The organism is Nocardioides sp. 503 (assembly GCF_004522095.1).
Taxonomy (GTDB): domain Bacteria; phylum Actinomycetota; class Actinomycetes; order Propionibacteriales; family Nocardioidaceae; genus Nocardioides.
This window is the reverse complement of sequence record NZ_SPUI01000010.1, coordinates 1-114,361: the sequence shown is the minus strand read 5'-3', so window position 1 is coordinate 114,361 and position 114,361 is coordinate 1. Positions and strand designations below refer to the sequence as shown.

The following is a 114,361-nucleotide window of genomic DNA, read 5'->3' as shown; positions in this document are numbered from 1 at the left end:
TTGACCGCTCCGATGGTGGGACCGATCGACCGCTCTTCTCCTCAGGCCCCGGCAGCCGCACCATCCGACCACCGCGGCAGGTCCCCAGCAAGCTGGCTCTCCGCCGTTCAGACCCTCGTCTCCGAGCTGTCCCGCTCTCCCCGGGGGGAGTGCGTGGGTCAGTTCTATGCCCGCCCGCCCCCACCCCGCAAGGGTTTCTCCCACATTCCTCTGGTTGCACCGCGACTCCACAGCTCGACCCCCCGTTCTCCACCACACGCACCCCAATTCCACAGGTTTTCCACCGGTCCTGTGGACAACTTGCCGTCGCCGGTGGTTGAGGTGCGAGCGGAGCGAGCCTCGAGACCACCCCCGGTGGTCGAGCAGCGAGCGCCAGCGAGCGCACGTCGAGACCCCTGCACCTCTGTCCGCCCCCTCGAGGACTGGTCGTCGGCTTGCGCGCCGCTGGTGGTTGCGGTGTTTGGCAGCTACGGGGACGGGGTGGACGGTCCTTGCGCGCCGCTGCCGGCCTTCGGGTCGCCTCGGTTTCGAGACGGTTGCTGCGCAACCTCCTCAACCCACGGTGGCACTCCCGGTGGTCGAGCAGCGACGAGCGCCAGCGAGGAGCGCCCGTCGAGACAGTGAGGATGTAGGTGGGTCTCGGGGCCGGTGGTTGAGGAGGGACGAAGTCCCGTCTCGAAACCACCCGGTGGTTGAGGAGGGACGAAGTCCCGTCTCGAAACCACCCCCGGTGGTCGAGCAGCGACGAGCGCCAGCGAGGAGCGCCCGTCGAACCCCTCGCGCTTCTGGTCGCCTCCTCAGGGAACCCGGGTGTTGGCTTGCGCACCGCCGGACCCGGTGGTTGAGGAGGGACGAAGTCCCGTCTCGAAACCACCCCCAAAGAAGTTCAGAAAGTTTCGACAGCCCTTGTGGATAAGGCCTCCTGAGCCCCCTTTCGCCCCCTCCACTGTCGGTGGTCGGTGCTTGAGTAGACCCATGAGCAACCCCACCGGACCCGAGGCCAGCCACGTGCTGGCCCAGGTCCGCGCGGGCCGCACCACCCAGGCCGAGGGTGAGTTGCAGACCCTGCGGAGCGTCCTGCAGTGGTGCGTCCTGCACGCCACCGACGACGAAGGCGAAGCCTCGTTCGGCGACCACGGCATCCCGCTCGCCGGCGACGGCGCACCCTGGGTCTCGGAGTTCGCGGTCATGGAGCTCGGCGCGGCGCTGGGCATGTCCACCGACTCCGCGAAGAGGTACGTCGGCGCCGCCTTGGAGGTCCGCTACCGCCTCCCCCGGGTCTGGGCACGGGTCGAGGCCATGGAGCTGCCGTTCTACAAAGCCCGCTGGATCGCCGAGCACACCATGGCCCTACCCGCAGCCGGCGCCGCCTACGTCGACCGGATGGTCGGTTTCGTCGCCCACAAGATCTCCTTCGCCGAGATCGAAAGGCAGATCGCCGCCGCCAAAGCCTGCTTCGACCCCGAAGCCGCGGAGAAGGCCCGCCGGGAGGCCACCGACTCCCGCCGCCTCGACATCGACAAGGCCCACATCTCCATCAACGGGACCGTCGAGGTCACCGGGACCCTCGACTACGTCGACGGCCTCGCCCTCGACACCGCTCTCTCGCACCGCGCAGCCGAGCTCAAGGCCGCCGGGTCCGAGGAGTCCCTCGACGTACGACGCTCGATCGCGGCCGGGGACCTCGCCCGCGGGTATGACTCGCTGCCCTTCGACGACGCTGGGGAGGGTGGTTTCGAGACGGGACTTCGTCCCTCCTCAACCACCGAGGTGGTCGTCCACGTGCATGAGGACCTCGACGGGGTCGGACGCCTCGGCAACACCCGGACGCCGCTGCTCGCCGAGACGATCCGGGAGTGGTGCGGACGTCCCGACACCCGCGTGATCGTGAAGCCGGTGCGGGACCTGGCCGGGCACATCCATGTCGCGGCCTACGAAATCCCCGACCGGCTCCGTGAGCAGGACGAGCTCGTCGACCACACCTGCGTCTTTCCCTGGTGCACCAGACCCGCGGTCCGCTGCGACGTGGATCATGCGATCCCGTTCGCCGAGGGCGGGCCCACGTGCTCGTGCAACACCGCACCCCTGTGTCGCGGGCACCACCGGCTCAAGACCCACGGCCGCTGGGACTACGACGTCCTCGACCGCGGCACCTACCTGTGGCACTCACCATTCGGCCACACCTACCGCCGCGACCACACCGGCACCCAGGCCATCACCACCCCGACCACAGCCCACGAGCCCCCTCGACGAACCTGACCGCCCCACACCCCGCCCCGGCGGGGCCACAGGCACGTCCGGGACGCGGCGATCGCCTAGATCTCACCCTCCTCGACGCTCTGGACCACCTGGATCAGGTGGCCGTCGAAGTCCTCGGCCCAGGCGATCAGGAGCCGGCCCAGCCACGGCGACGGCGGCTTCACCGGCGTCGCGCCCACCTCCACGAGGCGGGCGTAGGCGGCAGGCGTGTCGTCGGTCCAGAGGATGACGGCGGCACGCTGGCCGTGGACCACGGGCTCGAGGCCGTGGTCGTCGCGTGTGGAGGCCTCGCTCGCCAGGCCGATGCGGTAGCCGTCGAGGACCAGGTCGACGTGGATGGGAGTGCCTTCGGACGGCGTGCGGAAGACCTCCTCGAACCCGAGCGCCTCGTAGAAGGCGGCCGCGCGCGCCAGGTCGCGGCTGAAGAGGACGATCTGCGGCTGGCTGAACATGCCCACTCGGCGATCCTGCCACGACGGGCGCGAGCTGTCGGCGGCTAGCGTGAGCACTCTCCTAGGGACGGGACCCGCCATGTACTTCGACAACAAGCCGTGCAGCGTCTGCGGATCCGAGGTCGAGCTCCGCGCTCACGACGCCTCCGAGGTGCGTGCGGGCAAGAACCCGGACGGCACCGTCGACCTGCGGGTCTGCACCAACCCCGACTGCCCGACCAACCGCACCGACGAGGCCGACGCCCCGACACCCTGAGACTTCGGGACGGGGTGCCCGGAGGAAACCGGCTGGGCCCGTGCGCCGTCATACTGGGATGACCATGGTCCTGCGCCACCTCGCTGCCGCCCTGCTCGCCCTCACCCTGCTCGCCGGCTGCTCGGACGACGACTCCGGCTCCGCGACCGACGCCGGGTCCAGCGACGAGCCCACCCCCACCGCGACGGACTCGCCCACGAGACCGGATGACCCGCAGTGTCCCGGCGGGCTGCCGATGGGCGAGGGGACCGACCTCGGTCTCGGGACGGAGGAGCCGGCCGACGCCCCGCCGCCCGCCTTCGACACACCCACGGCTGCCTGGGTCTGCCCCTACGCGCTTGACGACGAGGTGACCAGCGCAGACACCGAGGCACGATGGGTCGGTGACGGACCGGGACGTTTCGTGCCCGAAGGACGGCTGCCGGCGCTCACCGAGTCGCTGTCCGAACTGACGCCGGCCGAGGCGGCGCGTACGTGCTCCCTCGATCTGGGTGGGCGTCTCCTGCTCGTGCTGCCACGCGAGGACGGGCTGACCGGGATCGTGGTGGACGACTTCGGCTGCGGCGACGTGCGCATGACCGACGACCCCTACTCCACCACGGCGCTGGGCGAGAAGGACGGAGACGGCACGGTCGCCGGGGTGCTCACCGGCCCGCCCTCGCTCCACGCCATCCTCGAGGTGGTGGTCCCGCGCTGAGACCTCAGCCGGCGCGGGCCGCCTCGAACGCCGCCGCCACCTCGAGCAGCCGCCGCTCGGCGCCGTGCGGGGCGACGATCTGGACGCCGACGGGCAGCCCGTCGGGGGTGAGGCCGGCCGGCACCGAGATCGCGGGGCACCCGGTGACGGTGACGAAGTACGCCGAGCGCATCCAGTCGAGGTAGGACTCCATCTCGACGCCGTTGATGGAGGTGGGGTACTCCTGGTCGGCCGGGAACGGCGGCACCTGCGAGACCGGCAGCACCAGGACGTCGTAGCGGGTGAAGAAGACGCGCATCCGCTCGGCGAGCTCCGTGCGCCGCGTGTAGGCCGTCGCCACGTCGGCGCCGGTGAGCGACTCCCCCGCGCGGATGTTGTCGGCCAGCGACTGCTTGAACGACGTGGGGTTGCGGGCCAGCAGCTCGCCGAAGCGGGCCTGGAAGTGCCACGCGCGCAGCGTCCGGAACGTCTCGTCGGCCCCGCTGAGGTCGGGGTGGTCCCCGAACACCCGCGCGCCGGAGCGCACCATCAGCCGCCCCGCCTCCTCGACCACGGCGGCCACGTCGTGGTCCACCTCGAAGGCGCCACCGAGGTCGCGCGACCAAGCGACGCGCAGCCCCTGCAGGGTGCCGGACACCGGCGGTGCGAACGTCGAGCCCGGGTCGCCCAGCGCCAGGGGCGCACGGGGGTCGGGCCCGGCGAGCACGGACAGCAGCAGCGCGACGTCGCCGACGTCGCGCGCCATCGGCCCGCCGACCGAGGTCGACTCCCACTGGTTGTAGAGCGGCCACTCCGGCACCCGCCCGAGCGACGGGCGCAGGCCCACCACGCCGCAGAACGACGCCGGGTTGCGCAGCGAGCCGCCCATGTCGGAGCCGTCCGCCAGCGGCACCATGCCCGACGCCAGCGCGGCCGCCGCTCCCCCGCTGGAGCCTCCTGCCGAGCGGCTGGTGTCGACGGGGTTGAGCGTCGTGCCGAAGACCGTGTTGAAGGTGTGGGAGCCCGCCGCGAACTCCGGCACGTTCGTCCGACCCAGGAGTACGACGCCGGCCCGGCGGATCCGTTCGACGATCAGGTCGTCGGTGTCCGGGACGTGGTCGGCGTACAGCGGCGAGCCGTAGGTGGTGCGCCACCCCGCGACCGCGTGGGTGTCCTTGACGGCGAACGGCAGCCCGTGGAGCGGACCCACGGGTATGCCCGACGCCAGGTGCTGGTCGGCCGCGGCGGCGCCGGCGCGCGCCCGCTCGACGTCCAGCGAGACGATCGCGTTGAGCTCGTAGTTGCGGCTGCCGATGCGCTGCAGGTGCAGGTCGAGCAGCTCGCGGGCCGAGATCCGGCGCGCGCGGACCGCGGCCGCCATCTCCCGGGCGGTGGACTCGACCGTCAGCTCGCTCATGCGGTCATGATCGCCGACGGCCGAAGATCCCCTGGGCCACGACCCCCAGGAGGACCAGCCCCGCGCCCACCGCGATGCCCTTGACGAAGTCCTCCTGCGACGACGCCCGTGGAGCGGGCGGTGGAGCTGTGAACACCTCTCCCGCAGCCTCGGCCAGGGCCGGCGTCTCCGTAGACCCGCCCGTCACTTTCGGGCGGGTCAGCGACTCGCCGACGTTGTCGAAGAACTCACCGGCCATCCGCTTGGAGACCGAGGACAGCATCCGCTGGCCCACGCCCCCGACCATGCCGCCCACGACCGCGTCGGCGTCCCACGTGATGCGGGTGCCCTCGGGCACCTCGTCGAACCGCACGGCCACGGTGGCGTCGACCGTGCCGGGGGCACCGGCACCCTGGAGGCGCATCGTCAGCGACTCGCGCTCGACCAGGTCCGCGAGCGAGCAGGAGCCGTCGTAGGTGCCTTTGATCGCGGCGACGCCGGCCGTCACGGTCATGGCGTAGGCGTGCTCGCCGGTGGTCTCCAGCCGGGAGCACCCCGGGATCGTCGAGACCAGCACCTGCGGGTCGAGCAGGGCCTCCCAGACCCGCCCCACGGGGTGCGGCAGGACGTTGGCTCCGCTGATCTTCACGAGGTCTCCTCGGCGTGCGCGAGTCGGAGGTGGAAGAGGTCCGACGGCGAGATCGGCATCGCCGTGATGGGCAGGCCCTCCGCGTCCTCGATGGCGGACGCGAAGACCGCGGCCGACGGGATGACCCCGGCCTCGCCCGCGCCCTTGATGCCGAGCGGGTTCAGCGGCGAGGGCGTCTCGAGGTGGTCGATGTCGATGCCGTCGGGGACCTCGGTGACGTAGGGCATCAGGAAGTCCATGAACGAGGCGTTGAGCAGCTGACCGGACTCGTCGTAGACCATCCGCTCGTAGAGCGCGCCGCCCACGCCCTGCGCGACGCCGCCGTGGATCTGGCCCTCCACGATGGTCGGGTTGATGAGCTTGCCGCAGTCGTGGACGACGGCGTACTTGAGGACCGTGATCTCCGCGGTCAGGGGGTCGGTCTCGACGATCACGGCGTGCATGCCGGAGGCGAACGTCGAGCGCTCGGGCGAGTAGAAGTCGGTGCCCTCCAGCCCCGGCTCCTCGTCCTCGGCCACCGGGGGCTTCGACGCGTCGCCGACGGTGAACTGCGTCGCCGCCTTGGAGGCCTCGTCGAAGGCGTAGCGCAGCGGGTTGGACAGCACCGCGACCGTGCCCAGGTCGATCGCCGAGCCCGGCGAGCCCTTGACCGACACCACGCCGTCGACGATCTGGAGGTCGTCGGGCGAGGCCTCGAGCGCCTCGGCCGCGATCGTGAGCGCCTTCTGCTTGGCCTTCCTGGCGGCGAGGTGGATGGCCGAGCCGCTCATCACCGCCGCGCGGGAGGCGAAGGTGCCGACGGCGTACGGCATCCGGCGGGTGTCGCCCGTGACGACCTCGACGTCCTCGAAGCGGCAGCCGAGCTCGTCGGCGACGAGCTGCGCGAAGACCGTGGCGTGGCCCTGTCCCTGCGTCGTCAGCCCCGTCGCGACCTTGACCTTGCCGGAGGTCTCGACGTGCACGTGGGCGCCCTCGTAGGGGCCGACGCCGGTGCCCTCGACGTAGCAGGCCAGGCCGATGCCGACCCGCCTGCCCTGCGCGGCCATCTCGGCGCGGTAGGCCGGGAAGTCGTCCCACCCGATCAGCGCCTTGATCTTCTCCAGCGACGCCGGGTAGTCGCCGCTGTCGTAGGTCAGCTCGCGGCCGTCCTGGAAGACCAGGCCCTGCTCGAAGGGGAACTCGTCGGGCTGGATGAAGTTGGTCGCGCGGACCTCGGTGCGGTCCTTGCCGAGCTCGGCGGCGATCGCGTCCATCGTGCGCTCCATGGCGTAGCAGCCCTGGGGACGCCCGGCGCCGCGGTAGGGCGTGACCATGACCGTGTTGGTGTAGAGCGACTCGAAGACCACCCGGTAGACGTCGGGCTTGTAGGGACCGAGCAGCTGCGTGGAGGTGATGATCGGCACGATCAGCCCGTACGGCGTGTAGGCGCCGTGGTCGTGCCAGAACATCACGTCCAGCGCGAGCAGCCGTCCGTCGTCGTCGAAGCCCACCTCGATGTGCTGGACCTGTCCGCGCTCGTGGGCCGAGGAGATGAAGTGCTCGCGCCGGTCCTCGGTGAACTTCACGGTCCGGCCCAGCGTGCGGGCGGCCAGCGGGACCAGCAGCTCCTCGGGCCAGGGGTGGTTGATCTTGACCCCGAACCCGCCGCCGACGTCGGGGGTGATGACGTCGACCTGGCGCAGGTCGAGACCGAGCTTGACCGCCACGACCGCGCGCACGCCGGTGGAGGTCTGCGTCGACGTCCACACCTGGAGGCGGTCGATGTCGGGGTCCCAGCGGGCGACGGTGCCGCGGCCCTCCAGCGGCATGCACGCGCTGCGCTCGACGTCGAGGTCGAGGGTCAGCCGGTGGGGCGCGGCCGCGAGCGCGGCCTCGACGTCGCCGGTGTTCTGCTCCATGCGGGCGCCGACGTTGCCCGGGACGTCGTCGTGGACCAGCCGGTCGGCGGCGCGCGCCGCGGCGATCCCGACCACCGGCGGGAGGACGTCGTAGGTCACCTTGATCCGCCCGACGGCGTCCTCGGCGACGTAGCGGTCGTCGGCGACCACGAACGCGATCGCCTCCCCCATGTAGTTGACCTCGTCCTTGGCCAGCGCGTACTGCGTGCGGCCGTGGGTGAGCGCCGGGTGCGGGATCAGCAGCGGCAGCGGGTCGGCCATCGGGCCGGTCAGGTCGTCGTAGGTCCACACCGCGTGGACGCCGTCGACGTCGAGCACGTCGGCCACGTCGATGTCGACGATCCGCGCGTGCGCGTGGGGAGAGCGGAGCACGGCGCAGTGCAGCGTCGAGGCGTCCACGGCCACGTCGTCGGCGTAGCGGCCGAGCCCGCGCAGGAAGCGCTGGTCCTCGACGCGCTGGACGCCGGTGCCCATCAGCTTGGTGGTCACGACCCCTCCGCCCTCTCGTGGCTCCCCAGCTCCGCGGCGCGCTCGACGGCCTTGACGATGTTCTGGTAGCCGGTGCAGCGGCACAGGTTGCCGGCGATCATGTCGCGGGCCTCCTCGTGCGTCGGGTGGGGGTTCTCGCGCAGCCCGGCCGTGATCGTGGTCAGGAAGCCCGGCGTGCAGAAGCCGCACTGCAGCCCGTGGCACTCGACGAACGCCTGTTGCACGTTGCTCAGGGTGCCGTCGCCGTCGGCCAGCCCCTCCACGGTGGTGAGCTCGAGCCCGACCGCCGACACCGCGAACATCAGGCACGCCCGGACCGCGCGGCCGTCGGCCAGGACCGTGCAGGCGCCGCACACGCCGTGCTCGCAGCCGACGTGGGTGCCGGTCAGGCCGAGGTCGTGGCGCAGCGCGTCGGAGAGCAGCCGCCGCGCGGGCAGCCGCAGGTCGTGGACGACGCCGTTGACGCTGAGCCGGACGTCGAGCAGGGCCTCACTCATCGGCCGTCGCCTCCCGGACCACGCGCTCGGTCAGCACGCGCACCAGCTGCGCGCGGTAGTCCGCGGTGGCGTGGATGTCGCCCGCCGGCTCGAGCTGCGCGAGCGCGGCGTCGGCCATCTGCTCGACCGGGACCCCGGTCAGGTCCACCACGACGGGTACGTCGTTCACGGACACGTAGCCGACCCTCACGGTCCCACCCTCCACCAGCGCGGCCGCCCCGACCAGGGCGTAGTCGCCGTGGCGTCGGGCGATCTCCGCGAACGCCACCCGGGCCCCGGGCGCCAGGGCCGGGAAGAAGGCCGAGGTCGCGATCTCGTCGTGCGCCAGGCTCGACTCGAGCGGACCGACGTACAGCTCGTCGGCGGGGACCGTGCGGGTCCCGGACGGGCCGGCGACCTCGACGGAACCGCCGAGCAGCGTCAGCACCACCGGCATCTCCGCGGCGGCGTCGGCGTGCACGATCGAGCCGACGGTCGTGCCGCGGTTGCGGATGGTCGGGTGGGCGACATGGGAGAGCGCGAGCCGCAGGAGCGGCTGCACGCGCGCGGCCTCGTCGTGGGCGAGCACGTCGGCGTGGCGGGCCAGCGCGCCGACCCGCACGCCGTCGTCGGTGACCTCGACCCCGTCCAGCCCCGGCAGGCCGTTGATGTCGACCAGCGTCGACGGCGCCGCGAGCCGCATGGACAGCAGCGGCACCAGCGACTGCCCGCCCGCGAGCACCTTCGCGCCCGGGTCGTCGGACAACGCGGCGAGCGCGTCGGCCAGCGACCCGGGGCGGACGTAGTCGAAGGGGGCGGGCTTCACGCGGCGCTATCCCTCCCGGTGGCGGTGGACGGGGTCCTGGCCCTCGGTGTGGGCGCCCGGGGTGCCGACCGCGATCATCGTCCCGTCGTCGTCGCGCCCCACCAGCCGCGCCAGGTGGTAGCCGGCCACGACCACGATCGTGCCGAGCGCGATGCCGCTGAGGACGAAGTCGTCGGTGATCTCCAGCGACGCGTTGCCGATGGCCAGGATGATGCCGGCGCTGATCGGCACGAGGTTGATCGGCTTGCCGAAGTCCACCCCGTTCTCCTTCCAGATCTTGGCGCCCAGGAGACCGATCATCCCGTAGAGCACCAAGGTGATGCCGCCGAGCACCGCCGGAGGGGTGGCGTTGACGAGCGCGCCGAACTTCGGGACGAAGCCGAGCAGGATCGCCACGATCGCCGCGACGTAGTAGGCGGCGGTGGAGTAGACCCGCGTCGCCGCCATGACGCCGATGTTCTCCGCGTAGGTCGTGGTGGGCGAGCCGCCGACCGCCGAGGCGATGACGGTGCCGACACCGTCCGCCGCGACGGCCTTGCCCATCACCGGGTCGAGGTCCACCCCGGTCATCTCGCCGACGGCCTTGACGTGGCCGAGGTTCTCCGCGACGAGCGCGATGACGGCGGGCAGCACCAGGAGGATGAAGGCGATCTTGAACGACGGCGCGTGCCACCCGACGACGTTGAGGAAGTCGGGGTTGGCGTTCTGGTTGCCCACCAGCCCGTCCTCGGTGTGGACCGGGAAGCCGACCCAGTCGAAGGCCTTGACGCTCGTCCAGTCGACACGGTGGTGCGGGCCCGGCTCGGCGTTGCCCGGGAGCGGCAGGGAGGTCATGCCGAACGCGAGGTCGGCGAGCCACGAGATGACGTAGCCCGCGATGAGCCCGAGGAAGATGGCGATCCGGCCGAAGAAGCCGCGCAGCCCGACGGCCATCATGATGACGAGCGTCATCGTGATGATGGCGATCCACGGGTCGGACGGCATGTAGGTGCCGGTGGCGACCGGGGCCAGGTTGAAGCCGATCAGCATCACGACGGCGCCGGTGACGACCGGCGGCAGCACGGCGTTGACGGCGGCCGCTCCCAGGACGTGGATGAGGACGCCCACGAGCCCGAGGACGACGCCGGCCACGAGGATCGCCCCGGTCACGTCGGCCGGCCCGCCCGGGCCGCCGGAGCCGGAGTAGGTGTAGATCGCGGTCGCACCACCGACGAAGGACGCGGACGTGCCGAGGTAGCTCGGCACCTTGCCCTTGACGATGAGCAGGAAGCAGATGGTCGCGATGCCGCTCATCAGGATCGCGAGGTTGGGGTTGAGGCCCATGACGATCGGGAAGACGAACGTCGCCCCGAACATCGCCACGACGTGCTGCGCGCCGAGCCCCACCGTCTTGCCCCAGCCCAGGCGCTGGTGAGGCGCGACGGCCTCGCCTGGGCCGGGGTCGACCTTCTCCCACTTGAACTGAGACATCAGAACCCTCCTAGATCGTGGCGACGGCCCCCATGCGCCCCCTAGGAAACACCCTGCGGGCCTCGCCGCGCTGGAGGAACGCCGCATCGTTGCGGAGTAGCGTCTGGACCGTGACGCAGCGACCTGCCATCCCGGCCAGCGCCCCCGATCGGGTCGCGGTCCGTCTCCGCGCCGCCGCCGACGGGACGCGAGCCCTCCTCCACACCGGCCCGGACGCGGTCTACGTCGACCTCGACGGGCGCGCCCTCGGCGTGGTCGGCCGCCACGCCTGGCAGGTCCCGTGCGCGCTGCGCACCCGGCTCGACGCGCTTCCCGCCGTCCGGTCCGCGGCGGTGGTCGGTGGGGTGCTGCACCTCGACGACGTCCCGGTGCGCGTCGGGAGGGTCGTCAGCGCCCAGGTGGGGGTCCGGCCGCTCGTGCTGTCCGGCGCGGTGGTGGAGCCCGCGACGCTGGTGGGCAGCGGCGCCGGCCTCACGCCGTACGGCGACGACGTGCTGTGCGGCTACCTCGCGGCCCACCGCGCCGCCGGCCGCGCCACCGACGACCTCGACGCCGAGGTGACCGGGCTGCTCCCCCGCACCACCGTCCTGTCGGCCACGCTCCTGGAGTGCGCGATGCGCGGGGAGGTGCTCCCCGAGGTGGCCGACCTGATCGCCGCCTGGGGCACCCCGGCGGCCGCGGCGGCCGCGGCCGCGCTGCTGCGGGTCGGCAGCTCCTCGGGCGCCGGCCTGCTCGAGGGCGCCCGCTGGGCGCTGGCCGCATGACCGGCCCCACCACCGGACACGTCGAGCTGCGACCCGGCGCCTACGCCGACTCCGTCACGCTGCTCCAGGTCAGCCGCACGGTCGCGCAGCTGCCCGGAGTCGCCGCAGCCCAGGTGGCGATGGCGACCGCGCTCAACGTCGAGGTGCTGGCGGGCATGGGCTTCGACGTCCCGGCCGAGGCCGGCGTCAACGACCTGGTCGTGGCGGTGCGCCTCGACGACCCCGACGTGCTCGACGAGGTGCTGGCCGGGGTCGACCGCGCGCTCGCCGAGAGCACCCGCCGGCCCACCGGCTCCGCCGAGGTGGCGCCGCACCGCACGACCGCGACCGCCCTGCGCGACGTCCACGACGAGCAGGCGGTCGTCCTGGTGTCGGTGCCCGGCCCGAGTGCCGTGGTCGAGGCGATGGACGCCGTCGAGGCCGGCCGCGACGTGATGATCTTCAGCGACAACGTGCCCGTCGAGCACGAGCTCGCCCTCAAGCGGGCCGCCGAGCCCGCCGGGGTGCTGGTGATGGGGCCCGACTGCGGCACGGCCATCGTCGACGGGATCGGGCTCGGCTTCGCCAACGTCGTCTCGCCGGGCCCGGTCGGCATCGTCGCCGCCTCCGGCACCGGCTGCCAGCAGCTGCTCGCGCTGCTCGACCACGCGGGCGTCGGCGTCACCTCCGCCCTGGGGGTCGGGGGCCGCGACCTCGGCGCCGAGATCGGCGGCCTCGCCACCCGCGAGGCCCTGCGCCGCCTCGACGCCGACGCCTCCGTCGAGCTCATCGTGCTGGTGTCCAAGCCGCCCGCACCCGAGGTCGCCACCGCGATCCAGCAGTACGCCGCCGGCCTGGCCACCCCGGTGGAGCCGGCCCTCCTCGGGGCCGGCCAGCCGGACCTGACCGCCGCCGCCGAGCGGGTCCTGCAGCGCCTCGGCCACCCCGTCCCCACGTGGCCCGTCGCGGAGCCGGCCGACCCCGTCGCCTCCGTCGCGGGCACGTCGCTGCGCGGGCTCTTCGTCGGTGGGACGCTCGCCGGTGAGGCCCGGCAGATCGTCGGCGAGACGCTCGGCGCCGTCGGCGGCGGGCTGGACGACCTGCACGGCGACGGCCACGGGGTCGTCGACTTCGGCGACGACGCCTACACCTCGGGGCGCGCGCACCCGATGATCGACCCGACGCTGCGCCTGGACCACCTCGCCCGCGTCGCCACCGACCCGCGCACAGGCGTGGTCCTGCTCGACGTCGTGCTGGGCCACGGCGCCGAGCCCGACCCCGCCGCCCTGCTCGCGCCCGCGATCGCGGCCGTGGCCGCACCGGTGGTCGTCAGCCTGGTCGGCACCGGCGGCGACCCGCAGGGTCTCGAGCGCCAGCGCGCCGCCCTCGCCGCGGCCGGCGCCGAGGTCCACCTGTCCAACGCGCGCGCCACCCGGCGCGCCCTCGAGCTCCTGGGAGCCGACCGATGAGCCTCGACCGCGTCGCGACCACCGGCGTCGACCTGCTCGCCGACGCCGTGGAGGCCCAGGCCGTCGACGTCACGCGCGTCGACTGGCGCCCGCCGATGCCCGGCACCGAGGCCGACCTGGCGACCGTCGCGGTGGACCCGCGTCGCGCGGGCGCCAACAAGCAGGCGGTCGCCGCGATGCTCGGCGTGACCGCGCACCTGGTCGACGTCGGCCCGGCCTCGGAGGTGCTCGGGCTGCAGCGCGGCGAGTTCCTGCACGCCGGCCCGCCCATCGAGTGGGCGCGCGCCTCGGGGCCGCTGCGCGGCGGGCTCATGGCCGGCGCGGCGCTCGAGGGACTGGTCGACGACCCGGAGGACGCGGTCGCGCTGTTCGAGTCCGGGGCGACGGTCTCCCTCGAGCCGTGCCACCACCGCGGCACCGTCGGCCCCATGGCCGGCGTGGTCACGCCGAGCATGTGGATGTTCGTGCTCGAGGACCGCGCCACCGGGCGGCGTACCCACTGCTCGCTCAACGAGGGCCTCGGCAAGGTCCTGCGCTACGGCGCCTACTCCCCCGACGTCCTCACCCGGCTGCGCTGGATGGGCGACGTGCTCGGCCCCGCTCTCCGGGCCGCGGTGCGCGCCACGGTCGACGCCCAGGGCCCGGTCGACGTGACCGGCATCCTCACCCAGATGCTCCAGATGGGCGACGAGGCCCACAACCGCAACCGCGCCGGCACGCTGATGCTGCTGCGCGACCTCGCCCCCGCCCTGGCGACCAGCGGGATCGCCCCCACCGACGTCGCCGAGGTGCTGCGCTTCGTGGGTGGCAACGACCACTTCTTCCTCAACCTCGCCATGCCGGCCTGCAAGCTCGCCCTCGACGCCGCCCGCGACGTGCCGGGCTCGACGATGGTGGTCGCGATGGCGCGCAACGGCACCGACTTCGGCATCCAGGTCTCCGGCACCGGCGACGAGTGGTTCACCGGGCCGGCGCAGGTCGCCGACGGGCTCTACCTCGGCGACTACGGCCCCGACGACGCCAACCCCGACATCGGCGACTCCGCGATCACCGAGACCGCCGGGATCGGCGGGTTCGCGATGGCCACCGCGCCGGCGATCGTGCGCCTGGTGGGCGGCAGCGTGCCCGACGCGCTCGCCACGACCCGCCGGATGCACGAGATCACGCTGGCCGAGAACCCCCGCTGGTCGGTGCCCGTGCTGGAGTTCCAGGGCACTCCCACCGGCATCGACGTGACCCGGGTCTGCCGCACGGGCATCCTCCCGCAGATCAACACCGGCATGGCCGGCAAGGTCGCCGGCGTCGGGCAGGTCGGCGCGGGCCTCGTGACCCCGCCCGCCGAGATCTTCCCCCAGGCGCTGGCCCGCCTGGCCGAGCTGAGCACGCGTACTCACACCGGCTGAGCGCCGCGGCACGCCCGTCCGGGCGTGCCCTCGGGCCTACTGGGCCCATGACGCGCTACGCCGACCCGCTCACCTGCCCCGACTGCCGCGCCGCGCTGCCCGTGGGCGCCACCAGCTGCCCCGCGTGCCGCCTGCCGCTGACGCACCCGATCGCCTCCGAGCTGCTCGGCACGCTCACCTACGCCGACACCCTGCTCGCCCGTCTCCGTCTCGTGGCGGCGACCGAGGCGCCGCGGCCGGCGTCGTTCGTGCCGCCGGTCGCCCCCATGGCGCCCGCCCCGCGCCCGGCCGCACCTGACCGCCGTACGGGCGTGCGGGCGGCGTCGGTGCCCACCATCCTGCTGGGCCTCGGTGCCTCCTGCCTGCTCGTCGCCGCCGTCATCTTCCTGGCCGTGGCGTGGTCGTGGCTCGGCGTCGGCGGCCGTACGGCGGTCCTGGTCACCCTCACCGCGGCGGCCGGCGCCCTCGGCCAGTGGCTCGCCCACCGGGGGCTGCGCGTGGCCGGCGAGGCGCTCACCGCGGTCGCGCTGGGGCTGCTGGTCCTCGACGTCGTCGGCGCCGAGGACGCCGGCTGGCTCGGCACCCTCACCGACCAGGGCATGTGGCTCATCGTCGGCCTCGTCGTCGCCGTGCTGTGCCTGGCGCTGTCCCTGGCGCCCACCCGCCTCGTCGTCCCGCAGCTCGCCACCGTCGTCGGGTTGGGTGTCGCCGCCCTCGCCGCCTTCGACCTGACCGGGCAGTCGCTCTGGCTGGCCGGCGGCACCGTCCTGGTGTTCACGGCCCTGGTCGGGCTCGCGCGGCGCGAGGCCCTCCCGGTGCTGCTCTGGTCGGCCGCGTCGGGGGTCGTCGTGGCGTGGCTGGTCCTCGCGACCTCCGCGCTCGTCGCCACCGACACCGCGCCGGTCACCTTCGACTCCTTCTGGTCCGGACCCGGCTGGGCGCTCCTGGCGGCCTCCGCGATGCTCCTGCTGCCGCTCGCCTTCCACCGCGGGCGCGACACCGTCGTCTGCGCCGTCGCCGCCGCGGCCTGCCTGGCCTCCCTGACCCTGGCGCTGCCCGCCGTCGACGAGAGCGCGAACGTCCTGGCCACCGTGGCGCTCGGCCTCCTGGTCGCCTGGACCGCCGCGGCGGCGGCCCTGGCCCCGCGCGGGTGGAGCGTCGTGGCGCTGGTCCCGGCGTGCGCCGCGGGGCTCCCCGTCCTGGTCGTCGCCGGCGGTCTCTGCCTCGAGGCCACCGTGCGGACGCTCGACGCCGGGCAGGCGCGCGGCGCGAGGGTGACGCTCGGCGAGGCCGAGGCCTTCGTCTCTCCGGCGCTGCTGCTGCCGTCCCTCGCCGCGCTGCTCGCCCTGGCGGCAGTGGCCTTGCCTGCCACCCGCGGCACCTCCGGCCGGGTCGCCGGCGCCGCGACCCTGGCCACCGGTGCCGTCGCCACGCTCGCCCTGCACCCCGTGCCGCTGTGGACCGTGGTCGGCACGATCGCCCTGGCGGGGGTGCTCCTGGTGGCCGACTCGCTGCGCCGCGAGACCGGCATCGCGGAGACGACCGCCGGCCTGGCCGCCCTGGCGGCCGCACTGCTCGCCGGCCGCTCCAGCGAGGTCCTCGTGACCGCCGACCTGGGCCTCGTGACCTTCGCCGCGGTGGCACTGCTGGCGCTCGGCTGGGCACCCGAGTCGCGTCCGCTGGGCGACCTCCTGCTGCCCAGCGCGCTGGCCGGCCTGCTGTGGGCGAGCGCGGGTCTCGCCGACGTCGACCCGGTCCTGCGCGCGGTGCCGGTCCTGGCCGTCCTGGGGCTGCTCGCCCTCGTCCGCTCCCGCGTCGAGCTCGAGGCCTCGGCGGTCCTCGCTGGCTCCCTGGCGGCGATCTCCAGCGTGCTGGCCGCCCACGACGTAGGCACCGCCGCCAGCGTGCACCTGACCGTCGCCGGCGTGCTCGTCACCGCCTCGGGCCTGCTGCACCGGCGCCGTGGCGCCGTCGTCGCCGGTGGGGCGCTGCTGTTCCTCGCCACCTGGGTCCGCCTCGCCGACCTGGGAGTGGAGGCGCCCGAGGCCTACACGCTGCCGCTCGCGGTCGTGCTGCTGCTGGTCGGGCTGCACGCCGTGCTCGGCGACGACGCCGCCTCGACCGCCGCGCTCACGCCGGGCCTGGTGCTGGCGACGGTCCCGACGCTGCTGTGGGTGCTGGCCGGCGACCCGGTCTCGGTGCGCGCGGTGCTGCTCGGCGCCGCCTGCCTCGTGCTGGTGCTGGCCGGGAGCCGCCTGCGCTGGAGCTCTCCGCTCGTCGTCGGCGCGGGCGCCGGCGGGCTGCTCGTCCTGCGCGAGCTCGCGCCGTACGTCGCCGAGACGCCGCAGTGGGTGCTGCTCGGGCTGGCCGGCACGCTCCTGACCGTCGTCGGGGTCACCTGGGAGCGGCGGCTCGTGGAGCTGCGCCAGGCCGGCTCCTACCTCGAGCGTCTGCGCTGAGCCTTGGGCGACCAGAACGCCGCCACGATGTCGACGTTGCCCGAGGCCCGCATCGGGGTGCCCTCCTCGAGGTAGCACTGGCGGGCCTCGCCCTCGTGGCTCGGCGGCAGCGACCCGTCGGCGCGCACCACGCGCCACCACGGGACCGGTCCGCCGTCGCGCGACATGACGGCGCCGACCTGACGGGGGCCGCCGCCGACCACGTCGGCGATCGCGCCGTACGTCGTCACCCGGCCGCGCGGGATCCGCTCGACGACACCGAGCACGCGCTCGACGTAGTCCTCGCGGTCCGGCATGCGAGCAAGGTACTCCCCGGAAGGCGCCGTGGCTCCGTCCACCGAGGCGGACGGAGCCACGCGATGCACCTCCCGGTGCGGACGGGTCAGAGGACCGGCGAGAACGGCTCGGTGCCCCGAGCGAGGGCCAGCCCGGAGACGGTGCCGTACTGCTGCGCGTAGGCCAGCTCGCGGCCCAGGTCGCCGACGCCGTTGGACGCGGGCAGCGGCGCGAGGGCCAGCGTGGACAGGGTGCCCAGCGCCTTGCCCTCGGAGTCGATGAACGCCGAGCCGGAGTCGCCGGGCACGCCGGGCGTCACGGTGTAGACCGGGTGGGTCCAGCCGCCGCCGTCGGTGCCGAGGCTGACGCCGGTCTTGGGCGAGAGCTGCTCGATGCCGGCGCGGATGCCGGAGTTGCCGAAGCTGTGGACACGGTCACCGGTGGCGGTGCCGGCGGTGTTGACGCCGGTCGGGCCGCCCCAGAAGGGGATGCTGGGGTTGACCTTGGCGACGTCGGCCGCGTCGACCTTGACCAGCGCGAAGTCGTTGTAGGCGCAGGTGTCGGGGTCGGACTCGCCGCGCGCCTGCATGGTGAGCCAGGAGCTGTAGACCAGCGTGCCGGCGCCGACCTGGTCGCCGGCGCTGAGCAGCGAGCCGCCGCGGTTGAACGTGACCCGGGTGCCGAGCGGCAGGGACGCCGCCACGCAGCCGTCGGTGTCGGTGGCCTCGCCGGTGCTGGCGCAGTGGGCGGCCTGACCGACGTAGACGCCGCCCGCAGCGTCGGTGAACACGAAGTTGGCGGTGCACTGCCCGCTGCCCGCGGTGTTGGTCTGCACACCGGGCGTGATGGCAGCGCTGCCGGCCCGGGCCCAGGCGACGGTGCCGTCCGCGGCCTGTGCGGTGGGGGCGGTGACGAGCGCGGCGGCCAGCGCCGTGCTGGCGGTGGCGGCGCCCAGAGCGGCGAGGCGCTTGGTCTTCGTGGCGATCTGCATCGGGGGGACCCTCCTGGTGCGGTCGGCGGTGACGCCGAGAGCCGGTGTCCCCCTGCCCAACGCCACACCCCCCGAACGGGTTACGCCCGCGTAGTCAAATATGACTACGCGGGCGCAGGTCCCGGACGGTGCCGCAGGCTCAGTAGGCGGGCTGGCTCGGGTCGATCTGGTCGACCCAGGCCACCACGCCGCCGCCGACGTGCACGGCGTCGGCGTAGCCGGCGCCCTTCACGATCGCCAGCGTCTCCGCGGAGCGGACGCCGGACTTGCAGTGCATGACGACCTGCTTGTCGGCGGGCAGCTTCTCCAGGGCGGAGCCGTTGAGGAACTCGCCCTTGGGGATGAGCACCGAGCCCGGGATCCGGTTGATCTCGTACTCGTTGGGCTCGCGCACGTCCACCAGGACGAAGTCGCGGGTGCCCTCCTCGCGCTCCTTGAGCATGTGCTCGAGCTGGACGACCGAGATCGTCGAGCCGGCGGCCGCGTCGGCGGCCTCGGTCGAGATGGCGCCGCAGAACGCGTCGTAGTCGATGAGCTCGGTGACCGTCGCGTTCTCGCCGCACAGCGCGCAGTTGGGGTCCCTGCGGACCTTGAGCTTGCGCCACTCGAGCTCGAGGGCGTCGTAGATGACGAGCTTGCCGACGGCCGGGTCACCGATGCCGGTCAGGACCTTGATGGCCTCGTTGACCTGGATCGAGCCGATCTGGGCGCACAGGACGCCGAGCACGCCGCCCTCGGCGCAGCTAGGGACCATGCCCGGCGGCGGGGGCTCGGGGTAGAGGCAGCGGTAGCAGGGCGCGTCGACGCTCTCGCCGCTCTCGTCGGTGGCGTGCGGCCAGAAGACGGACGCCTGGCCGTCGAAGCGGTAGATCGAGCCCCACACGTAGGGGATCTTCAGGAAGTACGCCGCGTCGTTGACCATGTAGCGCGTCGCGAAGTTGTCGGTGCCGTCGACGATGAGGTCGTAGCCCTCGAAGACCTGCATGACGTTGTCGTTGTCGAGGCGCTCCTCGTGCAGCACGACCTCGACGTAGGGGTTGATCTCGGCGATCGACTCCTTGGCCGACTGGGCCTTGGGCTTGTCGATGTCGCTGACGCCGTGGATCACCTGGCGCTGCAGGTTGGACTCGTCGACGGTGTCGAACTCGGCGATGCCGAGCGTGCCGACGCCGGCCGCGGCGAGGTAGAGCAGCGCCGGGCTGCCCAGGCCGCCCGCGCCGATGACCAGCACCTTGGCGTTCTTGAGCCGCTTCTGCCCGCTCATGCCCACGTCGGGGATGATCAGGTGCCGGCTGTAGCGACGGACCTCGTCGATGGTCAGCTCGTCAGCTGGCTCGACCAGCGCGGGAAAGCTCACGGGGTTACTCCTCGATGCGGGTGGTGGGGATGCTCTCGGCCCAACGCCGGGGCCTCCTGCCATGTTCCCTCGCCGGTGGTCGGCCGGGCCGACGGCGTCCCGTCATCCGGACCAGGTGCCAACGAGTAGGCTCCCAGCGTCAGCAGGGACCGATGTCCGGAGCACCAGCAGCACGAGGGAGCACACGGTGAGCGCAGGGCAGTACGACGTGGACGCACCCCGCCCGCGCGGTGCCCGGATGCCGCGACGCGAGCGTCGTGCGCAGCTGCTGTCGTCGGCCCTCGAGGTGTTCGTGGCCCAGGGCTACCACGCGGCGGCCATGGACGACATCGCCGAGCGCGCCGGCGTCTCCAAGCCCGTGCTCTACCAGCACTTCCCCGGCAAGCTCGACCTCTACCTCGCGCTGCTCGACGTCTCCTGCGACCAGATCATCGACAACTGCCGCGTCGCGCTGGAGTCGACGCAGGACAACAAGCTGCGCGTGGGCGCAGCCGTCGACGCGTTCTTCGAGTACGTCGCCAACGACACCGGCGCCTTCCGGCTGGTCTTCGAGTCCGACCTCACCAACGAGCCGGCCGTGCGCGAGCACGTCGACCGCGTGACCACCGAGTGCGCCACCCTGATCGCCCACGTCATCCACGACGACACCGGCCTGCCCGACGCGGCCTCCAAGCTGCTGGCCGTGTCGCTGGTGGGAATGGCCCAGGTGAGCGCGCGGTTCTGGCTCAGCGAGGCCGGCGACATCGGCCGCACCGACGCGGCCGCCCTGGTGTCCGCCCTCGCCTGGCGCGGCATCCGCGGCTACCCCAAGACCGACGAGCACTGAGAAGCACGAGCAGAAGGAGACGACCTGTGGAGGTCAAGATCGGCGTTCAGTACGCATCCCGCGAGTTGGTCGTGGAGACCGACGAGACCGCGGAGGTGGTCGAGAAGCTGGTCGCCGACGCCCTGTCCGGCGACGGCGTCTTCGCCCTCGACGACACCAAGGGCCGCCGCATCATCGTCCCCGGCGCCAAGATCGCCTACGTCGAGCTCGGCCGCGCCACCGGCGGCCACGTCGGCTTCCGCAGCTAGGGCGCGCCGCGCCCCCAGGGCACGTCCGGACCCCGTGAGGACCCTCACGCGGGTGACTTCGACGACCCGGGGTACCGCCTTCCGTTAGACAAACCAACGGAAGGCACCACCATGCTCGGAACGATCATCGTCACCCTCGTCGCCGGAACGATCATCGGGCTCCTCGGGAAGTTCGTGGCCCCCGGGGACCGCGACAACATCCCGCTCTGGCTCACGATCCTGTGCGGCATCGCGGGCTGCCTCATCGGCAGCTACCTGTACGCCGGACTCTTCGACTGCAGCGACATGAACGACTGCACCAACGGCGTCGACTGGTGGCGCCACGTGTGGCAGGTCGGCGTCGCGGCGCTCCTCGTCGTGATCGCCGCCACCGTCACCGGCCGCCGCAGGACCGCTCACCGCTGAGCTGACCGGACCGCTGGTCGAGCAGCGAGCAGCCAGCGAGCGCACGTCGAGACCCGGTAGGACGAGAGACCGCCCGATCCGGTGGTCGTTCGGCTCACCGGGTCTCGACGCGCCGGACGACCTCCCTCAGCTGGCGAGGCCGAGGTCGGCCATGCGCTCGGCGTGGCGCTCGGTGAGGCGGGTGAACATCCGCCCGATGCTCGCCAGGTCGAGGCCGGGTCGGTCGACCCCGCCGGCAAGCAGGGCGGTGAGGGCGTCGCGCTCGGCGGCGACGCGCTGCGCCTGGATCAGCGCCTCCCCCATGAGCCGGCGCCCCCAGAGGGCGAGCCGGCCGCCGAGGCGGTGGTCCGCCACGATCGCCTCGCGCACCCGGTCGACCACGAACGCCGAGTTGCCGGCGGTGTCGACCGAGGACACGACCAGGTCGCGGGTGTCGGGGTCGAGGTAGGCCGCGATCTCGCGGTAGAAGTCGTTGGCCAGCCCGTCACCGACGTAGGCCTTGACCAGGCCCTCGTACCAGTCGGCCGGCGCGGTGTGGGCGTGGAAGAGGTCGATCGCCCCGCGGAACGGCGCCATCGCGGCGAACGGGTCCGCGCCCAGCTCGGTGATGCGGTCGCGCAGCAGCGCCACCTTGCGCAGCTCGGTCGACGCCATCTCGGCCAGCTCGAGCTTGTCCTGCAGGCTGGGAGCCAGCTTGGAGTCCTCGGCGAGCCTCTCGAACGCCGAGATCTCGCCGTAGGCGATGACGCCCAGCAGGTCGACCACCGCCTCGCGGTAGACCGGGTCGGCGAACGCCACCGAGAGCTCGGGGTCGGTCGGCTCGACCGGAGATGCGGGCATGGCCGCACCCTACCGATAGACTGGGGGCACTTGTGCCGCCACAGGCGGCCCGTATGTGCGCGGCTACGTGTGAATTAGCCGCAACCGACATCGACTCGGCTGACCGGCTGATCCCACACGAAAGCGAAAGACACTGACTTCCACCACCTTCCGCGAGCTCGGCGTCCTGCCCGAGATCTGCGACGCCCTCGAGCGCGCCGGCATCACCACCCCGTTCGCCATCCAGGAGATGACGCTGTCGGTGGCCCTGATGGGCACCGACCTCATCGGCCAGGCCCGCACGGGCACCGGCAAGACCCTCGCCTTCGGCATCCCGGTGCTGCAGCGCAGCGTCGTGTCGACCGACCCGGCCTACGCCGACCTGCCCCAGGGCAAGCCGCAGGCGCTGATCGTGGCCCCGACGCGTGAGCTCGCGCTCCAGGTCTCCAACGACCTGCACCTCGCCAGCAAGGACCTCGGCCTGCGGGTCCTGACCGTCTACGGCGGCGTCGGCTACGACACCCAGCTCGACACCCTCGAGTCCGGCGTCGACATCGTCGTCGGCACGCCGGGGCGCCTGATCGACCTCGCCAACCGCAAGGCCCTCGACCTGTCCCACGTGCACGCCGTCGTGCTCGACGAGGCCGACGAGATGCTCGACCTGGGCTTCCTGCCCGACGTCCAGCGCCTGCTGGGCATGACCCCCGAGACCCGGCAGACGATGCTGTTCTCGGCCACCATGCCCGCCGCGATCGTGGCGCTGGCCCGCACCCACATGCGCCACCCGATGAACATCCGCGCGGAGTCGTCCTACGACACCACGATGGTGCCCGCGACCGCGCAGTTCATCTACCAGGCCCACGACCTCGACAAGCCCGAGATCATCGGCCGCGTCCTGCAGGCCGAGGACGCCGGCAAGATCATCGTCTTCACCCGCACCAAGCGCCAGGCCCAGCGCGTCGCCGATGACCTGGCCGAGCGCGGCTTCAGCGCCAGCCCCCTGCACGGTGACATGGCGCAGGTGGCGCGTGAGAAGGCGCTGGCCAAGTTCCGCGAGGACAAGATCCGCGTGCTCGTCGCCACCGACGTCGCCGCCCGCGGCATCGACGTCGCCGGCGTCTCCCACGTCATCAACTACACCTGCCCCGAGGACGACAAGACCTACGTCCACCGGATCGGCCGCACCGGCCGCGCCGGCGCCTCCGGCATCGCGATCACCTTCGTCGACTGGGCGGACCTGCACCGCTGGAAGATGATCAACAAGACGCTGGACCTGCCCTTCGAGGAGCCGCAGGAGACCTACTCCACCTCCGAGCACCTCTACCACGACCAGGGCATCGCCCCGGGCACGAAGGGCCGCATCGTCGACCCCGCCCCCGTGGAGCGCAAGCCCCGCGAGGACCGCGGAGACCGCGGCGGCGACCGCCGTGGCAGCGGCGAGCGTCCCCCGCGCAACCGCGACCGTGACCGCAGCCGGACCCGCACCCGCAGCGGCGCGGCCGCCTCGGGTGAGGCGACCACGACCACCGAGGCCCCCGCGTCGCCTGCCGGCACGTCCGACGCCCCCGCGGGCGAGGGCGCCCCGCGCAGCCGCAACCGTCGTCGCCGTTCGCGCGGCGGCGGTGGCGGCACCGGTGGCGACACCACCCCGCAGCCCGTCTGAGCCCCTCACCCCTCGAGTTCCGGGAGTCCCCGATGGCCACCTATGACGCCAACCTCCAGGCCGCGGTCGACGCGACCTCGATCGCCAAGTCCAGCGGCGAGACCGACCTGGCGACCTACCTGCGCGAGCAGCTCGCGGAGCGGGAGATCGAGACCGAGGACGAGGCGTGGGTCGAGCACATCATCGCCAAGATCCACGAGGACCCGAACTTCATGATCGACCGCGAGCCCGACGACTACGAGCGTCCCGAGCCGCAGCTCCCCCGCTGACCGGGCGCCGCTGATGCGGGGGGCCCGCTTGACGGCGGTCTGGATGTGGCTGCCGCCGGCGGTCACGGCGGGCCTGGTGTGGTGGGTCTACCGCACGGTCCACGACGAGGAGTACAGCAGCCGCTCGGCGGCCGAGGCGGTCATCGCGGGGATCGCGATGAGCACGCCGTTCGTCTTCCTGATGTGCGTCGAGCTCGCCCTGGCGGCGCTCACCGCGTACGTCGACACCTACCGGGAGCGGACCTGGTGCCTGGCGGTGGCGACGCTCGTCGCGGTGCTGACGCTGGCCTCCGTGCTGTGGTTCCTGCGCCACGGCCTGTCCGCGAGCGGCGCCGGCCTCCTCGTGACGCTGTCGCTGCTGCCCCTCGCACCCGCCTGGCTGGCGCACGCCCGGGATCCCGCGGCGCCCTGAGGGCTCGTGGTACTGCCTCACCCGACCTGGGTCAGGGGCAGTCGGGCCCGGATCGGCAGGTCGCCCTGCACTCCGTCCCCCGTCAACGAGAGGACCTGGTCCAGGACGAGCTCGCGCGGCGCCGCGTCGGCGGCGACCCGGAAGACGACCCGGCCCACGGAGTCGCCGCTCGATGAGGCCTTCAGTCCCTCGCGACGGACCGGCTCGGCGCCGTCCAGCGTGACGGCGACGGCGCTCGACCGGTTCGGGAACCAGGTGTCGCCGGCGGCGTTCACCACGGTGCTCGCGCCGAAGAGCTGGAGGCGGACGCCGGCCCACAGCGTGCCCTCATCGGCCCAGCCGAGTGTGGTGTCGTAGGGGTAGAGCGTGAGGTTGCTGGCGGTGAAGGTCGCCCGTCCCGGACGCCTCGGCGAGTCGGGGTCCGCGGCGACGAACGCGCACGAGCTCGGTACCTCGGAGCAGCCGGAGGTGAAGTTGAGGTTGCCGTCGTACAGCGCCTGGGCGACCCCGGCGTCGATCTCGCCCGACTCGACGGCGGCGGTCTGGGTCAGGCCGTCGTACTCGACCTCGACCCTGAGGTCCTCGGCGCCCGGCCGCCCCTCGATGCCGACGGCGACCGAGGTCGGGTCGTTGGCGCGGATGGCGCTGCTGGAGTCTCCGATCACGATCGATGCCAGGTCCACCCGCTGGTCGCCCGCGACCAGCCGGACCTCGATCGGGTTCGGGTCGTCCTCCCGGGCGAACCCGCCGAGGGCCTGGACCCGCCAGCTGACGGGAACCAGGCTGCCGTCATCGGGGGCGGCCAGGTCCTGCTGGTCGTCCCACTCCGGGTCGTCGTACTCGATCTCCATGAGCTCGTGGCCGAGGGTCTCGACGGGAGCCCCGACCTGCACCGTGACCTGGCTGCCGGGCAGCTGCACCGTCACGGCGTGACCGTAGGCATCCGTGCGCAGCGGCAGCTGCTCGCCCACGTCGGCGGTGACCGTCGGCCCGCCGGCGGCGGCGCGCCAGACCATGATGCCGAGGACCAGGACGGCCACGGCGAGCCCCACCGCCAGCAGCAGGGACAGCGCCCGGAGGCGGTCGCTGCGACGGGGGTCGGTGCGGGAGGTGGTCGTCGTCATGAGAGGTCTCCGCCCGAGATGGTCCACTGGAAGTGCAACGGCCGCCGCTCCTGGACGAACGGCTCGCCGTCGATGGCCTGTCCCTCGTAGTCGAAGGTGAGGCCGGGAGTCGGCTCCCCCACCGCGACGTCGAAGACGAACTGGTCGGGGTCGTCGGGGTCCGAGATGCTCAAGAACCCCGCATTGAGGTCGTTGACGTTCGCGGCCGGACGGAGCGGTTCCGCGTCGCCGAGGAGTGCCGAGAACTGCAGGTCGTCGTCCCAGAACGTCGCGGCGTCACCGCGTCCGCTGACCAGGGACAGGCGGCGGGGGCGGACGACGTGCACCACGAGGAACTCGCGGCCCTCATCGGCCCAGCCCAGCCCGTCGACGTACGGCGTGCGCAGGGTCAGCTGCACGAGGCACTTCAGGCCGGGGCGGTAGTCCACCCTGATCCCGCTGTCGTCGAGACGCTCGGGCGTGCCGCACGGGATCGACGGCATCGCCCGGAGCTCGTCCTGGGAGGGGAGCTCGCCGAGGCGAGCCGCCGGTCCGTTCTCGACGGACCCGTCGGAGGCGTCGACGACCTGGGTCACGCCGTCGACGGTGACGCGCACCTCGAGGTCGCTCGGGTCACCGTCGACGGCCACCCAGACCGCGCCTCCCTGCTGAAGAGGACCGTTGGGGTCGAGGACGAGCCCGTCGCGCCCGGACACGGGATAGTCGCGTCCGTCGGCGCGCAGGACCACCTCGGTCTCCTGCGAGTACGGCCGGCCGATGGAGGACAAGGGGATGATGTAGTCCTCCTCCAGCTTCACCTCGACCCGCACGAAACGGCCACCCTCCGGCGCTCGCACGTTGGCCTCTGCCCCCACCAGGTCGGGCAGCTCCTCGCGCGTGGAGCCGGCCCCGGCCTTCGTCCGCGCCCACGGCAGCAGTACCTCGCCGTAGTGCGGCAGGGCGTCCTCCTCGAACGGCACGTCGAAGAGCTGGCCGACCTCGGCCCGGGGCCGGTCGTCCTCACCGGTGCGCACCACGACCAGCGCGACCGAGAGCCCGAGGACGACCACCGCCAGCACGGCCACGAGCGGCCACAGGCTCCGCGGCTCGGTCCAGGGCGGTGCGGGACGGGCCGGCTCCGTGGGCTCGGTGGGTTCCGCCGCAGCATCCGGCTCGACCGAACTCTCGTGATCCATGGGCAGCACCGTGCCCCGCGTGCGACGCCGCGAAACTCAGTGGCCCAGGGGGTGATCAGGTCGTGACGACGACCGTGGTGCCGAGGGGCGCGAAGTTCCAGAGCCGGATCGCGTCGGAGCGGCGCTGGCGGATGCAGCCGTGGGAGAGCGGGGTGCCGAGCTGCCGGAAGGTCTGGACGCGCTTGCCGTCGTCGACGGGGATGTCGTGGAAGCCGATGGCCGCACCGGCGTCGCCCTCGGTGAACCGGACGAAGTACTTCATGGTGCCGGAGTCGTCGATGCCGACGGCGTCCTCGGAGCGGGAGTAGACCTCGAACGTGCCGGGATCGAGGTTGTCGTAGGCGCTGCCCGAGACCAGGTAGGTGCGGACGACCCGGTCCTCGCCGTCGACGAGCCACACGCGCTGGCGGCTCTCGCTGAAGACGACGCGCTTGCCCTGGCCGGAGCCGGGCGGGAGCGCCTTCTCGCGCGCCTTCGCCTCCGAGCGCACCTCGGTGGCCGATGCGTCGTCGGTGTCGGCGTTGCCGGCGGGCGCGGAGACGGCGTCGGGCTCCTCCAGGGGGCTGGGCGAGGACGTCTGCGCCGGCATCGCCGAGGTGTCGTCGGTCAGGCCGGCGATGTCGCCGACCAGGTCCTGAGGGGTGTCGTCGGCGGTCGAGGGCAGCACCCCGGTGCCTCCGAGGACCGCGATGAGCGTGACCGCCAGGGAGGACCCCAGGATCGCCATCCGCCCGTAGCGGGGCCGGACCGGGGCGCGGTGCCTGCTCACGCGGTCACCGCTTCGCGCGCTTCGGGCGCCGGCTGCGCGTGACGAGGTTGGCGGCGACCTCGCGGTAGGCCTTCGCGCCCTTGCTGGAGCGGCTCGTGGACAGGATCGAGCGGCCGGCGGCGGGCGCCTCCGCGAACTTGATGGTCTTGGGGATCGGGGGCTCCACGACCTCCAGGTCGTAGGTCTCCGAGATCGTCTCCAGCACCGTGCGGGAGTGGGTGGTGCGACCGTCGTAGAGCGTGGGCAGCACGCCCCAGACCGCCAGGTCCTTGTTGGTGAAGCGGCGCACGTCGTGGACGGTGTCGAGCAGCTGGCCGACGCCGCGGTGGGACAGCGTCTCGCACTGCAGCGGGATGAGCACGCCGTCCGCGGCGGTCAGCGCGGCCACCGTGAGGACCCCCAGCGAGGGCGGGCAGTCGAGCAGGACCCAGTCGTAGCCGGCGCCCTTGTCGGCGAGGTCCTCGATCACGCCGCGCACGACATGCTCGCGTCCGGTGCGGGTCAGCAGGTCGGCCTCGGCGCGGGCCAGCTCGATGGTCGCCGGCAGCAGGTCGACGCCGTCCTCGGTCGCCAGGATCACCTCGGTGGGGTCCAGGCCCTTCGTGAGCACCTGGTGGACCGACAGCTCGAGGTCCTCGGGGTCGATGCCCAGCGAGAACGTCAGGCACGCCTGCGGGTCGAGGTCGACGAGCAGCACCTTCTGGCCGAGCTCCGCCAGGGCCGCGCCGATGGAGGCGACCGAGGTCGTCTTGGCGACGCCGCCCTTCTGGTTGGCGACCGCGAGGACGGTGGTGCGCTGCTTGGTCATCGGGGTCCATCATGCCGGACCGGGGCGCGCGGGTGGGGCACCCGGGCGCGGTGCGTCATCGGGTGCCCCCGCACGGCCCGGCACCTGCGCCGGGCGGGGCTGTTTTACTGGCGTCATGTCACGCACCGCGCTCGTCACCGGCCCCACCGCCGGCATCGGCCACGCCTTCGCCCACCAGCTCGCCGCCCGCGGCCACGACCTGGTGCTCGTGGCCCGCGACCGGGAGCGCCTGGAGTCCGTGGCCGCCGAGATCACCGAGCGGTACGGCGTGCAGGTCGAGGTGCTGCCGGCCGACCTGGGCGACCGCGACCAGCTGGCGCAGGTCGAGGCGCGGCTGGGCGACCCGGACCGGCCCGTGGACCTGCTGGTCAACAACGCCGGCTTCGGGCTCAAGGGCCGCTTCCTCGACAACGACGTCGACTCCGAGACCGCGATGCTGGAGGTGCTGGTGACCGCGGTCCTGAGGCTGACGCACGCCGCACTCGCCCCGATGGCCGAGCGCGGTCACGGCGGCGTGATCAACGTGTCCAGCGTGGCGGCGTTCCTCCCGCGCGGGACCTACGCGGCGGCCAAGGCGTGGGTCAACAGCTTCAGCGAGTGGGCCGCCAACGAGTACCGCCCGCAGGGCGTGAGCGTGATGGCGCTGTGCCCTGGTTTCACCAAGACCGAGTTCCACGAGCGGATGGACGTCGGGCGCGGCTCGGCGCCGGGCTTCATGTGGCTCGACGCCGACTTCCTGGTGACCAAGGCGCTCAAGGACTTCGACAAGGGCCGGACCTACTCCATCCCGGGCGCGCAGTACCGGACGGTCGTCGCCATGACCAAGCTGGTCCCGACCCGGGCGCTCCAGGCCTACCAGTCGATGGGCCGCCGCTGAGCCCAGGGCCCAGCCCAAGCGCCGAGCGGGCTCAGCCCTCGCCGTTGATGAACGCGCGCACCGCGTCGGCCACCAGCTGCACGGCGATCGCGGAGAGCAGCAGCCCGGCGATCCGGGTCACCAGCAGGACGCCGCTCTCGCGGATCAGCCGCAGGATCGGCAGCGAGTAGCGCATCGCCGCCCACAGGCTGGCGTGGACCAGGACCACGCCGAGAGCGACCGCGACGAACGTGGGGACGCTGTCGACCTCGCGGGTGAAGAGCATCGTGGCCACGATGGCGCCGGGGCCGGCGAGCAGCGGGGTGCCGAGCGGGACCAGCGCCACGTTGGTGCCGACCTGGGCGGTGGGCTCCTTCTCGTTGCCGGTGAGCAGCTCCAGCGCCACCAGGAGCAGCAGCAGCCCGCCGGCGCACTGGAGGGCGGGCAGCGAGATGTGGAGGTACTCCAGGATCTGCTGGCCGAAGAACGCGAAGACCGTGATCACGAAGAACGACACGGCCACCGCCTGCCACGCGGCGCGGCGGGCCGAGGCCGGCGACCGCCCCCCGGTCAGGGACAGGAAGATCGGGACCGTGCCGACGGGGTCCATGATCACGAAGAGGGTCACGAACACCTCGACGAACAGCACGGTGTCCAGGACGCTGCTCACGGGCGCAGGACCTGCGGCGTGGCGCGCCCCGAGCGCTGCGCGGCGGCCGCGGCGAGCTCGAGCAGGCGGGCGTACTCCTCCGGGGCGGTGGTGTTGACGCCGAGGTCGTGGTCGCGCTTGCCCGTGCCGTGGTAGTCGCTGGAGCCGGTGACCACCAGCCCCAGGTTGCGGGCGATCGCGCGCAGCCGGCAGCGGTCGTCGGCGCCGTGGTCCTGGTGGTCGACCTCGAGGCCGGCGAGCCCGGCCTGTGCCAGCGCGGCGATCTCGGCCTCGTCGGGCTGGTCGGGACCGTGCCGGCCCCAGGGGTGCGCGATCACGCTCACTCCCCCGGCCTGCGCGACGACCGCCATGACGTCGAGGAGCGAGGCGGCGTAGCGGTCGACGTAGGCCGGACGGCCGGGGTTGAGCCACTGGCGGAACGCCTCGGTGCGGTCGGACACGACCCCCAGCTCGACGAGCGCGTCGGCGACGTGGGGGCGGCCGGTGGCCGCGGTGCCCGGGGAGACCCGGCGCACGTCCTGGGCCTGGATGGCGATGCCGTGGGTCCGCAGCCGCTCCAGCATCGCGGGCACCCGGGAGTTGCGACCGGCGAGGATCTTGGCCAGCGCCTGCTCGAGCCCGGGGTGCGTGGGGTCGGGCAGGTAGGCCAGCATGTGGACGCCCGCGCCCTGGTGACGGGTGCTGACCTCCATGCCGCGCACCAGCTCGATCCCGACCTCCCGGGCGGTCTCCTCTGCCTCGGCCCAGCCGGTGGCGGTGTCGTGGTCGGTGATCGCCACGACGTCCAGCCCGGCACCGGAGGCGGCGCGCACCAGCTCGGCCGGGGTGTCGGTCCCGTCGCTGGCCCGGGAGTGGGTGTGGAGGTCGATGCGCACCCAAGAAGACTAGGGCGTGAGCGGGCTCACCACGCGGGCGCCGGACCCCCGAAGGGCACCTCCAGCAGCCCCGGACCGACCGAGGAGAGGTCGCGCAGCACCCAGTCGGGTCGCAGCAGCAGCACCGCGGACGCGGGGCGCAGGACCAGCCACAGCCACCGGCCGCCGGCCTCGCCGGCGACGACGGAGCGGTCCCACTCCTGCGAGCCGTCGCTCGTCGACACCGGCCACAGCGACAGCGGCTGGTGGTCGACGCGGATCTTGACCATCGGCGGGCCCTCGCCGACCTCGTCGCCGGGGTCGTCGTGGCGGGTGCCGGCGACCCGGGCGCCCAGGCCGGTCCCGGGCTCCTCGGTCACCACGATCACGTCGACGGGCCCGTCCTGGGCACTGGTGCCGGAGATGCAGCTCATCGTGGCGCGCGTCCGGCCGGGCTCCGCCCCGACGACGGCGAAGTCGGTGACGCTCCAGCCCGGCCCAAGCGGCCAGCAGGTCAGCGTCGGGAAGCCGTCGGCGGCGAGGAGGTGGTCGCCGAACGCGTCGTACGTCGCCTCGTCGGGGCGCCACAGGGGCGCGACCTCGCCGTGGTCGGGGCAGCTCCAGCGGCCGTCCGTGTGGAGCACCGGCGCGGGGCAGCGGGGGCAGCCCGAGGACAGGGACATGGGACCACGGTGGTGGCGAACCGCGGCGCGGTCAAGAGTTCCAGCGCAGGACGACCGGGTTCTCCCGCTCGTGGCCGAGGACCGACACGGTGGCGGTGTCCAACCGGAACAGCCGCCCGTCGACGACCGGCAGCCCGAGCCACCGCGCGGTCAGCACCCGCAGCGAGTGCCCGTGGGCGAAGACCAGGGTCCGGCCCTCGGCGTGCTCGGCGCGCGCCACGATCCGGTCCAGCCGGGCGCCCACCTCGTCGGCGGTCTCGCCGCCGGGACACGGGTGCGTCCACACGGTCCAGTCGGGCACCGTCTCGCGGATCTCGGGGGTGGTCACGCCCTCGTAGTCGCCGTAGGCCCACTCGACGAGGTCCTCGTCGGGCTCGGCGTGCGCGAAGCCGGCCAGCTCCGCCGTGCGCCGGGCCCGCTGGCGCGGGCTGGTCAGCACCAGCGCGAAGTCCTGCTGCGCCAGCGGCTCGGCCAGGGTGCGGGCCAGCTCCTCGCCGTGCGGCAGCAGGGGCAGGTCGGTCACCGACGTGTGGCGACCGTTCTCGCTCCACTCGGTCGGTCCGTGCCGGACCAGCCACAGCTCGTGGGGCATCGGCTCAGGTCTCGGCGAGGACGACGACGCGGTCGCCGTCCTGGACGGTGAAGGTCTGGGACTTCGCGGGGTTGACCACGACACCGAAGCCTGCCACGTCCTCCTCGCCGAGCGACAGGGACCGGTAGCCCAGCGCCGTCTCGCCCCGCGCGGAGGCGCCCGCGACGACGGTGGCGTAGGTGACCTCGAGGCCCGGCTGGACGTACCACTCGGCGGGCCGCAGGTAGATCTCGCTGCCCTCGTCGCCCAGCAGCTGGCCGAACACCGCCTCGAGCCGGCGGTCCTCGGAGAGCTGGGTCACGAGCAGGCTGACGATCTCGCCGCTGACGACCACGTCGTCGACGTGGGCGACCTGGGCCAGCACGCGGTTGCGGTCGTCGAGCATCTCGGTGACGACCGGGGTAGCCGAGCCGATCCGGCCGAGGATGTCGCGCACGTGGAGCAGCGTGACCAGCGTGCGGGCGTCGGCGGCCTGGACGCCGAGGTGGTCGGAGTAGCAGAGCACGATGACCTGGTCGAGGCCGTCGACCACGTGGGTCTCCAGGGTCGCGCGGTCCGTGGTCGAGGCGCCGACCACGGTGACCGCGAGGTGGTCCAGCTCCGGCACGACCGGGGTGCCGAACGACGTGAGGACGGTCAGCGTGGAGCCGGCGGGCGCGTAGTGGTCGAGCTCGCGGAGCACGATCGGGGCGCGCTCGTTCCACCCGATGAGCACGCCGTGGGTCGGCTGCTCCTCGCTGGGGACCGCCGTGCCGAGCGCGGACAGGTCGGGCCGCGTGAGCGTGCGGCCCTCGTGCTCCAGCCCGGCGTCGTCCTCGGCGACGACGACCAGCGTGCGGTTGCCCACGAGCGTGTCCGCGGGCGGGTTGAGGGTCGGGACGCCGTCCTCGATCAGCCCGATGACCGAGGCCTTCTCGAAGGCGAGCACCGCGTCGCCGTAGGTCTGCGCGCCGAGGTCGTGGTGCTCCAGGAAGTAGATCTCGTCGCCGTCGTAGTCGAAGAGCTCGGTGTAGACCGCCGCCGCACCGGACTGGCGCGAGGTCTGCACGACGAGCTTGGCCACGGTCTCGCGGATGTCCAGCAGGACGGTGCGGTCGGCGCCGACCAGGCGGGCGGCCTCGAGGTTGGTGGGGTTGCGGATCTCGGCCACGATGTTGGGGCCGTCGGCTCCCCCGTGGGTCAGCGCGAGCAGCGTCTTGATGACCTCGCTGTCGGGGTCCTCGGAGGTCTCGGGGGCGAGCAGGATGACCGAGCGCGCACTGGTGTGGCTGCTCAGCGCCAGGTCGTCGATGTCCATCGGCGAGCCGGAGCGGCAGATGACGCGAGTGCCGCGCAGGTCGGGGACCTTGGCGGCGACGTCGTCTTCCATGTCCACCTTGTCGCGGTCGGCCAGGATCACGATGACCGGCTTGCGACGGCTCTCGTTGGCCAGCGTCAGCTCGCTGATGATCGTGTAGATCGAGTCCGACCAGCCCAGGATCACCGTGTGGTCCTGCTCCAGGACGATCGAGCGGCCGCGACGCAGGTCGGCCAGCTTGGTGTCGATGCCGGCGGCGATCACGCCGATGAGGGCGCTCACGATGAAGAGGCCGGCGATGGTCAGCGCCAGCATCGTGAGCACGAACCGCCAGGAGCTGGGGTCGTCGCCACCGATCGTCCCCGGGTCCAGCGCGTGCAGCAGGCTGTAGAACATCTCGTGCAGGAAGCCACCCGGCGCATCAGAGTCCGGGCGCAGCCCGAGCACGGTGACGAACACCGAGAACACGACGATCAGCACGACGGTCGCGACGGTGAGCCAGGCGATCAGCGCCGGCGTGCCGCGCGACATGCTGTTGTCGAACCGGTAGCGCAGCCGGTCGCCCAGGTCCGACCGCGGGGTGGTGGTCGTGCGGGTGCCCGACCCCCCCGTCGAGATCGCCTTCGCCGTGCGCGCGCGCAGCTGCTGTCCGGTCCGTGCCATCCGCCACCCCCTGTGTCTCGGTGCCGGAGGAACCGGCGCGCCATCGTCGCGCAGATCGGGGGGCCGGGGAGGTGCTTTGACGACACTCGCGGCGCGTCGCTTGTCACATGGATACTCGGTATGCATACTCCGTATCCATGAGCATCCCCCACGGTCTCCTCGCCCTGCTGCGGCACGGCCCCATGTACGGCTACCAGCTCCGCGCGGAGTTCGAGCACGCCACCGGGTCCACCTGGCCCCTCAACATCGGCCAGGTCTACTCCACGCTCACCCGGCTGGAGCGCGACGGGCTGATCGAGCCCCAGGCCACCGACGACGAGGGTCGTCAGCGCTACGCGCTCACCGCTGCGGGGGTGAGCACCCTCGGCGAGTGGTTCGCCAAGCCGGTCACGCACGCGGACCGGCCGCGCGACGAGCTGGCGATCAAGCTCGCGCTGGCTTCCACGACCCCGGGCCTCGACGTGCAGGCCATCGTCCAGACGCAGCGCGTGGCGACGATGCGCCGCCTGCAGGACCTCACCCGGCTCAAGCAGGAGCCGGGCGACGACGCCGGGCTCGCCTGGTCACTCGTGCTGGACCACCTCCGGTTCTCCGCGGAGGCCGAGCTGCGCTGGCTCGACCACTGCGAGGGCGCCCTGCTCAAGGCGGCCGCCTCCGGGCGCACCCGTCCTCCCGTCGTCGAGGACGACGCCGCGCTCGAGTCGACCGAGGAGCGCGCCCGATGAACGCCCTCGACCTGCTCCACGTGGACCGCATCCACGGCCACGGCAACGCCGCCGTGCACGCGCTGCGCGGACTGACCATCCACGTGGCGGCCGGCGAGCTCGTCGCGGTGATGGGTCCCAGCGGCTCCGGCAAGTCGACCTTGCTCAACCTCGCCGGCGGGCTCGACCGGGCCACCGCCGGCAGCGTCAAGGTCGACGGCGTCGAGCTCGGCGACCTCAGTCCCAAGGAGCTGGCGCGGCTGCGACGGCACAAGGTCGGCTACGTCTTCCAGGACCTGAACCTGATCCCGTCGCTCACCGCGGCCGAGAACGTCTCGCTGCCCCTCGAGCTGGACGGCGTACGGCGACGTCCCGCGCGCGCCTCGGCGGAGGCGGCGCTGGCCGAGGTGGGCCTGGCCGAGCTGGCCGACCGGCTGCCGGCGGACATGTCCGGCGGGCAGCAGCAGCGGGTGGCGATCGCCCGCGCGGTGGTCGGCGAGCGCTCGTTGATCCTCGCCGACGAGCCCACCGGGGCCCTCGACTCCGAGACCGGCGAGCAGGTCATGCGGCTGCTGCGGGACCGGTGCGCCGCCGGGGTGGCGACGCTCCTGGTGACCCACGATGCGGCCCATGCCGCCTGGGCCGACCGGATCGTGTTCCTGCGCGACGGCGCCGCGGTGGACGACACCGGCGCGCGGCCGGCCGCCGAGTCCCTCCTGACGGGCGCGTGATGGCCCGGCTGGCGCGCTGGCGCCCCGCCCTGCGCATGGCCTGGCGCGACCTCGTGCAGCACCCGTTGCGCACCGTCGTCGTGACCGTGCTCGTCGCGCTCCCCGTGGCGGTGGCCGTCGTGGTCTCGACGGTGACCGCCACGACCGACTACTACTCCCCCAACACGACGGCCCGCTTCCTGGGCGCCGCCGACGCCGCGCTCGAGGTCACCCCGCACCCGCGCGTGCGGGTGCGGACGATGGACCGCGGTCGGTACGTCGAGTGGAGCGCCCCGCCCCGTGCCCAGGACGTCGAGCGCGACGCGACCGGGGTCGACGTCGCCGCGCTGCTTCCCGAGGGCTCGCGGGTGACCCGCATCGGTGACGTCACCGTGCCGCTGGCGATCGGCGGTCGGCTGGCCGCCGACGTCCTCGACCTCGACGACCCGCTGACGCGGGGCCTGGCGACGCTGGAGTCGGGGCGGGCTCCCGCCTCCGAGGACGAGGTGGCGGTCAGCCGGCTCCTCGCCGACGAGCTGGGCCTGGTCGACGACGGCACCCTCGCCGACGACGCCGCCCTGCGGACCACCCGCGGCGACCTCGCCGTCGTCGGCGTCCTCGAGCCGGACCCGGACCGTTTCAGCGACTCCTCACCCCTGGTGCTGGCACCCGTGCGGCTCGACGGTCGCACGGACGCGCTGCCCTCGGTGCGCTACCTGGTCGACCTGCCGGAGCTCACGAGCAAGGAGAGCCGGGCGCTGCAGGCGGAGCTGGCCGACCACGGGATCTCGGCGCAGCTGCGTGACGCCACGGCGCACCCTGACGCCTGGGGGCTCGAGCAGCCGCTGCCGTCGCCCGTCGACCCTGCCGCCGTGGCCACCGGGGCGCTGGTCATCGGGCTCGGCCTGGTCGAGGTGCTGGTCCTCGTCGGCTCCGCCTTCGCCGTCGGCGCTCGTCGCCAGAGCCGCACCCTCGGCCTGGTGATGGCCTCCGGCGGCACCCCGTCCGACGTACGACGCACGGTGCTGGCCCAAGGCGTGTGGATCGGGGTCGGGGCCGCGGTGCTCGGCACCGGCGCCGGTCTGCTCGCCCTGCTGGTGGGCCGCGGCCCGATCGCGTCCCTGGCCGGCCAGAGGCTGCAGGACTACTCGTTCTCGGTGGGCACGCTCGTCGCCGTCGCGCTGCTAGGCGTGGCGTCCGCGGTCGCGGCGGCAGCCATCCCCGCCTGGGGCGTCGGTCGGATGACCGCGTCGGAGTCCCTCGACGGCCACATCGCGGCCGGTTCCCGCCGGCGTCGAGGCGGCCGGCTGCGCGGTCCCTCGCTGGCACTCATGACCACGGGCGTGGTCGGGCTCGTGCTGAGCGGCTGGTGGATCTCGCGCGCGTTCGCCCCGGACGTGGCGTCGCCGTCGACGATGCCGGTGGTGGCGGGCGCCCTGAGCGCGCTGGTGCTCCTCGTCGGGGTGGTCCTGGCGACGCCGTTCGCGGTCGACCTCCTCGGGGCACGCACCGACCGGGGCTGGCTGCCGTGGCGCCTGGCCGTGCGCGACGTCGCGCGGCACCGTGGCCGCACGACCGCGGCCGTGCTCGGCATCGGCATCGTCGTGACCGGGGCCGTCTTCGCCGGCTTCGGGGTCTCCGCCAACGCGGCGCTGCAGGAGGTCGACGAGCCGCTGGTGCCCTCCGGCACCGCCGAGCTCTACCTCTCGCCCGGCCAGCTCCGCGACCCCGAGACCCTCGCCCGGGTGCGCACGGCTGCCGCCGAGATCGTGGGCGCGGACGGCATCGTCGTCGCCCAGGAGGCGCGCCTCGGACGCCGCCCGGTGGGCGACCACCGGGGCGGCACCTACCAGATCGTGGACGACGAGTTCCTCGAGGCGATGGGACTGCCGGACTCCGCCCAACGAGACCTCGCCGACGGCAAGGCCCTGGTGGTGGGGCCGAGCTCGCTGCGCGAGGGTCAGGTGCGGATCGTGGCCGGACCGCGCCGCGACCGCGTGCTCGACGAGCGGATCCCCGCCGTGCGGGTCCGGCCGGGCTTCCTCGCGATGCCGAGCTCGGTGTGGATCTCCCCGGAGACCGCGGCCGGGCTCGGGCTGCGGGGCGCGCCGACGAGCGCCTTCCTGCACGCCGACCACGAGCTCGACCGGGAGTCGCTGGACCGGCTGGCGTTCTACGGGATCTACGCCGACGGGGACGAGCCGCAGGGCCCCGTCGACCCCCGCCTGGTGCTGGGGGGCGCCGGGGGCGTCCTGCTCGCGACCTGCCTGGTCGTCGGGATGATCGTGGCTCTCTCCGCCTCCGAGGGCCGCGGCGACGCAGCCACCCTGGCGGCGGTCGGCGCGCCGCCCTGGACACGGCGCGCCACGAGCGCCGGCCAGGCGCTGGCGATCGGCTGCCTCGGCGCCGGTCTCGGGCTGCTGCTCGGCTCGGCCGGAGGCGCGAGCCTGCTGCAGCTGGTCGGCACCCCGGGGACCCCGGTGCCCTGGGCCGGCCTGGCTGTCGTCGTGGTCGGTGTGCCGCTGCTCTCGACGGCCGTGGGCTGGCTCGTCACGCCGACCCGACTCTCCCTGACGAGGCGGACCGGGTGAGGCCCACGTGACGGCCGGGTGCAGCCTCTCGCGGTCCCTCCCGTGCCACTATCACCGCGTGGACCTTCGCGCTTCCCGGCTCGCCGTCGCCGCCGCCTTCCTGAGCCAGGGGCTGGTCTTCATCAGCCTGACCACGCGGCTGCCCGACTACCAGGACACCTGGGACCTCTCCGAGCTGCAGATCTCCCTGCTGCTGCTGATGATCGTGCTGCTGGCGGGCGTCGGCTCCGTCGTCGCCGAGCAGCTCGCTCGTGGACGCGACTCCGCGTCCCTGCTGCGCCTCGGCCTCGGGATCACGGTCGTCGCGGTGCCGATCCTGATGCTGGCGCCGGTCGTGGGCGCGTTCGTGGCCGGCCTGGCGGCGTACGGGGTGGCGCTGGGGATCGTCGACGCCACCACCAACATGCAGGCGGTGGCGGTGGAGCACGAGTACGGGCGACCGATCCTGCCGTCCTTCCACGGCGCGTGGACGCTCGGCGGCATCGTGGGTGCGGCGCTGACGCTGGCCACGTCGAGGCTGCCGGTCGAGGTGGGCGCCGTGGCGGCGATCGTGCCGCTGCTGGTGCTCTTCGGGCCGCTGCTGCCCCGCGTGGGTGACCCGCTGGCCGCGGCGGCCTCGGCCGCCGGACCGGTGCCGTGGCGGCCGATCCTCCTGGTGGGGCTGGGGATGGTGCTCTTCTACATGGTCGACACCGCCGCGCAGACCTGGGGCTCGCTCTACCTCGACAACGTGATCGACACCCCCGAGGACCTGGTGGCGCTCGCGACCCTGCCCTACCTGGTGGCCAGCCTCGCGCTACGGCTCGGCGGCGACCGGCTGGTGGCGTCGTACGGCGCGGTGTCGGTGATCCGCGTGGGTGCGGTCGTCTCGGCGCTGTCGCTGGCGGCCGTGGTGTTCGCGCCCACCTGGCCGGTCGCGGTGCTGGGCTTCACGGTGCTCGGCGCAGGGGTGGCGGTCATCGCCCCGCTGTCCTACTCCGCCGCGGCCCGCATCGCCGGCGAGGGCCTCGACCCGCTCACCCGCCAGGCCCGGGTGGACGCGGTCATCGGGCGCTTCAACCAGTTCAACTACCTCGGCGCGCTCCTGGGCGCGGTCCTCGTCGGCGCCGTCGGCCAGGACAACCTGCGCATCGGCTTCGCCGTACCGATGGTCCTCGTCCTGGCCCTGCTCCCCCTCGCCCGCGCGTTCGCGCCCGCTGCCGTGAGTGCCTCAGCCGCTGCGCGCTGACGCGGTCAGGCCTCCGCGGCCCCCGGCCAGTTCTTGTCGGGCTGCGGGACGGGGCGGCCGGGCTGCTCGCCGCCGCGGGCGGTGAGGTAGCTGTCCTTGGGGACCATCACCTTGCGGCGGAAGATGCACACGACCTTGCCGTCCTGGTTGTAGCCGATGGTCTCGACGTGGACGACGCCGCGGTCATCCTTCGACTTCGACTCCCACTTGTCGAGCACGGTGGTCTCGCCGTAGAGCGTGTCGCCGTGGAAGGTCGGGGCGACGTGGCGCAGCGACTCGATCTCCAGGTTGGCGATCGCCTTGCCGGAGATGTCCGGCACGGACATGCCGAGCAGGATCGAGTAGACGTAGTTGCCGACCACGACGTTCTTGCCGAACTGCGTGGTCGACTCCGCGTAGTTGCTGTCGAGGTGCAGCGGGTGGTGGTTCATGGTGAGCAGGCAGAACATGTGGTCGTCGAACTCGGTGACCGTCTTGCCGGGCCAGTGCTTGTAGGTGGCACCGACCTCGAACTCCTCATAGCTGCGACCGAACTGCACCTGCACTCCTCGGGCTCGACGACGTCGGCCCGATTCTGTCAGGAGACCGCCTCAGCCGCGTACGGCGGTCAGGACCCGCCGCCGCCCGCCTTGCGGCGGTGCACCTTGGGGCCACCGCCCACGACCTCGGAGCCGTGCGCCTTCTCCGGCGTCGGGCCGTCCTGGTGGACGCCCTTCTCCTTGTCGTTCTTCCGCTGCAGGGCCTCGCGCATCTTGGCCTTGATGTCCTCGTTGCTGCTCGCCTCGGTCATGGCACCACCATGGCACGCGGCTCCACGCGCGTCGACCGGTTAGCTTCGCCGGATGCAACCGTCCCGCACCCCGGCGCGTCGGATCCCCATGAAGCGCACCCTGGCCGTCCTCGCAGTCCTGGCCGTCCCCCTCCCCCTCGTCGCCGCCTGCGGCTCCGACGACGGCGAGCAGACCGCCTCGGACCCCACCTCCCAGGAGCCGACGGAGCCGCCCGCGGCCCCTCCGACGGTCGGCACCTACCCGGAGTTCGCGCCCGAGGACTACACCTTCGAGCTCGTCACCACCTGCTTCTGCCCCGACGCGGGCGCGCCGATGCTGATGACGGTGGTCGACGGCGAGGTCACCGAGGCGGTCTACACGCGCGCCGGCCGCGGCCTGCCGGACGGCACCCCGGTCCCCCGGGGCCGCTGGAGGACCATCGACGAGGTCATCGCCGCCGCCAACGACACCGACGCCGAGAAGGTCGAGGTGGACTGGCCGGCGGGCCAGGACTACCCGAGCTCGGTCAGCGTCGACACCAGCACCCGCATCGCCGACGAGGAGGTCGCCTACACCGTCTCTGACGTCGTGGTCGGCTAGCTGCGCCGGGCGGGCCCGGGGTTCGCTGCTCGCGACTACTCGACGCGCGTAGGCACGCCGTGGCCGACGGACGTGCCGACGAAGCGGCGCTCCCCGCCCGGCCAGGTCTCCAGCACGACCAGGAACTCGTGGTCGCTCTCGGGAGTGCGGCGCGTCGGCTCGAGGAACAGGTGCGCGAAGGGCGCGGACGGCGTCGCCCGCTCCCCCAGCGCGTCGACGAGGCCGCGCACGCGGTCCTGCTCCTCGCGACCGAGGTACTGCCACATCACGCTGTGCCACAGCACGGTGGTCGCCCCCTCGGCCAGCGTCAGGCCGGCCACCAGGTCACCCGCACCCTCTCGCCGTACGACGGTCGGGTGGCGGTCGGCGAGGGCGAAGGCGCCCCGCAGCCGCTCGAGTCGGTGGGTCTGGTCGGGCCAGACGTAGGCCGTCAGGACCAGCCGGCCCTCGGTCGTGCTCACGTCCACCGGCATCACGTCGCTGCCCACCCGCTCGACGATCCGGGGCGGCTCGCGCAGCGGCGGCTCCCCGGTCCAGGCCGGGTCGAGCACCACCGGTGAGTCCTCGGGACCCACGGACCCCGCGGGAGTGACGTAGCGGAAGTGGTCGGCCAGCAGGTTGAGGCCACCGGACGAGCCGATCTCGACCAGCCGCACGGGGTGCGCCCAGGGCAGCGCGAGCAGGCCGGCCATCAGCGCGGTGGCGCGGCCCACCTCGTTGGTCTGCGGCGGGCGGTCCAGCCACTCACGCACGGCGTCCGGCTCGTCCTCGAGGAGCTGGCGCAGGGCGAGCCACCCGGCCTCGGGCTCCCACGTGCCCCCGACGCTCGGGTAGTACGTCGCCAGCGCGCCCGCACGGCGCTCCAGCACCAGCCGGTGCACGCTGCCCAGGAGCCGCAGGGCCAGCGCGGACGGGCCCGGATCGTCCTCGTGGCCGGCTAGCACCACGGCCGTGGGGCCGCCGGCAGCCGCATCGTCCGCGAGCCGCTCGCACAGCTCGGCGTACATCGGCGAGCCGAGGTGCGCGCAGGCGGGTGCCTGGCGACGCAGCGCGGTCTCGAGGTCCATCAGCGGCGAGACGTCACTCGTCCCGCCACTCCTCGCTGTCGATGCCGAGGTCGTCGGCGTAGACCGGCGGGACGAGCCAGCGACCCGACGTGGTGCGCAGGCCGCCCGAGCCGCCCCACGAGAAGCCGTGGGCGTGGTCGCGCCACTTCATGCCCCAGTTGTCGGCGTACTTGCGGTAGAGGCCGTTGCTGAAGACGCGGAGGATCAGCTCGTCGCCGTACTGGCCGCCGTTCTGGTAGTTGCTGGAGCCGGTGACGACCATCTTGCGGCCCGGGTTGCCGTCGTAGTTGCCGTTGACGAGCAGGATCTTCTCGTGGCTGTAGAGGTCGACCTCGCTGTCCTCGTCGGTGTCGAAGCCGGTGCTGCGCGTCGGCATCAGCCCACGCTTGGTGCGGCTCGCGAAGACGTTGCGGGTCTGCGCGCCGGCGTAGCCGACCATGACCTTGACGTCGCAGCCCTGGGCGTAGAGGTCGCGGAACTTGTTGGCGATCATCCGGCCACGGTCGCCGTCCCAGGCGTGCATGTTGACCCGGACGATCGTGCGGCCGCTGTCGGTCTTGGCGCCGGTGCACTTGATCGGGGCGAGCAGCCGGGAGATGGGGTCGCGGTTGACGGTGTACTTCGTCCGCTTGGTCGCGGCACCGTTGCGCGGGAACGGCAGCACGTAGAGGTGGTAGCGGCCGAACTCCTTGCTGATGTAGGCCGGCTTGGCGAGGCGGTCGCGCTTCATCTCGCGGAACACGCCATAGAGGGTGTCGTAGAGCCTCGGCGAGGTGTTGACCGTCAGCAGGTCGTTCCACTGGTTCTCGGAGCCGTTGAGCTTCATGTTGAGCGAGCCCAGCATCACGACGTTCTTGGCCGTGCCGGTGTGCGAGAAGAGCACGAACTTGCTGTGGTTGACGTCGCCCTGCCCGCGGCAGCTCGCCTTGCACTGGTAGAACCAGCTCTTGCGCCAGCGCTTCTTGCCGAGGTACTTGCGCAGCTTGGACTGCGCGCCCGGCGTCTCGTGGCCGTTGACGATGACCTGGACGTGGACCTTGCGCTTGCGCTTGGCATCGATGAGCGCGTCCGCGACCGGCATCCGGTCGAAGGAGAACATCGACATCTTGATCGTCGAGCGCGGCTTGGCGTGACGGATCGCCTCGATGATCTGCTGCTCGAGGCGGAACTGCCGCTCACCGCCGACGCGGGGGGTGTTGAACTTGACGCCCGGGGTGGGGGTGTAGCGCTTGGCGGCCTTGGCGGCGGCGGGCGCGCCGGCAGCCTCGACGGGCGCGGCGCCCGGGGCCAGCACGGCTCCCGAGAGCGCGACGGCGCTCACGAGGAGCAGCGCGAGGCGGGTACGGCGAGCCGTCCGGCCGCGTGGGAGGGACCGAGAGGGGCGGGGGAAGTTCACCTGAGACACAGCCAGAACTTACCTGAGGACACCTCGGATTTTACGATTAGCGGCTCAGTCGCCGCGTCGGCGCCGCAGCACCCGCGCCGCCCGGCGCACGGGTGACGGGAGAGCCGGTCCCCCAGACTCCCGCACCCGGTCGCGCTCGACGGTGAGCTCGCGCACGTCCTCGAGGAGGCCCGCGACGACCTGCGCGGCGGCGTCGAGCAGCTCCGCGTCGGTGACCGAGCCGAGGGCGCGCCCTGCGGGCACCTCGTCGGGCACCAGCAGCGTCTCCACGTCGCCCACGACCTCGTAGCCGCGGTCGGCGATCAGGTCGACGGCGCGGCGGCTGCGGCGCCGGCAGTCGGCGAGCAGGTCGTCGTCCAAGGCGAAGCGCTCCCCCGCCTGGTCGGCGAGGTGGCCCTCGGCGAGGTGGCCACGGATCCATCGCCCCCGGTCGAGCGCGGAGGAGAAGCTGCCGAGGTGGGCGTTGACCCGGCGCAGCAGCTCGACCTGGACCGCGCCCAGCGACGGGTTGGCGGCCTCCGCGGGGACCGGGTAGTCCCCGCTGAGGCCGAGCACGCCGGCGAGGTTGCGCCAGTGGCGGTCCGGCGGCTCGGTGCGGGGCGGGACCGGCAGCACGTGCAGGCGCTCGGGAGGTACGACGTCGCCCCAGCGCTCCAGCACCCCCGCGAGGTCCCAGGTGCGCCACCCGAACTCCGAGCGGGTGTCGGCGGCCGCGGCGCGAGGCAGGTCGGTCTCGCTGCCGTTCTTGACCATCTCCTGCCAGCCGGCCGCGAGCATGCCGGCGGCGTGGCGGGCGGTCACGACCACGTGCACCTCGGCGGGAGCGAGCCGCTGCACGGCCCGTGCGGCCTGCGCGGGCCCGGCGCCGCAGAAGAACTCGTGGGTGACGACCCCCGTGCCGTCCGGGGTCGCGTCGAGCTCGGCGCACAGCCGCTCCCACGACCCGGGCGCCCGCGGGTCGCGGCGTTCGAGGTGCTTGCGCTCCTGCACGTCCAGCGCGGCCCACAGGTGCTCGCGGTGGCCCCGCCCGGGGAGGACGACACCCTCGGCGCGCAGCCGCTCCTTGTTCTCCCACAGGATCCCCTGCAGGTACGTCGTGCCGGTCTTGGGCAGTCCGATGTGCAGGAAGACGCGGGCGACCATGCCGATCAGCCCTTGAGGGCGTAGTCCTTGAGGGCGTAGTCCTTGAGCAGGCTGCGTCCGATGATCATCTTCTGGATGTCGGAGGTGCCCTCGCCGATGAGCATGAACGCCGCCTCGCGGTAGAGGCGCTCGATCTCGTACTCCTTGGAGTAGCCGTAGCCGCCGTGGATCCGGAAGGAGTCCTGGACGACCTCGTTGCAGTACTCCGCGGCCAGCATCTTGGCCATGCCGGCCTCGACGTCGTTGCGCTCGCCCTTGTCCTTGAGCCGGGCGGCCTTGACCATCATCGCGTGCGAGGCCTCGACCTTGGTGGCCATCTCCGCGAGCCGGAACAGGATGGCCTGGTGGTCGGCGATCTGCTTGCCGAAGGTCTCGCGGGTCTGGGCGTAGGCGATGGCCAGCTCGAAGGCGCGGTTGGCGATGCCGCAGGCACGGGCGGCCACGTTGACGCGGCCCACCTCGACGCCGTCCATCATCTGGTAGAAGCCCTTGCCGGGCTCGCCGCCCAGGACCTGCTCGGCCGAGATCCGGTGGCCCTCGAAGATCGCCTCGGTGGTGTCGACGCCCTTGTAGCCCATCTTGTCGATCTTGCCGGGGATCGTGAGGCCGGGCGCGGTCTCGCCGAAGCCCGGCTCCTTCTCGACGAGGAACGTCGTCATGTTCTTGTAGACCGAGTCGGCGCCCTCGTCGGTCTTGACCAGGACGGCGATCAGGTTGGAGGACCCGCCGTTGGTCAGCCACATCTTCTGGCCGTCGATCGTGTAGCCGTCGTCGGTCCGCGCGGCCTTGGTCTTGATGGCCGCCACGTCGGAGCCGAGGCCCGGCTCGGACATCGAGAACGACCCGCGCACCTCGCCGGTGGCCATCCGGGGCAGGTACGTGCGCTTCTGCTCCTCGGTGCCGTGACGCATCAGCATGTAGGCGACGATGAAGTGGGTGTTGATGACGCCGGAGACGCTCATCCAGCCGCGCGCGATCTCCTCGACGCAGAGCGCGTAAGTCAGCAGCGACTCGCCGAGGCCGTCGTACTCCTCGGGGATCATCAGGCCGAAGATGCCCAGCTCCTTGAGCCCGTCGACGATCTCCTGCGGGTAGGTGTCCGCGTGCTCCAGCTCCGTCGCGACCGGCAGGATCTTCTCGTCGACGAACGTGCGGACCGCCTTCAGGATCTCGACCTGGTCCTCGGTCAGTCCCTCGGTCTGGCACAAACGACCCATGGAGCGCTCCTCGTGTCTGGCTGCTGCGACGCCGGGAACGATACCGGCCGGTAGCCCGCCCGCGATGAGAGGTCGACCACGCCGCCGGTGCGGGCCCGCGGGGCCGGCCGGGGCGGTCGGTCGGCTACCATCGCCTCTCTGCCAGCGGCACTTCGGAGGAACGGATCGCGTGATGGAGCGTCTGCGCCCCCGCGGCTCCTCCGAGCGCTCCCCCCGGGGCCGACGTGCCCTGCGCCGCGCTCGCTCGCGGGTGCTGCGCGTCCTGGCCACGCTGGCCGCGGTGAGCGCCATCTCCGCGGCACTCGTCGTGATGTTCGTGCCCTCCGCGCTCGACGTGGTGACCTCCGCGCAGGAGACCGACCCCGAGACGCCGGCCCCGGACCCCTCGCCCAGCGCGACCCCGTCCCCGTCGGTCACCGCGGCGTCCACTCTGCCGCCGGTCCCCCTCCCGAGCGCCGCGCCGCCGATCGTGCAGTACCCGACCGTGGCCCGCCTGGACCGGGCGATGTCGCGGCGCGGGATGGCGCGCGTCCCGCGAGGGTCCTGGAAGGGCGCCCGCTTCAGCGTGGCGTCGTTCAACGTGCTGGGCGCCAGCCACACCCGCGGGCCGGGGCGCCGCAAGGGCTACGCCGGCGCCGAGGCCCGCCTGCCCGCCCAGCTGGACATGCTCGCGGCCAAGAACATCAGCGTGGCCGGGCTGCAGGAGTTCCAGTACCCCCAGGTCAGCCAGCTGCGCAACCGCACGGGCGACGCGTGGGGCATCTGGCCGGGCACCCAGCTGGGCAACTGGCTCGCGGACAACTCGATCATCTGGCGCACCGACCAGTGGACCGCCGTCGAGACGACCACGGTGGACGTGCCGTACTTCGGCGGGAGGATGACGGCGATGCCCTACGTGCTCCTCCAGCACGTCGAGTCGGGGCGCCGCGTCTGGTTCGCCAACTTCCACAACCCCGCCAACGTCGCCGGCGACGCACGGGGGCACCGCGCCCGGGCCGTGCAGATCGAGGCGGCCCTGGTGAAGGAGCTGAGCGCCGACGGCACCCCGGTGATCGTGACCGGGGACATGAACGACCGCGCGGAGTTCGCCTGCCCCTTCGCGAGCGCCAGCGGGATGTACTCCCCCAACGGCGCCGAGGCGCGCGAGTCCGGGTGCGCCCTTCCCGCCAAGATGGACGTCGACTGGATCTTCGGCACCCGCGACCTGGAGTTCTCCGGCTACGAGTCCGACGCGAGCGCGCGCGACCGCAAGCTCAGCGACCACCCGCTGATCACCGCGGACGCGTACGCGCCCGGGGTCGAGGACCGGCGGGACTGCCGGGCGAAGATCTCGCGGCGCGGCGTCGCCTGGTACTGCCCCACCGCCTGAGCCCTGCGCCGAGCCCGATGCGGGCCCAGCCGGTCGGTCAGCGCGGCAGGGGGTCGCCCACGTCGGCGCGGTAGCGGTCAAGCAGCTCGCGCACGGCCGCCTCGTCGCGGTCGGCGAGCGGGACGAGCAGCTCGGTGACGACGTCGCACAGCTCGGCGAGGCGCACGTTGAGCTGGCGGCACTCCTGGACCTCGTCCTCGAGCGCGCGGATGCGCGCGAGCATCGTCGACCGCCCGCTGAGGATCTTCTTCATCGACTCCATGAGACCACCATCCTGCACAACGTCGGGTCCCCGCCGGCCACTGCCCCGGGGATGTCCAGCTCGGCCTCGGTGAGCTCGACGAGCCGCTCGACCCGCCCGCCCCGGGCGCGCACGGCCTCCGCGACCCGGGCGTGGGGCACCGGGTGGAGCCCCAGGGCGGCCGAGCGGGGCGTCCGGGCCGTGTGGAACTGCAGGTAGCAGCGTCCGGAGTCGCGCGTGACCATGCGTGCGAGCCGCAGGAGCTGCTCCAGGCCGGTGCGGTCGACGGCGTCGACGACGTGGTGGGCCAGCACGACCCGGGGCCCGGGCTCGCGGACCAGCCACGCGCCGACGCCCAGCACCGAGCGCAGCTCGTGCAGGTTGAACCACTCGAAGCGGGCCGGCAGGTCGCGTCGCTCGGCGCGCCGGCGCGCGCGGCGCAGGTCGGGGGCGAAGAAGTCCAAGCCGATCGAGCCGACCCCCGCCCGGCTGAGCCACAGGGCGTCCTGGCCCTCGCCGCAGCCGAGGTCGACGTACGTCGCCGCGTCGCTCTCCTGCCGTCGCACCCAGCGGACGAAGGGGCTGGGCCCGCGCTGCGAGCGCTCCGGCTCGGAGGCGCGACGTCGCTCCCACCGCTCGTCGAAGCCGACGCGGGTGCCGCGGAACCAGCCGGAGAGGCGGCGCTGGGTGCTGCGGGGGGTCGTGAACTGGTAGGCCGGGTCCGGCGTCTGCCAGGTGGGGCCGTACATCGCCTCGAGCAGGTGGCTCGGCTGGGCCGGGGCCGGCAGCTCGCGACCGGCCAGCACCACCGTGCTGCGGGGGTAGAGCCACTCCTCGCGGAAGGGGTGGCCCACCTCGCCCATGAGGTAGAGCATGCCGTCGCGCATGAAGCCGCCGAACACGTCCAGGCCGCGCGGCGAGCCGTCGGCCTCGCGGGCGACGACCTTGAGCCCGAGGCCGCTGTAGCGGTTGACCGGGAAGCCCATCTCGCGCAGCCGGCGCTGCAGCGCGAAGGACTCGCGGATGACGTCGACGGGGTGCTCGAACCGGCTGACGTAGCCCAGGTCGGCGTCGGAGTCGTGGCCGATGAAGTCCTGGTCGCGCACGGCGCCCAGCAGGGTGCCGTAGGCGACGAACGGCTCGACGCCGGCCTTCTCCAGCGCGCCCAGCACGACGTCGATCGTGTCCAGCAGCGGCAGCATCTGGTCGGCGTCGCGGTCACCGAACAGCCGGGTCAGGCGCAGGCTCTTGTCCAGGGCGAGCGCGTTGCCCTGGCGGTCCTCGACGGTCACCGGCCCCTCCCCGCCGCCCAGCCGGGCCGTCGTGGTGAGCCAGACCGTCCCGTCGACAGGGTCGGCGATCGAGACCTCGACGGATCCGTCCAGGAAGCGTCGCAGCGCCGGGGGCCAGGGGTAGTGACGACGGTCGCCCTCGGCCACGGTGTCGCGCTCGAGCCAGAAGGAGAAGATCCGCTGGCCGTCGAACAGCACGTTGGCCGAGACGTCGGCCTCGACCGCGAGCAGCAGGCCGCGGTCGTCGACGGCGAGGTCGGTGACGGGCGCCGTCGTCCGGGGTGGCATGAGCACATGCTAGTCATCGCCGACCCTCCGCGACGCCCCACGTCGGTCCTGCCCCGGGGCCTGCGCACGGTGCTAAGGTCCCCGCGTGATCGTCACCGTGACCACGCTCAAGGACCGGCTGGCGAACGTCGAGCGGTTCGTCCGGGGCAACCTCGCGGGCGGCGTGGACCACATGATCGTCTTCCTCGACGCGCCCGACGCCGAGGTCGAGCCGTGGCTCACGGCGCGGCCCGAGGTGACCACCGTCGTCACCGACAAGTCCTGGTGGCGTCACCAGCGTCCGCAGCTGCTCAACAAGCGCCAGCGCGTCAACGCCAACCTCGCCCGCGCCGTCCTCACCCAGGTGGAGTGGGCGGAGTGGCTCTTCCACATCGACGCCGACGAGATCGCCCAGATCGACCGCGCCGAGCTCGCCGGTGTCCCCCGGCGCCGCCACGCGGTGGGTCTCACGCCGCTCGAGGTGGTCAGCGAGATGCACCCCGCGGGCGAGCCCACGCTGTTCAAGCCGTTGCTCGAGGACGGCGACCTCGCGCTCCTGCAGTCGCTGGGCGTGCTCGCCGAGCCGACCAACTCCCTCTACTTCCGCAGCCACATCGCCGGCAAGGTCGGCGTGCGCCCGCGCGACGACGTCTGGCTGGGCATCCACAAGGCCACCGACCGGCAGGACAAGCGCCTGCCCCTGGTGCGCGGCCCGGGCCTGCGGATGCTGCACCTGGAGTCCTACTCCGGCGAGGAGTTCGTCCGGAAGTGGACCGCGATGGTCGGCTCCGGCCCGAGCATGCACTTCGGCACCCACCGGATGCAGCTGGCGACCGCGCTGAAGGCGGTGGTCGACAAGGACCTGCCGCCGGAGCAGCGCGCGCGGGTTTTCGAGATGATCTACGAGCGCCACATGGCCGACCCCGTCGACCTCCTGCGCGACCTGCGGCTCCTGGAGGAGATCGACCCGCTGCAGGGCACGCACTCCCCCGAGGTCCTGCCCGAGGACGAGCGGGAGCGCCTGGCGGGACGCTTCGAGGCGCTGCGGGACCAGGACAAGTGGCAGTTCCTGCCCGACAGCATGGTGAAGGCCAAGGCGGCCCGCAGCGCCGCGCCCGCCGACGGCCCCGCCTCCGGCGCCGAGGGCGACCAGGCGCCCCGTCGCCTGCGGGACCGGCTCCGCTCCAGGCTCTGACCGAGCGGATGGCGAGTCACACAGATCACACCAATCCCAGCAACATCACCTACGATGAGTCCCGTCGCCTTCCCCGGGAGTCCTGTCATGCGCACATCCAGCCGTCTCACCGAGCCCTCGGCACCCCGTCCCGGCAGCCGGCGTCCGCGCCGCGCCGCGCTCGTGGGGCTGATCGCCGCGGCCGCCGCCAGCGCGCTCGCCGCGACCCTCGTCCTCACCATCCCGGGCGACGACGACCCCGACCCCGAGCCGCCGACCGCCTCGCAGGCCTCGGCCGAGCGCCGGGCCGGCGTGACGACGTTCCAGGTCGCGAGCATGAACGCGCTCGGCCACAGCCACACCCGCCCCGGCGGCAACCGCCCCGGCTGGGACAGCGGCCCCAAGCGCATGGGCTACGCCACCCAGCTCCTCGAGGCCAACGGCATCGACCTGGTCGGCTTCCAGGAGTTCGAGCCCCAGCAGTACGCCACGTTCGTGAAGCTGATGAGCCCCCGCTGGTCCATCGCGCCCGGCCTCGACGCGCCGGGAGAGGCCCAGTCCAAGGCGATCGCCTGGCGCACGGCCGACTGGACCCTGGTGAAGTCGACGACGTTCATGTCGCCCTACTTCGGAGGGCAGATGCAGGCGCGTCCCCTCATCCAGCTGCGCCACAACGTCACCGGGCAGCTGGTGTGGGTGATGAACACCCACAACCCCGCCAACACTCGCGGCAACGCCCAGAAGTGGCGCGACCAGGCCGAGCGGATCCAGGCCGAGCTGGTCAACACGCTGCGCCGCCAGTCGCCCGACGTCCCGGTCATCTTCGTGGGCGACATGAACGACCGCGAGAAGTTCTACTGCCCCATGACCTACCTCAGCGAGCTCGAGTCCGCCAGCGGCGGCTACCACGAGGACGTCCCGGGCGGCGCCTGCCAGCCCACCAAGCCCCTCGAGGTCGACTGGGTCATGGGCACGTCGCCCATCGCCTGGTCGGACTACAGGACGCTGAAGAAGGGCCTGATCCAGAAGACCACCGACCACCCGCTGGTGTGGGGCACGGCCACCATCCCGGCCGACGCCGCCGCTCGCGCGGGCGTCAAGCGGGTCGTGGTCATCGACGTCGAGGGACTGCGCTCGCCCGTGGTCAACAAGTCCCAGGCCCCCACGCTGGCATGGATGCGCGAGAACGGCGCCTCGACGCTGGCGGCGCGCACCGTCGAGGAGCGCGTCACGTCGCTGCCCAACGCCGTCAGCATGGTCACCGGCCGCCCGGTCGGCCGCAAGTACGGCGGCCACGGCATCTCGCAGACCTCGGTCCCCCGCAGCACCACGGTCCAACGCGCCGCGCGCGGCTACGTCGCCAGCATGTTCGACGCCGCGCACGACATCGGCCTGACGACCGCGCTCTACTCAGGCGACCCCCGGGCCGCCCTGATCGCGCGCTCCTGGAACTCCCAGAACGGCGCCGTCGACCGCATCGGGAAGAACAACGGCCGGCGCAAGATCGGCCCGACGGTCATCACCGACAACGACGCCACGGCCTACCGCGCCGCGCGCGAGCGGCTGCGGAAGGCCGCGCCCGCGCTGACCCTCGTCCAGCTCGACGAGCCGGCGGCCGCCGCCGCGGCCCACGGACCTCGCAGCAAGCAGTACCGCTCGGCCCTCAAGCGCGCCGACGTCCGGGTCCGCCGGATCATCAAGACGATCCGGTCCACCGAGCGCACGGCCGGCTCCACCATGGTGGTCGTCACGGCCAGCTCGACCGGCGTGTCCCCGTCGCCCGCCTACAAGGTGCCGTTCCTGGTCTGGGGCCCCGGCGTGATCCGCTCCGACCTCTACCGGCTCAACCCGCAGTACTCCCCCAACGTCGCGCTGCGCACGAGGTACGCCGGGACCCAGCCGATCCGCTCGAGCGCCGTCGCCAACCTGGTGACGACGCTGCTCAGCCTGCCCGCCGTCAGCGGCAGCCGGGTCAACAGCAAGCAGGATCTCGAGGTCTTCGACCCCGCCCTCACCGGATCGTCCACCCCCCGGCCGTGAGCACCGCCCCCGCCCGCGTCTACGCGGCCCGGCTGGTCGGGCTGCCGATCTTCGACCCCCAGGGGGACCAGGTCGGCAAGGTGCGCGACCTCGTCGTGGCCGTCCGGTCGCAGGAGAGCCAGCCCCGGGTGCTGGGCATGGTGGCGGAGGTGTTCGGGCGACGGCGGATCTTCGTGCCGATGACGCGGGTCACCAACATCGACAGCGGGCAGGTCTACACGACCGGGCTGCTCAACATGCGCCGCTTCGAGCAGCGCTCCACCGAGACGCTGGTGATCGGCCAGCTGCTCGACCGCAGCGTGGTCATCACCGGCAGCAACATCGCCGGCACCGTCTACGACGTGGCCATGGAGCAGGCGCGCAACCGCGACTGGGAGCTCAGCCGCGTGGCGGTGCAGGAGCCGACCAAGGGTCTGCGCCGGCGCGGCCAGACCCACGTCGTGGAGTGGCGCGACGTCCAGGGGCTCGTGGGGCGCGAGGACTCGCAGGGCGCGACGCACCTGATCGCCGCGCTCAACGAGATGCGCCCCGCCGACGCCGCCAGCATGATCCACGACCTGCCCGTCGAGCGCCGCGCGGCCGTCGTCGCCGCCCTGGACGACGAGCGCCTGGCCGACGTGCTGGAGGAGCTGCCGGAGGAGGACCAGGTCCAGATCCTCGAGGAGCTGGACAGCGAGCGCGCCGCCGACGTGCTCGAGGAGATGTCGCCCGACGACGCCGCCGACCTGATCGCCGACCTCCCGCCCGAGACGGCCGAGATCCTGCTCGCGCTGATGGAGCCGGACGAGGCCGAGGACGTGCGGCGCCTGATGTCCTACGTCGAGAACACCGCGGGCGCCATGATGACGCCCGAGCCGGTGATCCTGCCCCCGGACGCGACCATCGCCGACGCGCTGGCCCACGTGCGCAACCCCGACCTCACGCCCGCCCTGGCCGCGCTCGTCTACGTCTGCCGGCAGCCGCTGGAGACCCCGACCGGCAAGTTCCTCGGCATCGCCCACATCCAGCGGCTGCTGCGCGAGCCGCCCTCCACGCTGGTGGCCGGCGCGCTCGACGACTCGATGGAGAGCCTGCGCCCCGAGGCCACGATCGACCAGGTCGCGGCCCACCTGGCGACGTACAACCTCGTGGCGGCACCCGTCGTCGACGAGAACGGCCACCTGCTCGGGGCCGTCACCGTGGACGACCTGCTCGACCACATGCTGCCGGCCAACTGGCGCGACCGGATGCCCCGCGACGGAGGGCCGCTGGGGGTGAGCCGTGGCTGAGCCGCGCACCCCCCGCCTGGACACCCCGCGCAGCACCCGTCGCCAGCTGGTGCGGCGACCGTCGTTCAACAACGACGCGTTCGGCGTCTTCGCCGAGCAGTTCGCCCGCTTCATGGGCACCGCGACGTTCCTGCTCTACATGACCGGCTTCGTCATCCTCTGGGTCGGCTGGAACGCCCTGGCGCCGGCGGACGCACGGTGGGACGCCTACCCCTTCATCTTCCTGACCCTGATGCTGAGCCTCCAGGCCTCCTACGCCGCCCCGCTGATCCTGCTGGCCCAGAACCGCCAGGAGACCCGCGACAAGGTGATCGCCGAGCAGGACCGCCAGGCCAACGCGCGCGGCCACGCCGACATGGAGTTCCTCTCCCGGGAGGTCGCCTCGCTGCGGATGGCGGTGGGCGAGGTGGCGACCCGTGACTTCCTGCGCTCGGAGCTGCGCTCGCTGCTGGCCGAGCTCGACGAGCGTGGGCAGTCTCACGAGGCCGCCGACGACGGGCGCGAACCACCGCCCAACTAGAGTGGCGAGCATCATGACGTCTCCCACCCTCGAGCAGGTCAACGCCGCGCTGGCGACCGTCAACGACCCCGAGATCAAGCGCCCCATCACCGAGATCGGCATGGTCGACACCGTCGTCGTGGACGACGACGGACTGGTGCACGTCAAGGTGCTCCTCACCGTGGCCGGCTGCCCGCTCAAGGACACGATCACCCGCGACGTCACCGGCGCCGTGGGCCGCGTCCCCGGCGTCACGGGCGTCGACCTCGAGCTCGGGGTCATGAGCGCCGAGCAGCGCTCGGGCCTCAAGGAGGTCCTCAGCGGCGGCAAGGCCGCCCGCGAGATCCCCTTCGCCCAGCCCGGCTCGCTGACCAAGGTCTACGCCATCGCCAGCGGCAAGGGCGGCGTCGGCAAGTCCTCGGTGACCGTCAACCTCGCGCTCTCCCTGGCCAAGCAGGGCCTCAAGGTCGGCGTCGTCGACGCCGACATCTACGGCCACTCGGTCCCGGCGATGCTGGGCGTGGCCGACCACCGGCCCACCCAGGTCGACGACCTGATCATGCCCGTCCCGACGCCGAGCGGCGTCTCGGTGATCTCGATCGGCATGCTGAAGCCGCGCCGCGACCAGGTCGTCGCCTGGCGCGGCCCCATGCTCGACCGCGCGCTCGTGCAGATGCTCGCCGACGTCTTCTGGGGCGACCTGGACGTGCTCCTGCTGGACCTGCCGCCCGGCACCGGCGACGTGGCCATCTCCCTGGGCCAGCACCTGCCCGGCGCCGAGGTCGTGGTCGTCACCACCCCGCAGGAGGCCGCCGCCGAGGTGGCCGAGCGCGCCGGCACGATGGCCTCGATGATGCACCAGCGCGTCGTCGGCGTCGTCGAGAACATGAGCTACCTGCCCTGCCCCCACTGCACCGCGGAGGGCAAGGAGCACCGCCTGGAGATCTTCGGGTCCGGCGGCGGCGACCGGGTCGCGGAGACCCTCTCGGCCCGCTTCGGCTACGACGTGCCCGTGCTCGGCCGGATTCCGCTCGACGTCTCGCTGCGCGAGGGTGGCGACGCCGGCAAGCCGATCGTCGACTCCGACCCCACCGCGCCCGGCGCCCTGGAGCTCGCCGCCATCGCCGACCGGCTCTCGGGCCGCGGGCGCGGGCTGGCCGGCATGCAGCTCGGACTCACGCCGACCAGCAAGTTCTGAGCGATGTTCGACGTCGGGCCGCTCGAGCTGGCCGTGATCGCGATCGTGGCGATCTTCGTGTTCGGACCCGACAAGCTGCCCGACCTCGCCCGGCAGGCCGGCGTGATGCTCCGCAAGGCCAAGGAGTTCGCCAACTCCGCCCGTGACGAGCTGCGCGACGAGCTCGGGCCGGAGTACGCCGACCTGGAGCTGCGCGACCTCGACCCGCGCGCGGTGGTGCGCAAGCACATCATCGAGGCCATGGAGGAGGCCGAGTCCGAGCAGGCGGCGAGCCAGACCCGAGGCCAGCGCCCGCTCACGGCCGGCGAGCTGCCGCCGTACGACTCCGACGCGACCTAGCTCCGCTAGTCGCGGCTCTGCACGGCGGCGAGGGCGGCGAACCCGACCAGGACCGTGCGTCCCGACGGCTGGACGACCTCGACGAAGTCGCGACCGACCCGCGCCAGGGTGCCCTCGTGGCGCCGCGCGTCGAGCGTGTGGATCACGCAGCGCTCCCCCGCGTCCGCGAGGCGGCGCAGCGGGGAGGCGATCGGGAGCCGGGAGACCGGTGACCACGCGACCTCGGGGACGGCGCGCTCCGAGGCCCCGGTCACGGCGGTGACGGCGGCCAGGGACACCAGCCAGTCCTGGCCGGGTCCGCCCAGCAGGCACCAGCCCGCGGCGACCCGGCGCAGAGACCCGGTGAGCAGTCCCGGACCGCGCACGTCGACCGTCAAGGCGCGGTCCAGCGAGGCCATGAGCCGCGCGGCCAGGGTGACCTGCTGGTACTCCGCGCGGCTGCGGTCGGCGAGCTCGGGCGCGCGCTCGGCGTCGTAGAGCGCGGCCGCCTGCTGCTCGAGGTCGTCGAGCACCTCGAACAGCTCGTCCTCCCACGCCATGGGGGAAGCGTACGGCGGTGGAGAGGCACTTGACGATGATCACGAGTAGACGTCTACTGAAGCAAACGTAGGCAAACGCAAGGATACGCACATGTTCGGTCTCGGGACCGGACGTCGCCTCCGCGGTACGGCGGTCTGGGCGACGACCACGCTGGGTCTGGGTCTCCTCCTGCGCTGGTGCGCCCCGGACCTGTCCGGCGGTGCGGCGCGGGGGTTCGACGATCTCCTGGTCGCGGGTTGTGCGGCGGCCCTGGCGCTCTGCGGCTGCTGGTGGTGGCTGGTCACGAGCGTGGTGGTCGTCCAGGTCTGGCGCTCCCCCGCCCCCGGGCCGACCCCCGGGGTCCCCCGGGCCGCTCGACGGGTCCTCCTCGTGGCGTGCGGCGTCGCCCTGCTGGGGGCCGCCGCCGCCCCTGCGCCGGCCACCCCGGGCGTCGTCCACCACGACCCCGACCGACCCACCCGCTCGGCGCTGCAGGGGCTGCCGCTCCCGGACCGGCCGGTGGGCGGGCTGCGCGCGCCTCAGCCGGCCCCGGCCTCCCCGGTCTCTCCGGTGGCCGTGGTCGTCGCACCGGGCGACTCGCTGTGGGCCATCGCCGCCGCCCGGCTCGGCCCGGGTGCCGGTGACGCCGAGACGGCGACGTACTGCCGGCGCCTGTACCTGCTCAACCGCACCACCGTCGGCGACGACCCGGACCTGCTCCGGCCCGGTCAGCGCCTCGTCCTGCCCGACCACCCCACCCCGTGAGGAGATCATCATGCTCAGCCACATCACCGAGGTCGTGCCCCTCCGGGTGCCGGTGCCGCTCGCCGCGACGCAGGGCACCCTCGCCCTGGACCTGCTGCCCCGCCGGGAGCCACCCGTGGCGCCCGTAGTGCCGATCGCCCTGGGCCGGCGCCGCGGGGCCGAGGAGTGGGCGCGCCGGTTCGCCCAGGCGATCGTGGAGATCGTCGGCGGCGACCGGCCCTCCACCCAGGTGCTGCGCTGGACCACCCGCGACGTCTTCGCCGACCTGGACCGCCGTGCGGTCCTCGTGGCCCGCGCCGGCGGCCACGTGCCCGGTCAGGGGCGGGTCCAGCCGGTGCGCCCGCGCGTCATCAGCGTCCACACCTGCTTCCTGCACGACGCGGTCTTCGAGTCCAGCATCCACGTCCGCTACGGCGAGCGCTCGCGCGCCGTAGCCGCGCGCTTCGAGGCCCGCGGACCCCGGTGGGTCTGCACGGCGCTCGACTGGAGCTAGGCGGGTCCCGGTGGGGGTCGGACGGTCCCGGGGGCCGCGGCCCCCGGGGACCGCCTCAGCCGGAGGCGCGGGCGGTGAGGCCGGTGGGGCCGCCCGGGGCGCCGTGGCACTGCTTGAACTTCTTGCCCGAGCCGCAGGGGCACTTGGCGTTGCGGCCCACGCCGGCGTACTCGTCGTCGGCATCGGCGGCGGTGACCCCGGTGACCTCGGCCTCGCCGTCCTCGCTGGGGGCGGAGTAGGCGAGGTTGGCCGGGGCGGACGGACGGTCCAGCCCCTTGGCCCGGATGGCCGGCGCGTGCTGCTGCACCGTGCCCTCGGGCTGGAGGAGCGGCTCGTAGACCTCGTCGTCGCCGTGGTCGTGGTCGTGGTCGTGGTCGTGACCCTCGTGGTCGTCCTCCTCGACCTGGACCTCCAGGTTGAAGAGGAAGCCGACGGCCTCCTCCTTGATCCCGTCCATCATGGCGGCGAACATGTCGAAGCCCTCGCGCTGGTACTCCACGAGCGGGTCGCGCTGGGAGTAGGCACGCAGGTAGATGCCCTCGCGCAGGTAGTCCATCTCGTAGAGGTGCTCGCGCCACTTGCGGTCCAGGACGGACAGGAGCACGCGCCGCTCGAGCTCGCGCATGACCTCCTCGCCCATCTCCTCCTCGCGCGCGTCGTAGGCCGCGTGGGCGTCCTTCTTGAGCAGCTCGATCATCTCGGCGCGGTCGAGGTTGGCACGGCCCCCCGCCTCCTCCTCGAGCTGGTCGAAGTCCAGCCCGACGGGCCAGATCTGACCGAGGTCGGTGCGCAGCTGCTCGAGGTCCCACTCCTCGCCGAACTCGGCGAGCGAGCCGGTGACGTAGCCGGTGACGACGTCGTCGATGAAGGTGCGGATCTGCTCCTCCAGGTCGGCGCCCTCGAGGACCTCGCGGCGCTCGGCGTAGATGACCTGGCGCTGGCGGTCCATGACGTCGTCGTACTTCAGGACGTTCTTGCGGGACTCGAAGTTCTGCGACTCGACCTGGCCCTGCGCGTTGGCGATGGCGCCGGTGACGCGCTTGTTCTCGATGGGGACGTCGTCGGGGATCTTGAGCATCTGCAGGACGCGGTCGACCCACTCGGACTTGAAGAGCCGCATGAGCTCGTCCTCGAGGGAGAGGTAGAAGCGGGACTCCCCCGGGTCGCCCTGACGGCCGGAGCGACCACGCAGCTGGTTGTCGATGCGTCGCGACTCGTGGCGCTCGGTGCCGACGACGTAGAGGCCGCCGAGGTCGCGGACCTCGTCGTGCTCGCGGCCGACCTGCTCCTTGACGCGTGCGAGGGTGGCCGGCCAGGCGGCTTCGTACTCGTCGGCGGTCTCGCCGGCCGGCGTCAGGCCCTGCTCGCGCAGCGCCTGGTCGGCCAGGAACTCCACCGAGCCGCCGAGCATGATGTCGGTGCCTCGACCGGCCATGTTGGTGGCTACCGTGACCGCGCCCTTGTGGCCGGCCATGGCGACGATCTTGGCCTCGTCGGCGTGGACCTTGGCGTTGAGGACGGTGTGCGGGATGCCGCGCTTCTTCAGCAGGTCGGAGAGGTACTCCGACTTCTCGACCGAGACCGTGCCGACCAGGATCGGCTGGCCCTTCTCGTGGCGCTCCGCGATGTCGTCGGCGACCGCGTCGTACTTGGCCTCCTCCGTGCGGTAGACGAGGTCGGCCTGGTCGATGCGGCTCATCGGCTTGTTGGTCGGGATCGGGACGACGCCGAGCTTGTAGATCTTGTCGAACTCCGAGGCCTCGGTCATGGCCGTACCGGTCATGCCGGAGAGCTTCTCGTAGAGGCGGAAGTAGTTCTGCAGGGTGACGGTGGCGAGGGTCTGGTACTCCTCGCGGACGGTCACGCCCTCCTTGGCCTCGATCGCCTGGTGCAGCCCGTCGTTGTAGCGGCGCCCCGACAGCATGCGGCCGGTGTGCTCGTCGACGATGAGCACCTCGCCCTGCATGACGACGTACTCCTTGTCGTTGCGGAAGAGCTCCTTCGCCTTGATCGAGTTGTGCAGGAAGGAGATGAGCGGGGTGTTGGCCGACTCGTAGAGGTTCTCGATGCCGAGGTGGTCCTCGACCTTGGTGATGCCGGGCTCGAGGACCGAGATCGTGCGCTTCTTCTCGTCGACCTCGTAGTCGGTGTCGCGCACCAGGGTCTTGGCGATCTTGGAGAACTCGCCGTACCACTTGACCTCGTCCTGGGTCGGGCCGCTGATGATGAGCGGGGTCCGGGCCTCGTCGATGAGGATGGAGTCGACCTCGTCCACCACGGCGAAGTTGTGGCCGCGCTGCACGCACTCCTCGATCGAGCCCGCCATGTTGTCGCGGAGGTAGTCGAAGCCCAGCTCGTTGTTGGTGCCGTAGGTGATGTCGCAGTTGTAGGCCTCGCGGCGCTCGGCGGGACGCATCTCCGGCAGGATCACGCCGGTGGTCAGGCCGAGGAAGTGGTGGATGCGCCCCATCCACTCCGCGTGGTACTTGGCGAGGTAGTCGTTGACCGTGACGACGTGGACGCCCTTGCCCGAGATCGCGTTGAGGTAGGACGGCAGCGTCGCGACGAGGGTCTTGCCCTCACCGGTCTTCATCTCGGCGATGTTGCCGAGGTGGAGCGCCGCGCCGCCCATGATCTGGACGTCGTAGTGGCGCTGGCCGATGACCCGGTTGGCGGCCTCACGGACGGTCGCGAACGCCTCCGGCATGAGGTCGTCGAGGGTCTCGCCCTTCTCGTAGCGCGCCTTGAACTCCTCGGTCATGCCGCGCAGCTCGTCGTCGCTCATGGCGACGAAGTCGTCCTCGATCGCGTTGACGGCCTTGGAGATGTTCTGGAGCTGCCGGAGGATCTTGCCTTCGCCGATGCGGAGAAGCTTGTCGATGATGACGGGCACGACGGGATGACTCCTTGGGTTGGCAGCATGCGGGCCGTGAGAGCGGCTCTCCCACTCTACCCAGCGGCTGGAAGGTGCCTAAACGAGGCGCGCGGCGAGGTCACCGCGGGGCTCGACCACGACGGTGTCGAGGCCCAGCCACCCTGCCAGGACGCTCAGCTCGGCGGTGAGCTCCTCTGCGGTCTCGGGCGGTGCCGCCGGCTCGGCGTAGGCGCCCTTGACCACCAGCGTGCGCGTCCGGCGGTCGGCCTTGAGGTCGACCCGGGCGACGATGTGCTCGCCGAGCAGGAACGGCAGCACGTAGTAGCCGTGCACGCGCTTGTGCGCGGGGGTGTAGATCTCGATGCGGTAGTGGAAGTCGAAGAGCCGCTCGGCGCGCTCGCGCTCCCACACCACCGGGTCGAACGGGCTGAGCAGCGCGCGGGCGCCGACGCGCCGCGGCACCCGGGCGTCGCAGTGCAGGTAGGCCGGACGCTTCCAGCCCTCGATCGTCACCGGGAGCAGCTCGCCGGACTCCACCAGCGTCGCGACCGCCGGGCGCACCTGGTCGACGTGCATGCGGTAGTAGTCCTGCAGGCAGCGGACCGTCGCCACGCCGTGGGCGCGGGCCGCGCGCCGCACCAGCTCCAGGTGGGCCTCCGCGGGCGTCGGTGTCGGCAGGGCCAGCACCGCGGCGGGGATCACCCGCTCGGGCAGGTCGTAGAGCACCTCGAACTGGCTGGTGCGGCCGGCGATGGCGAGGTCGCCCACCGAGAAGAGGTAGTCGAGCACCTGCCGGGTCCGCGACCAGTTCCAGCCCCACTGGTCCTTGGCGCGGGGCAGCCCGTCGTCGAGGTCACGAGCGGTGGCCGCGCCCACCTCCCGGATCTCCGCCAGCAGGGAGGCCTCCAGCGCGGGGTCGTCGTCGAGGACCGCCCACTTGCCGCGCCGAGCGCGGTAGTGGTCCATGCGGAACTGCAGATGCGGCCACAGCTCGACCGGCATGAACGCCTGGACGTGCGCCCAGTACTCCACGACGCGCCGAGGCCGCTCCTCCGCCGCCCGGCGCAGCAGGTCGACGTCGTAGGGGCCCATGCGGGAGTAGAGCGGCATGTAGTGCGCGCGCTGCAGCACGTTGACCGAGTCGACCTGCAGGACGCCCGTGCGGTCCAGGGTGCGCTGGAAGGTGCGCATCGTCGGCGGGGTGTGGGGCGGGTCGAGGAACCCCTGCGCCGCCAGCGCGATGCGGCGCGCCTGGGACTGCGAGATCGACGTCGGGCGGGCCTTCACGGCTCGCACTCAACCACGCGGGGCCGACGGTCGCGTCCCCGGAGGTTGAGGAAGGCGCGCGTCCGGAGGTTGAGGAAGGCGCGCTAGCGCCTGTCTCGAAACCTCCTGGCAGGACGTTCCCACCGTCGGTGTTCGTCTCACCGGGTTTCGACGCGCTCGCGCGACCTCGCAGGCTCGGTCGCGTCGCTTGCTCAACCTTCGCTGCTGCCGTAGTCCGAGCACGCTCGGACTACGGCAGCTCCAGCAGCTTCTCGCGGACGGCGTACATGACGGCCTCCATGCGGGAGTGCAGCTGCAGCTTCTCGAGGATGTTGCGGATGTGGTTCTTGACGGTGTTCTCGGAGATGTAGAGGAACTTGGCGATGTCGCGGTTGTTGAGGCCCTTGGCGACCTGGCTGAGGACCTCGAGCTCGCGCTCGGTCAGGCGCAGGCCGGGCACGTTGTCGCGTGCGGGGCGCGTCATCTGCTTGAACTCGTCGATGAGCTTCACGGCCATCGAGGGGCTGATCAGCGACTGGCCGTCCGCGACCACGCGCACGGCCTGGGCGACCTCGTCGATGGAGGAGTCCTTGAGGAGGTAGCCCGACGCGCCGCTCTTGACCGCCTCGTAGAGGTCGGCCTCCTCGTCGGAGACCGTCAGCATGATGATCTTGGCCGACGGGACGGTCTCCTTGATGGCCACGCAGGCCTCGATCCCGGACCGCTTCGGCATCCGGATGTCCAGCAGGACCACGTCGGGAGCGGCCGTCTCGGCGAGCGCCGTGCCCTCGACGCCGTCCCCGGCCTCGCCCACGACCTCGATGCCGGACTCGACGCCCAGCAGCATCGTCAGGCCGCGCCGGAAGAGCTCCTGGTCGTCGACCACGAGCACACGGATGGGTTCGTCCCTCTCAGCCACCCGCGCATCATGACACGTTCGGGGGGTGCAGGTGGCCCGTCGCTGGCCACGACGGACCACCTGGCATGACCCGAACGGGTCACTCGGCGGCGGCGAGGTCCAGCGAGATGACGCCGTAGTCGTAGCCGCGGCGGCGGTAGACGACCGCGGGCCGCTCGCTCTCCTTGTCGACGTAGAGGTAGAAGTCGTGACCGACCAGCTCCATCTCGTAGAGCGCCTGGTCGAGCGTCATGGGGGCGGCGGGGTGCGTCTTCTCGCGGACCACGAGCGGTCCGTCACCGGTCACGGTGATGGGTCCCACCTGGCGCTGCGTCACGCCGTCGTCGACGGGCTGCTCGTCCTCGAGGACCTCCAGGCCGGCGAGCGCCTGGCCCACGGAGACGGGGGCGTGGCGACCGCGGTGCACCCGGCGCCGGTCGGCGGCGCGGCGCATCTGCGCGGCCATCTTGTCGAGCGCGAGGTCCAGGGCTCCCATCTTGTCGTCGGCGGCGGCCTCGGCGCGGATCACCGGCCCCTTGGAGAACGCCGTGAGCTCGACGTGGACGGCGCGGTCGTGCTGACGAGGGTTGGGCTCGCAGTCGACCTCGACGTGCACCCGGATGATCCGGTGGTCGTGCTTCTCCAGCTTGCTCAGCTTCTCCTCGGCGTGCGCGCGGAATCCATCCGACAGCTCACAGTTGCGACCGGTGAAGACAGCTTCCATGGTGAACCTCCCGTTGAAACAGTTGGTTGTCGACTCACGAGCATGAAGTCCGTCCGGCCGACCTGGTCTTCGACCCCACAACCGCCTGCTGAGGCTCTCGCAGCTTGGATGCCACTACTGACCTTCTCCCACCGGCACGCGTATCTGACGCGTGGGGCGAGGCAGGACTTACCTCTAAGCCGCACCGTGATCGGCGTGGACCGAGCGAGCTCGGGACGCGCCTTACGTGGACCGTTTCGCCTGCGACTGGCATCGGCTAGCCGTCCCGGCACTGCCAGAACGGCGCAACCACGGACCCGGACGGACTCCATGACAAGACGTTAGTCCGTGGCGGGGTGGGGCGAAAGGCAGGGGTCTGAAGTTTCGCTGTGCATCCCCGCGGCCGGCCCGCTGCGGCGGCGCGTGGCGGCGACCGTGGCGACGGCGGCCACGACGAGTCCCACGGACTCCAGCGCGCGCTGGGCCTCGCGGGCGGTCGAGCCGGTCGTCAGCACGTCGTCGCAGACCACGAAGCGGGCGCGCGGGAGCCGTCGTCCCATCCCGCGCAGGACCCCGGCGCGGCAGGCCATCGACCCGGCCAGGTTGGCCGCCCGGGCCGCCGCGCCCAGGCCCGACTGGTCCAGGACGCCGGGGCGCGAGCGCAGCAGCCGGTACGCCGCCACGTCGGCCCCCTGCGCGCGCAGCGTGGCCGCGGCCAGCCGGGTGACGGTCGCGGTCGGGTCGTGCCCGCGCGCCCGCACCGAGGCGGACCGCGAGGGCACCGGCACCAGCACCACGGGGCCGGTGAGACCGGCGGTCGCCGCGGCGACGGACTGCGCCAGCAGGCGCGCGAGCGGGCGCGCCAGCGGCAGGACGCGTCGCTCCTTCAGGGCCAGGACGAGCGCCCGCGGCACTCCGTCGTAGGACGCCGCCGCCCAGGGGGTCACCAGCCCGGCGGGCACCGGCGTGGGCCAGGCGGGGGCCGCCCGGACGGGCAGCGCCTCCTCGCACCCCGGGCACAGCGGCCGCCCGGGAGCCGCGCACCCCACGCACCGACCGCCGAGGAGCAGGTCGCTGAACGCGTCGCGGTAGCGCACCCCGCGATCGCACCAGCCGCGGCCGGCGTGGGCAAGCGGGTCGGGCGCGCCTGTGGATCAGGGCCTGTGGATCAGGGCCTCGGATCCGGGCCTGCGGATCAGCCGACGTAGCCCAGCGACGTGACGCCCTCGCTGAGGCCGATCACCCGGCTGGTGGTGAGGTCGACCAGGCCGGCGCGCGTGACGGCGTACTGGTGCGCCTCGGGGACCGGCGACCCGGCGAGGCCGACGACCTGCTCGTTGACGGTGGTCGACAGCGCCTCCACGCCGGCCGGCGAGCCGTCGACCGCCACGGTGCGGACCTCGAAGAGCTCGCCGGGGACGACCTGGCTCAGCAGGGCGATCGACGTGGCCGAGGTCCACGCGATGTCGGTGACGCGCAGCGGCTCGGTGTCCTCGAAGGCGATCGCGCGCACGGCGGCGGCCCGCTGGACCCGGCCCTGGTAGTCGACCTGCACCCGCCCGAGCAGCAGGCGGTCGACGCCGTCGTCGCGCACGACGGCGGCGAACCGCGTGGCGTCGCGCGAGATCAGGAAGGAGCGGACGTTCGCGCCCGTCACCCCCGGCACCTGCACGGGCCTCAGCCGGCCGTTCTCGCGGACGATCACCCGGGCGCCCGTGCGGGTGCGGTCTACGAGCCAGAGCCGGTCGGCGAAGTCCCACGAGGGGGTCATCAGGTCGGTGGCGCGGGAGACGACCTGCTCCACGCGCTGGTCGTCCTCCTCCCCCGCCTCGCTCCGCACCGGCCCCACCAGCACCGAGGTGCCGTCGGCGGTCACCCCCGCGGCCGAGGTGGCGCGCAGGTTGACCGCCATCGACCGCAGCCCGTAGTCGGTGGCTCCGAACGGGCCCTCGGCCGGGCCCAGGGTGTCGGCCTCGCCGGAGACCAGCAGGCCGCCGCTGAGCCCGTAGAGCAGGAGGCTCGCCTGGTAGCCGGTCGGGTCGTACTCCGGCGCGTCGTCGACGGGGTAGACGCTCACACCGCCGGGCAGGCGCACCTCCTCGTCGCCGATCCGCAGCCGCACCGCGTCGATCGACGGCTCCTGCCGCAGCGTCCACACGAGCTGGGCCAGCATCTTCTCCACGACCTCGTCGTTCTGCTGCCCGGCGTCGCCGACGAGGTTGATGTCCGCCACGCCCTCCGCGACCGGCACCGACAGCCCCACCGACAGCCCCGCCGGCAGGAAGCTGCGCGCGACCCCGGTGAGCTTCTCCCCGGGCCCGGCGAGGAGCCCGTCGATCAAGGTGGTGGCCAGCTGCCGGCCACGGGGCACGAACACCGGCTCGGGCACGAGGATCTGGGAGGTGCGGTCGAAGAAGTAGAGCGACACTTGCCGGAAGCGCTGGGAGAACCACTGGGCGGGCACGATCAGGGCGTCGGGAGCCTCCGCGATGCGGTACTCGCCGTCCTCCACGACCATCCGGAAGGTCAGCGTGTGCCGGTCGGCGGGCAGCGGCCCCTGCCAGCCACCGCGCGCGTCCAGCGACTCGGGGTCGCTGAGGAGGACCGAGATGTCCCCGGTCTGCGGGTCGACGGTCGGGTCGTCGGCGGAGGCGTAGGTGATGGTGGCGTCGTCGGGGTTCCACCCGGCCTGCGCCTGCTGGGCGAGGAACTGCGTCGCCACGTCGGTCTGCACCGGGTAGGCGGTCATGGCGTCGAGGAAGCCCTTGACGATCGCGGGCGCGGTCTCGCCCTCCTGCGGGGGTACGGCGTCGATGGCGGCGGCCTGCTGCTCCTCGACCTCGGCGGAGGGCTCGGTCTCCACGACCGGGCCGCTCTCCGGCAGCTCGACGCAGCCGGTGAGGCCCGCGAGCATCAGCAGCGAGCAGGCCGTGACCAGCGCCCGCCTCGTGCGGCTCATCGCGCCACCTCCGGGACCGGGTCGTCGGCGTCGGCCGGGACGAGCGGCAGGGGGCTGTGGCGCAGCGGCTCGCCCGCGCGTCGGGGCAGGGTGAGCCGGAACTGGGCGCCCTGCCCGGGCCGGCCCCAGGCCTGGAGCCAGCCGCCGTGCAGGTGGGTGTCCTCGAGGGCGATGGCCAGCCCGAGCCCGGTGCCGCCGCTGGTCCGGGCCCGGGCGGGGTCGGCGCGCCAGAAGCGGTTGAAGACCATCGCCGACTCCCCCGGCGCCAGGCCCACGCCGTAGTCGCGCACCGCCACGGCCGCCACCTGGTCGTCGCTGGCGAGCAGCACCTTGATCTCGCGCCGGGCGTCGGCGTGGTCGATCGCGTTGGTGATCAGGTTGCGCATGATGCGCTCCACCCGGCGTACGTCGGCCTCGGCCAGGCAGGGTCGCGCGGGTGACTCGATGACCACGCGCACCCCCCGTTGCTCGGCCAGGGCTCGGGTGGAGTCGACGACGCGGTGCACGACGTCCAGCAGGTTGACGTCCTCGGCCTCGAGCAGCGCGGCCCCGGCGTCGAACCGGCTGATCTCCAGCAGGTCGGCGAGCAGCACCTCGAACCGGTCCAGCTCGATCTGCAGCAGCTCGGCCGCGCGCCGGGTGCCGGGGTCGAAGGACTCCTTGGCGTCGTGGAGGACGTCACCGGCCATGCGGACCGTGGTGAGCGGGGTGCGCAGCTCGTGGGAGACGTCGGAGACGAAGCGCCGCTGCACCCGGCTGAGCTCCTCCAGCTGCCGGATCTGGCGCTGCAGGTTGCTGGCCATCTGGTTGAACGACGTCGCGAGCCGCGCCAGGTCGTCCTCGCCCGAGACCCGCAGCCGCTCCTGCAGCCGGCCGGCCGCCAGCCGCTCGGCCACCTGGCGCGCCATCCGGATGGGGGTCACGACCTGGCGGGCGACCAGCCAGGTGATCCCGGCGACCAGCACGAGCAGCGCGGCCGCGGCCGTCAGCAGCGCGCGCGTGACCAGCGCCAGCGTCTCCTGCTCCTCGTCGAGGGGGAAGAGGAAGTAGAAGGTGTAGGTCCGACCGTCCGAGGGCAGCACGACCTGGCTCCCGACGACGATGCCCGGCTCCTCGTGCAGCTCGCCGGCGGGCGTGCGCGAGGTGATCTGCGTGTAGGTCCACGCCGTGGGCGCGAGGTCCTCGAAGTGACCCTGCAGCGAGGCCGGCACGCTGTCGAGGTCGAGGCCGGTGGTGTACTCCGGGCCGCCGTCGGAGAGCCGGGCCCCCTCGCCGGCGGGGACGCCCAGCACGACGCTGAAGCCCCGGGTCTCCCCGCGGGCGATGATCAGGTCGGCCAGCTCGCGCTGCTGCCGGCTCGCGTTGACCTCGGTGCCGGAGGCCGCCTCCAGGCGGGTGCTCGCCTCGTCGATGCTGGCGTCGGACTCGGCGAGGACCTGGTCGACCCGGTGCTCGAGGAGCCCGTCCTTGGTGGAGCTGAGGAGGAACCAGCCCACCCCGCAGATCACGATGGCCGACAGCACCAGGGTGCTGGCCACGACCCGGGCCTGGATCGAGCGGCGCCAGAACGTCAGTGCCCGTCGTACGCCGGGCGGGACGCCGAGGCGCCGACCACGCGTCATGTCGCTACGCGTTCCCGGCCTTGTAGCCGACGCCCCGCACCGTGACGACGATCTCGGGGTGCTCGGGGTCGTGCTCGACCTTGGAGCGCAGCCGCTGCACGTGGACGTTGACCAGGCGGGTGTCGGCGGCGTGGCGGTAGCCCCAGACCTGCTCCAGCAGCACCTCGCGGGTGAACACCTGCCAGGGCTTGCGCGCCAGGCAGAGCAGCAGGTCGAACTCCAGCGGGGTCAGGCTGATCGGCTCGCCCCGTCGGTGGACCGCGTGCCCCGCGACGTCGATCGTGAGGTCGCCGATCGTCAGCGACTCCACCGACGTGGCCTCGAAGCGGCGCACCCGCGCGCGGATCCGCGCGACCAGCTCCTTGGGCTTGAACGGCTTGACGACGTAGTCGTCGGCCCCGGACTCCAGGCCCACCACGACGTCCACGGTGTCGCCCTTGGCGGTGAGCATGACGATGGGGACGCCGGACTCGGCGCGGATCTCCTTGCAGACGTCGATGCCGTCGCGTCCGGGCAGCATCAGGTCGAGCAGGACGACGTCGGGCTTGTAGTCGCGGAACTCGTCGATGGCGAGGTCGCCGCGGGTGCACATGCGGCTGTCGAAGCCCTCCTGACGGAGCACGATCGTCAGCATCTCCGCCAACGAGGCGTCGTCGTCGACCACCAGCACCCGCCCCTTGGGCGTGAGGCTGCTCGCGGTCCCCACCGTTGTCATAGCCTCCATAGTGCCACCCGGGCGTGTCGCACCAGGATTCGCTGGCGTCGAACGACTCCGCCCCCCGACCCGGTGGGGGTCGAGGGGCGGACGCTGCTCAGGCCGGTCGGAGGCTCAGTAGCGGTACTGGTCGGACTTGTACGGGCCCGCGACGTCGACGCCGAGGTAGGCCGCCTGGTCACCGCTCAGGGTGGTGAGCTTGACGCCGAGCGCGTCGAGGTGGAGGCGGGCGACCTCCTCGTCGAGGTGCTTGGGCAGCACGTAGACGCCGACCGGGTAGTCCTGGGGCTTGGTGAAGATCTCGATCTGCGCCAGGACCTGGTTGGTGAAGGAGTTCGACATCACGAACGACGGGTGGCCGGTCGCGTTGCCGAGGTTCATCAGCCGGCCCTCGGATAGGACGATGATCGCGTTGCCGGCGGGGAAGGTCCACACGTCGACCTGCGGCTTGACGTTCTTGCGGACCGCGACGCCCTCGGCCTCGAGGCCGGCCATGTCGATCTCGTTGTCGAAGTGGCCGATGTTGCCGAGGATCGCGTTGTGACGCATGCGCGACATCTGCTCGACCGTCACGACGTCCTTGTTGCCGGTCGCGGTGATGATGATGTCGGCGACGTCCAGCACGTTGTCGAGGGTGTCGACCTGGTAGCCGTCCATGGCCGCCTGCAGCGCGCAGATCGGGTCGATCTCGGTGACGATGACGCGGGCGCCCTGGCCGCGCAGCGACTCCGCGCAGCCCTTGCCCACGTCGCCGTAGCCGCACACGACCGCGACCTTGCCGCCGATGAGGACGTCGGTGGCGCGGTTGATGCCGTCGATGAGCGAGTGGCGGCAGCCGTACTTGTTGTCGAACTTGGACTTGGTGACCGAGTCGTTGACGTTGATGGCCGGGAAGAGCAGCGAGCCCTCCTTCATCATGTCGTAGAGACGCAGCACCCCGGTGGTGGTCTCCTCGGTGACGCCCTTGATCTCGCCAGCGATCTGGGTCCAGCGGTCCTTGCTCTCCGCGAGCGAGGCGTTGAGGACGTCGAAGACGACCTTCTGCTCGACGCTCTTGGCGGTGGCCGGGTCGGGCGCGATGCCGGTCTTCTCGGCCTCGACACCGAGGTGGACCAGCATCGTGGCGTCGCCGCCGTCGTCGAGGATCATGTTGGCGGCCTTGCCCTCGGGCCACATGAGGATCTGCTGGGTGCACCACCAGTACTCCTCGAGCGACTCGCCCTTCCAGGCGAACACCGGGACGCCGGCGGGGTTGTCGACGGTGCCCTCGGGGCCGACGGCGATGGCCGCAGCGGCGTGGTCCTGGGTCGAGAAGATGTTGCACGAGGCCCAGCGCACCTCGGCGCCGAGCGCGGTCAGCGTCTCGATCAGGACCGCGGTCTGGATCGTCATGTGCAGCGAGCCGGCGATGCGGGCGCCCGCGAGCGGCTTGGAGTCGCCGTAGCGCTCGCGCATCGCCATCAGGCCGGGCATCTCGTGCTCGGCGAGCTGGATCTCCATCCGACCGAAGTCGGCCAGGGAGAGGTCGGCAACCTTGTAGTCCATCAATGCTCCTGAGTCCGGCGGTGGGGCGTGCAACCCAGGCTAGAACGGGTTCCTGCCGATCGCAGAATCCTCGCGACCCCTCAGGAGAGCCGCTGGGGAGGGGGGTGTAGTGGGGTCGCGGCGGGACCGGATCCGGTCAGTGCCCGGCCTTCTCTGAGCCGGCACCGGCGCCGGCGTCCGCCTTGCCGTGACCGAAGGGCAGCACGTGCATCACGGCCACGACGACGGCGCCCACGACGATGCCGGCGACCGCCGAGAGGGCGGTGTTGACCAGCCAGCCGAGGACCGCGCCGAGCGCACCCGTCGCGTGGTGGACGTCCTCCTCCAGGTGGTGCACCCACTCGTACGGCGCGTGCCAGCCGAGGTCGTCGGCCCCGACCAGCAGGATGTGGCCGCCCACCCACAGCATGGCGACGGTGCCGACGACCGAGATCGTCGCGAGCAGGCCCGGCATCGCGCGCACCAGCCCGTGGCCGACCTTCTGCGCGAGCGCGGAGGAGCGCTGGGTCAGCGCCAGCCCGGCGTCGTCCATCTTGACGATCAGCGCGACGACGCCGTAGACGGCGATGGTGATCAGGATCGCGACGACGACCAGGATCACCGCACGCGCCACGAAGGACTCGTCGGCGACCTCGTTGAGCGAGATGACCATGATCTCCGCGGACAGGATCAGGTCGGTGCGGATGGCGCCGGACACCATGGCCTTCTCCGCCTCGGCGTCGAACTCCTGGGCCTGCTGCTGCTCGGCGGGATGGTGCCCGGAGAACCGCTCCCAGACCTTCTCCGCGCCCTCGTAGCAGAGGAACGTCCCGCCCAGCATGAGGATCGGGGTCAGCAGCCCGGGCAGGAACTGGCTGAGCAGCATGGCCACGGGCAGGATGATGAGCAGCTTGTTGCGGATGGAACCGATCGCGATGCGGCGGATCATCGGCAGCTCGCGCTTGGCCGCGACGCCCTGGACGTACTGCGGCGTGACCGCCGTGTCGTCGACCACGACGCCGGCGGCCTTCATGCTCGCGCGGCCGGCGGCGGCCGAGACGTCGTCGACGGAGGCCGCGGCCAGCCTCGCCATGGCGGCCACGTCGTCCAGCAGGGCGAAGAGCCCGCCGCTCACTGGGACCCTCCGCGGGCGGCACCGGTCGTCATGGGCGTCAGCCTACTGAGACGGGGGGCGCGAGGTGGGCGGGGGCAGCGGGCTGCCCTCGGGGCGCTGCTCCGCGAGCTGCTCGACCAGCTGGTCGAGCACGGGCGCGTCGTGGTCCTCGTGCGCCACGACCGTCACCCCGAGGTCGACCGCGTGCCGGGCGTGCCGCTCGGCGTACCCGACGGGGTCGACCAGCACCGTCAGGCGAGTGGCGACGGGCGGCCAGGCCAGCAGCATCGAGACCGCGACCGCCCCGACGGTCGTGGCGAGCAGCCCTGCCACCCAGTGGCTCTCAGCCCAGTCGGGGAGGCCGGCGTAGAGCGCGCTCTTCACGAAGAAGCCGTGCAGCAGGTAGACCACGAGGCTGGCCGCGCCCATGCGCGCGAACCAGCCCGACGCGCGCGGGACGAGCGCCAGGAACGACAGGGCCGCGAGGGTGCCCACGACGAGCAGGCCCCCGCGGATGAGGATCGCCTCCAGGTCGGAGGCGCCGAGCGTGTCGTAGCGGGCGCGGTAGTAGAGCCACTCCGTGGACACCGTGGTGTCGGTGACCCAGGTCAGCGCGACGACGCCCGCGAAGACGCCGACCGCCGCCACCTGCACCGGCGTGCGCCGCAACGACGCGAGCCGCTCCGGGGTCGCCTTGAGGCCGAGCACGAAGAACGGCAGGAGCCCGCAGATGCGGGCGAGGTCGAAGGTGTCCCCCGCCCACAGCCCGGCGCCCAGGCTGAGGGCGACGGCCACCAGCACGCCGCCGGGCAGCGGCCGGAAGATCGGGGTGACCAGCCGCCAGAAGAAGAGAGCCGAGAGGTACCAGAGCGGCCAGTGCGGGTCGAGGAACAGGTCCTCCATGTTCTCCCCGCCCACGTGCACGCGGAAGAGCGCGATCGCGCACTCGAAGATGACGTAGGGCACCGCGACGGTCCGCACGAGCTGCCACAGCCGGGTCGAGGTCCACTCGAAGGAGCGGGAGAGGTAGCCGGTGACGAAGACGAACGCCGGCACGTGCCAGAGGTAGACGAAGTCGTAGAGGTGCTCGACCAGGGGCTCCCCGGGCAGCAGTGTCCAGGAGTGCCCGACGACCACGAGGGTCACCAGGGCCATCTTGGCGTTGTCGAACCAGGCGTCCCGGGTCGCCATCCCGCTGCTCCCTCAGACCTCGACGAGGCCCAGCCGGAGGTACTCGGCGGCGTAGGTCCCGCTCAGCAGCAGCGAGGCGTAGCGGGCGACCTCGCAGCCCGTCTCGGCCGTGAGGTGCTCGACGCGGACGCCGCGCTCGTCGGCCGCGGCGAGCAGCCGGCCGCGGTGCTGGCGCAGGACCGGGTCGTCGGCGCCGTCGTCGAGCACGAGCAGCATGGGCCGCAGCTCCCCGCCGTCGTCGGAGAACGGGTCGTCGAAGACGTCGCGCGGTCGCGTCGCCTCGATGACCGGCAGCATCTGCTCGGCGTCACCGGCCAGCGCCGTGCGGCCGCTGGCGCGACGCACGGACTCGGCCACGCGGCGCGCGGCGCGCGCGGCGAGCACCGAGCCACCCCACACGAGCGGGTTGGCGTCGGCGAGCGCGATCGCCAGCATCTTGGCGGGGTTGACGGCGAGGTCGCGGTGCGGCGAGCAGGCGGTCGCGACGGCGTCGAGGGACTCGGCCACCTCCTCGGGCGGGGCGCTGGGCCCGAGCCCGATCTGGTGGAGGTAGTTGAGCATCACGACGGCGGTCGCGAGCTGGTCGCCCGTGGTCGTCGGCAGGACGGTGGTCCAGCGGCCGGCGGCGTGCTCGGCGACGATCGACGCGGGCGGGCAGGCGACGACGACCTGGCAGCCGCGGCGCACGGCCTCGGCCACCGCCGAGGCGGTTCCGGCGTCTCCGCCGTCGGGGGCGAGCACCACCACGAGGTCCAGGCTGCCGGCCCACCCCGGGAGGGCCTGCCCCGGCCACGCCACGAACGGCACCGGGCACCAGGGCTCGAGCACCGCGCGCAGGAGCCGGGAGTCCGGGCCGGCGGCGATGACGGCGCGCGGTCGCGCCTGGTCCTCGCTGCGGGCCACCACCTGGGCGATCGGCTCCGCGGCGTCACCGGCCTCACGGCGTACGCGCGCGCCGGACTCCGCGAGCGTGCGCAGGCGCAGGTCGATGCCCGTCAGGGCACGCTCGTCGTCGAGCCGGGACTCGTCGAACCAGGACATGTCAGGCGGGCTTGCGGGCTTCGTCGACGAGCATCACGGGGATGCCGTCGCGGATCGGGTAGGCCAGCCCGCAGCCTTCGCACACCAGCTCCGGGGCGGCCGGGTCGTCCTCGACCAGCGCCAGGTCGCTGTGGCACGCCGGGCAGACGATGATCTCCAACAGGGTGGGGTCCAGCTCGATGCTCATCGCTCTCTCCTGATCTCGGCGAGGACCTCGTCGCGCACACGCTCCATGGTCGGCTCGTCCTTTCCTTCGGCGTTGAGCCGCAGCAGCGGCTCGGTGTTGGACGGACGCACGTTGAACGTCCAGTCGTCGTGGCTCACGGTCAGGCCGTCGAGGTGGTCGGTGACCACGCCGTCCTGACCGCCGTAGGCCGCCTCGAGCTCGGCCACCACCGCGGCCGCGTCGTCGACGACGCTGTTGATCTCGCCGCTGACGGGGTAGCGCTCGTACTCCGCCATCAGCTCCGAGAGGCTGACGTCGGTCTCGGCCAGCGCGGCCAGCGCGTGGAGGGCGGCCAGCATCCCGGAGTCGGCGCGCCAGAAGTCGCGGAAGTAGAAGTGGCCGCTGTGCTCGCCGCCGAAGACCGCGTCGGTCTCGGCCATCGTGGCCTTGATGAACGAGTGGCCCACGCGGGTGCGCACGGGGTGGCCGCCGAGCTCGCGGACGATCTCGGGCACGGCGCGGCTGGTGATCAGGTTGTGGATGATCGTGGCGCCGGGGTGCTTGGCGAGCTCGCGCGCGGCGATCAGGGCGGTCAGGGTCGACGGGGAGACGCCCCTCCCCCGCTCGTCGACCAGGAAGCAGCGGTCGGCGTCGCCGTCGAAGGCCAGCCCGATGTCGGCGCCGGTCTCGAGCACCTTCGCCTTGAGGTCGGCGAGGTTGGTCTCCTCGATGGGGTTGGCCTCGTGGTTCGGGAAGGAGCCGTCGAGCTCGAAGTACAGCGGCACCAGCTCGACCTGCTCGGCCCCGACGAGGTCGAAGACGGCGGGGGCGGTGTGGCCGGCCATCCCGTTGCCGGCGTCGGCGACGACCGTGAGCCGGCGGCCGGCGACGGGCGCCAGGGTGAGCAGGTGGGCGGCGTACGCCTCCAGCACGTCGGTCTCGTAGACCCGGCCGGTGCGCCCGGCCGGGGCGGTGTCTCCCGAGGCGACCAGGTCGCGGATCTCGGCGAGGCCCGTCTCGAGCCCGATGGGTGTAGCGCGGCTGCGGCACATCTTGATGCCGTTGTACTGGGCCGGGTTGTGGCTCGCGGTGAACATCGCGCCCGGCATGTCGAGGTGGCCTGAGGCGAAGTAGAGCTGGTCGGTCGAGGCGAGGCCGATCATGACCACGTCGGCGCCGGCGGCGCTCGCCCCCGCGGCGAAGGCGGCGGCCATCCCCGGCGAGCTCGGCCGCATGTCGTGGCCGACGACGACCTCGCGCGCACCCACGACCTGCACGTAGGCGCGACCGGTGGCGTGGGCCAGGGCCTCGTCGATCTGGTCGGGCACCGTCCCGCGCACGTCGTAGGCCTTGAAGATGGCCCGGACGTTGGCCGGGTCGAGCGTGCTCGACGGGTCGTCTGCCATGCAGAAGACCCTAGTGGTGCGCGGGTCGGGACCCTCAGTCGGTGCTGAGGACGCGGAGGTGCCCGCGGCGGGTGGTCTCGTGACCGGTCTCGTCGCCGGGGGCGGTCCGCGCGACGGGGACGGGGCGAGCGGCCTCGCGCACGGCGTCGGCCAGGGCCAGCAGGTCGTCGCCGGAGGGACCCTCGTCGCGCGGGTCACCGGCGAGCCGGATGACCTCCCAGCCGCGGGGCGCCGAGAGGCGCTCGCTGTGGTCGGCGCACAGGTCGTAGGCGTGGGGCTCCGCGAAGGTCGCGAGCGGGCCGAGGACGGCGGTGGAGTCGGCGTAGACGTAGGTCAGCGTGTTGACGGCGGGGCGTCCGCAGGGGGTGCGCGAACAACGACGCTTCAAGGTCACGACGCAGACGCTACCCGGCGCCCGCACCGCACCCGTTTAGGCTCGCGGCTGTGGAACCCAGACGCAGGACCAGGGATCGGCGCGACCGCGGCCTGAGGGGACCGGCGGTCCAGCCCCGCCCGGGGGCGCGACTGCCGCGCGGCAGCAAGCGCGAGCAGTTCGACGCGCTCGTCGTGCGCATCGTCACCGACGTCGACGAGAAGTGGTCGGCGCAGCTGGGCCTGGTCGAGTACGCCGTCGAGGACGCCCCCCTCGTGCCCGACGACTGGACCGGCACCGTGCCGCTCTCCTCGCTGGTCCGCGGCAGCGGCACCCGCCCCACCCGACTGGTGCTCTTCCGGCGCCCCATCGAGCACCGCTGCGACTCCCGCGCCGACCTCGAGGCCATGATCCTGACCCTCGTCGTGGAGCAGGTCGCCGAGCTCCTGGGCATCGACGCCTCCGAGGTCGACCCCCGCTACGGCGACGACGACGACCTCGACTGAGGTCCCCGGATCGCCTACGGCAGGCCCGGGCGCACGTCGGCGACGAGGCCGCTGGTGACGAGCTGGCGGAGCCGGACGACGGCGACCTTGGCGCCGTCGTTGGCGACGAGGGCGCCGATGATCCCGGTGCCGGTGGGGGTGACCGTGAGGACGGCGGTGGCGCGCGGCACGCGGACCGTGAAGCCGCGTCCGGCGCGGACCTTGACGGTCTTGTCGGCGAGGACCTCGCCGTCGGCCGCGCGAGCCACGACCGCGACGCGGCCGGACGCGTCGGCGCCGGCCAGCTCGAGGCGCTTGTCGCCCGGCGGCGCGAGGACGGTGGTCGCGGCGGAGACCGGGGTGCCGGCCACGGCGTGGGAGAGGTCGCGGCCGACGTAGGACCGCAGGGTGGCCGTGATCGGCGCGGGCGCGTCGACGAGCAGGCCGGTGACGCCCTTGACGTCGGCGGCCGTGAGGACCTCGCCCAGGGACACGCGGGTCACGCTCTGCGGTGCCAGCACGACCTCCTCGAGCCCGGCGGGGCTGAAGACCGCGTCGGGCGAGACCAGCCGGATCGTCGCGCGGGTCTCGTCCTCGCCGGGGTTGAGCAGGACCAGGTTGCGCGCGCCGCTGCCCGTGACGGTGCCGAGCAGCAGGTTGCTGGTGGCCGGCTCGGCCTGGGCGGGCAACCAGTCCTCGGCCTCGCCGCCGGTGCCGAGCTCCTGCTGCCGGTCGTGGATGCTGGCGGCGACGCGGCCCCGGGAGGTCGTGACGTGCAGGGCCAGCTCGTCGACGCGCGGCACGATCTCGGCCAGCGGAAGGCGGACGACGCCGCGAGCCGGCACCGCCACCCCGCGCAGCTCGGGGGCGTCGACGACGCCCGAGACGCCGTAGAGCGTCGCGTCCACGACGGCCGGCCCCGCGTCGGGGTTGACCAGCTCGAGCACGGACCGGTGGCGTGCCCCCGCGCCGACACCGGTGAACCACAGGTCGGGCGACGGCGCCCGGCACTCGGCCGCGGCCAGGGGCGTGTCGAAGCGCCCCGCGACCAGGCCGGCGGCGAGGTCGCCCTCGGTGCGCGCCACGAAGGGGCCGTCGCCGCTCACGGTGGCCACCGACCCCGGCTCGACGTCGGCCTCGCCCTCACGGCCGCCGAGGTCGTACGACGTCGTGCCGGCGGCGTCGGTGCCGCTGGTCAGCGCGACCTCGGACCCGCCACCGGGGCAGATCGCGACCGAGCGGGTCAGCGGCGTGGCCGCGGGCGTCCGCGCCGCGGGCGTCGCCTCGTCGGGTCGTACGGCGAGCAGGGTGCCGGCGGTGAGCAGCGGGAGCAGGACCGCGAGCGCGGTCGTGACGTCCAGGCGCCGTCCCCGGGAGCGGCCCGACGAGCGGCCCCGGGACTCCGAGGCGTGGCTCGACCGGTTGGTGGCGCGGCTCATCGGCGTCGGCTCCTCAGGCTGGGTGCGCACAGGACGGCGACCACCACGATCGCGACGCCCTGAAGGACGAGCAGGCCGATGCGCAGCCACGAGCGGGGCCCGTCGAGCGCCCGCTCGTCGACCGGCTCGCCGACCTGCCAGGCGCGGGTGGTGCGCTCCTCGGCGCTGGCCTGCACCAGTCCCCCGGTGGCGTCGAGGGCCGCGGACACCGCGCCGTCGGCGGGCGCGGGCAGGACGACGTACTCGATGCCCTCGGCGGCGAGCGCGGTCACGGTCGCCGGTGTGGGCCGGGACACGAGCGTCTGCACCAGCCGGGTGAAGCCGCGGTCGGCGGTGTCGAGGGCGAGGACCTCGTCCTCGCCCAGGGTGACGCCGTCACCGCGCCGGATCGTGTAGGTGAGGCCGTCCTCCACCGAGCCGCGCACCACGAGGATGCCGTGGGCGGCGCCGGCCTGGGAGCTCTGCACCATGTAGGCCGGGATGTCGGTGTCGGCGCTGTCGGCGAGGCGGTCGTGCCCGCCGGCCGCGAACCAGCCCAGCCCGGCGAGGGGCACGACAGCGACGGCCACACCGACGACCGCGACCAGCGAGCGGGCGGCACCGGAGCGGGCCCCCGAGCGCGACGCGGTCCCGAGCAGCAGCCCCTGGCCGCCGAGCGTGGCCGCGGTGACGAAGGCCCCCTGCAGCACGACGACCAGGAACCCGACGCCGACAGGGGTGGTGGTCGCGTCCAGGGTGACGGTGAGGTTGCCGAGCACGGCGGCCAGGCCGCCGGCGACCAGGGCCACCAGCCAGCACACGAGCACCGGGATCCGGGTCGCGCGCGGCACGAGCGCGAGCACCGCGGCCACGAGCAGCAGCGCGCCCAGCCACCACGGCGCGCCGAGGTCGCCGAGGCGGCCGGTGAGCAGGTCCCGGGCGTCCACGCCCGGCGACGGCACCCGGCCGATGTCGAGCGCGAGTCCCGCGGCGTGGCCGTGGACCAGCATCGGCAGCCACCAGGGCGCGAGGAGCACGGGCACGACCCCGATCGCGGCCGCGGGAGGCCCCCACGTGGAGCGGTCGCGCATCGCGCCGCGGGCGATCGCGAACGCCGCGGCGACCACCACCAGCCCCACGACGAGGCCGAAGGCCCAGGCGACGGGCGCGAACGCGGTCGTGAGGGCGAGCAGGAGGCCGGTCCGCCAGCCGGCGCGCCACCGGCGGTCGGCCGACGGGTCGGCGAAGCCCAGGGCGGCGTGCGTCACCCACGGGAGCAGGACGGCCGCGACGACGGGGCCGAGGCGGCCGTCGCCCCAGGCGCCGCTCGCGACCGGCACGAGGGCGTACGTCGTGGCGCCCCACAGCAGCACCCACCGAGGGGCCCCGCGGTGGGAGACCAGGCGGCCGGTGACCCGCAGGAAGCGCCACGCGCCCCACACGCAGGCCGGGACGGCGAGCACCAGCAGCGCCGACACCGCCAGCGTCGTGCCGAGCAGGGAGCCGACGAGGGCCAGCGGCAGCACGTAGGCAGGGGCCGGCACCGCGGTGCCCTGGCCCAGCGGGTGCCACGACTCCAGGTGCAGACCCCACCACGCGCCTGCCGAGTCCGGCACCGGTGAGAGGCCGCCGCCGACCACCGACCCGAACGCCTCGCGGGAACCGATGACGGCGGCGACGACGAAGAGCGTGAGCAGGACCGCGATCGGGTTCGTGAGGAAGCGCGCCACCGCCCCGGAGTCGGTGAAGTCCTCGTCCTCGTCGTCCGCGACGGGGCGCCGCGCCGCCAGGGAGGACGGGTCGCGCTCGATGGCGGCCGCGCGCCGCCGCTCGGCGACGTCCGCGGCCTGCTGGGTGGCGGCCGACGCGAGGTCGCCGACGAAGTCCAGGCCGTGGCGGTAGGGCAGCCATGGCGGGGCGAGCAGGGCGCGCACCTCGGCCGGGTCGCCCGACTGTCGACCCTGTCGCTCCCGGCGCGCGGCCAGGATCTGGCGCGGGCTGGAGTAGAGCGAGACCAGGGCGGCCAGCTCGTCGAGGGCCTCTCCCACCGCGCGCACCAGCAGGAAGCCGATCATCCGCACCAGCGTGCCCAGGCCCAGACGCACGACCTGGAAGGGCAGCGCGCGCGCCCGGCTGTTGACCAGCAGCGTGTAGAGGGCGGCCCGGCGCTCCTGGTAGTGGGTGTGGCGCCCGGTCAGCGGCGTGCGCCGGATGCCGCGGTGCGCCGCCTCGGCGTGGAAGACGACCGCACCCGGCACGACCAGGGTGGTGTGGCCGGCGGTCGCGGCGCGCCAGCCGAAGTCGATGTCGTTGCCGAAGATCGGCAGCTGGTCGTCGAACCCGCCGAGCTCCTCGAGCACCCGGCGGCGCACGAGCATGCCGGCGCTGTTGACCGCGAGCACGCGCCGTACGGCGTGGTGCTGACCCTGGTCGTACTCCCCGCGCTCCAGGCCGGTCTCCCGGCGACCGGTGCCGGAGATCGTGACGCCGACCTCGAGCAGGCGCCGCAGCGAGGGCCACTCGCGCAGGGTGGGGCCGAGCACGTCGGCCTCGGGGTGCTCCTCCGCCGCGCGCAGCAGCGCGGCCAGCGCACCGGGGGCGGGGTTGGCGTCGTCGTGCAGGATCCAGACCCACTCCGCGGGCTCGGGGTCCTCGCGCAGCTCCTGCAGGCCGAGCTCGACCGCGGCCGGGAAGTGGGTGGAGCCGGGGACGCGCACCACGGCGCCGAAGGCCTGCTCCAGCAGGTCGGCGCTGCCGTCCTTGCTGGCCGTGTCGACCGCGACGACGCGGTCGACCGGACGGGACTGGGCGCGCAGCCCCGCGATCACCGCGGGCAGCCAGCGCGCCCCGTCATGGCTGACGAGCAGCGCGGCTACGGAGGTCCCAGACACGATCGGCCACACTAGCCACCCGGCCGCAAGCCCCGAAAATGAAGGAACCCCGGCCGCTCGGGCCGGGGTATTCCTTCAGACGCTCAGACGGCGCGCTTCTTGAGCTTGCGACGCTCCCGCTCGGAGAGACCGCCCCAGATGCCGAAGCGCTCGTCCTTCATCAGCGCGGCCTCGAGACACTCGTCTCGCACCTCGCAGGTGAGACAGACCTTCTTGGCCTCTCTCGTCGATCCACCCTTCTCAGGGAAGAACGCCTCAGGATCCGTCTGGGCGCACAACGCTCGGTCCTGCCACCCCGCATCCTCGGCGTCCGGTTCGAGAAGAAACAGTTCTCTCACGGTTCTCACCCTTTCGACCCAGCAACACCCCGAACAACACTGTGGGAATTACATGCCTGTCGTACCCCCGAAGTCAAGCCCTGATCTGCTAAGGGGGGTCGCCACCCGGTCCCCGGGTAGCCTCCGCGCGGCCCCCGTGGGGCAAGGTAGCGGCCATGCTGCAGCACATCACGGTCCTGTCCGGGGGCATGGGCGGGGCCCGGTTCCTCCAAGGTCTCCGGCACGGGATCGCCACCGGCACCCTGCCCGGCGTCGCTCCCGACGCGGAGATCACCGTGGTCGCCAACACCGCCGACGACATCTGGGTCCACGGCCTCAAGGTCTGCCCCGACCTCGACACGGTGATGTACACGCTCGGTGACGGCATCGACCTCGAGCGCGGCTGGGGCCGGCGCGAGGAGACGTGGAGCGTCCGGACCGAGCTCGCCGAGTACGGCGTGGAGCCGACGTGGTTCGGGCTCGGCGACCGCGACGTCGCGACCCACCTGGTGCGCACGCAGATGCTGGACGCGGGCTACCCGCTCTCGGCGGTCACCGAGGCGCTGTGCCGCCGGTGGCAGCCCGGTGTCCGGCTGCTGCCCATGACCGACGACCGGGTCGAGACCCACATCGCGATCGCCGACCCCGACGCGGCCAGCGGTCGCCGCGTCGTGCACTTCCAGGAGTACTGGGTGCGCCTGCGCGCCGCCGTGCCCGCCGAGGCCGTCCTCGTCGTCGGCCTCGAGGACGCCACCCCCGGTCCCGGGGTCGTCGACGCCATCACCGACGCCGACCTGGTGGTGCTGCCGCCCTCCAACCCGGTCGTCTCGGTCGGCACCATCCTGGGCGTCCCCCGGGTGCGGGAGGCCCTGGTCGCCACCTCGGCGCCGGTCGTGGGCCTGTCCCCCATCGTCGGCGGGACGCACGTGCGCGGCATGGCCGAGCAGATGCTGACGGCCATCGGGGTGGAGGTCAGCGCCGCGGGCGTGGGACTGCACTACGGCGCCCGCTCCGACGGCGGCCTCCTCGACGGCTGGCTCGTCGACGAGCGGGACGCCGACCAGGTCGCCCGGCTGACCGACGCCGGGGTCGCCTGCCGCGCGGTGCCCCTGATGATGAGCGACCACGACGCCACCGCTGCGATGGCGGCTGCGGCCGTCGACCTGGTCCAGACGGCACGATGAGCACGGGCAGCACGGTCTCGGCCTGGGCGCCCGACGGGCTGCCGGAGGTCCGCGCCGGCGACGACCTGGCCGCGCTCGTCGCGGGCGCCCTGCCCGACCTCGCCGACGGGGACGTCGTCGTGGTCACCAGCAAGGTCGTGAGCAAGGCCGAGGACCGGGTGGTGCCCGGCACGCGCGAGCAGGCGCTCGCCGGGGAGACGGCCCGGGTGGTCGCCCGGCGCGGCCCCACGACGATCGTGAGGACCCACCACGGCCTGGTCCTGGCGGCGGCCGGGATCGACGCCTCCAACGTCGAGCGGGGCTCGGTCGTGCTGCTGCCCCACGACCCCGACGCCTCGGCCCGCGCCCTGCGCGCGGACCTGCAGCGGCTCACCGGCCGCAACGTCGGCGTCGTGGTGACCGACACGGCGGGTCGCGCCTGGCGCGAGGGGCAGACCGACCTGGCCATCGGCGCGGCCGGGATCGTCGTGGCCGAGGACTTCGCCGGCCGCGTCGACGCCCACGGCAACGAGCTGGCCGTCACGGCCCCGGCGGTCGTCGACGAGATGGCCGGGCTCGCCGAGCTCGCGCAGGGCAAGCTCGGCGGCCGGCCGGTGGCGCTCGTGCGCGGCCGGTCCGACCTGGTGCTCCCGCCCGGGCAGGACGGGCCGGGAGCGGTCTCCCTGGTGCGGGCCGAGGGCGCCGACATGTTCGGCTTCGGCGCCCGCGAGGCGGTCGTGCGCGCCGTGACCGGCGACCCCGCCGACCGGGTCGTCTTCGGCGCGCCCGCCCCCGCCGAGGAGCTCGCCGAGGCGCTGCGCGGGCTGGGCGCCCGCCCGGCGGCGTACGACGGGGGGCTGGAGGTCGCCGGCGACGTCGCGCGCGACCTGGTGGCCGTGCTGGCGTTCGCGCACGGATGGGTGCTCGAGGAGGCCGACGCACCCCGCCGTCTGCGGCTGCACCCGGCGACTCCGTAGACTCTCCGCGACCCTCACCCGAACAGAGGTACTTCCCGCCGTGGCCAAGCCTGCCAAGTCCGACCGCCAGAAGGTCATCGACGACATCCGCAAGAAGCAGAAGGGCGCCGAGAAGCGCCGCGGCTTCATGATCGTCGGTGTCAGCGTGCTGATCGCCCTGCTGATCGTGGGCGCCGCCGCCTACCGGCCACTGAAGAACAACTGGGACGAGCGCAAGTTCAACGACCTCGAGCTGGACAAGATCGGCGCCGCCGCCTCCGTGTGCGACAAGGTGACCACCAAGCCGGCCGAGGGGAGCAACGACCACGTCCCCACCGACACCCCGGTCAACTACACCGAGGCGCCGCCCGCGTTCGGGCCCCACTGGAACGAGCCGGGCGTGGCGCCCGCGCCCATGGACCGCAAGTACTACGGCACCAAGGACCGCCCCGAGCTGGAGTCGCTGGTCCACAACCTCGAGCACGGCTACACGATCGTCTGGTACGACGAGACCGTCGCCGACGACGACAGCGCGCTCACCGAGCTCAAGGCCGTCTCCAAGAAGTTCCCCGGCACCGACAACTACCGCTACAAGTTCATCGCGGCGCCGTGGACCTCCAAGGACGAGGACGGCGCGAAGTTCCCCAAGGGCAAGCACATCGCCTACACCCACTGGTCCGTGGGCGGCGAGGGCGAGGACGACGCGAGCAAGCAGGTCGGCGTGTGGCAGTACTGCACGGAGTTCTCCGGCAAGGCGCTCGAGACCTTCATGCTCGACTACCCCTACCTCGACTCCCCCGAGCCGACCGTCCCGTAGCAGTCAGGTCAGGCCGGGCTGCGAGTCCCGCAGCGCGGCCACGACCTGCTTGACCTCCTGCGCCCGCGCCCGGGTGGTCACCAGCAGCGCGTCGGGGGTGTCGACCACGACCACGTCCTCGAGTCCGATCACCGCGACGACCCGTCCGGACCCGGGCACCACGAGGCCGGTGGACGCGATCGCCTGCACCAGGGCCGCGTCGCCCAGGACCGTGGGGGCGCCGGTCCCGGGCTCGTCCTCGAGAAGGGCGGCCAGCGAGTCGAAGTCGCCGATGTCGTCCCAGCCGAACGACGCCGGCACGGTCGCCACCCGCCCGGCCGCGGCCGCGGGCTCGGCCACCGCGTGGTCCAGCGCGATCTTCGGCAGCGTCGGCCACAGCTCCGCGAGACGGGAGCTGTCGGCGGCGAGCTCGCGCAGCGTCGCGGCGAACGCCGGGTCCGACTCGGCCAGCAGGTCGAGCAGCACGGTCGGGCGGACCACGAACATCCCGGCGTTCCAGCGGAATCGGCCCGTGGCGAGGTACTCCTCGGCCACGGCCACCGACGGCTTCTCCACGAACTCCCGCACCGCGAAGGCGCCCTCGTGGCCCTCGAGCGGCGCGCCGAGGTGGACGTAGCCGAACGCCGACGAGGGGAACGTCGGCTCGATGCCCAGGGTCACCAGCCAGCCCCCGCGCGCCACCTCGACCGCCGTACGCACGCAGGCGGCGAAGCCGTCGGTGTCGGCGATGACGTGGTCGGCGGCGAAGGAGCCCATGACGCTGTCGGGGTCGGTGCGCTCGAGCAGCGCGGCGGCCAGCCCGATCGCCGCCATCGAGTCGCGGGCCGACGGCTCGGCGAGCACGGAGGCGGCGGCGACCTCGGGCAGCTGGGCGGCGACGGCGTCGCGGTGGGCCCCACCCGTGACCACCAGGAAGCGGTCCTCGACCAGCGGGGCCAGCCGGTCGTAGGTGCCCTGGAGCAGCGAACGGCCGGTGCCGGTGAGGTCGCGCAGGAACTTGGGCGACGCGGCGCGCGACAGCGGCCAGAGGCGGGTGCCCGCACCACCGGCGGGGATCACCGCCCACAGTCCCTCGATGGCAGTCATGGACGCGAGCCTAGTGACCCCCGCGCCGTGGTCCTCGGGGAGACTGGCCCGGTGACGACCTTCGCAGCAGTGCTCGCCCAGCAGCTCCGGACCGACGGCGGCCGCCCGCTGGTGACGTTCTACGACGAGGCGACCGGTGAGCGCGTCGAGCTGTCCGTGACGACGTACGCCAACTGGGTGGCGAAGGCCGCCTCCCTGCTCGTCGAGGAGCTGGACCTGGAACGCGGCGACAGCCTGCGCGTCGACCTCCCGACCCACTGGCTCGGGCCGGTCTTCCTCGGCGCGGCGTGGGCCGCGGGCCTCGTCGTGACCGACGCCCACGACCCGTCCGCGGTCGTCTGCGGGCCCGAGGAGCTCGCGGCCTGGGCGCCCCGCGCCGACGAGCTGCCCGTGCTGGCCTGCTCGCTGCTGCCGATGGGCGTGCGCTTCGCCGAGGCGGTCCCGCCCTCCGTGCACGACGTGGGCATCGAGATCTGGTCGCAGCCCGACTCCTTCATCCCCTGGGACCCGCCGACGTCCGACGACGTCGCGACCCGCGTCGAGGGACGCGAGACGACGCAGGAGGAGATGTGGAGAGCGGCCACCACCGGGACTCACGTCTCCGATGGTGGCCGCCTCCTGTCGGTGGCCAACCCGGCTTCCCCGCCAGGTGTCGCCACCTTCACCGAGCCGCTCGCGAGGAACGGCTCGCTGGTCCTGGTGACCCATGCCGGCCGGGAGCGGCTCGAGGCGACCTTCGTCGCCGAGCACGCCACCGCCCGCTTCCCTGCATGAGACCAGGACGTCTTCAGCCCGCCAGGTCGTAGCCTCCCAGTCCCTGGCCCAGCAGCTTCGGCGCACCGAAGCCGCTGGCGGTCATCTCGATGAGGTAGAGCGCCTTCGTCGAGGTCTGGCGGACGACCAGGTCGGAGTGTCCGGTGAGGCCGACGTCGCTGATGCCGACGATCCAGTCGTACGGCGTCAGGTTCACCGACATCGCCCGGGTGCTGGTGAGCCCACCCGGTCCGTTGCCGCGGCTGAGCGTCACCTTGCCGCTGCCCCGGAACAGCACGTCCGGCGCGCCGTCGACGTCCATGCGGCCCACCGCGATCTGGCGGGTGGCGGTGACCTTGCCGGCGGCGACGTACCCGGCCGAGAGCGGCTTGACGCCGGTCCCGGGATAGATCCGCATCGAGGAGCCCTGGGGCTGGCCCATCAGGTCGGGCCACCCGTCCCCGGTCGCGTCACCGACGGCGGCGAGCAGCTGCACCTTCTTGAATGCGGTGGAGAGCAGGCGTGGCCCGGAGAACGTGCCCCGGCCCGTGCCGAGCCGGAGGTAGAGGTAGCCGTTGGTGCGGCGGTAGATCATGTCGCCGTGGCCGTCGCGGTTCCAGTCGCCGGCGTTGAGCACCTTGTTGACCCCGACCAGGCTGACCCCCGTGGCGATCGGCCTGGCGATCCGGTACGGCGCCTTCCCGCCCGTGCCGCGCAGCGGCAGGACGAACGCCTGCTGGTCGCTGGTGCGCCGGATGATGAGGTCGGGGTGCGGCGTGAAGGTCAGGTTCGACTCCAGCTCGCGCCCGGCCCACCCGCGCTGCGCTGCCGCGGCGAGGGTGCGGATCTGCGGGATCTTGGCGTAGAGGTACTTGCCCGGACACGCGGTCGAGTCGGCGTCGCGGTGCCCGTTGATCGCCTGGAAGCTCTTGCGCCCCACCTGCTGCGACCTCGACGAGGCCGAGACCCCGTGCAGGGACAGCTTCCACGCGAACAGGGCGCCGTAGGCCTGCACCATCGCGTCCGAGGGCTTGGCGATGTCGTAGTTGCCGATCGCCGACATCGCGAAGGAGTAGTCGTTGTAGCCGAGCGTGTGCGCCCCGACGACCGGGCGGTCCACGCCGCCGTAGCGCCCCTCCCAGATCCGGCCGAAGCGGTCGACGAGGTAGTTGTAGCCGATGTCGGACCAGCCGCGGGACCGGGTGTGGTAGGCGTAGATGCTGCGCAGCAGCCCCGGCACCTGGGCCTTCGTGTAGTTGTTGGCGTTGACCGTGTGGTGCACGAAGCCGGCGTGGACCTCGAAGTAGTGCAGCGAGCTCTTGTCACGCATCCGCTCGTCGGCACCCCACTGGGCGCGTGAGTAGATCACCGGCTTCGGCGTGAACGTCGCCGCCTGCATCTCGATCGCACCCGGCGCGGCCGGGTCGGCCACGGGATCCTCGACGGGAGGGTCGGTGGTGGGCACCGGCGCGGTCCGTGCGCTGGTGGGCGCCTCGGACTCCCGGGTGTCGATCGCGGGCGCCTCGACCTTGGTCGCCGTCGGCTCGCCCGGCGCGATCACCGCGAGCTTGAGGTCGGCCGGCGCCGCGCCCTGGGGCGTGGTGACCTTGACCTGCACCTCGTCGACGTCGCCCACGAGCAGCGCGTCCGTGCCCGGCCGGGAGTGCTTGGCCTCCTCGCTGCGCGGGTCGGGCCCGTGCTCGGCGTCGTAGGCGACCGGCATCCACTCCGTCCACGCGTCGTCGGTCTCGGTGCGGACGTGCACCTGGATCTGCTTCTTGGACAGCTCCGGGCCCTTGCCCCACGTGACGCCGACGGCGCCGTAGCCGCTCACGGCCTGCGGCAGGCTGGTCAGCTGCGCGCCGCCGCCCTTGCCGGCCACGATCCGTGCCTGGGGGGCACCGGCCAGGGTCCGGCCGCGCACCCCGCCGACGGGCGCCGTCAGCGGCACCTCGGTCACGATCGGGTCCACGACGCCCGAGGGCACCTCGGACTTCAGCGTGGTCGTCGCGGCGTACGCCGCCAGGGCGGTGGGAGCCGTGGTCACGGGTGCCCGCTGGACCACATCGAGGGAGACGATGTTGGCAGCGGGCGTGACGACGGCGAGGACGACACCGAGCGTCAGCAGCTGCTGGCACACGGTGACGTAACGGGCTCGGGAAGAGGGCATTTCGAAGGCTCCAGTGCGAGGGGAAGATTCACACGAGCCGCAACTGTCACACGAGTAACAGACCCCGGACTAGAGGATCTGAGTAACTACAAACGTGTAATTTCCAGTCGACACGCCGACGTTTCCAAGATTTGTCAAGTCATCGTAATTCCTCAAGGGTCGGTCGAGCGCACCACCAGGCGGTGAGCCGCACACGACGGGCCCGAAGGAACATCCACCTCCCCTGAAGCCGCCGAGGAGCTGCCCCCGACACGGGGCGGCCCGGGGACCGGGGGTGGGCCCGTGGGGGCTGAAGGGGAGGCGTGGCGCCGGGAAGACCACCACGACCCGGCACTGCTGCTGCCCGGCGACACGGCGAGCTCGTCCCCCACGGGCCCACCCCAGGGCACCGGGACGCCCCGTGGCTCAGTCCGAGAAGGCCGCACCCCCACCCCCGCGCGCAGCGCGGGCAACCCGGCGCGCAGCGCCGGAGCAGCCGTGGGGAGGGTCAGATGTCGTTGCCGATCTCGTCGTCGACCTCGTCCTGGCTGTCGGGCTCGTCCTCGGGGCCCTCGTCGTACTTGAGGTAGCGGATGCCGGCGTTGACCTCGCCGTCGAAGCCGACCTTGCCCTTCTCCAGGACGATGACGCGGTCGCACATCTTGCGGACCGAGCCGGCCGAGTGGCTGACGTAGAACAGGGTGCGGCCGCTCTCGCGGACCTCCTGCATGCGCTCGATGCACTTCTTGCGGAAGGGACGGTCGCCGACCGCCAGGGCCTCGTCGGCCAGGAAGATGTCGGAGTCGACGTGGATGGCCACGGCGAAGCCGAGCCGGGCGAACATGCCCGAGGAGTAGTTGCCGACGGGGGTCTCCAGGAAGCGGCCGACCTCGGCGAACTCCACGATCTCGTCGAACTTGCGGCGGGTCTCCTGCTCGGTCATCCCGAGCACGGCCGCGTTGAGGTAGATGTTGTCGCGGCCGGTGAGCTGGGGGTGGAAGCCGGCGCCCGTGGCGATGAGGCCTGCGATCCGGCCACGGGTGAGGACCCGGCCGGAGTCGGGCCGCATGACGCCCTGCACGAGCTTGAGCAGGGTGCTCTTGCCGGAGCCGTTGAGGCCCATCAGGCCGATGGACTCGCCCTGGTCGACGGTGAAGCTGACGTCCTGCAGCGCGAGGAAGCTGTCGCTGAGGTCACGACCCTTCACCAGCGCGACGCTCATCTGCTTCAGCGTGCGGTGGTAGCGCAGCGTGAACTCCTTGGTCACGCTGTCCACCACGATCGAGGTGCTGTCGGGGTAGGTCATCAGAGCCGCTCCGGGATGCGGTTCTCGAAGCGCCGGAAGACCAGCTGCCCGAGGATCAGCACCACGAAGCCGATCCCCAGGCCGAGGAAGCCGTAGGCGAAGAGGTGGTCGGGGATGTGCTTGGCCTGCGTGGCGTCGGGGTCCTGCGTCGTCCCCACCCAGAAGGCCTGCTGCACCAGCAGCACCGCGTCGGCGATGGGGTTGAGGAGGTAGTAGTGGGCGAACGAGCCCAGCCGCTCCTCGACCATGCTGAAGGGGTAGATCATCGGGACGCCGAAGCGGACGAAGTTGCTGAGGATCGACACCACGCTGCCCACGTCGCGCATGAAGACGTTGGCCACGCTGAACATCAGCGCGAGTCCGGTGCCGAGCAGGCAGATGATCCCCAGCGCCAGCACGAAGCCGAGCAGGGAGACCGGGTCGGGGGTCCAGCCGGTGAACAGGCAGATGACCACGAGGACGATCAGCTGGGGGCCGATGTGGTAGAGCGAGACCATCATCGAGGCCACGGGGAACATCTCCCGTGGCACGGCCATCTTGCGCACCAGTGCCTTGTTGCGCACGATCGAGCGGGTGCCGGCGTTGAAGGTCTCGATGAAGAACTGCACGACGATGAGGCCGCAGAAGATGTGGATCGCGAAGGACTCGGTCCCCCGCCCCATGATCTTCTCCATCATGAACCAGAAGATGAACAGCTGCGAGAGCGGGTTGATGTAGGACCACAGGAACCCGAGCGCGGAGGCCTGGTAGCGGGCGTTGACCTCACGGCGCACGAGCAGCCGCAGGAGGTAGCGCCGCCGGAAGACCTCCAGCAGCCCGGCCGTGGGCGAGGGGTTGGCCAGCGGGGCGTCGACGAGCCGGTGCTGGGACTCGAGGTCAGTCATCGGCACGCTCGGTCCACGGCTTGAAGGTCTCGTCCCACGCCTCCGGGGCGGTGATCGAGTCGAGCTCCTCGCGGTAGAGCTGCGCCAGTCGCGGCCACTCGCGGCGGTAGCGGTCGTGGAGCTCGACGGTGCGCCTGGTGAGGCTGCGGAAGACCGCGGAGTCGCGCTGGTAGAACGCCGCCGACGTGCCGTCGTTCATGGACACGATGGCCGAGTCGTAGCTGGCCAGGCGGTACCACCGGGCGTCCATGGCCCGGATCTCGGCCTCGGGGTGCTCGCGGGAGAGCTCGCGCGGCGGCTTGAGCTGGCGCAGGGGCGCGAGGCCGGCGGTGACCAGCTGGGAGAGGCGCGAGGGGATCTCGAGCCCGTCGCGACCGCGACGCGGCGGCTTCTTGCGGCGCACGGCCGGGAAGGCGTCGGGGTCGGGCTGCAGCTGGGCGTCGGTGAACTGCTTGCGCAGCGCGTTGACCTCGCCGAGGCGGTCCGGGAGCATCCGGTGCAGCGCGTGCGGACCCTCGAGGACGTCCTCCATGGCGAGCAGTCGCAGCTCGGCCGTGGAGTACTGCATCGACACCAGGTGCGCGACCTGGTGGTTGAGGCTCTCGCGGATCATCCGCCCCCCACGGGGGTACGGCGAGTGGAGCAGCGCGGCCACCAGGCGGTTGCGCAGGTGGAAGTAGGCCTGCCAGTCGAGAGCGTCGTTCTTGTCGGTCCACGGGACGTGCCAGACGGCCGCACCGGGGAAGGTCACGGTGGGGTAGCCCGCGGCCTTGGCGCGCAGGCCGTACTCGGAGTCGTCCCACTTGATGAAGAGCGGCAGCGACAGGCCGATCTCGTCGATCACCTGCCGCGGGATCAGGCACATGAACCAGCCGTTGAAGTCGACGTCGATGCGCTTGTGCATCCAGCGGCTGGAGCGCAGGTTGCGCGCGGCGAAGTCCCAGTCGTTGAAGGTGTCGTCGGGCGACTTCCACCAGAAGCGCCACGGGTGGATGATCTCGCCGAACGAGTGCAGCCGCGAGCGGCTGAAGAGGCTGAACATGTGACCGCCCACCAGGGTGGGGCGGCGGGCCAGGTCGCCGAACGTGATCGCGCGGATGATGCCCTCGGGCTCGCAGACGACGTCGTCGTCCATCATCATCGCGTACGTCGCCGTGCCCTTGCGCAGCGACTCGAGCTGGCCCCGCGCGTAGCCGCCGGACCCGCCGAGGTTGCCCTGCTCGATGATCCGCAGGGTGTCGCCGAGGGCGCCCTCGGCCTTGGCGAACTCCGGGGAGTCGGCCACCTTGTCGGTGCCCTGCTCCATCACGAACACGGTGTCGAGGTAGGGCCGCAGCTGCTCGTCCTCGCCGACCTGGGCGAGGAGCTTGGCGCAGAAGTCGGGGCGGTTCATCGTGGTGATCGCGAGGTCGACGGTGCCGTGCTGGGCCCGGTCCTCGGGCACGTCGGCGGTCCACTCGGCGGACTCCACGACGACGTCCTCGTCACCGGCCACGACGTTGTACCAGTACCAGCCGCCGTCGACGAAGGGCTTCAGCGACAGCTCGAAGGCGAACGTCGCGCTGCCCTCGTCGCCGGACACGGCGGAGTCGACGCGCTGGGCCCGGCCGTTGGCCATGGACTTGTAGACGATCACGCTCGCGCCGGCGCCGCGCAGCCGCACGGTCAGCGTGACGTCGGAGACCACCGTCCACCGCCGCCAGTAGCTGGCCGGGAAGGCGTTGAAGTAGGTGCCGAACGAGAGCCGCTCGCCCGACTTCACCCGCAGCGAGGTGCGCGACTCGATCTGGTCGGGGTGGATGCTCCGCCCGGTCGAGGTCGGCTGCCGGATGGCGGCGTTGTTGAGCTCCTTGGCCGCCCGGTTGCCGCCGATCTCGTAGCGGTCGGCGTCGAGCTTGGCCTCCTCGGGGTCGACGTACAGCGGGAGCACGTCGAAGTCCCGGTCGAGCGGGAAGATCTGTCGTTGCAGCAGTCGCGCGGTCATCTACTCGTCCACTCCCCCGCTCGTCAACGGCGCACCGTCGGCGAAGTGCGGCTTCAGCTTGTTCTCGAACATCGACAGCGCCGACCCGATGGCCATGTGCATGTCAAGGTACTTGTAGGTGCCGAGGCGGCCTCCGAAGAGGACCATCGGCTCCTTCTTGGCCAGCTCGCGGTACTTCAGCAGCTTGGCGCGGTCCTCGGCGGTGTTGACCGGGTAGTACGGCTCGTCGTCGTCCTCGGCGAAGCGGCTGTACTCGTGGACGACGATGGTCTTGCCCGGCAGGTAGGTGCGCTCGGGGTGCAGGTGCTTGAACTCCAGGATCCGGGTCCAGGGGACCTCCTGGTCGTTGTAGTTGACGACCCCGGTGCCCTGGAAGTCGTCCACGTCGAGCGTCTCCGACTCCAGGTCGACGGTGCGCCACGAGAGGCGGCCCTCGGCGTTGTCGAAGTACTCGTCGACCGGGCCCGTGTAGACGATCGGCACCTTGCCCTTGAACTGCTCGGCGACGCCGTTGGCCGGGTCCAGGAAGTCGGTCTCGAGGCGGACCTCGATGTCGGGGTGCTCGGCCATGCGAGTCAGCCAGGCGGTGTAGCCGTCGGTCGGCAGGCCCTCGAAGTCGTCGTTGAAGTAGCGGTTGTCGAAGGTGTAGCGCACGGGCAGCCGCGTGATGATGTCGGCGGAGAGCTCGGTGGGGTCGGTCTGCCACTGCTTGGCGGTGTAGCCCTTCACGAACGCCTCGTAGAGCGGGCGCCCGATCAGCGAGACCGCCTTCTCCTCGAGGTTGGTCGCGTCGGCCGTCGCGATCTCGCTGGCCTGCTCCGCGATCAGGGCGCGGGCCTCGTCGGGGGTGTGCGACCGGCCGAAGAACTGGTTGATGAGCGCGAGGTTCATCGGGAACGAGTAGACCTGCCCCTGGTACTTCGCGAACACGCGGTGCTGGTAGCCGGTGAAGCTGGTGAACCGGTTGACGTACTCCCACACCTTCTTGTTCGACGTGTGGAACAGGTGGGTGCCGTAGACGTGCACCTCGATGCCGGTCTCGGGGTCGATCTCGGAGTAGGCGTTGCCCCCGAGGTGGTGGCGGCGCTCGAGCACGAGGACCTTGAGGCCCAGCTCGCTGGCGCAGCGCTCCGCGATGGTCAGGCCGAAGAAGCCGGAACCGACGACGACCAGATCGGGCTGCCGGTCGGGGCTGGGGTCAGGGGTGGGCACGATCGGTCAGTCTACGGATCCGGTGGGCGTGAGCCGTACTCCCCGCGCCCTCGGCCGCGCGTCGCGCATGGCACGGGTCACACGCCGAGAAGATGCGGCAACTGGGGGAACGGGGTTCTAGGCTGTCCGCGTGCAGGTGCGAACGACGTCCCGGTCCCTCGGCGAGGACTTCCGCTACGCCTGGCTGGCGGGTCTCCTCATGGCGGCGGCGACCGTGCTCATCGCCTGGCTCGAGGACCTGCCGATCCGCGACCCCGACAGCCTCATCCCCGGCTACATCCGCTTCCCCGCCATCGTGCTGGGGGCGATCTCCCTCGACATCGTCCCCCGGGCGCTCTGGCGGGCGCGTCGGGCGCCCCGCACGCTGTGGACGACCATCCGCGAGATCACCCGCGAGCGGTGGCCCGCCTCGCACTGGCGCTTCGCCCTGGGCGGCGTCATGGCCTGGTACCTCTGCTACGCGACGTTCCGCAACCTCAAGAGCTTCGTGCCGTTCGTCCATGCCGACGGCGCGCCGTTCTCGGCCACCGACAACGTCTACGACACGCAGATGGCCGACCTCGACAAGGTGCTCTGGCTGGGGCACGACCCGGCCAAGGTCCTGCACGACCTGCTCGGCACGGGCTTCGCCGCCCAGCTCTTCTCGGCCGTCTACATCATCTGGATCGTCCTGGTGCCGGTCTCGATCGCGATCGCCCTGGTCTGGACCCGCCACACGGCGGCGGGGTCCTGGTACGTCACCGCGGTGGCCTTCGACTGGGCCTTCGGTGCGGCGATCTACCTGCTGTTCCCCTCGGTCGGCCCGATCTACTCCGACCCCAAGACCTTCGCCGGGCTCCCCGAGACCTACGTCTCCAAGCTCCAGGAGAGCATGTGGGACGACCGGCTCGCGGTCGTCGGGGACGTGGTCGGCTCCGGCACGCTCCAGACGATCGCGGCGTTCGCCTCGCTGCACGTCGGCATCATGCTCACCATCTGCCTGATCGTCGAGTACGTCGGTCTGGCGCGCTGGCTCCGCGTGGCCTCGTGGGTCTTCCTGGTGCTCACCGTCTTCGCGACCGTCTACCTCGGCTGGCACTTCTTCGTCGACGCGATCGCCGGCGCCGCCCTGGGCGCCTTCACGGTCTGGCTGGCGGCCATGGCCACCGGCAACCGGGTGGGGCTGCGACCGCGCTTGCGCCGTGACCCGCTCCCCGAGGACTCCGTCGCGGCCGGGGCGGGCTCGTCGGGGCTCACCCAGGGACGCGACCCGGGCCAGGCCTCGCACTGAGCGACAGGCGTCGCAGCCCCCGGGCGTCCTTGAGCGCGCGCACCACGTTGCGCGCCTCGGCGCGCCCACCACGCACCGGGCTCAGCAGCACCACCACGAGCGCCACGAGCCACGGCTTGAGGCGGACGGCGACGTTCTCGCCGTAGCGGAAGTGGACGACGAAGAGGTTGCGGTACATGTAGTAGCCCTTCCAGCCCCCCAGGTCGTGCTGCTGGTCGAAGTCGAGCTGCCGCACGAGCACCGCGTCGCGGACCGCCCAGATGCGGCGGCCGGCGCGACGGGCGCGCACCGCGAAGTCCACGTCGTCGTAGAAGATGAAGAACCCCGGGTCGGGGAGCCCGATCTCCTCGACGACCGAGCGGCGCACCAGGAAGCCCTCGAAGGCGACGTTCTCCACCTCGACCAGCGGCGGCATCGCCGCGCGGGTGCCGTAGTCGGTCTCGACCATCGAGGTCTTCGGCTTGATGGCCAGGGGGTTGCGCAGGTCGAAGCGCGTGGCCGCCTTCTCCACGAGCCGGCCCTGACGGTCCTCGCGCACGGAGGTCAGGCAGTCCTCGTCGTGGGACATCAGCACGGTCAGGGAGTCGGGCGCCGGCACCACGTCGTCGTCCATCAGCCACACCCGGTCGAAGCCCTGCTCGACCGCCGTGCGCACCCCCAGGTGGAAGCCGCCGGCGCCACCGAGGTTCTCGCCGCTGGTCACGACCTGCAGCGGCAGGTCCGTCCGCGCCGCGAGCACCTGCGCGGTCTCGTCGGTGCTGGCGTTGTCCACCACGACCACCGCGTCGGGCCGGCGCTCGAGGCGGGCCAGCCCGTCGAGCATGCCGACGAGGAGCTCCGCGCGGTTGTAGGTCACCACCACCACCGCGACGGTCTCGGTCATCGCAGGTACCGCCGGTGGCCGGTGAAGTCGCCGCGCAGTCCCGCGACGGCGGCTCGGGTGCTCATCACGACACGGCCGGGCTGCGGGCGCGTGAGCAGGTAGAACCAGATCGTCTTGACCCAGAACATCAGCACGTGCGGCCAGCCGCGGTAGTCGCGCAGGTTGAGGGTGTTGTTGCGCGCCATGCAGTAGTGCTTGAGGTCGCTCGGCGTGTGGTTGTAGGTCGTGCGCCCGAACATCATCCGGGTCCCCAGCTCGCCCACACTCGGGTGCAGCACCCGCGCGTCCACCACGGTGGCGATCCGGCCGCCGGCGCGCTCGGCGCGCAGGCGGTACTCGTGGTCGTCGCCCCAGATGAAGAACTCCGCCCGCGGGAGCCCGATCCGCTCCACCAGCTCGCGCGTGACGAGCACCCCGTTGAACGGGATGACCACGTCGCGGATGAGTCCGTCGTCGGCCGCCGACCGCACGTCGTCCATCTCGTGCACCGCCCGGGTGCCGCCGGGCAGCCGGATCGGGAACACCAACCGCTCGGGCCGGGCCTCGTCGACCACCACCGGGCCCCAGAAGTCCAGGTCGGTGCGCTCGAGCAGCAGCCGCAGGCAGTCGTCGTCCGGGAGGCCGTCGTCGTCCATCAGCCAGGCGAGGTCCGCCCCCCGCTCCATCGCCCACGCGAGACCGTCGTGGAAGCCGCCGGCCCCGCCGCCGTTCTCCGTGAGCGTGCGCCGTACGACGTCGGGCTGGGCCGCCAGCCACTCCCCCGTGCTGTCGGTCGAGGCGTTGTCGACCACCAGGACCTCGGCCACCTCCGGGACCTCGCGAAGGCGACCCACGAGGCGCTGCAGCAGCTCCAGCCGGTTGAACGTCACCACCACCGCCACGACGCGGGGCGGGCGCACGGCGGGGGTCTCGGTCACGGCGACCACCCTAGGGGGCCTCAGATGAGGTCGAACCCCGAGGACACGACGGCGACGATCAGGAACGCCCATCCCCCGGTCAGCCTCGCCCCGCCGGGGCGCGCCGGTCGCACGCCGACGCACGGTCCGCCCAGGAGCAGGAACAACGGCACCCCCACCGGTCCCAGTCCGAGCACCCAGAACCACGCCCACCGTGTGGCCCGCCACGTCGGTCGCTGTCCCGCCAGCAGGAGCAGCAGGGTGACGAGGAAGAGGACGAAGAAGGCGCCGGCGTACTCCGCCGGCGGCTCCCAGTCGGACAGGGACATCGACACGCCGCCGAAGGACCCGGACCCGAGCAGCGGGAGGGACTCCTGCTGTCCGACCACGGTTGAGACGACCAGCGAGAGCCAGGCCAGCGCCACCAGCAGCCGCCCCCACCGCTCGAGGGGCAGCCAGCGGCCCTGCGGCTCCTCCACCCTGGCGGTGGCCGGCTGCTCGACGTGGGTCATGGGCGTCAGGCTAGGCGTCTTGCGCTCTCCACCGTGCGGGAACGACCCCAGGACATGCCGATGACCCCGCCGGGGCGGGGTGTGGGGCGGTCAGGTTCGTCGAGGCGGCAGGGGCGCCTGGGTCGGGGTCTCGATCGGGGTGGTGCCGGTGTGGTCGCGGCGGTAGGCGTGCCCGTGGGGTGAGTGCCACAGGTAGGTGCCGCGGTCGAGGACGTCGTAGTCCCACCGGCCGTGGGTCTTCAGCCGATGGTGCCCTCGACACAACGGTGCGGTGTTGCACGAGCACGTGGGCCCGCCCTCGGCGTACGGGATCGCATGATCGACGTCGCAGCGGACCGCGGGTCTGGTGCACCAGGGGAAGACGCAGGTGAGGTCGACGAGCTCGTCCTGCTCACGGAGCCGGTCGGGGATCTCGTAGGCGGCGACGTGGATGTGACCGGCGAGGTCGCGGACGGGTTTGACGATGACGCGGGTGTCGGGGCGTCCGCACCACTCGCGGATGGTCTCCGCGAGCAGCGGGGTGCGGGTGTTGCCGAGCCTCCCGACCCCGTCGAGGTCCTCATGCACATGGACGACCACCTCGGTGGTTGAGGAGGGACGAAGTCCCGTCTCGAAACCACCCTGGGCAGTGTCGTCACCGTCGTGGAAGGGCAGCGAGTCGTACCCCCTGGCCAGGTCCCCGGCCGCGATCGAGCGTCTTACGTCGAGCGACTCCTCGGACCCGGCTGCTTTGAGCTCGGCGGCGCGGTGGGACAGGGCGGTGTCGAGGGCGAGGCCGTCGACGTAGTCCAGCGTCCCGGTGACTTCGACGGTCCCGTTGATGGAGACGTGGGCCTTGTCGATGTCGAGCCGTCGGGAGTCGGCCTCTTCGCGGCGGGCCTTCTCGGCGGCTTCGGGGTCGAACCTGGCTTTGGCGGCGGCGATCTGGCGCTCGATCTCGGCGAAGGAGACCTTGTGCGCGACGAACCCGACCATCCGGTCGACGTAGGCGGCGCCGGCTGCGGGCAGGGCCATGGTGTGCTCGGCGATCCAGCGGGCTTTGTAGAACGGCAGCTCCATCGCCTCCACCCGGGCCCAGACCCGCGGGAGGCGGTAGCGGGCCTCCAAGGCGGCGCCGACGTAGCGCTTGGCGGAGTCGGTGGACATGCCGAGCGCGGCGCCGAGCTCCATGACCGCGAACTCCGAGACCCAGGGGGCGCCGTCGCCGGCGAGCGGGATGCCGTGGTCACCGAACGAGGCTTCGCCTTCGTCGTCGGTGGTGTGCAGGGTGCACCACTGCAGAACACTGCGGAGGGTGTGGAGCTCGGCCTTGGTCTGATCGGTCCGGCCCGCGCGGACCTGGGCCAGCACGTGGCTGGCCTCGGGTCCGGTGGGGTTGCTCATGGGTCTACTCAAGCACTTGCCACCGACAGTCGAAGCCCTGATGTGGGGCTAAGGAGGCCTTATCCACAAGGGTTCTCGAAACTTTCTCAAAGTTTTTTCGGGGGTGGTTTCGAGACGGGACTTCGTCCCTCCTCAACCACCGGGCGACGTCGTGGGTTGAGGAGGTTGCGCAGCAACCGTCTCGAAACCGAGGCGACCCGAAGGCCGGCAGCGGCGCCCAAGCACCGCCGACCCGTCCCCGTAGCTGCCAAACACCGCAACCAACGACGGCCCGCAAGCCGAAGAAGGGTCCCCGAGGAGGCGACCGGAGGTGCGGTGGTTTCGAGGCTCGCTCCGCTCGCACCTCAACCACCGGAGGCCGCAGGGTGGTGTCGAGACGAGACTTCGTTCCTCCTCAACCACCGGCCAGGCGGCCGGCAGCGGCGCCCAAGCACCGCCGATCCGTCCCCGTAGCTGCCAAACACCGCAACCACCAGCGGCGCGCAAGCCGAAGAAGGGTCCCCGAGAAGGCGACCAGAGGTGCGGGGGTCTCGACGTACGCTCGCTGGCGCTCGCTGCTCGACCACCGGCGGCCTCAGCAGGCGGAGCCGAGGTCCTCGGCGTCGTTGGCGGCGTAGCCCTCGTGGAGGGAGCCGACGGAGCCGCCGGTGACGGCGTCCGGCTTCTTCTTGGGCTTGGAGGCGGCCTTGACGGTCTTGCCCTCGGCCTTGTCGATGGCCTCGGCGACCTTGCGCTTGACCAGCCTGATGTCGGGGTCGCCGGTGTTGATCATCGGGGGCACCAGGGAGAGGCTGGAGATCTTCTCGTTGCGGGCCTTGAGGGCGAGCTCGACGAAGGTGTCGAACTCCGAGGAGGGCACGTTGCTCGAGAGCATGTCGGAGGACGCCTGGGCCAGGTCGGCGAAGTTGCGGACCGCCGACTGCGGGCTGACCTGCTCGAGCATCGCGTTCATGACGCACTTCTGGCGGGCCATGCGCGAGTAGTCGTCGGAGCCCTCGCGGGCCCGGGCGTACCAGAGGGTGTCGTGGCCGTCGAGCTTGCGGACGCCGGGCTCGATGTAGCCGGTGACGTCGTCGCCCAGCCCACCGACGGGGATCGGCGCGCGGACGTTGAGCGTGACGCCGCCGACCGCGTCGACGAGGCCCTTGAAGCCGGCGAGGTTGACCATCGCCCAGTAGTTGATCTTCAGCCCGGTGATGCCCTCGATGGCCGAGACGGTCGCGTCCACACCGGGGTTGTCGGAGTCGCCGAAGAGCTCGGGGTTGTCCTGGGCCCAGGTGCTGACGCCGTTGAGGTAGCAGCCGTCGCAGTCGAAGCCGTCGGGGAACTGCTCGCGCATGACCGAGCCCTTGGCGAACGGGAAGTTCGCCATGTTGCGCGGCAGGCCGATGAGCACGGTGCGGCCGGTGTCCGCGTCGATCGAGGCGATGGTCATCGAGTCGGGGCGCAGGCCCCAGCGCCCGGCGCCGGAGTCACCGCCCATCAGCAGGACGTTGTAGCGCCCGTCGTGGGCGGAGGCGGCGGGACCGTTGCCGGCCAGCGAGATGATCAGGTCGCGCTGGACGCCGGCGATGTGCGCGGCGAACAGCAGCGAGCCGGCGACGCCGAAGCAGAGGACGCCGTTGACGCCGACCATGGCGCGGCGGTGGTTCATCCCCAGGGAGAGCGGCTGGCCCAGGCGCCAGGCGTCCACGAGCAGGGCAGCCCAGCCGATCGCCGCCGCCATGAGCGCGAGGCGCACGAAGAGCAGCAGCGTGGTGTTGAAGCCCATCCAGAAGATCAGGCCGCGGTCGACGACGACCGCCAGCAGGGTCACCGCACCGATGCCGAGCAGGCACAGCCAGATGCGGAGGGCGACCTGGCCGACCTTGCGGTTGCCGGCGACGAGCTGCGCGGAGCCGGGGACGACGAGTGTCATCACCATCAACGACATGGCTCGACGGAAACGGACGCGCGATGCGCGCTCGACCGTGGAGGACATGGGACGCCTCTTTCCAGCACCGGGGGAAGGACAGTGCTGCCAGCCAGTATCACCAGTCCCACGCGTCACACGCGTTGCGACGCGCCGAGACCTCAGACGTCGCGGCCCTCGTCGATCTCCCGCTTGCGTGCAAGGCGGTGCGCTCGGCGGATCTCGGCCTCCCGCAGCCGCCGTACGTCGTCGGGCCCCTCGGTGCCCAGCGGCGGCACCTCGCGCGGGCGGCCGTCCTCGTCGATGGCGACGAACACGAAGTAGGCCGACGCGACGTGCAGCGTCTCGGCGGACGGCTCGTTCCACGGCTGGGCCTCGACCCGGACCCCGATCTCCATCGACGACGTGCCGGCCCAGTTGACCTGGCCGAAGGTGCGCACGATGTCGCCGACGTGCACGGGCGCCAGGAACGCCATCTCGTCGAGTGCCGCGGTCACGGCCGGCCCGGCGCTGTGGCGCTGGGCCACGGCACCCGCGGTGGTGTCGGCGAGCTTGACGATCTCGCCGCCGTGGATGTTGCCCAGCAGGTTGGCCTCGTTCTGGGAGGTGATGATCGCCAGCGAGACACGGGCGTACGACGGAGTGCGTGCTTCCAGAGGTCCACCCATGTCCGCACGGTAGCGTCTGCGCCATGGCAGATCGTCCCGGGAACGGCGGTCCCGAGGACGGGACGAACTACGGCTGGCTCTACGGCGCCAAGGGCGGGCAGGAGCCGCCGCCCGACGCGACGCGCGCCATCCCGCGCCAGCAGCGCCCGGCGCAGGAGCCCACGCGCCGCACGCAGCGGCGCGACGACGAGACCCGCGTCATGCCCACCCAGCCCGCCGGGGGCGAGCCACCGCGCCGTCCGGTGCCCGCACCCGCGCCCACCCCGCCCCAGCACGGCGGAGGCAGTGCGGGCGGCTCCGGCCGGTTCCGCCGGCCCCGCTTCTGGTTCCGCCTGGTCGCGCTGCTGCTGGCGCTGTGGCTCGTCTACACGGTCGCGGTGCCGTTCTTCGCGTGGAACAGCACCGACAAGGTGACCTTCGCGCCCGACGGCGACCGCCCCGGCGACCAGCCGGGCACGACGTACCTCCTCGTCGGCAGCGACTCCCGCAAGGGACTGACGGCCGAGGAGCGCAAGAAGCTGAGCACCGGCAACCCCAAGAGCGAGCTGACCGACACGATCATGCTGCTCCACACCGGCGACGGACCCGACGTGCTGCTCTCGATCCCGCGCGACTCGATCGTCGACATGCCCGGCCACGGCAACAGCAAGATCAACTCCGCCTACTCCCGGGGCGGCGCGCAGCTGCTCGTTCAGACAATCGAGGGCGAGACCGGCATCCGCATCGACGAGTACGTCGAGATCGGGCTCGGCGGCGTCGCGGGCGTGGTCGACTCCGTGGGCGGCATCGAGGTCTGCCCCAAGAAGGGCATCAAGGACAAGCTGGCCGGCCTCAACATCAAGAAGGGCTGCCAGGAGGTCGACGGCACCGTCGCGCTGGCCTACTCCCGCTCCCGCAAGCAGTCGCCCCTGGGCGATCTCGAGCGCGTCCAGCGCCAGCGCGAGGTCGTCGCGGCGATCGGCGACAAGGTGCTCTCCCCCTGGTCGGTCCTCAACCCGGTGCGCTGGTGGCGCCTCAACCACTCGGTGCCCGGCTTCTTCGGCTTCGGCGAGGACACGAGCACGCTGGACGCCGGCCGCTGGGCGCTCGCGATGACCAAGGTCGGCGGCAAGGACGGGCGCACCTGCACGATGCCGGTCACCGACGGCTCGGCCAACAACTGGGACCGGGACCGCGCTGAGCCGATCTTCCAGGCCTTCATCCAGGACAAGACCGACGACATCACCGACGCGCAGTGCACGCCCAGCGGCCTGCCGGGCCGCCGATGACCGGCTACGACGCCCTCACCTGGGAGGTCGACGGCGACGGGGTGGCCACGCTGACCCTCAGCCGCCCCGACGCGCTCAACGCCTTCGACCTGACGATGGCGCGCGAGCTGGAGCGGGTGTTCCTCGTCGACGCGCACGACGACGCCGTCCGTGCGGTGGTCGTCACCGGCGCCGGACGGGCGTTCTGCGCCGGCATGGACCTCTCGGCCGAGGGCAACGTCTTCGGCCTGGACGAGACCCTGAGCCCGACGCCCGAGGAGCTGCGCGGGCACCTCACCGAGGCGCCGTACCACGACGGCGTCCGCGACACCGGTGGCCGCGTCACGCTCGCGATCCACGCGCTGCCCAAGCCCGTCATCGCCGCCATCAACGGGCCCGCCGTCGGCATCGGCGCCACCATGACGCTGGCGATGGACCTCCGTCTGGCCTCGACGAAGGCACGCATCGGCTTCGTCTTCGGCCGCCTGGGCATCGTCCCCGAGGCGGCGTCGACGTGGTTCCTGCCGCGCATCGTCGGCATCCAGCAGGCCCTGGAGTGGGTCTACGCCGCCGACATCCTGACCGCCGAGCAGGCGCTCGCCGGCCGGCTGCTCCGCTCGGTGCACGAGCCCGAGGACCTGCTGACGGCGGCGCAGGAGCTCGCCCGGTCCTTCGTGGTCGCCCGCTCCCCCGTGGCTCTCGGTCTGGCCAAGCAGATGCTCTACCGCAACGGCGCCGCGGCCGACCCGCTCGAGGCCCACCTGTCCGACTCGCTGGCGATGTTCTACACCTCGATCGGCGACGGCAAGGAGGGCGTGGCGGCGTTCCGCGAGAAGCGCGAGCCCCGCTTCACCGGTACGACGAGCGACCTGCCCCGCATCTTCTAGGGCCCGGTCGCGCCCCAGGCAGCCGAGACCGCCGGATTGGGGCGGCGGCCTCGACCGGTGCAGGTCTATCGGTAACGAGGGCCCCCGAACCGATCCGACGGCGAGTCTTTACCTCCCGCGTCCGGTGGACTAGAGCGCCTCGTCCTCCAGCGCCTCGGTGAGGAGGGCGACGAGCGCCTCGAGCTGGACGTCGGAGGACGCGCCGATCTCTTCGTCCGAGCCGTCGAGAGCACGAGCGGCCAGGCCGGCCTTGCTGTCGATGAGCTCGGCGATCTTGGTGTCGATCGTCTGCGCGGCGATGATCCGCCACGCGGTGACCGGCTCCTCCTGGCCGATGCGGTGGACACGGTCGATGGCCTGCGTCTGCTCGGCGTCGGTCCACGACAGCTCGGCGAGCACGACGTTGGAGGCGACCTGGAGGTTGAGGCCCACGCCGGCGGCCATGAGCGAGCACACCGCGATGTGCACGTCGGGGTCGTTGACGAAGGCGTCGATGTTGCGCTGCCGCTTGGCCGCGGACTGGTCGCCGCGGATGGAGGCGAAGCCGATGCCCCGCTTGGTGAAGGTCTCCTCGGCGAGGTCCATGACGTCGACGTGCTTGGCGAAGAAGACGACCTTGCCGACGTTGCGCGCGAGCTGGGCGGCGTAGTCGGCGGCCAGTCCGGCCTTGGCCTGGCCGATGCGACGGACCATGCCGAAGACGTTCTCGCCGGTCTTGGCGGACTCGGAGTCGGAGAGCTCCCAGCCGGCCACGCGGCGGACGAGCTCGTGGTCTATGCCCTCGACCTGGACGCCGGAGGAGCGGGTCTCGAGCGCCGTGCGGTAGCGCGCCACCATCCGCGCGGCGAGCTCGCGCTCGGCGTCGCGGATCGAGCGCCCGATGACGTCGTCCAGCTCGACCGGGAGGTCGGCCACGCGACGGGCGGGGATGTCCTTGGCGACGTCGATCTTGCGACGGCGCACGATGCCCAGCTCGATGACACTGTTGCGCGCGTTGGGGTAGAAGCCCGGGTCGACCGGCGTCAGCCCGGTCTCCTCGAGGGCCTGCATGAGCGCGGGACCGGGCGACTTCTCGCCGATCCACCCCAGGAACTGCCAGATCGCCCGGAAGTCGTCGATGTCGTTGATCAACGGGGTGCCGGTGAGGGCCATCAGCAGCGGTCGGACGGTGCGCGACCGGATCCGGTCGGACAGCTGCAGCACGTGCTGGGAGCGCTGGGACTTCTTGTTCTTGATGAAGTGGGCCTCGTCGACCACCATGCCGCGGAAGCCGAGGTCGCCCAGCCAGCCGACGTGGCGGTCCAGGACCTCGTAGTTGACGACGATGATGTCGGCGAACGCGTCGATCTCGTCGCCGTCGCCGTGGATCACCGTCACCGGACGGTTGGGGGTCCAGAGGCTGGCCTCGCGGGCCCAGTTGGTCTTGACGACGTTGGGGACGACGACCAGCAGCGGGAAGGCGTCGGCGGCGTGGGCGGCGAGCAGCGCCTGGGCGGTCTTGCCCAGGCCGGGCTCGTCGGCCAGCAGGAACGTGCGGTGCCCCCCCTCGGCGGCGGCCACCACCTGCGCCTGGTGGGGCATCAGCTCCAGGCCCGGCGGCAGCCGGAGCGCCGTGGTGGGCTCCGGCAGGTGCATGCAGGACGAGGCGCCGCCGTACTCGAAGGACCGGAAGAGCGGCTCGAGGAGCTCCCACGTGGCGAGCCGGCCGGACTTCACGGGCTGCGGCGGGGGCGTGGAGAAGTCGGGCGTGAGGAAGGGGTTGGACAGCTGGCGGGAGACGACCGACTGCGGCACCACCCGGCGGGCCGGGTGCAGGGAGGTGGGCAGCTCGACGACGGTCGGCTCCTCCTCCTCGGGCACCTCCAGGCCGGCCTCCTCGAGGAACTGGCGCAGCAGGGTCTGCGCCGCGTCGGAGATCTCGGCGTCCTCGGCCAGCAGCGAGAGCAGGGAGGTGTCGCGCGCGGCGGTCTTGGCGAGGATCGTGGCGACCCCGTCGAGGCGCTTGAGCTTCTCGCCGCGCTGGGCCTCGGTCGACTCCTTGTCGGCCTTGACGCGGGAGCGCTCCTCGCGCACGAGCAGCGCGATGACCTGGAACTTCGTGCGCGCGGAGCGGCTCACCGGTCCGCGCTGGACCTCGTTCTCGACCTCGCGCACGGCGCGGGCGAGGACCGGGATGATGCCCTCGTTGTCGAGGTTGCGGCCGCGCCGCTGGTTGCGCGGGGCGGTACGCGTGGCGCCGGTACGGCGCGGGCCTCGTCGGGCCACAGACTCCTCCTTCGGGTGCCGCGCGGCTGCCGGGGCAGACCTGCGGCACCGCACGCTGTCCCGGGGCTGGGGCCGACGGGACGTCGAGCGGAGTGGGCGTGGCGCACACCCCGCGACGATGCTCGGTCCGACGGCATCTGAGCGCGATCACCGAGCTGGACCGGACGCACCCGGCCAACCTGCGAGGCCGGTGCTGGCACCAAGACTACCGCGCCCCGTCGCGGCGCGTGAGCCGACGCTCCCGATCGGGTGCAGCGGGTCAGCTGCGCAGCAGCTGGGCGAGCACCCGACGCCGCAGCCGGCGCCACTCGACGGCGGCCACCGCCAGCGCGGCGACCAGCAGGGCCACGACCACCAGGGCGGTCCACCACGGCACGACGAGCGACGGCGTGCCGGTCTGGCCGGTGATCCGCTCCAGGTCGAGCGAGCCGACCACGACCCGGGCGGCCGACACCCCGAGCGCGAGCCCGGCGAGTGCCGCGACGGCGACGGGCACGAGCAGCTCGCCGGCCAGGACGCGGCGCAGGTCGCCGTCGCGCAGCCCGAGGGCACGCAGGCGTCCCAGCGACGCGCTCCGGGCCGGGGCCTCGGTGAGGGCGGACAGGACCACCCCGAGGACCGCGAGGAGGAGCAGCAGGGCCGAGGCCGCCACGGCGAGCCGGACCAGTCCCTCGGGGAGCGGTGCGTCCCGGCGGGCGTCGAGCGTGTCGGCGTACCGGACGACCGAGCCGGACGAGCCCGCGGCGTGCGTGAGCGCCGACGCCGCGCCGGGTCCGACCGCCCACACGGTGTCGGGCGGGGCGATCGCGCCGGCCGCGGCGAAGGCCTCGGCGTCCACGACCACCACCGGGTCCACCGAGGCGTCCACCCGTGGCGCGGTGCCCACGACGGAGAGCGGGATGTTGGTGTCGTCCCAGGTGACGACGAGGCCGTCGCGCAGGCCCGCAGCACCTCCGAGCAGCAGGGCCGGCACCCGCTCGCCGTCGCCCGAGGTCAGCCGGTCGAGGGCGGGCGCGTCGGGCAGGTCGCTCCGGACCAGCAGCTGCTCGTAGGCGGGGGCGTCGACCACGACGAGGCGCACGCTCCCGGCGCTGCTCTCCGAGGACACCCGAACGGCGTCCGCGACGCGACCGGAGGCGGCGGCGCGCACCCCCGGCCGGTCGGCGATCCGGTCGGCCGTCCCGGCGACGTCGGGGCCTGCCGTCGTCGTGAGCCGGGCGTCGCCGCCCACCGCGAGCAGCGCGCCCGCCGACTGGCCCTCCTGCTCGGTAGCGGCGAGCGCCACGGCGAACGTCAGCTGGGCCACCGTGAGGGACACGACGAGCAGGGGCAGCGCGCTGACGCCGGTCTGGGCGAGCCGGGCGGTCACGAGGAACGGCACGCTGCCGGCCGACCGGCGCGTGGCGCGCAGCGCCAGCCGCAGCGCGGGCGGCAGCAGCCGCAGCACGACGACCGTCCCGGCGACCGCCCACCACGTCGCGGCACCGGCGGCGGTGAGGTCGCCCGTGCCGCGCTGGCGCAGCGCCACCAGGGACAGCGCCGCGGCGCCCAGCACGACGGCCTCCAGGGCGACCCGACGGACGACCCGCACCCTGGCCGCCGTACGGCGTGCGGTGCGGTTGGCCGGCACGCGGCGCCCGGTCACCTCCACGGCGAGCAGCGCGCCCAGCACCGGACTGGCCAGGGCCGCCCCGACGAGCACCGGCGTCCAGGCCCAGCCCGCGTCGCCGACGAGCAGCAGGGTCAGGCCGAGGCCGACCGCGGTCCCGAGCGCCGCGACGGCCAGGGACTCCACGAGCAGCTCGACGGCGATGCCGAGCACCGACGCGCCGCGCTCGCGCGCCATCGTCACCGGGGCGGCGCGGCGGCGTACGAGCAGCTGGCCCGCCTGCACCAGCACCAGCAGCGCGGCCACGACCAGCCCCACGACCAGGACCTGCGCCTGCCCGCGCGCGGACGCGACCTGCGCGCGCCCCTCCCCCAGCACCCCACCCAGCAGGCTGCTCCAGGAGGTCTTGCGCTGGCCGAGCCCGCCGGAGGACTCCAGGGACCCGACCTCGCGCTGGATCGCAGCCGAGCGGCTCCAGCGCAGCCGCTCGGGCCGCGGCACGAAGATCGTGCGCTGGGTGAGCGCCTCCGCAGGGACCGCCAGCTCCAGGTCGGGCAGCGCGTCGATGCTCACCAGGGCGGCGGCCGAGGTGCGCTCGATCCCCTCGGAGACCCCCTGGGTGGGGTTCAGCAGCTCGGTGACCACCTGCCACGCGTCGTCGTCGGGGTCCGCGGCGGCGTAGACGCCGCTGATGCGCAGGTTGACGCTCTGGTGCTGCTCGGTCTCGGCCGGCACCCGGTCGCCGGGGCGCAGCCGCAGCGCAAGGGCCGCCGCCTCCGACAGTGCGACCTGGACCGGCCACGGGCCCTCGTCGTCCTGGATCGTGACGTCGGCGTCGCCGGCGCCGACGCTGGCGCGCGGCGACCGGCCAGCGGTGTAGGTGACCTCGGGTGCGCCGTCCGGCGGCGCCACGAAGGCCAGCCGCAGGTAGCGCCCCGGCCCCGCGTCGAGCAGGTGCAGGGGCGTCGAGGTGAGCGTCGCGACCCCCGGGCGCAGCACCGAGCGGATGCCCGGGGGCAGCATGCTCTGGGCGTACTCCGTGTCCTGGCGCAGCCGCACCGCGGCGTGGGGGTCCCGCCTCTTGCCCTGCGGGTCGTCGTAGCCCTTCGGCAGGGTCGCGACGACGGTGCCGCGGGTGCCGGCGTCGCGCACGGTGTCGGCGATGGCGCGGTCGGCGGTGCGCTCGGTGAGGGGTCCGACGGCGGCGGTCAGGACGGTCGTCAGCGCGACGACCAGCCCCATGAGGACGAGCAGACCGGGGTCGCTGCGCACGCGGCCGACGACGGTCGGGCGGTGGAGGCGGGAGCGGGGCATCACTCGTCCCCCGTCCGGAGGTAGGAGGGGTCGGAGCGGTGTGCGTGCACGGCGGACACCGCCGCCGTGACCGCCAGGGACCCGAGCAGCACGCCGCCCACGAGGAGGGACTCCCCCCACCAGGGCCAGGACACGACCGCGCCGGGCACCGGGGCGTCCCCGAGGTCCGAGCGGACCAGGTGGGGGCCGAGGGCCACCGACGCGAGGGCGCCCACGGCCGCGCCCACCACGACGAGCGGGACGAGGAAGGCGCTGTGCTCGGCCACCAGCAGCCGCCACGCGTCGCGCCGGGACAGGCCGAGGGCGCGCAGCCTGGCCACCTCGGAGGCACGGCGCTGACGGTCGCCGCCCAGCACGAGGGCGACTCCGGCGAGGAGCATGACCAGGGCGGCGATGACGAGGGTCAGCAGCGCGGTCGGCACCGTCACCCGCAACGGCCCCTCCGACAGCTCCTCGCTCACGCCGTCGCGGGTCGTGACCTGGCCCAGGCCCAGGTCCTGCACCGCCCGCACGGTCTCGGGCGTGGGGTCGCCGACCCACCAGGCGTCCACCACCGGCTCGAGCCGGCCCGAGCGGATGAGGGCCCGCGAGATCGTGTCGGCGTCGGCCAGCACGGCCACCTCGCCGGGGGCCGAGGGCACGGTCGGCACGACCGCGGTCACGCGCAGGGGCAGGGCGGCGCCCTCGACGATGGCGGACAGGTCCGCGCCCACCGTGGCCCCGACTGCGTCGACCAGGTCCTGCGAGACGGCGACCGGGATCTCCTTCGGGGTCTCGAACGCCGTCGACAGGACCGAGGCGCCGGTGTAGGAGAGGTAGTTGAGGTCCACCGTGCCGGTCGTGACGATCTCCGTGCCCGCCGCGGTCGGGCGGACGGCGACCCCGGCGCCCGACAGGGGGTTGTCCCGCTGGAGCGACACCAGTGACCACGGGCTGCCCGGCTCTCCCGCCGCTCCCGAGGCGCCGGGGACGCGCAGGACCACCGACACCTGGGCTCGCGGACCCACGGGCTCCGCGCCGGGGCTGCCGTCGAGGTCGAGACGTACGCCGACCAGGCTCACCCCCTCGCCCAGGCTGCCCCTCCAGTCGACCCGGTGGGGGCGCCCGTCCAGGGTCACCGGCGCCCCGGCCACGGAGCTGCGGAACCCGGCGGCGTCCTGGAGGACGGCCGTGGGCGTCACCCGGAGCTGGACGTCGGCGGGCCCACTGCCCTGCAGCTCGATCCCGGCGCCGTCGCCGGCCAGGGCGACGCCGCGCACGGGGTCGCCCGGCGTCAGGCGCTCCCCGACCCCGTCCCACGTCCCGTTCTCGAGCCGGCCCCGCAGCAGCGCACCAGCGTCCTGCGTGTCGACGGCCACCAGGACCGGTCGCGACCCGGCCTCGCCGACGAAGCGGCCGAGCGCGAGCGGGCGGTCGATGACCGCCGAGGAGGTGGTCCCCGGCGATCCTGTGGTCGTCGCGGCCACGATCGCGGACGCCTCCCCCTGGCCGGCCGGGGCCTGGAGCGCCAGCGACAGGTCGGTGCCGACGCGCAGGGCCGCCTGGTCGTCCTGCGACTGCTCCCAGGTGGTGCGCAGCGCCAGGCCGAACACCGCGGCGGCGACCGCGGCCGCGACCAGGGCCATGGCCGTGCCGGTGTGCGGCCGACGCGCGGCCTGCTGGGCGGCGAGGGGCAGGACCAGCGAGCGGGACCGGACGGCGACCCGCGCGACGGCCGCCAGGAGCAGCGGCACCGCGCGCACGGCGACCAGGGTCACGGCCGCGATGCCCAGCACGGGCGCGGCGATGAGGGTGACGTCGCCGGACGTCGCGGCGGTGGCCGGCTGCGAGCGGAGCTGCCACCAGGCCACCACCGCGACGGCCAGCAGGAGCACGTCGAGGCCGGAGCGCAGCCCCAGGCGCGCGCCGCCCCGGTCGGGCGCCACGCGGGTGTCGAGGGCAGTGGCGACGAGCACGAGCGTCAGGAGCAGCGCCCCCGCCACCACGGCGAGGACCAGCCCCCACGTCAGGCTCGGGGACTGCGTCAGGCCGGCCGTCCTGAGACCCGGGAGGTGGGTCAGGCGGGAGTGGGCGAGGGCGGCCAGCGGGACGGCCACGAGCGCGGCGAGCCCCGCGAGCGCCAGCGCCTCGACGACGGCGGCGCCCAGCTGCTGTCGCCGGCTCAGGCCGAGCGCCACGAGCAGCGCGCGCTCCTCGTCGCGCACGGAGGCGAGCAGCCAGCCGGCCAGGAGCGTGGCCGCGAGCGAGAGCGCCGTGCCGAGGAGCACGACGACCAGCACGGTGGCCCGGGCGCTGGCCTGCTGGGCCTGGATCCGGTCGAGCGTCCGGGGCAGGTCCGAGGCGACGCGGGTGATCCGCGCCCGGTCGTCGACGCGCGACGCCAGCAGGGCGGAGGCGTGGTCGAGCGAGCCGACCGCCGCGTCGAGCGAGGACTCCTCCGCCAGCGAGAGCGTGGGGTGGGCGGTGACGCGCAGCCCGGTCACCGACGAGCCGGACGAGATGAAGGAGGCGTCGTCCACGACGAACGGGCCGTACGCCGGCGCGGTGACCGAGCCGTCGCTGTAGGCCGGGTCGAAGCCGTCGCCCCCCAGCGGGTCGCTGTCCCAGTCGGCTCCGGCCCGCGGGCGGAAGACGCCCACGACCACGACCCGGACCGGCCGCTTGCTCCCGCCGAGCCCGACCTCCTGACCCAGGGTCACGACGTCGCCGGAGCGCAGGCCGAGCAGGCGGGCGGTGGTGGCGGGGACCACGGCCTCCCGCGGGCCGCGGGCACCGCCGGCCGGCAGCCGCCCGGAGGTCAGGTCGGTCCGTGACACCAGGCTCGCGCCGGTCGCGAGGTAGGCGAGCCGGTCGGGACCTCCGAGACGCCGCATCCGCGCGGTGGCGGTGCTGGTGACCGTCGGCCGCATCGGCGCGAGGATCTCGGTCACCACGCCCTGCGCCGCCTCGCGACCGGGCACGATGTCGTCGCCGGACAGGTCCACGAGGAACGCCGTCACGTCGACGTCGGCGGGCTGCGAACGCTCCACCTCCGCGTGGAAGGCCCGGTCCTGGGTGACCGTGAGCAGCAGCGAGCAGACGCCCAGCAGGCTCGCGGCGGCCGCGACCAGCACCAGCACGGCCGCCAGCAGCCGCCGCTGCACCAGCGCGCGGCGCAGGACCAGGGTCAGCACACCGGTGCCATCAGCCGCCGACCCGGCCGTCCGCGATCGTCAGCACCCGGTCGGCCAGCGACATCAGCACCGGGTCGTGGGTGGCGACGACGGCGGTCACGCCCTCGGACTCCACCACCGCGCGCAGCAGCGCCATGACCGCCAGCCCGGTCTCCGCGTCGAGCTGCCCGGTCGGCTCGTCGGCCAGCAGGAGCCGGGGAGAGCCGGCCAGGGCCCGGGCGATGCCGACGCGCTGCTGCTGGCCGCCGGACAGCTCCGCGGGTCGCTGCAGCGCGTGCTCGCGCAGGCCGACCAGGTCCAGGAGCAGGGCGACGCGCTCCTCCCGCTCCGCGACCGGCGTACGGCGCAGGCGGAGGGGTACGCCGACGTTCTCGGCGGCGGTGAGGGCCGGGATCAGGCCGAAGGTCTGGAAGACGAAGGAGATCGTGTCTCGCCGCAGCGTGCTCAGGCCCTGCTCGTCGAGCGCCGAGACCTCGGTGCCGTCGACGCGCACCGTCCCGGCGTCGGGGCGGTCGAGACCGCCGAGCAGGTTGAGCAGGGTGGTCTTGCCCGAGCCCGACCGCCCGACGACGGCGACCAGCTCGCCGGGCGCGACGTCGAAGGACACCTGGCGCAGCGCGTGGACCGTGGCGGGGCCGGAGCCGTAGGTGCGGGTGAGCTCGCGCACCGCGACCATCGGCTCGGTCGTGCTCATGCGCGGTCGCCGCGGTCGGAGCGGATCTCGACGTGGTCGCCTGCGAGGGCCAGCCGGACGCGGCGGGTGAGGTCGAGCGCCTCGCGGAACTCGCGCGGCACCTGCACCCGTCCGGCGCGGTCCATGACGGCGTACTCCTCGGCGCTGCCGGGCGCCTCCGCGGTGTCGCCCGTGCGCAGGACCTCGCTGCTCGTGCGGCCGTCGCGGATGGCCACGGTGCGCGCGACCTGGTCGCTCACCGCCGCGTCGTGGGTGACGATCACGACGGTGGCCCCCAGCTGCTGGTTGGCGGTGCGCAGCGCCGCGAAGACCTCCTGCGCGGTCTCGCTGTCGAGCTCGCCCGTGGGCTCGTCGGCCAGCAGCACGCGCGGCTTGTTGGCGAGCGCGACCGCGATCGCCACTCGCTGCTGCTCGCCGCCGGACATCTCCTGCGGCCGGCGGTCCGCGCAGTGGGTCACGCCCAGCGTCTCGAGCAGCTCGCCGGTGCGCTCGCGTCGCTCCTCGCGCGGGGTCCCGGCGATCGACATCGGCAGGTCGACGACCTGGCTGGCGGTGAGGTACGGCACCAGGTTGCGCGCCGACTGCTGGCGCACGAAGCCGACGACGTGGCGCCGGTAGCGGACGCGCTCCGAGCGCGACATGTCCACCAGCTCGTGGCCGGCCACGCTGGCGCGGCCCGCCGTGGGCGCGTCCACGCCCGCGAGCACCTGCAGCAGCGTCGACTTGCCCGAGCCGGAGGCCCCGACGATGGCGAGCATCTCGCCGTCGTGCACGAGCAGGTCGAGGCCCTGCAGAGCCTGCACCTCGACGCTCTCGGTCTGGTAGATCCGCACCAGGTTGTCGCAGACCACCAGCGCGTCGTGCCCGAACTCCGGCTCGCGCTCGGGAGCATCGGGCAGCGCCAGTCCTGGTCCCACCACGTGCGTCCCTCCGCCCTGGCGGCCCCCCGCTGGAGCCTCGCTGATGCTAGCCCTTCCGGAGGCGTCGTACGCCGAAGTCGCGATGTCCGCCCGTCGCACTCCGCCAGGGGGTCCGAGGTGCCGAGAGGGGGTCCTGGCAGCCCCCCGGCCGGAGAGGGCTCTGGGGCGCGGGTCGCCTCCTGCCTAGCGTCGGTGGAGGCGAGCGAACGGCTCGTCCGCACCGCGACCGAAGGACGATCCCGTGACCAGCACCGCCACCTCTCCCGACCCGGCAACGGGCACGCCGACGGGCCCACCGCAGGCCTCGTGGGCCGGCGTCGTCTCGCTGGGGCTGGGGATCTTCGCCATAGTGATGTCGGAGTTCCTGCCGGCGAGCCTGCTGCCCCGGATCGCCGAGGACCTCCGCGTCTCGGAGGGCGCGGCCGGGCAGGCCGTCACGACGACCGCGATCGCCGGCGCCCTCGCGGCGCTCCTCATCTCCGTGGTCCTGCCGCGTGCCGACCGGCGCACCGTGATGATGGGCCTCACGGCCCTCGCCGCCGTCTCCAACCTGCTCGTCGCCCTGGCGCCCAACCTCGCGGTCCTGCTGGCCGCCCGGCTCCTGCTCGGCGTCGCGCTCGGCGGCTTCTGGGCGATGGCCACCGCGACGGCCTCGCAGCTGGTGCCTGCCGACCACCTCGGACGAGCGCTGACCGTCGTCAACTCCGGCGTCGCGCTCGCCACCGTGGCCGCCGTACCCCTGGGGTCGTGGCTCGGCGAGGTCTGGGGATGGCGCGAGGTCTTCGTGCTCGGCGCCGGGGTGGCCGTGGTCGCGCTCGTCGTCCAGGCGGCGACCCTCCCCCACGTGGCGGCGTCGGCCTCGACCGGGCTCCGTGCTCTGGGCGCGACCTTGCGGTCCCCGGTCGTCCTGGTCGGGCTGTTCGCCGTCCTGGTGATCTTCGCCGGCCACTTCAGCGGCTTCACCTACATCCGGCCCGCCACCGAGAGCCTGTCCGACCTCGGCACGGGCGCGCTCGCCGGTCTGCTCCTCGTCTTCGGGATCGCCAACTTCGCCGGCACGGCGGTCAGCGGCCCGCTGGCCGACCGCGCGCCCCAGGTCGGGACCTTCCTGTTCCCCGGCCTGCTCGGCGCGGGGATGGTGCTCATGTACGCCACCGGCAGCTCGGAGACGTGGCTGTTCGTCGCCGCCGCGGTCTGGGGGTTCGGCTTCGGCGGTGTGCCGACCACGGTGCTCAGCTGGGGCGCCCGCGCCGAGCCGGACCGCCTCGAGCAGGTCGGCGGGGTCATCGTGACCGCCTGCAACCTCGCTATCGCCCTGGGCGCGATCGTCGGAGGAGCCCTCGTCGACGGCACGGCCGCCGACGCCCCGCTGCTGGTCGGTGGGGTCGCCGCGATCGTCGGCGCCCTGACCCTCACCAGCCTGCGCACGAAGGTCGGCGCATGACGACGATCGCGGTCCTCGGCGCCGGTGAGGTCGGCCGTCAGCTCGCGCGCGCCTTCGTCTCGCTCGGGTACGACGTCGTGGTCGCCAACAGCCGAGGCCCCGCCACCCTCACCGGCCTGGTCCACGAGCTCGGACCGCGAGCACGGGCGGCGAGCGTCTCGGAGGCCGCCGCGGCCGGGGACCTCGCGGTCCTCGCGTTCCCCTACCGGCCCGACCACGAGCACCCGGCCGCCGAGCTCGCCGGCAAGGTGGTGCTGGACACCAACAACTACATGGCCTGGCGAGACGGTCACTTCCCTGACGTCGACTCCGGCGTCGTGACCGTGCACGAGCTGCGTCAACGCCAGCTGCCTGCCTCGAAGGTCGCGAAGGCCTTCACCCACGTGCAGGCTCCGAGGCTCTTCGGCCTGAGTCGACCGGCGGGCGCACCCGACCGGCGAGCTCTCGTGGCGTCGAGCGACCATCCGGAAGCGGTCGCGGTGACCAGGCTGTACGACGAGATCGGCTTCGACACCGTCGACAACAGTCCCCTGAGCGAGTCGTGGCGAAGCTCTCCCGGCACCCCCATGTGGGAGCACCACGTCTTCGGGCAGGACCGAGACCTCTTGGTCCGCAACCTGGCACGGGCGTAGCTCTCACTCCCGCTTGTGGAAGGAGACCTTGCCGCCGGGGTGGTGGGTCATGACGTAGCCGGGGTGGTGGGCCAGGGGGTGGTGGCCGGTGCACAGCAGCCCGCCGCGCTCGACCGACGTGCTGCCGCCCTGGGACCAGGGGTCGAGGTGGTGGGCGTGGCACCACGCCGAGGGCCGATCACAGCCCAGGGCGATGCAGCCGCCGTCCCGGACGGCCATCGCGATCCGCTGGGCCTTGGTGTGGAACCGCATCCTGCGTCCCACGTCGAGGACCTGGGACTTCCCGCCCAGGACGACGGGGATGACACCGGCCTCGCACGCCATCCGCCGGGCCAGGCCGGGGCTGATCGGGGTGCCGGTGTCGAGCTGGGCTGCCTTGAGGCCGCCCATGAGGGTCTCCAGGGTCATGGTGACCACGACGGTGGCGTCCATCCCCCCGGCCTGGGGGAGCTTCTTCGTGGGGAAGCGGTCGATGTACTCGATGAACGCCAACCCCATCCCGTGCGGGGTCGATCCCTCGCCGCCGGCCTTGGGCGAGGCCAACGCGTCGAGGGGCTTGCGGAGCTTGTCAGCCTGGTGGGTGGGGATCGAGAACCGGCCATGCGTGGTGCCGTGGCCGTCGTCGTGCATCGTGAACCGCGCCTTCGCCTCAGCCTTGCGCTCCTGGGCCTCGAGCTGACGTGCCGTCTCTGCCTCGCCGACCTCGGGGGCCACGACCTCCAGGACGTGCACGCCCAGGACCCGCAGCCGCTTGGCGTCGAAGTGCGCCGCCTCGGCGAGCAGGTGGTCCCGCGCCTGGTC

The 114,361-nt window shown here is 72.8% G+C and carries 103 protein-coding genes; 38 read left to right on the top strand and 65 right to left on the bottom strand.

Going from position 1 to position 114,361, the window contains the following annotated elements:
- Positions 1-975: 975 nt before the first annotated feature.
- On the top strand, positions 976-2,259 hold the full coding sequence (locus tag E4622_RS21230; RefSeq protein ID WP_134742223.1) for an HNH endonuclease signature motif containing protein: 1,284 nt from the start codon (positions 976-978) through the stop codon (positions 2,257-2,259).
- Positions 2,260-2,315: 56 nt separating this feature from the next.
- Here the strand turns inward: E4622_RS21230 and E4622_RS21225 are convergent, their stop codons facing one another.
- Entirely contained in the window at positions 2,316-2,711 is a 396-nt protein-coding gene (locus E4622_RS21225) for a VOC family protein (RefSeq protein WP_245156142.1), read from the bottom strand.
- 49 nt (positions 2,712-2,760) lie between these two features.
- On the opposite strand from E4622_RS21225, the gene E4622_RS22965 reads away from it, so the two are divergent.
- On the top strand, positions 2,761-2,967 hold the full coding sequence (locus E4622_RS22965; protein WP_167736186.1) for a hypothetical protein: 207 nt from the start codon (positions 2,761-2,763) through the stop codon (positions 2,965-2,967).
- Positions 2,968-3,025: 58 nt separating this feature from the next.
- Entirely contained in the window at positions 3,026-3,664 is a 639-nt protein-coding gene (locus E4622_RS21220) for a hypothetical protein (RefSeq protein WP_134742221.1), read from the top strand.
- 4 nt (positions 3,665-3,668) lie between these two features.
- On the opposite strand, the gene E4622_RS21215 is transcribed toward E4622_RS21220, so the two are convergent.
- Genes E4622_RS21215 through E4622_RS21190 form a run of 6 tightly spaced genes read right to left on the bottom strand, consistent with a single transcriptional unit; the run spans position 3,669 to position 10,847 of the window.
- On the bottom strand, positions 3,669-5,060 hold the full coding sequence (locus tag E4622_RS21215; RefSeq protein ID WP_134742220.1) for an amidase: 1,392 nt from the start codon (positions 5,058-5,060) through the stop codon (positions 3,669-3,671).
- Between the two features lie 4 nt (positions 5,061-5,064).
- Entirely contained in the window at positions 5,065-5,688 is a 624-nt protein-coding gene (locus E4622_RS21210) for a carbon monoxide dehydrogenase subunit G (protein WP_134742219.1), read from the bottom strand.
- Positions 5,685-8,075 carry an aerobic carbon-monoxide dehydrogenase large subunit gene (cutA, locus tag E4622_RS21205; RefSeq protein WP_134742218.1) on the bottom strand — a complete coding sequence of 797 codons (2,391 nt, stop codon included), beginning with the start codon at positions 8,073-8,075 and terminating at the stop codon, positions 5,685-5,687. Before cutA ends, E4622_RS21210 begins: the two co-directional genes overlap by 4 nt.
- Positions 8,072-8,572, bottom strand: coding sequence for a (2Fe-2S)-binding protein (locus E4622_RS21200; protein ID WP_134742217.1), 501 nt, complete (start codon positions 8,570-8,572; stop codon positions 8,072-8,074). The genes cutA and E4622_RS21200 overlap by 4 nt, the downstream gene beginning before the upstream one ends.
- A complete protein-coding gene (locus tag E4622_RS21195) occupies positions 8,565-9,377 on the bottom strand; it encodes an FAD binding domain-containing protein (RefSeq protein ID WP_134742216.1) in 813 nt (270 codons plus the stop codon). The genes E4622_RS21200 and E4622_RS21195 overlap by 8 nt, the downstream gene beginning before the upstream one ends.
- Positions 9,378-9,383: 6 nt before the next feature.
- The gene (locus E4622_RS21190) at positions 9,384-10,847 is read right to left on the bottom strand and encodes a solute carrier family 23 protein (RefSeq protein ID WP_134742215.1); all 1,464 of its coding nucleotides are present in this window, start codon (positions 10,845-10,847) and stop codon (positions 9,384-9,386) included.
- A 110-nt stretch (positions 10,848-10,957) separates the two neighbouring features.
- Here E4622_RS21190 and E4622_RS21185 point away from each other — a divergent pair, with 110 nt between their 5' ends.
- Genes E4622_RS21185 through E4622_RS21170 form a run of 4 tightly spaced genes read left to right on the top strand, consistent with a single transcriptional unit; the run spans position 10,958 to position 16,921 of the window.
- Positions 10,958-11,611 (top strand): DUF2877 domain-containing protein, encoded by a 654-nt coding sequence (locus E4622_RS21185; RefSeq protein ID WP_167736185.1) that lies wholly within the window; start codon positions 10,958-10,960, stop codon positions 11,609-11,611.
- Complete coding sequence (locus E4622_RS21180; RefSeq protein ID WP_134742213.1) at positions 11,608-13,059, top strand: FdrA family protein; 1,452 nt, start codon at positions 11,608-11,610, stop codon at positions 13,057-13,059. The genes E4622_RS21185 and E4622_RS21180 overlap by 4 nt, the downstream gene beginning before the upstream one ends.
- Positions 13,056-14,462: a DUF1116 domain-containing protein gene (locus E4622_RS21175; protein WP_134742212.1), complete on the top strand. Its 1,407-nt coding sequence runs from the start codon at positions 13,056-13,058 to the stop codon at positions 14,460-14,462. Before E4622_RS21180 ends, E4622_RS21175 begins: the two co-directional genes overlap by 4 nt.
- A gap of 47 nt (positions 14,463-14,509) precedes the next feature.
- On the top strand, positions 14,510-16,921 hold the full coding sequence (locus tag E4622_RS21170; protein WP_134742211.1) for a hypothetical protein: 2,412 nt from the start codon (positions 14,510-14,512) through the stop codon (positions 16,919-16,921).
- On the opposite strand, the gene E4622_RS21165 is transcribed toward E4622_RS21170, so the two are convergent.
- The 3 genes from E4622_RS21165 to moeZ form a co-directional block, all read right to left on the bottom strand.
- Positions 16,900-17,217 (bottom strand): MGMT family protein, encoded by a 318-nt coding sequence (locus tag E4622_RS21165; RefSeq protein ID WP_134742210.1) that lies wholly within the window; start codon positions 17,215-17,217, stop codon positions 16,900-16,902. The two genes, E4622_RS21170 and E4622_RS21165, sit on opposite strands and share 22 nt — an antisense overlap.
- An 86-nt stretch (positions 17,218-17,303) precedes the next feature.
- Positions 17,304-18,188, bottom strand: a complete 885-nt coding sequence (locus E4622_RS21160; protein ID WP_134742209.1) for a hypothetical protein — start codon at positions 18,186-18,188, stop codon at positions 17,304-17,306.
- A 139-nt stretch (positions 18,189-18,327) separates the two neighbouring features.
- Complete coding sequence (gene moeZ, locus E4622_RS21155; RefSeq protein ID WP_134742208.1) at positions 18,328-19,545, bottom strand: adenylyltransferase/sulfurtransferase MoeZ; 1,218 nt, start codon at positions 19,543-19,545, stop codon at positions 18,328-18,330.
- A gap of 238 nt (positions 19,546-19,783) precedes the next feature.
- On the opposite strand from moeZ, the gene E4622_RS21150 reads away from it, so the two are divergent.
- The 3 genes from E4622_RS21150 to E4622_RS21140 all read left to right on the top strand — a co-directional run bounded on the left by E4622_RS21150 (position 19,784) and on the right by E4622_RS21140 (position 21,024).
- Complete coding sequence (locus E4622_RS21150; protein ID WP_134742253.1) at positions 19,784-20,371, top strand: TetR/AcrR family transcriptional regulator; 588 nt, start codon at positions 19,784-19,786, stop codon at positions 20,369-20,371.
- A gap of 26 nt (positions 20,372-20,397) precedes the next feature.
- Complete coding sequence (locus tag E4622_RS21145) at positions 20,398-20,619, top strand: DUF3107 domain-containing protein (RefSeq protein ID WP_134742207.1); 222 nt, start codon at positions 20,398-20,400, stop codon at positions 20,617-20,619.
- A gap of 111 nt (positions 20,620-20,730) precedes the next feature.
- The gene (locus tag E4622_RS21140; protein ID WP_134742206.1) at positions 20,731-21,024 is read left to right on the top strand and encodes a hypothetical protein; all 294 of its coding nucleotides are present in this window, start codon (positions 20,731-20,733) and stop codon (positions 21,022-21,024) included.
- Positions 21,025-21,150: 126 nt separating this feature from the next.
- On the opposite strand, the gene E4622_RS21135 is transcribed toward E4622_RS21140, so the two are convergent.
- A complete protein-coding gene (locus tag E4622_RS21135; RefSeq protein ID WP_134742205.1) occupies positions 21,151-21,864 on the bottom strand; it encodes a ferritin-like fold-containing protein in 714 nt (237 codons plus the stop codon).
- A 229-nt stretch (positions 21,865-22,093) separates the two neighbouring features.
- On the opposite strand from E4622_RS21135, the gene E4622_RS21130 reads away from it, so the two are divergent.
- The 3 genes from E4622_RS21130 to E4622_RS21120 are packed head-to-tail and all read left to right on the top strand — an operon-like array spanning position 22,094 to position 24,187.
- Positions 22,094-23,506 carry a DEAD/DEAH box helicase gene (locus E4622_RS21130; protein ID WP_245156138.1) on the top strand — a complete coding sequence of 471 codons (1,413 nt, stop codon included), beginning with the start codon at positions 22,094-22,096 and terminating at the stop codon, positions 23,504-23,506.
- A gap of 32 nt (positions 23,507-23,538) precedes the next feature.
- The gene (locus tag E4622_RS21125; RefSeq protein WP_134742203.1) at positions 23,539-23,775 is read left to right on the top strand and encodes a hypothetical protein; all 237 of its coding nucleotides are present in this window, start codon (positions 23,539-23,541) and stop codon (positions 23,773-23,775) included.
- 28 nt (positions 23,776-23,803) lie between these two features.
- Positions 23,804-24,187 (top strand): hypothetical protein, encoded by a 384-nt coding sequence (locus E4622_RS21120; RefSeq protein WP_134742202.1) that lies wholly within the window; start codon positions 23,804-23,806, stop codon positions 24,185-24,187.
- Between the two features lie 17 nt (positions 24,188-24,204).
- Here E4622_RS21120 and E4622_RS21115 read toward each other — a convergent pair whose 3' ends face one another.
- From E4622_RS21115 to E4622_RS21100, 4 genes are read right to left on the bottom strand one after another with little or no spacing between them, the layout of a single operon-like run.
- The gene (locus E4622_RS21115) at positions 24,205-25,311 is read right to left on the bottom strand and encodes a hypothetical protein (protein ID WP_134742201.1); all 1,107 of its coding nucleotides are present in this window, start codon (positions 25,309-25,311) and stop codon (positions 24,205-24,207) included.
- On the bottom strand, positions 25,308-26,486 hold the full coding sequence (locus tag E4622_RS21110) for a hypothetical protein (protein ID WP_134742200.1): 1,179 nt from the start codon (positions 26,484-26,486) through the stop codon (positions 25,308-25,310). Before E4622_RS21110 ends, E4622_RS21115 begins: the two co-directional genes overlap by 4 nt.
- Before the next feature lie 55 nt (positions 26,487-26,541).
- Entirely contained in the window at positions 26,542-27,255 is a 714-nt protein-coding gene (locus E4622_RS21105) for a L,D-transpeptidase (protein ID WP_134742199.1), read from the bottom strand.
- A gap of 4 nt (positions 27,256-27,259) precedes the next feature.
- Positions 27,260-28,063, bottom strand: coding sequence for a ParA family protein (locus E4622_RS21100; RefSeq protein WP_134742198.1), 804 nt, complete (start codon positions 28,061-28,063; stop codon positions 27,260-27,262).
- Positions 28,064-28,178: 115 nt separating this feature from the next.
- On the opposite strand from E4622_RS21100, the gene E4622_RS21095 reads away from it, so the two are divergent.
- On the top strand, positions 28,179-28,940 hold the full coding sequence (locus tag E4622_RS21095; protein WP_134742197.1) for an SDR family oxidoreductase: 762 nt from the start codon (positions 28,179-28,181) through the stop codon (positions 28,938-28,940).
- 31 nt (positions 28,941-28,971) lie between these two features.
- Here the strand turns inward: E4622_RS21095 and E4622_RS21090 are convergent, their stop codons facing one another.
- Genes E4622_RS21090 through E4622_RS21070 form a run of 5 tightly spaced genes read right to left on the bottom strand, consistent with a single transcriptional unit; the run spans position 28,972 to position 33,678 of the window.
- Positions 28,972-29,589, bottom strand: a complete 618-nt coding sequence (locus E4622_RS21090; protein ID WP_134742196.1) for a MarC family protein — start codon at positions 29,587-29,589, stop codon at positions 28,972-28,974.
- A complete protein-coding gene (locus E4622_RS21085; RefSeq protein WP_134742195.1) occupies positions 29,586-30,464 on the bottom strand; it encodes a PHP domain-containing protein in 879 nt (292 codons plus the stop codon). Before E4622_RS21085 ends, E4622_RS21090 begins: the two co-directional genes overlap by 4 nt.
- A 26-nt stretch (positions 30,465-30,490) precedes the next feature.
- Positions 30,491-31,126, bottom strand: coding sequence for a DUF6758 family protein (locus tag E4622_RS21080; RefSeq protein WP_134742194.1), 636 nt, complete (start codon positions 31,124-31,126; stop codon positions 30,491-30,493).
- A 31-nt stretch (positions 31,127-31,157) separates the two neighbouring features.
- Entirely contained in the window at positions 31,158-31,718 is a 561-nt protein-coding gene (locus E4622_RS21075; protein WP_134742193.1) for a histidine phosphatase family protein, read from the bottom strand.
- Positions 31,719-31,722: 4 nt separating this feature from the next.
- Entirely contained in the window at positions 31,723-33,678 is a 1,956-nt protein-coding gene (locus E4622_RS21070) for an NAD-binding protein (RefSeq protein ID WP_167736184.1), read from the bottom strand.
- A 137-nt stretch (positions 33,679-33,815) separates the two neighbouring features.
- Here E4622_RS21070 and E4622_RS21065 point away from each other — a divergent pair, with 137 nt between their 5' ends.
- From E4622_RS21065 to E4622_RS21050, 4 genes are read left to right on the top strand one after another with little or no spacing between them, the layout of a single operon-like run.
- Positions 33,816-34,403 carry a PadR family transcriptional regulator gene (locus E4622_RS21065; RefSeq protein ID WP_134742191.1) on the top strand — a complete coding sequence of 196 codons (588 nt, stop codon included), beginning with the start codon at positions 33,816-33,818 and terminating at the stop codon, positions 34,401-34,403.
- Positions 34,400-35,113 carry an ABC transporter ATP-binding protein gene (locus tag E4622_RS21060; protein WP_134742190.1) on the top strand — a complete coding sequence of 238 codons (714 nt, stop codon included), beginning with the start codon at positions 34,400-34,402 and terminating at the stop codon, positions 35,111-35,113. The genes E4622_RS21065 and E4622_RS21060 overlap by 4 nt, the downstream gene beginning before the upstream one ends.
- Positions 35,113-37,683, top strand: coding sequence for an FtsX-like permease family protein (locus tag E4622_RS21055; RefSeq protein WP_134742189.1), 2,571 nt, complete (start codon positions 35,113-35,115; stop codon positions 37,681-37,683). The genes E4622_RS21060 and E4622_RS21055 overlap by 1 nt, the downstream gene beginning before the upstream one ends.
- A 58-nt stretch (positions 37,684-37,741) precedes the next feature.
- On the top strand, positions 37,742-38,911 hold the full coding sequence (locus E4622_RS21050; protein ID WP_134742188.1) for an MFS transporter: 1,170 nt from the start codon (positions 37,742-37,744) through the stop codon (positions 38,909-38,911).
- Positions 38,912-38,916: 5 nt separating this feature from the next.
- On the opposite strand, the gene E4622_RS21045 is transcribed toward E4622_RS21050, so the two are convergent.
- Positions 38,917-39,450, bottom strand: a complete 534-nt coding sequence (locus E4622_RS21045) for a MaoC family dehydratase (protein WP_134742187.1) — start codon at positions 39,448-39,450, stop codon at positions 38,917-38,919.
- 68 nt (positions 39,451-39,518) lie between these two features.
- On the bottom strand, positions 39,519-39,701 hold the full coding sequence (locus E4622_RS21040) for a DUF5302 domain-containing protein (protein ID WP_134742186.1): 183 nt from the start codon (positions 39,699-39,701) through the stop codon (positions 39,519-39,521).
- Positions 39,702-39,753: 52 nt separating this feature from the next.
- On the opposite strand from E4622_RS21040, the gene E4622_RS21035 reads away from it, so the two are divergent.
- A complete protein-coding gene (locus E4622_RS21035; protein WP_134742185.1) occupies positions 39,754-40,281 on the top strand; it encodes a DUF6174 domain-containing protein in 528 nt (175 codons plus the stop codon).
- 35 nt (positions 40,282-40,316) lie between these two features.
- On the opposite strand, the gene E4622_RS21030 is transcribed toward E4622_RS21035, so the two are convergent.
- The 4 genes from E4622_RS21030 to E4622_RS21015 form a co-directional block, all read right to left on the bottom strand.
- A complete protein-coding gene (locus tag E4622_RS21030) occupies positions 40,317-41,348 on the bottom strand; it encodes a DUF2332 family protein (RefSeq protein ID WP_134742184.1) in 1,032 nt (343 codons plus the stop codon).
- A 13-nt stretch (positions 41,349-41,361) separates the two neighbouring features.
- On the bottom strand, positions 41,362-42,669 hold the full coding sequence (locus E4622_RS21025; RefSeq protein ID WP_134742183.1) for a phospholipase D-like domain-containing protein: 1,308 nt from the start codon (positions 42,667-42,669) through the stop codon (positions 41,362-41,364).
- Between the two features lie 129 nt (positions 42,670-42,798).
- A complete protein-coding gene (locus E4622_RS21020) occupies positions 42,799-43,896 on the bottom strand; it encodes a hypothetical protein (protein ID WP_134742182.1) in 1,098 nt (365 codons plus the stop codon).
- A gap of 5 nt (positions 43,897-43,901) precedes the next feature.
- Entirely contained in the window at positions 43,902-45,113 is a 1,212-nt protein-coding gene (locus E4622_RS21015) for an acyl-CoA dehydrogenase family protein (protein ID WP_134742181.1), read from the bottom strand.
- A gap of 172 nt (positions 45,114-45,285) precedes the next feature.
- On the opposite strand from E4622_RS21015, the gene E4622_RS21010 reads away from it, so the two are divergent.
- Positions 45,286-46,482, top strand: a complete 1,197-nt coding sequence (locus E4622_RS21010) for an endonuclease/exonuclease/phosphatase family protein (RefSeq protein ID WP_134742180.1) — start codon at positions 45,286-45,288, stop codon at positions 46,480-46,482.
- Positions 46,483-46,519: 37 nt separating this feature from the next.
- Here the strand turns inward: E4622_RS21010 and E4622_RS22960 are convergent, their stop codons facing one another.
- Both E4622_RS22960 and E4622_RS21005 read right to left on the bottom strand, forming a co-directional pair.
- Positions 46,520-46,744 (bottom strand): DUF6752 domain-containing protein, encoded by a 225-nt coding sequence (locus E4622_RS22960; protein ID WP_167736183.1) that lies wholly within the window; start codon positions 46,742-46,744, stop codon positions 46,520-46,522.
- Positions 46,732-48,303, bottom strand: coding sequence for a hypothetical protein (locus E4622_RS21005; RefSeq protein WP_134742179.1), 1,572 nt, complete (start codon positions 48,301-48,303; stop codon positions 46,732-46,734). Before E4622_RS21005 ends, E4622_RS22960 begins: the two co-directional genes overlap by 13 nt.
- An 85-nt stretch (positions 48,304-48,388) precedes the next feature.
- Here E4622_RS21005 and E4622_RS21000 point away from each other — a divergent pair, with 85 nt between their 5' ends.
- The 6 genes from E4622_RS21000 to E4622_RS20975 all read left to right on the top strand — a co-directional run bounded on the left by E4622_RS21000 (position 48,389) and on the right by E4622_RS20975 (position 54,800).
- Positions 48,389-49,477 carry a glycosyltransferase family 2 protein gene (locus E4622_RS21000; RefSeq protein ID WP_134742178.1) on the top strand — a complete coding sequence of 363 codons (1,089 nt, stop codon included), beginning with the start codon at positions 48,389-48,391 and terminating at the stop codon, positions 49,475-49,477.
- An 87-nt stretch (positions 49,478-49,564) separates the two neighbouring features.
- A complete protein-coding gene (locus tag E4622_RS20995; RefSeq protein ID WP_167736182.1) occupies positions 49,565-51,496 on the top strand; it encodes an alkaline phosphatase family protein in 1,932 nt (643 codons plus the stop codon).
- Entirely contained in the window at positions 51,493-52,764 is a 1,272-nt protein-coding gene (locus E4622_RS20990) for a CBS domain-containing protein (protein ID WP_134742176.1), read from the top strand. Before E4622_RS20995 ends, E4622_RS20990 begins: the two co-directional genes overlap by 4 nt.
- Complete coding sequence (locus E4622_RS20985) at positions 52,757-53,284, top strand: DUF1003 domain-containing protein (protein ID WP_134742175.1); 528 nt, start codon at positions 52,757-52,759, stop codon at positions 53,282-53,284. Before E4622_RS20990 ends, E4622_RS20985 begins: the two co-directional genes overlap by 8 nt.
- 13 nt (positions 53,285-53,297) lie before the next feature.
- Positions 53,298-54,461: a P-loop NTPase gene (locus tag E4622_RS20980; RefSeq protein WP_134742174.1), complete on the top strand. Its 1,164-nt coding sequence runs from the start codon at positions 53,298-53,300 to the stop codon at positions 54,459-54,461.
- Between the two features lie 3 nt (positions 54,462-54,464).
- Positions 54,465-54,800 (top strand): sec-independent translocase, encoded by a 336-nt coding sequence (locus E4622_RS20975; RefSeq protein WP_134742173.1) that lies wholly within the window; start codon positions 54,465-54,467, stop codon positions 54,798-54,800.
- Positions 54,801-54,805: 5 nt separating this feature from the next.
- On the opposite strand, the gene E4622_RS20970 is transcribed toward E4622_RS20975, so the two are convergent.
- Positions 54,806-55,339 carry a hypothetical protein gene (locus tag E4622_RS20970; RefSeq protein WP_134742172.1) on the bottom strand — a complete coding sequence of 178 codons (534 nt, stop codon included), beginning with the start codon at positions 55,337-55,339 and terminating at the stop codon, positions 54,806-54,808.
- Positions 55,340-55,430: 91 nt separating this feature from the next.
- Between E4622_RS20970 and E4622_RS20965 the strand changes: the two genes are divergently transcribed.
- Together E4622_RS20965 and E4622_RS20960 are read left to right on the top strand one after the other, a co-directional pair.
- Complete coding sequence (locus E4622_RS20965) at positions 55,431-56,084, top strand: LysM peptidoglycan-binding domain-containing protein (RefSeq protein WP_134742171.1); 654 nt, start codon at positions 55,431-55,433, stop codon at positions 56,082-56,084.
- Positions 56,085-56,094: 10 nt separating this feature from the next.
- Positions 56,095-56,577: an Rv3235 family protein gene (locus tag E4622_RS20960; RefSeq protein WP_134742170.1), complete on the top strand. Its 483-nt coding sequence runs from the start codon at positions 56,095-56,097 to the stop codon at positions 56,575-56,577.
- A 55-nt stretch (positions 56,578-56,632) separates the two neighbouring features.
- Here E4622_RS20960 and secA read toward each other — a convergent pair whose 3' ends face one another.
- The 15 genes from secA to E4622_RS20885 form a co-directional block, all read right to left on the bottom strand.
- On the bottom strand, positions 56,633-59,470 hold the full coding sequence (secA, locus tag E4622_RS20955) for a preprotein translocase subunit SecA (protein ID WP_134742169.1): 2,838 nt from the start codon (positions 59,468-59,470) through the stop codon (positions 56,633-56,635).
- Between the two features lie 78 nt (positions 59,471-59,548).
- Entirely contained in the window at positions 59,549-60,739 is a 1,191-nt protein-coding gene (locus E4622_RS20950; protein ID WP_245156137.1) for a crosslink repair DNA glycosylase YcaQ family protein, read from the bottom strand.
- 229 nt (positions 60,740-60,968) lie between these two features.
- On the bottom strand, positions 60,969-61,637 hold the full coding sequence (locus E4622_RS20945; RefSeq protein WP_167736181.1) for a response regulator transcription factor: 669 nt from the start codon (positions 61,635-61,637) through the stop codon (positions 60,969-60,971).
- A gap of 79 nt (positions 61,638-61,716) precedes the next feature.
- Complete coding sequence (gene raiA, locus E4622_RS20940) at positions 61,717-62,340, bottom strand: ribosome-associated translation inhibitor RaiA (protein ID WP_134742168.1); 624 nt, start codon at positions 62,338-62,340, stop codon at positions 61,717-61,719.
- A 320-nt stretch (positions 62,341-62,660) separates the two neighbouring features.
- Positions 62,661-63,416, bottom strand: a complete 756-nt coding sequence (locus E4622_RS20935; RefSeq protein ID WP_209022037.1) for a ComF family protein — start codon at positions 63,414-63,416, stop codon at positions 62,661-62,663.
- Between the two features lie 98 nt (positions 63,417-63,514).
- Entirely contained in the window at positions 63,515-65,278 is a 1,764-nt protein-coding gene (locus E4622_RS20930) for an LpqB family beta-propeller domain-containing protein (RefSeq protein ID WP_134742167.1), read from the bottom strand.
- A complete protein-coding gene (gene mtrB / locus E4622_RS20925; protein WP_134742166.1) occupies positions 65,275-66,900 on the bottom strand; it encodes an MtrAB system histidine kinase MtrB in 1,626 nt (541 codons plus the stop codon). Before mtrB ends, E4622_RS20930 begins: the two co-directional genes overlap by 4 nt.
- A gap of 4 nt (positions 66,901-66,904) precedes the next feature.
- Positions 66,905-67,615: an MtrAB system response regulator MtrA gene (gene mtrA / locus E4622_RS20920; RefSeq protein WP_134742165.1), complete on the bottom strand. Its 711-nt coding sequence runs from the start codon at positions 67,613-67,615 to the stop codon at positions 66,905-66,907.
- 114 nt (positions 67,616-67,729) lie between these two features.
- A complete protein-coding gene (gene ahcY, locus E4622_RS20915; RefSeq protein ID WP_134742164.1) occupies positions 67,730-69,160 on the bottom strand; it encodes an adenosylhomocysteinase in 1,431 nt (476 codons plus the stop codon).
- A gap of 136 nt (positions 69,161-69,296) precedes the next feature.
- On the bottom strand, positions 69,297-70,274 hold the full coding sequence (locus E4622_RS20910; protein WP_134742163.1) for a DUF808 domain-containing protein: 978 nt from the start codon (positions 70,272-70,274) through the stop codon (positions 69,297-69,299).
- Between the two features lie 42 nt (positions 70,275-70,316).
- Positions 70,317-71,444 carry an acyltransferase family protein gene (locus tag E4622_RS20905; RefSeq protein WP_134742162.1) on the bottom strand — a complete coding sequence of 376 codons (1,128 nt, stop codon included), beginning with the start codon at positions 71,442-71,444 and terminating at the stop codon, positions 70,317-70,319.
- A gap of 12 nt (positions 71,445-71,456) precedes the next feature.
- Positions 71,457-72,485: an SIS domain-containing protein gene (locus E4622_RS20900; RefSeq protein WP_134742161.1), complete on the bottom strand. Its 1,029-nt coding sequence runs from the start codon at positions 72,483-72,485 to the stop codon at positions 71,457-71,459.
- 1 nt (position 72,486) lies between these two features.
- On the bottom strand, positions 72,487-72,666 hold the full coding sequence (locus E4622_RS20895; RefSeq protein ID WP_134742250.1) for a Trm112 family protein: 180 nt from the start codon (positions 72,664-72,666) through the stop codon (positions 72,487-72,489).
- Positions 72,667-72,668: 2 nt separating this feature from the next.
- Positions 72,669-74,057: a phosphomannomutase/phosphoglucomutase gene (locus tag E4622_RS20890; RefSeq protein ID WP_134742160.1), complete on the bottom strand. Its 1,389-nt coding sequence runs from the start codon at positions 74,055-74,057 to the stop codon at positions 72,669-72,671.
- A 34-nt stretch (positions 74,058-74,091) separates the two neighbouring features.
- Positions 74,092-74,451, bottom strand: a complete 360-nt coding sequence (locus tag E4622_RS20885) for a DUF3499 domain-containing protein (protein WP_134742159.1) — start codon at positions 74,449-74,451, stop codon at positions 74,092-74,094.
- Between the two features lie 50 nt (positions 74,452-74,501).
- On the opposite strand from E4622_RS20885, the gene E4622_RS20880 reads away from it, so the two are divergent.
- Positions 74,502-74,936: a metallopeptidase family protein gene (locus E4622_RS20880; protein ID WP_245156135.1), complete on the top strand. Its 435-nt coding sequence runs from the start codon at positions 74,502-74,504 to the stop codon at positions 74,934-74,936.
- Between the two features lie 14 nt (positions 74,937-74,950).
- On the opposite strand, the gene E4622_RS20875 is transcribed toward E4622_RS20880, so the two are convergent.
- The 3 genes from E4622_RS20875 to E4622_RS20865 form a co-directional block, all read right to left on the bottom strand.
- On the bottom strand, positions 74,951-76,354 hold the full coding sequence (locus tag E4622_RS20875) for a DUF5719 family protein (protein WP_134742158.1): 1,404 nt from the start codon (positions 76,352-76,354) through the stop codon (positions 74,951-74,953).
- Positions 76,351-79,224, bottom strand: a complete 2,874-nt coding sequence (locus E4622_RS20870; protein ID WP_167736180.1) for a glycosyltransferase family 2 protein — start codon at positions 79,222-79,224, stop codon at positions 76,351-76,353. The genes E4622_RS20875 and E4622_RS20870 overlap by 4 nt, the downstream gene beginning before the upstream one ends.
- 83 nt (positions 79,225-79,307) lie before the next feature.
- Positions 79,308-79,562, bottom strand: coding sequence for a WhiB family transcriptional regulator (locus E4622_RS20865; protein ID WP_134742156.1), 255 nt, complete (start codon positions 79,560-79,562; stop codon positions 79,308-79,310).
- A gap of 155 nt (positions 79,563-79,717) precedes the next feature.
- Here E4622_RS20865 and cofD point away from each other — a divergent pair, with 155 nt between their 5' ends.
- The 3 genes from cofD to E4622_RS20850 are packed head-to-tail and all read left to right on the top strand — an operon-like array spanning position 79,718 to position 82,477.
- Complete coding sequence (gene cofD / locus E4622_RS20860) at positions 79,718-80,725, top strand: 2-phospho-L-lactate transferase (RefSeq protein ID WP_134742155.1); 1,008 nt, start codon at positions 79,718-79,720, stop codon at positions 80,723-80,725.
- A complete protein-coding gene (locus E4622_RS20855; protein WP_134742154.1) occupies positions 80,722-81,681 on the top strand; it encodes a coenzyme F420-0:L-glutamate ligase in 960 nt (319 codons plus the stop codon). The genes cofD and E4622_RS20855 overlap by 4 nt, the downstream gene beginning before the upstream one ends.
- 40 nt (positions 81,682-81,721) lie before the next feature.
- The gene (locus tag E4622_RS20850) at positions 81,722-82,477 is read left to right on the top strand and encodes a DUF3105 domain-containing protein (RefSeq protein ID WP_134742153.1); all 756 of its coding nucleotides are present in this window, start codon (positions 81,722-81,724) and stop codon (positions 82,475-82,477) included.
- Between the two features lie 3 nt (positions 82,478-82,480).
- On the opposite strand, the gene E4622_RS20845 is transcribed toward E4622_RS20850, so the two are convergent.
- Entirely contained in the window at positions 82,481-83,563 is a 1,083-nt protein-coding gene (locus E4622_RS20845; RefSeq protein WP_134742152.1) for a mannose-1-phosphate guanylyltransferase, read from the bottom strand.
- Between the two features lie 51 nt (positions 83,564-83,614).
- Between E4622_RS20845 and E4622_RS20840 the strand changes: the two genes are divergently transcribed.
- Positions 83,615-84,337 carry a TIGR03089 family protein gene (locus tag E4622_RS20840; protein ID WP_134742151.1) on the top strand — a complete coding sequence of 241 codons (723 nt, stop codon included), beginning with the start codon at positions 83,615-83,617 and terminating at the stop codon, positions 84,335-84,337.
- 13 nt (positions 84,338-84,350) lie between these two features.
- Here E4622_RS20840 and E4622_RS20835 read toward each other — a convergent pair whose 3' ends face one another.
- The 5 genes from E4622_RS20835 to glf all read right to left on the bottom strand — a co-directional run bounded on the left by E4622_RS20835 (position 84,351) and on the right by glf (position 91,851).
- The gene (locus E4622_RS20835) at positions 84,351-86,486 is read right to left on the bottom strand and encodes an N-acetylmuramoyl-L-alanine amidase (protein WP_134742150.1); all 2,136 of its coding nucleotides are present in this window, start codon (positions 86,484-86,486) and stop codon (positions 84,351-84,353) included.
- Positions 86,487-86,973: 487 nt separating this feature from the next.
- Positions 86,974-87,771 carry an ABC transporter ATP-binding protein gene (locus E4622_RS20830; RefSeq protein WP_134742149.1) on the bottom strand — a complete coding sequence of 266 codons (798 nt, stop codon included), beginning with the start codon at positions 87,769-87,771 and terminating at the stop codon, positions 86,974-86,976.
- Positions 87,771-88,655 carry an ABC transporter permease gene (locus E4622_RS20825; protein WP_134742148.1) on the bottom strand — a complete coding sequence of 295 codons (885 nt, stop codon included), beginning with the start codon at positions 88,653-88,655 and terminating at the stop codon, positions 87,771-87,773. The genes E4622_RS20830 and E4622_RS20825 overlap by 1 nt, the downstream gene beginning before the upstream one ends.
- Positions 88,648-90,639, bottom strand: coding sequence for a glycosyltransferase (locus E4622_RS20820; RefSeq protein WP_134742147.1), 1,992 nt, complete (start codon positions 90,637-90,639; stop codon positions 88,648-88,650). The genes E4622_RS20825 and E4622_RS20820 overlap by 8 nt, the downstream gene beginning before the upstream one ends.
- Positions 90,640-91,851 (bottom strand): UDP-galactopyranose mutase, encoded by a 1,212-nt coding sequence (gene glf / locus E4622_RS20815; RefSeq protein ID WP_209022036.1) that lies wholly within the window; start codon positions 91,849-91,851, stop codon positions 90,640-90,642.
- A 130-nt stretch (positions 91,852-91,981) separates the two neighbouring features.
- On the opposite strand from glf, the gene E4622_RS20810 reads away from it, so the two are divergent.
- A complete protein-coding gene (locus E4622_RS20810; RefSeq protein WP_134742145.1) occupies positions 91,982-93,121 on the top strand; it encodes a phosphatase PAP2 family protein in 1,140 nt (379 codons plus the stop codon).
- On the opposite strand, the gene E4622_RS20805 is transcribed toward E4622_RS20810, so the two are convergent.
- From E4622_RS20805 to E4622_RS20780, 6 genes are all read right to left on the bottom strand, one after another.
- On the bottom strand, positions 93,084-94,004 hold the full coding sequence (locus tag E4622_RS20805; protein WP_134742144.1) for a glycosyltransferase: 921 nt from the start codon (positions 94,002-94,004) through the stop codon (positions 93,084-93,086). The genes E4622_RS20810 and E4622_RS20805 overlap by 38 nt on opposite strands.
- Complete coding sequence (locus E4622_RS20800; RefSeq protein ID WP_245156134.1) at positions 94,001-94,921, bottom strand: glycosyltransferase; 921 nt, start codon at positions 94,919-94,921, stop codon at positions 94,001-94,003. The genes E4622_RS20805 and E4622_RS20800 overlap by 4 nt, the downstream gene beginning before the upstream one ends.
- A 20-nt stretch (positions 94,922-94,941) precedes the next feature.
- Positions 94,942-95,412, bottom strand: a complete 471-nt coding sequence (locus E4622_RS20795) for a hypothetical protein (RefSeq protein ID WP_134742142.1) — start codon at positions 95,410-95,412, stop codon at positions 94,942-94,944.
- A gap of 90 nt (positions 95,413-95,502) precedes the next feature.
- The gene (locus tag E4622_RS20790) at positions 95,503-96,795 is read right to left on the bottom strand and encodes an HNH endonuclease signature motif containing protein (RefSeq protein WP_134742141.1); all 1,293 of its coding nucleotides are present in this window, start codon (positions 96,793-96,795) and stop codon (positions 95,503-95,505) included.
- Between the two features lie 574 nt (positions 96,796-97,369).
- Entirely contained in the window at positions 97,370-98,728 is a 1,359-nt protein-coding gene (locus tag E4622_RS20785; RefSeq protein WP_245156133.1) for an LCP family protein, read from the bottom strand.
- Between the two features lie 140 nt (positions 98,729-98,868).
- Positions 98,869-99,375 (bottom strand): acyl-CoA thioesterase, encoded by a 507-nt coding sequence (locus E4622_RS20780; RefSeq protein ID WP_134742139.1) that lies wholly within the window; start codon positions 99,373-99,375, stop codon positions 98,869-98,871.
- Between the two features lie 23 nt (positions 99,376-99,398).
- Between E4622_RS20780 and E4622_RS20775 the strand changes: the two genes are divergently transcribed.
- Positions 99,399-100,643, top strand: a complete 1,245-nt coding sequence (locus tag E4622_RS20775) for an LCP family protein (RefSeq protein ID WP_134742138.1) — start codon at positions 99,399-99,401, stop codon at positions 100,641-100,643.
- Positions 100,640-101,509: a crotonase/enoyl-CoA hydratase family protein gene (locus E4622_RS20770; RefSeq protein WP_134742248.1), complete on the top strand. Its 870-nt coding sequence runs from the start codon at positions 100,640-100,642 to the stop codon at positions 101,507-101,509. The genes E4622_RS20775 and E4622_RS20770 overlap by 4 nt, the downstream gene beginning before the upstream one ends.
- Positions 101,510-101,638: 129 nt before the next feature.
- Here the strand turns inward: E4622_RS20770 and E4622_RS20765 are convergent, their stop codons facing one another.
- The 5 genes from E4622_RS20765 to E4622_RS20745 form a co-directional block, all read right to left on the bottom strand.
- Complete coding sequence (locus E4622_RS20765; RefSeq protein WP_134742137.1) at positions 101,639-103,774, bottom strand: DEAD/DEAH box helicase; 2,136 nt, start codon at positions 103,772-103,774, stop codon at positions 101,639-101,641.
- 259 nt (positions 103,775-104,033) lie between these two features.
- Positions 104,034-106,697 (bottom strand): FtsX-like permease family protein, encoded by a 2,664-nt coding sequence (locus tag E4622_RS20760; protein ID WP_134742136.1) that lies wholly within the window; start codon positions 106,695-106,697, stop codon positions 104,034-104,036.
- The gene (locus tag E4622_RS20755; RefSeq protein ID WP_134742135.1) at positions 106,697-109,870 is read right to left on the bottom strand and encodes an FtsX-like permease family protein; all 3,174 of its coding nucleotides are present in this window, start codon (positions 109,868-109,870) and stop codon (positions 106,697-106,699) included. The genes E4622_RS20760 and E4622_RS20755 overlap by 1 nt, the downstream gene beginning before the upstream one ends.
- A gap of 10 nt (positions 109,871-109,880) precedes the next feature.
- Positions 109,881-110,564 (bottom strand): ABC transporter ATP-binding protein, encoded by a 684-nt coding sequence (locus E4622_RS20750; RefSeq protein WP_245156132.1) that lies wholly within the window; start codon positions 110,562-110,564, stop codon positions 109,881-109,883.
- Positions 110,561-111,481: an ATP-binding cassette domain-containing protein gene (locus E4622_RS20745; RefSeq protein ID WP_209022035.1), complete on the bottom strand. Its 921-nt coding sequence runs from the start codon at positions 111,479-111,481 to the stop codon at positions 110,561-110,563. Before E4622_RS20745 ends, E4622_RS20750 begins: the two co-directional genes overlap by 4 nt.
- A gap of 244 nt (positions 111,482-111,725) precedes the next feature.
- Here E4622_RS20745 and E4622_RS20740 point away from each other — a divergent pair, with 244 nt between their 5' ends.
- Both E4622_RS20740 and E4622_RS20735 read left to right on the top strand, forming a co-directional pair.
- Positions 111,726-112,928: an MFS transporter gene (locus E4622_RS20740; RefSeq protein WP_209022034.1), complete on the top strand. Its 1,203-nt coding sequence runs from the start codon at positions 111,726-111,728 to the stop codon at positions 112,926-112,928.
- On the top strand, positions 112,925-113,560 hold the full coding sequence (locus tag E4622_RS20735) for an NAD(P)-binding domain-containing protein (protein WP_134742134.1): 636 nt from the start codon (positions 112,925-112,927) through the stop codon (positions 113,558-113,560). Before E4622_RS20740 ends, E4622_RS20735 begins: the two co-directional genes overlap by 4 nt.
- Positions 113,561-113,563: 3 nt before the next feature.
- Here the strand turns inward: E4622_RS20735 and E4622_RS20730 are convergent.
- A partial coding sequence (locus tag E4622_RS20730; RefSeq protein ID WP_134742133.1) for an HNH endonuclease signature motif containing protein occupies positions 113,564-114,361 on the bottom strand: 798 nt, incomplete at its 5' end.

Coding starts and splice junctions, on each gene's coding strand:
- E4622_RS20930 (WP_134742167.1), bottom strand. CDS start 65,278: ATGAGCCGCACGAGGCGGGCGCTGGTCACGGCCTGCTCGCTGCTGATG.
- E4622_RS20905 (WP_134742162.1), bottom strand. CDS start 71,444: ATGGCGACCCGGGACGCCTGGTTCGACAACGCCAAGATGGCCCTGGTG.
- E4622_RS20830 (WP_134742149.1), bottom strand. CDS start 87,771: ATGACCTACCCCGACAGCACCTCGATCGTGGTGGACAGCGTGACCAAG.
- E4622_RS20750 (WP_245156132.1), bottom strand. CDS start 110,564: ATGAGCACGACCGAGCCGATGGTCGCGGTGCGCGAGCTCACCCGCACC.
- E4622_RS21080 (WP_134742194.1), bottom strand. CDS start 31,126: ATGTCCCTGTCCTCGGGCTGCCCCCGCTGCCCCGCGCCGGTGCTCCAC.
- E4622_RS20845 (WP_134742152.1), bottom strand. CDS start 83,563: ATGACTGCCATCGAGGGACTGTGGGCGGTGATCCCCGCCGGTGGTGCG.
- E4622_RS20890 (WP_134742160.1), bottom strand. CDS start 74,057: ATGGCAGACGACCCGTCGAGCACGCTCGACCCGGCCAACGTCCGGGCC.
- E4622_RS21110 (WP_134742200.1), bottom strand. CDS start 26,486: ATGGATCACGAGAGTTCGGTCGAGCCGGATGCTGCGGCGGAACCCACC.
- E4622_RS20770 (WP_134742248.1), top strand. CDS start 100,640: ATGACCGGCTACGACGCCCTCACCTGGGAGGTCGACGGCGACGGGGTG.
- E4622_RS21070 (WP_167736184.1), bottom strand. CDS start 33,678: ATGGCACGGACCGGACAGCAGCTGCGCGCGCGCACGGCGAAGGCGATC.
- E4622_RS21215 (WP_134742220.1), bottom strand. CDS start 5,060: ATGAGCGAGCTGACGGTCGAGTCCACCGCCCGGGAGATGGCGGCCGCG.
- E4622_RS20975 (WP_134742173.1), top strand. CDS start 54,465: ATGTTCGACGTCGGGCCGCTCGAGCTGGCCGTGATCGCGATCGTGGCG.
- E4622_RS20965 (WP_134742171.1), top strand. CDS start 55,431: ATGTTCGGTCTCGGGACCGGACGTCGCCTCCGCGGTACGGCGGTCTGG.
- E4622_RS21005 (WP_134742179.1), bottom strand. CDS start 48,303: ATGCCACCCCGGACGACGGCGCCCGTCACCGACCTCGCCGTCGACGAC.
- cofD (WP_134742155.1), top strand. CDS start 79,718: ATGCTGCAGCACATCACGGTCCTGTCCGGGGGCATGGGCGGGGCCCGG.
- E4622_RS20775 (WP_134742138.1), top strand. CDS start 99,399: ATGGCAGATCGTCCCGGGAACGGCGGTCCCGAGGACGGGACGAACTAC.
- E4622_RS21160 (WP_134742209.1), bottom strand. CDS start 18,188: ATGCAGATCGCCACGAAGACCAAGCGCCTCGCCGCTCTGGGCGCCGCC.
- E4622_RS21200 (WP_134742217.1), bottom strand. CDS start 8,572: ATGAGTGAGGCCCTGCTCGACGTCCGGCTCAGCGTCAACGGCGTCGTC.
- ahcY (WP_134742164.1), bottom strand. CDS start 69,160: ATGGACTACAAGGTTGCCGACCTCTCCCTGGCCGACTTCGGTCGGATG.
- E4622_RS20960 (WP_134742170.1), top strand. CDS start 56,095: ATGCTCAGCCACATCACCGAGGTCGTGCCCCTCCGGGTGCCGGTGCCG.
- E4622_RS20805 (WP_134742144.1), bottom strand. CDS start 94,004: ATGACCGAGACCGTCGCGGTGGTGGTGGTGACCTACAACCGCGCGGAG.
- E4622_RS21180 (WP_134742213.1), top strand. CDS start 11,608: ATGACCGGCCCCACCACCGGACACGTCGAGCTGCGACCCGGCGCCTAC.
- E4622_RS20875 (WP_134742158.1), bottom strand. CDS start 76,354: ATGAGCCGCGCCACCAACCGGTCGAGCCACGCCTCGGAGTCCCGGGGC.
- E4622_RS21040 (WP_134742186.1), bottom strand. CDS start 39,701: ATGACCGAGGCGAGCAGCAACGAGGACATCAAGGCCAAGATGCGCGAG.
- mtrB (WP_134742166.1), bottom strand. CDS start 66,900: ATGACGCGTGGTCGGCGCCTCGGCGTCCCGCCCGGCGTACGACGGGCA.
- E4622_RS21030 (WP_134742184.1), bottom strand. CDS start 41,348: ATGGACCTCGAGACCGCGCTGCGTCGCCAGGCACCCGCCTGCGCGCAC.
- E4622_RS21125 (WP_134742203.1), top strand. CDS start 23,539: ATGGCCACCTATGACGCCAACCTCCAGGCCGCGGTCGACGCGACCTCG.
- E4622_RS21220 (WP_134742221.1), top strand. CDS start 3,026: ATGACCATGGTCCTGCGCCACCTCGCTGCCGCCCTGCTCGCCCTCACC.
- E4622_RS20795 (WP_134742142.1), bottom strand. CDS start 95,412: ATGACCCACGTCGAGCAGCCGGCCACCGCCAGGGTGGAGGAGCCGCAG.
- E4622_RS20780 (WP_134742139.1), bottom strand. CDS start 99,375: ATGGGTGGACCTCTGGAAGCACGCACTCCGTCGTACGCCCGTGTCTCG.
- E4622_RS20790 (WP_134742141.1), bottom strand. CDS start 96,795: ATGAGCAACCCCACCGGACCCGAGGCCAGCCACGTGCTGGCCCAGGTC.
- E4622_RS21020 (WP_134742182.1), bottom strand. CDS start 43,896: ATGGTCGCCCGCGTCTTCCTGCACATCGGACTGCCCAAGACCGGCACG.
- E4622_RS21225 (WP_245156142.1), bottom strand. CDS start 2,711: ATGTTCAGCCAGCCGCAGATCGTCCTCTTCAGCCGCGACCTGGCGCGC.
- E4622_RS20825 (WP_134742148.1), bottom strand. CDS start 88,655: ATGACTGACCTCGAGTCCCAGCACCGGCTCGTCGACGCCCCGCTGGCC.
- E4622_RS20835 (WP_134742150.1), bottom strand. CDS start 86,486: ATGCCCTCTTCCCGAGCCCGTTACGTCACCGTGTGCCAGCAGCTGCTG.
- E4622_RS21100 (WP_134742198.1), bottom strand. CDS start 28,063: ATGACCAAGCAGCGCACCACCGTCCTCGCGGTCGCCAACCAGAAGGGC.
- E4622_RS20995 (WP_167736182.1), top strand. CDS start 49,565: ATGCGCACATCCAGCCGTCTCACCGAGCCCTCGGCACCCCGTCCCGGC.
- raiA (WP_134742168.1), bottom strand. CDS start 62,340: ATGGAAGCTGTCTTCACCGGTCGCAACTGTGAGCTGTCGGATGGATTC.
- E4622_RS21150 (WP_134742253.1), top strand. CDS start 19,784: ATGCCGCGACGCGAGCGTCGTGCGCAGCTGCTGTCGTCGGCCCTCGAG.
- E4622_RS21075 (WP_134742193.1), bottom strand. CDS start 31,718: ATGCCCCACGAGCTGTGGCTGGTCCGGCACGGACCGACCGAGTGGAGC.
- E4622_RS21170 (WP_134742211.1), top strand. CDS start 14,510: ATGACGCGCTACGCCGACCCGCTCACCTGCCCCGACTGCCGCGCCGCG.
- E4622_RS21010 (WP_134742180.1), top strand. CDS start 45,286: ATGGAGCGTCTGCGCCCCCGCGGCTCCTCCGAGCGCTCCCCCCGGGGC.
- E4622_RS20855 (WP_134742154.1), top strand. CDS start 80,722: ATGAGCACGGGCAGCACGGTCTCGGCCTGGGCGCCCGACGGGCTGCCG.
- E4622_RS21015 (WP_134742181.1), bottom strand. CDS start 45,113: ATGGGTCGTTTGTGCCAGACCGAGGGACTGACCGAGGACCAGGTCGAG.
- E4622_RS21115 (WP_134742201.1), bottom strand. CDS start 25,311: ATGACGACGACCACCTCCCGCACCGACCCCCGTCGCAGCGACCGCCTC.
- E4622_RS21060 (WP_134742190.1), top strand. CDS start 34,400: ATGAACGCCCTCGACCTGCTCCACGTGGACCGCATCCACGGCCACGGC.
- E4622_RS21165 (WP_134742210.1), bottom strand. CDS start 17,217: ATGCCGGACCGCGAGGACTACGTCGAGCGCGTGCTCGGTGTCGTCGAG.
- E4622_RS21175 (WP_134742212.1), top strand. CDS start 13,056: ATGAGCCTCGACCGCGTCGCGACCACCGGCGTCGACCTGCTCGCCGAC.
- E4622_RS22960 (WP_167736183.1), bottom strand. CDS start 46,744: ATGGAGTCGATGAAGAAGATCCTCAGCGGGCGGTCGACGATGCTCGCG.
- E4622_RS21135 (WP_134742205.1), bottom strand. CDS start 21,864: ATGCCCGCATCTCCGGTCGAGCCGACCGACCCCGAGCTCTCGGTGGCG.
- E4622_RS21055 (WP_134742189.1), top strand. CDS start 35,113: ATGGCCCGGCTGGCGCGCTGGCGCCCCGCCCTGCGCATGGCCTGGCGC.
- E4622_RS21140 (WP_134742206.1), top strand. CDS start 20,731: ATGCTCGGAACGATCATCGTCACCCTCGTCGCCGGAACGATCATCGGG.
- E4622_RS20785 (WP_245156133.1), bottom strand. CDS start 98,728: ATGTCGTTGATGGTGATGACACTCGTCGTCCCCGGCTCCGCGCAGCTC.
- E4622_RS21035 (WP_134742185.1), top strand. CDS start 39,754: ATGCAACCGTCCCGCACCCCGGCGCGTCGGATCCCCATGAAGCGCACC.
- E4622_RS20970 (WP_134742172.1), bottom strand. CDS start 55,339: ATGGCGTGGGAGGACGAGCTGTTCGAGGTGCTCGACGACCTCGAGCAG.
- E4622_RS21095 (WP_134742197.1), top strand. CDS start 28,179: ATGTCACGCACCGCGCTCGTCACCGGCCCCACCGCCGGCATCGGCCAC.
- E4622_RS21190 (WP_134742215.1), bottom strand. CDS start 10,847: ATGTCTCAGTTCAAGTGGGAGAAGGTCGACCCCGGCCCAGGCGAGGCC.
- mtrA (WP_134742165.1), bottom strand. CDS start 67,615: ATGACAACGGTGGGGACCGCGAGCAGCCTCACGCCCAAGGGGCGGGTG.
- E4622_RS20980 (WP_134742174.1), top strand. CDS start 53,298: ATGACGTCTCCCACCCTCGAGCAGGTCAACGCCGCGCTGGCGACCGTC.
- E4622_RS21230 (WP_134742223.1), top strand. CDS start 976: ATGAGCAACCCCACCGGACCCGAGGCCAGCCACGTGCTGGCCCAGGTC.
- E4622_RS20760 (WP_134742136.1), bottom strand. CDS start 106,697: ATGCCCCGCTCCCGCCTCCACCGCCCGACCGTCGTCGGCCGCGTGCGC.
- E4622_RS21065 (WP_134742191.1), top strand. CDS start 33,816: ATGAGCATCCCCCACGGTCTCCTCGCCCTGCTGCGGCACGGCCCCATG.
- E4622_RS21130 (WP_245156138.1), top strand. CDS start 22,094: ATGACGCTGTCGGTGGCCCTGATGGGCACCGACCTCATCGGCCAGGCC.
- E4622_RS20900 (WP_134742161.1), bottom strand. CDS start 72,485: ATGTCCTGGTTCGACGAGTCCCGGCTCGACGACGAGCGTGCCCTGACG.
- E4622_RS20735 (WP_134742134.1), top strand. CDS start 112,925: ATGACGACGATCGCGGTCCTCGGCGCCGGTGAGGTCGGCCGTCAGCTC.
- E4622_RS20820 (WP_134742147.1), bottom strand. CDS start 90,639: ATGACCGCGCGACTGCTGCAACGACAGATCTTCCCGCTCGACCGGGAC.